Source organism: Actinopolymorpha pittospori (assembly GCF_014873875.1).
Taxonomy (GTDB): domain Bacteria; phylum Actinomycetota; class Actinomycetes; order Propionibacteriales; family Actinopolymorphaceae; genus Actinopolymorpha; species Actinopolymorpha pittospori.
On sequence record NZ_JADBEM010000001.1, the window covers coordinates 2,909,558 to 3,023,839 of the forward strand.

General features: G+C 69.6%; 103 protein-coding genes (2 of these 103 only partly in view). 47 read left to right on the forward strand and 56 right to left on the reverse strand.

Annotated features, from left to right (window positions below; all coding sequences use genetic code 11):
• The 10 genes from HEB94_RS13840 to HEB94_RS13885 all read right to left on the reverse strand — a co-directional run.
• Positions 1-1,194: the 5' portion of a sensor histidine kinase gene (locus HEB94_RS13840; protein ID WP_192750259.1), read on the reverse strand. 129 nt of this gene lie to the left of the window's left edge; 1,194 of the gene's 1,323 nt are visible here — the first part of the coding sequence; its start codon is at positions 1,192-1,194; the stop codon falls past the left edge of the window.
• On the reverse strand, positions 1,191-2,105 hold the full coding sequence (locus HEB94_RS13845; RefSeq protein WP_192750260.1) for a CPBP family glutamic-type intramembrane protease: 915 nt from the start codon (positions 2,103-2,105) through the stop codon (positions 1,191-1,193). The genes HEB94_RS13840 and HEB94_RS13845 overlap by 4 nt, the downstream gene beginning before the upstream one ends.
• 63 nt (positions 2,106-2,168) lie before the next feature.
• Positions 2,169-3,428, reverse strand: coding sequence for a sigma-70 family RNA polymerase sigma factor (locus tag HEB94_RS13850; RefSeq protein ID WP_192750261.1), 1,260 nt, complete (start codon positions 3,426-3,428; stop codon positions 2,169-2,171).
• A 92-nt stretch (positions 3,429-3,520) separates the two neighbouring features.
• Positions 3,521-3,871: a YciI family protein gene (locus tag HEB94_RS13855; RefSeq protein WP_238361521.1), complete on the reverse strand. Its 351-nt coding sequence runs from the start codon at positions 3,869-3,871 to the stop codon at positions 3,521-3,523.
• Positions 3,872-4,059: 188 nt separating this feature from the next.
• Positions 4,060-5,109 carry an enolase C-terminal domain-like protein gene (locus HEB94_RS53510; protein ID WP_192750263.1) on the reverse strand — a complete coding sequence of 350 codons (1,050 nt, stop codon included), beginning with the start codon at positions 5,107-5,109 and terminating at the stop codon, positions 4,060-4,062.
• Positions 5,106-6,206: a mandelate racemase/muconate lactonizing enzyme family protein gene (locus HEB94_RS13865; protein ID WP_192750264.1), complete on the reverse strand. Its 1,101-nt coding sequence runs from the start codon at positions 6,204-6,206 to the stop codon at positions 5,106-5,108. Before HEB94_RS13865 ends, HEB94_RS53510 begins: the two co-directional genes overlap by 4 nt.
• A gap of 180 nt (positions 6,207-6,386) precedes the next feature.
• Positions 6,387-7,685, reverse strand: coding sequence for an ABC transporter substrate-binding protein (locus HEB94_RS13870; RefSeq protein WP_192750265.1), 1,299 nt, complete (start codon positions 7,683-7,685; stop codon positions 6,387-6,389).
• A gap of 44 nt (positions 7,686-7,729) precedes the next feature.
• Positions 7,730-8,626, reverse strand: a complete 897-nt coding sequence (locus HEB94_RS13875) for a carbohydrate ABC transporter permease (RefSeq protein ID WP_192750266.1) — start codon at positions 8,624-8,626, stop codon at positions 7,730-7,732.
• A gap of 37 nt (positions 8,627-8,663) precedes the next feature.
• A complete protein-coding gene (locus HEB94_RS13880) occupies positions 8,664-9,593 on the reverse strand; it encodes a carbohydrate ABC transporter permease (protein ID WP_192750267.1) in 930 nt (309 codons plus the stop codon).
• Between the two features lie 287 nt (positions 9,594-9,880).
• Positions 9,881-10,714, reverse strand: a complete 834-nt coding sequence (locus HEB94_RS13885; protein WP_337917664.1) for an IclR family transcriptional regulator — start codon at positions 10,712-10,714, stop codon at positions 9,881-9,883.
• 245 nt (positions 10,715-10,959) lie between these two features.
• Here HEB94_RS13885 and HEB94_RS13890 point away from each other — a divergent pair, with 245 nt between their 5' ends.
• Together HEB94_RS13890 and HEB94_RS13895 are read left to right on the forward strand one after the other, a co-directional pair.
• Positions 10,960-11,940, forward strand: a complete 981-nt coding sequence (locus HEB94_RS13890; RefSeq protein WP_192750269.1) for a dihydrodipicolinate synthase family protein — start codon at positions 10,960-10,962, stop codon at positions 11,938-11,940.
• Positions 11,941-11,995: 55 nt separating this feature from the next.
• On the forward strand, positions 11,996-12,757 hold the full coding sequence (locus tag HEB94_RS13895) for an alpha/beta fold hydrolase (protein ID WP_192750270.1): 762 nt from the start codon (positions 11,996-11,998) through the stop codon (positions 12,755-12,757).
• A 69-nt stretch (positions 12,758-12,826) separates the two neighbouring features.
• Here the strand turns inward: HEB94_RS13895 and HEB94_RS13900 are convergent, their stop codons facing one another.
• Positions 12,827-13,261, reverse strand: a complete 435-nt coding sequence (locus HEB94_RS13900; protein ID WP_192750271.1) for a MerR family transcriptional regulator — start codon at positions 13,259-13,261, stop codon at positions 12,827-12,829.
• A 59-nt stretch (positions 13,262-13,320) separates the two neighbouring features.
• Between HEB94_RS13900 and HEB94_RS13905 the strand changes: the two genes are divergently transcribed.
• The 3 genes from HEB94_RS13905 to HEB94_RS13915 are packed head-to-tail and all read left to right on the forward strand — an operon-like array spanning position 13,321 to position 18,146.
• Complete coding sequence (locus HEB94_RS13905; RefSeq protein ID WP_192750272.1) at positions 13,321-14,340, forward strand: NAD(P)-dependent oxidoreductase; 1,020 nt, start codon at positions 13,321-13,323, stop codon at positions 14,338-14,340.
• A gap of 45 nt (positions 14,341-14,385) precedes the next feature.
• Positions 14,386-16,308 carry an ABC transporter ATP-binding protein gene (locus HEB94_RS13910; protein ID WP_192750273.1) on the forward strand — a complete coding sequence of 641 codons (1,923 nt, stop codon included), beginning with the start codon at positions 14,386-14,388 and terminating at the stop codon, positions 16,306-16,308.
• Entirely contained in the window at positions 16,305-18,146 is a 1,842-nt protein-coding gene (locus HEB94_RS13915) for an ABC transporter ATP-binding protein (protein ID WP_238361522.1), read from the forward strand. The genes HEB94_RS13910 and HEB94_RS13915 overlap by 4 nt, the downstream gene beginning before the upstream one ends.
• A 63-nt stretch (positions 18,147-18,209) precedes the next feature.
• Here HEB94_RS13915 and HEB94_RS13920 read toward each other — a convergent pair whose 3' ends face one another.
• The 3 genes from HEB94_RS13920 to HEB94_RS13930 form a co-directional block, all read right to left on the reverse strand.
• A complete protein-coding gene (locus HEB94_RS13920) occupies positions 18,210-19,109 on the reverse strand; it encodes a methyltransferase domain-containing protein (protein ID WP_192750274.1) in 900 nt (299 codons plus the stop codon).
• 73 nt (positions 19,110-19,182) lie between these two features.
• Complete coding sequence (locus HEB94_RS13925; protein WP_202896340.1) at positions 19,183-19,914, reverse strand: methyltransferase domain-containing protein; 732 nt, start codon at positions 19,912-19,914, stop codon at positions 19,183-19,185.
• Positions 19,915-19,983: 69 nt separating this feature from the next.
• Entirely contained in the window at positions 19,984-20,811 is an 828-nt protein-coding gene (locus HEB94_RS13930) for an SAM-dependent methyltransferase (protein ID WP_192750275.1), read from the reverse strand.
• Positions 20,812-20,956: 145 nt separating this feature from the next.
• On the opposite strand from HEB94_RS13930, the gene HEB94_RS13935 reads away from it, so the two are divergent.
• Positions 20,957-22,468 (forward strand): hypothetical protein, encoded by a 1,512-nt coding sequence (locus HEB94_RS13935; protein ID WP_192750276.1) that lies wholly within the window; start codon positions 20,957-20,959, stop codon positions 22,466-22,468.
• On the opposite strand, the gene HEB94_RS13940 is transcribed toward HEB94_RS13935, so the two are convergent.
• From HEB94_RS13940 to HEB94_RS13950, 3 genes are all read right to left on the reverse strand, one after another.
• Positions 22,444-23,778, reverse strand: coding sequence for an MFS transporter (locus HEB94_RS13940; RefSeq protein ID WP_192750277.1), 1,335 nt, complete (start codon positions 23,776-23,778; stop codon positions 22,444-22,446). The two genes, HEB94_RS13935 and HEB94_RS13940, sit on opposite strands and share 25 nt — an antisense overlap.
• Entirely contained in the window at positions 23,775-24,326 is a 552-nt protein-coding gene (locus HEB94_RS13945; protein ID WP_192750278.1) for an ArsR/SmtB family transcription factor, read from the reverse strand. Before HEB94_RS13945 ends, HEB94_RS13940 begins: the two co-directional genes overlap by 4 nt.
• A 98-nt stretch (positions 24,327-24,424) precedes the next feature.
• Positions 24,425-25,174 carry a hypothetical protein gene (locus HEB94_RS13950; protein ID WP_192750279.1) on the reverse strand — a complete coding sequence of 250 codons (750 nt, stop codon included), beginning with the start codon at positions 25,172-25,174 and terminating at the stop codon, positions 24,425-24,427.
• A gap of 194 nt (positions 25,175-25,368) precedes the next feature.
• On the opposite strand from HEB94_RS13950, the gene HEB94_RS13955 reads away from it, so the two are divergent.
• Entirely contained in the window at positions 25,369-26,127 is a 759-nt protein-coding gene (locus HEB94_RS13955) for a methyltransferase domain-containing protein (protein ID WP_202896341.1), read from the forward strand.
• Here the strand turns inward: HEB94_RS13955 and HEB94_RS13960 are convergent.
• Complete coding sequence (locus HEB94_RS13960) at positions 26,114-27,517, reverse strand: HNH endonuclease signature motif containing protein (protein WP_192750280.1); 1,404 nt, start codon at positions 27,515-27,517, stop codon at positions 26,114-26,116. The two genes, HEB94_RS13955 and HEB94_RS13960, sit on opposite strands and share 14 nt — an antisense overlap.
• A 255-nt stretch (positions 27,518-27,772) precedes the next feature.
• Between HEB94_RS13960 and HEB94_RS13965 the strand changes: the two genes are divergently transcribed.
• Positions 27,773-28,570 carry a class I SAM-dependent methyltransferase gene (locus HEB94_RS13965; protein ID WP_192750281.1) on the forward strand — a complete coding sequence of 266 codons (798 nt, stop codon included), beginning with the start codon at positions 27,773-27,775 and terminating at the stop codon, positions 28,568-28,570.
• A 68-nt stretch (positions 28,571-28,638) separates the two neighbouring features.
• On the opposite strand, the gene HEB94_RS13970 is transcribed toward HEB94_RS13965, so the two are convergent.
• Entirely contained in the window at positions 28,639-29,727 is a 1,089-nt protein-coding gene (locus HEB94_RS13970) for a mandelate racemase/muconate lactonizing enzyme family protein (RefSeq protein ID WP_192750282.1), read from the reverse strand.
• A gap of 162 nt (positions 29,728-29,889) precedes the next feature.
• Between HEB94_RS13970 and HEB94_RS13975 the strand changes: the two genes are divergently transcribed.
• A complete protein-coding gene (locus HEB94_RS13975) occupies positions 29,890-30,657 on the forward strand; it encodes a glucose 1-dehydrogenase (RefSeq protein ID WP_192750283.1) in 768 nt (255 codons plus the stop codon).
• 136 nt (positions 30,658-30,793) lie between these two features.
• Entirely contained in the window at positions 30,794-31,618 is an 825-nt protein-coding gene (locus HEB94_RS13980; RefSeq protein ID WP_192750284.1) for a phytanoyl-CoA dioxygenase family protein, read from the forward strand.
• A gap of 6 nt (positions 31,619-31,624) precedes the next feature.
• On the opposite strand, the gene HEB94_RS13985 is transcribed toward HEB94_RS13980, so the two are convergent.
• Positions 31,625-32,098, reverse strand: coding sequence for a MarR family winged helix-turn-helix transcriptional regulator (locus tag HEB94_RS13985; RefSeq protein WP_192750285.1), 474 nt, complete (start codon positions 32,096-32,098; stop codon positions 31,625-31,627).
• Between the two features lie 101 nt (positions 32,099-32,199).
• Between HEB94_RS13985 and HEB94_RS13990 the strand changes: the two genes are divergently transcribed.
• Entirely contained in the window at positions 32,200-32,379 is a 180-nt protein-coding gene (locus HEB94_RS13990) for a hypothetical protein (RefSeq protein WP_192750286.1), read from the forward strand.
• A 31-nt stretch (positions 32,380-32,410) separates the two neighbouring features.
• Here HEB94_RS13990 and HEB94_RS13995 read toward each other — a convergent pair whose 3' ends face one another.
• Genes HEB94_RS13995 through HEB94_RS14015 form a run of 5 tightly spaced genes read right to left on the reverse strand, consistent with a single transcriptional unit; the run spans position 32,411 to position 38,127 of the window.
• Positions 32,411-33,445: an ABC transporter ATP-binding protein gene (locus HEB94_RS13995; RefSeq protein WP_192750287.1), complete on the reverse strand. Its 1,035-nt coding sequence runs from the start codon at positions 33,443-33,445 to the stop codon at positions 32,411-32,413.
• Entirely contained in the window at positions 33,442-34,485 is a 1,044-nt protein-coding gene (locus HEB94_RS14000) for an oligopeptide/dipeptide ABC transporter ATP-binding protein (protein ID WP_192750288.1), read from the reverse strand. Before HEB94_RS14000 ends, HEB94_RS13995 begins: the two co-directional genes overlap by 4 nt.
• Positions 34,466-35,464 carry an ABC transporter permease gene (locus tag HEB94_RS14005; RefSeq protein WP_192750289.1) on the reverse strand — a complete coding sequence of 333 codons (999 nt, stop codon included), beginning with the start codon at positions 35,462-35,464 and terminating at the stop codon, positions 34,466-34,468. The genes HEB94_RS14000 and HEB94_RS14005 overlap by 20 nt, the downstream gene beginning before the upstream one ends.
• Positions 35,461-36,447 carry an ABC transporter permease gene (locus HEB94_RS14010; RefSeq protein WP_192750290.1) on the reverse strand — a complete coding sequence of 329 codons (987 nt, stop codon included), beginning with the start codon at positions 36,445-36,447 and terminating at the stop codon, positions 35,461-35,463. The genes HEB94_RS14005 and HEB94_RS14010 overlap by 4 nt, the downstream gene beginning before the upstream one ends.
• 9 nt (positions 36,448-36,456) lie before the next feature.
• Complete coding sequence (locus HEB94_RS14015; RefSeq protein ID WP_192750291.1) at positions 36,457-38,127, reverse strand: ABC transporter substrate-binding protein; 1,671 nt, start codon at positions 38,125-38,127, stop codon at positions 36,457-36,459.
• Positions 38,128-38,459: 332 nt separating this feature from the next.
• Between HEB94_RS14015 and HEB94_RS14020 the strand changes: the two genes are divergently transcribed.
• Positions 38,460-39,758, forward strand: a complete 1,299-nt coding sequence (locus HEB94_RS14020; protein ID WP_192750292.1) for an ROK family protein — start codon at positions 38,460-38,462, stop codon at positions 39,756-39,758.
• Here HEB94_RS14020 and HEB94_RS14025 read toward each other — a convergent pair.
• The gene (locus HEB94_RS14025) at positions 39,712-40,779 is read right to left on the reverse strand and encodes a tartrate dehydrogenase (RefSeq protein ID WP_192750293.1); all 1,068 of its coding nucleotides are present in this window, start codon (positions 40,777-40,779) and stop codon (positions 39,712-39,714) included. The two genes, HEB94_RS14020 and HEB94_RS14025, sit on opposite strands and share 47 nt — an antisense overlap.
• Before the next feature lie 134 nt (positions 40,780-40,913).
• Between HEB94_RS14025 and HEB94_RS14030 the strand changes: the two genes are divergently transcribed.
• The 4 genes from HEB94_RS14030 (at position 40,914) to HEB94_RS14045 (ending at position 47,213) form a co-directional block, all read left to right on the forward strand.
• A complete protein-coding gene (locus HEB94_RS14030) occupies positions 40,914-42,914 on the forward strand; it encodes an ATP-binding cassette domain-containing protein (protein ID WP_192750294.1) in 2,001 nt (666 codons plus the stop codon).
• Positions 42,907-44,691, forward strand: a complete 1,785-nt coding sequence (locus HEB94_RS14035; protein ID WP_192750295.1) for an ABC transporter ATP-binding protein — start codon at positions 42,907-42,909, stop codon at positions 44,689-44,691. Before HEB94_RS14030 ends, HEB94_RS14035 begins: the two co-directional genes overlap by 8 nt.
• Positions 44,692-45,045: 354 nt before the next feature.
• Positions 45,046-46,443: a dihydrolipoyl dehydrogenase gene (gene lpdA, locus HEB94_RS14040; protein ID WP_192750296.1), complete on the forward strand. Its 1,398-nt coding sequence runs from the start codon at positions 45,046-45,048 to the stop codon at positions 46,441-46,443.
• Between the two features lie 197 nt (positions 46,444-46,640).
• Positions 46,641-47,213, forward strand: a complete 573-nt coding sequence (locus tag HEB94_RS14045) for a DsbA family protein (protein WP_192750297.1) — start codon at positions 46,641-46,643, stop codon at positions 47,211-47,213.
• A 61-nt stretch (positions 47,214-47,274) separates the two neighbouring features.
• Here HEB94_RS14045 and HEB94_RS14050 read toward each other — a convergent pair whose 3' ends face one another.
• The 4 genes from HEB94_RS14050 to HEB94_RS14065 form a co-directional block, all read right to left on the reverse strand.
• Entirely contained in the window at positions 47,275-48,486 is a 1,212-nt protein-coding gene (locus tag HEB94_RS14050; protein ID WP_192750298.1) for a cation:proton antiporter domain-containing protein, read from the reverse strand.
• Positions 48,487-48,490: 4 nt separating this feature from the next.
• Complete coding sequence (locus HEB94_RS14055) at positions 48,491-48,961, reverse strand: cation:proton antiporter regulatory subunit (RefSeq protein WP_192750299.1); 471 nt, start codon at positions 48,959-48,961, stop codon at positions 48,491-48,493.
• Positions 48,962-49,025: 64 nt separating this feature from the next.
• Positions 49,026-49,274, reverse strand: a complete 249-nt coding sequence (locus HEB94_RS14060) for a DUF397 domain-containing protein (protein ID WP_192750300.1) — start codon at positions 49,272-49,274, stop codon at positions 49,026-49,028.
• Between the two features lie 123 nt (positions 49,275-49,397).
• Positions 49,398-50,225 (reverse strand): SAM-dependent methyltransferase, encoded by an 828-nt coding sequence (locus HEB94_RS14065; protein ID WP_192750301.1) that lies wholly within the window; start codon positions 50,223-50,225, stop codon positions 49,398-49,400.
• A gap of 365 nt (positions 50,226-50,590) precedes the next feature.
• On the opposite strand from HEB94_RS14065, the gene HEB94_RS50575 reads away from it, so the two are divergent.
• The 5 genes from HEB94_RS50575 (at position 50,591) to HEB94_RS14090 (ending at position 54,191) form a co-directional block, all read left to right on the forward strand.
• Complete coding sequence (locus HEB94_RS50575; RefSeq protein ID WP_192750302.1) at positions 50,591-51,439, forward strand: Scr1 family TA system antitoxin-like transcriptional regulator; 849 nt, start codon at positions 50,591-50,593, stop codon at positions 51,437-51,439.
• 2 nt (positions 51,440-51,441) lie between these two features.
• The gene (locus HEB94_RS14075) at positions 51,442-51,645 is read left to right on the forward strand and encodes a DUF397 domain-containing protein (RefSeq protein ID WP_192756438.1); all 204 of its coding nucleotides are present in this window, start codon (positions 51,442-51,444) and stop codon (positions 51,643-51,645) included.
• A 707-nt stretch (positions 51,646-52,352) separates the two neighbouring features.
• Entirely contained in the window at positions 52,353-52,640 is a 288-nt protein-coding gene (locus HEB94_RS53515) for a hypothetical protein (RefSeq protein WP_192750303.1), read from the forward strand.
• A gap of 115 nt (positions 52,641-52,755) precedes the next feature.
• Positions 52,756-53,124, forward strand: a complete 369-nt coding sequence (locus HEB94_RS53520) for a transposase (RefSeq protein WP_192750304.1) — start codon at positions 52,756-52,758, stop codon at positions 53,122-53,124.
• A 251-nt stretch (positions 53,125-53,375) separates the two neighbouring features.
• A complete protein-coding gene (locus tag HEB94_RS14090; protein WP_192750305.1) occupies positions 53,376-54,191 on the forward strand; it encodes an alpha/beta fold hydrolase in 816 nt (271 codons plus the stop codon).
• Here the strand turns inward: HEB94_RS14090 and rnhA are convergent.
• A complete protein-coding gene (gene rnhA, locus HEB94_RS14095) occupies positions 54,182-54,676 on the reverse strand; it encodes a ribonuclease HI (RefSeq protein WP_337917667.1) in 495 nt (164 codons plus the stop codon). The genes HEB94_RS14090 and rnhA overlap by 10 nt on opposite strands.
• 280 nt (positions 54,677-54,956) lie before the next feature.
• Between rnhA and HEB94_RS14100 the strand changes: the two genes are divergently transcribed.
• Complete coding sequence (locus tag HEB94_RS14100; protein ID WP_192750307.1) at positions 54,957-55,466, forward strand: cupredoxin domain-containing protein; 510 nt, start codon at positions 54,957-54,959, stop codon at positions 55,464-55,466.
• Between the two features lie 32 nt (positions 55,467-55,498).
• On the opposite strand, the gene HEB94_RS14105 is transcribed toward HEB94_RS14100, so the two are convergent.
• Entirely contained in the window at positions 55,499-57,856 is a 2,358-nt protein-coding gene (locus HEB94_RS14105; RefSeq protein WP_192750308.1) for an ATP-binding protein, read from the reverse strand.
• A gap of 333 nt (positions 57,857-58,189) precedes the next feature.
• Between HEB94_RS14105 and HEB94_RS14110 the strand changes: the two genes are divergently transcribed.
• The 7 genes from HEB94_RS14110 to HEB94_RS14140 all read left to right on the forward strand — a co-directional run bounded on the left by HEB94_RS14110 (position 58,190) and on the right by HEB94_RS14140 (position 64,782).
• On the forward strand, positions 58,190-58,582 hold the full coding sequence (locus HEB94_RS14110) for a group I truncated hemoglobin (protein WP_192750309.1): 393 nt from the start codon (positions 58,190-58,192) through the stop codon (positions 58,580-58,582).
• A gap of 16 nt (positions 58,583-58,598) precedes the next feature.
• Positions 58,599-59,768 carry a globin domain-containing protein gene (locus HEB94_RS14115; RefSeq protein WP_192750310.1) on the forward strand — a complete coding sequence of 390 codons (1,170 nt, stop codon included), beginning with the start codon at positions 58,599-58,601 and terminating at the stop codon, positions 59,766-59,768.
• Between the two features lie 5 nt (positions 59,769-59,773).
• A complete protein-coding gene (locus HEB94_RS14120) occupies positions 59,774-60,466 on the forward strand; it encodes a DivIVA domain-containing protein (RefSeq protein ID WP_238362220.1) in 693 nt (230 codons plus the stop codon).
• Between the two features lie 241 nt (positions 60,467-60,707).
• Complete coding sequence (locus HEB94_RS14125; RefSeq protein WP_192750312.1) at positions 60,708-61,619, forward strand: class I SAM-dependent methyltransferase; 912 nt, start codon at positions 60,708-60,710, stop codon at positions 61,617-61,619.
• Between the two features lie 140 nt (positions 61,620-61,759).
• Positions 61,760-62,329 (forward strand): OsmC family protein, encoded by a 570-nt coding sequence (locus HEB94_RS14130; protein WP_192750313.1) that lies wholly within the window; start codon positions 61,760-61,762, stop codon positions 62,327-62,329.
• Positions 62,330-62,584: 255 nt separating this feature from the next.
• Positions 62,585-63,799, forward strand: coding sequence for a DUF4185 domain-containing protein (locus HEB94_RS14135; protein WP_192750314.1), 1,215 nt, complete (start codon positions 62,585-62,587; stop codon positions 63,797-63,799).
• A gap of 62 nt (positions 63,800-63,861) precedes the next feature.
• Entirely contained in the window at positions 63,862-64,782 is a 921-nt protein-coding gene (locus tag HEB94_RS14140) for a phosphotransferase family protein (protein ID WP_192750315.1), read from the forward strand.
• Positions 64,783-64,829: 47 nt separating this feature from the next.
• On the opposite strand, the gene HEB94_RS14145 is transcribed toward HEB94_RS14140, so the two are convergent.
• The 3 genes from HEB94_RS14145 to HEB94_RS14155 all read right to left on the reverse strand — a co-directional run bounded on the left by HEB94_RS14145 (position 64,830) and on the right by HEB94_RS14155 (position 68,782).
• Positions 64,830-66,149, reverse strand: a complete 1,320-nt coding sequence (locus tag HEB94_RS14145) for a tetratricopeptide repeat protein (RefSeq protein ID WP_192750316.1) — start codon at positions 66,147-66,149, stop codon at positions 64,830-64,832.
• 319 nt (positions 66,150-66,468) lie between these two features.
• A complete protein-coding gene (locus HEB94_RS14150; RefSeq protein ID WP_192750317.1) occupies positions 66,469-67,218 on the reverse strand; it encodes a hypothetical protein in 750 nt (249 codons plus the stop codon).
• Positions 67,219-67,297: 79 nt separating this feature from the next.
• Positions 67,298-68,782: an MFS transporter gene (locus HEB94_RS14155; protein ID WP_192750318.1), complete on the reverse strand. Its 1,485-nt coding sequence runs from the start codon at positions 68,780-68,782 to the stop codon at positions 67,298-67,300.
• A gap of 99 nt (positions 68,783-68,881) precedes the next feature.
• On the opposite strand from HEB94_RS14155, the gene HEB94_RS14160 reads away from it, so the two are divergent.
• Positions 68,882-69,397 (forward strand): winged helix-turn-helix transcriptional regulator, encoded by a 516-nt coding sequence (locus tag HEB94_RS14160; protein ID WP_192750319.1) that lies wholly within the window; start codon positions 68,882-68,884, stop codon positions 69,395-69,397.
• Between the two features lie 149 nt (positions 69,398-69,546).
• On the opposite strand, the gene HEB94_RS14165 is transcribed toward HEB94_RS14160, so the two are convergent.
• The 3 genes from HEB94_RS14165 to HEB94_RS14175 all read right to left on the reverse strand — a co-directional run bounded on the left by HEB94_RS14165 (position 69,547) and on the right by HEB94_RS14175 (position 75,095).
• Positions 69,547-71,436 (reverse strand): glycoside hydrolase family 13 protein, encoded by a 1,890-nt coding sequence (locus tag HEB94_RS14165; RefSeq protein WP_238361523.1) that lies wholly within the window; start codon positions 71,434-71,436, stop codon positions 69,547-69,549.
• Between the two features lie 309 nt (positions 71,437-71,745).
• Positions 71,746-72,477 (reverse strand): GTP cyclohydrolase II, encoded by a 732-nt coding sequence (gene ribA, locus HEB94_RS14170; RefSeq protein ID WP_192750320.1) that lies wholly within the window; start codon positions 72,475-72,477, stop codon positions 71,746-71,748.
• Positions 72,474-75,095 (reverse strand): bifunctional FO biosynthesis protein CofGH, encoded by a 2,622-nt coding sequence (locus HEB94_RS14175; protein ID WP_192750321.1) that lies wholly within the window; start codon positions 75,093-75,095, stop codon positions 72,474-72,476. Before HEB94_RS14175 ends, ribA begins: the two co-directional genes overlap by 4 nt.
• Positions 75,096-75,253: 158 nt before the next feature.
• Between HEB94_RS14175 and HEB94_RS14180 the strand changes: the two genes are divergently transcribed.
• The 4 genes from HEB94_RS14180 (at position 75,254) to HEB94_RS14195 (ending at position 80,013) form a co-directional block, all read left to right on the forward strand.
• Positions 75,254-77,038: an IS1634 family transposase gene (locus HEB94_RS14180; RefSeq protein ID WP_192750322.1), complete on the forward strand. Its 1,785-nt coding sequence runs from the start codon at positions 75,254-75,256 to the stop codon at positions 77,036-77,038.
• 99 nt (positions 77,039-77,137) lie between these two features.
• Positions 77,138-77,764 (forward strand): TetR family transcriptional regulator, encoded by a 627-nt coding sequence (locus HEB94_RS14185; RefSeq protein ID WP_192750323.1) that lies wholly within the window; start codon positions 77,138-77,140, stop codon positions 77,762-77,764.
• Positions 77,761-78,252: a hypothetical protein gene (locus HEB94_RS14190; RefSeq protein ID WP_192750324.1), complete on the forward strand. Its 492-nt coding sequence runs from the start codon at positions 77,761-77,763 to the stop codon at positions 78,250-78,252. Before HEB94_RS14185 ends, HEB94_RS14190 begins: the two co-directional genes overlap by 4 nt.
• Positions 78,253-78,459: 207 nt before the next feature.
• A complete protein-coding gene (locus HEB94_RS14195; RefSeq protein ID WP_192750325.1) occupies positions 78,460-80,013 on the forward strand; it encodes an LCP family glycopolymer transferase in 1,554 nt (517 codons plus the stop codon).
• Positions 80,014-80,151: 138 nt separating this feature from the next.
• Here the strand turns inward: HEB94_RS14195 and HEB94_RS14200 are convergent, their stop codons facing one another.
• The 5 genes from HEB94_RS14200 to HEB94_RS14220 are packed head-to-tail and all read right to left on the reverse strand — an operon-like array spanning position 80,152 to position 85,947.
• The gene (locus tag HEB94_RS14200) at positions 80,152-81,234 is read right to left on the reverse strand and encodes an ABC transporter ATP-binding protein (RefSeq protein WP_192750326.1); all 1,083 of its coding nucleotides are present in this window, start codon (positions 81,232-81,234) and stop codon (positions 80,152-80,154) included.
• The gene (locus tag HEB94_RS14205; protein ID WP_192750327.1) at positions 81,221-82,216 is read right to left on the reverse strand and encodes an ABC transporter ATP-binding protein; all 996 of its coding nucleotides are present in this window, start codon (positions 82,214-82,216) and stop codon (positions 81,221-81,223) included. Before HEB94_RS14205 ends, HEB94_RS14200 begins: the two co-directional genes overlap by 14 nt.
• Entirely contained in the window at positions 82,213-83,124 is a 912-nt protein-coding gene (locus HEB94_RS14210; protein WP_202896344.1) for an ABC transporter permease, read from the reverse strand. The genes HEB94_RS14205 and HEB94_RS14210 overlap by 4 nt, the downstream gene beginning before the upstream one ends.
• 2 nt (positions 83,125-83,126) lie before the next feature.
• The gene (locus HEB94_RS14215) at positions 83,127-84,131 is read right to left on the reverse strand and encodes an ABC transporter permease subunit (protein WP_192750328.1); all 1,005 of its coding nucleotides are present in this window, start codon (positions 84,129-84,131) and stop codon (positions 83,127-83,129) included.
• Positions 84,132-84,135: 4 nt separating this feature from the next.
• Positions 84,136-85,947 (reverse strand): ABC transporter substrate-binding protein, encoded by a 1,812-nt coding sequence (locus tag HEB94_RS14220; RefSeq protein WP_192750329.1) that lies wholly within the window; start codon positions 85,945-85,947, stop codon positions 84,136-84,138.
• Positions 85,948-86,578: 631 nt separating this feature from the next.
• On the opposite strand from HEB94_RS14220, the gene HEB94_RS14225 reads away from it, so the two are divergent.
• The 9 genes from HEB94_RS14225 (at position 86,579) to HEB94_RS14260 (ending at position 95,758) form a co-directional block, all read left to right on the forward strand.
• Positions 86,579-87,886 (forward strand): alpha/beta hydrolase family protein, encoded by a 1,308-nt coding sequence (locus tag HEB94_RS14225; protein WP_192750330.1) that lies wholly within the window; start codon positions 86,579-86,581, stop codon positions 87,884-87,886.
• A gap of 104 nt (positions 87,887-87,990) precedes the next feature.
• The gene (locus HEB94_RS14230; RefSeq protein WP_192750331.1) at positions 87,991-88,953 is read left to right on the forward strand and encodes a phytanoyl-CoA dioxygenase family protein; all 963 of its coding nucleotides are present in this window, start codon (positions 87,991-87,993) and stop codon (positions 88,951-88,953) included.
• A 48-nt stretch (positions 88,954-89,001) separates the two neighbouring features.
• Positions 89,002-90,645 (forward strand): ABC transporter substrate-binding protein, encoded by a 1,644-nt coding sequence (locus tag HEB94_RS14235; protein WP_238361525.1) that lies wholly within the window; start codon positions 89,002-89,004, stop codon positions 90,643-90,645.
• Complete coding sequence (locus tag HEB94_RS50585; protein ID WP_238361526.1) at positions 90,645-91,139, forward strand: hypothetical protein; 495 nt, start codon at positions 90,645-90,647, stop codon at positions 91,137-91,139. Before HEB94_RS14235 ends, HEB94_RS50585 begins: the two co-directional genes overlap by 1 nt.
• A gap of 63 nt (positions 91,140-91,202) precedes the next feature.
• On the forward strand, positions 91,203-92,330 hold the full coding sequence (locus HEB94_RS14240) for an NAD(P)-binding domain-containing protein (protein WP_192750332.1): 1,128 nt from the start codon (positions 91,203-91,205) through the stop codon (positions 92,328-92,330).
• Between the two features lie 144 nt (positions 92,331-92,474).
• On the forward strand, positions 92,475-93,152 hold the full coding sequence (locus HEB94_RS14245) for an ArsR/SmtB family transcription factor (protein ID WP_192750333.1): 678 nt from the start codon (positions 92,475-92,477) through the stop codon (positions 93,150-93,152).
• 46 nt (positions 93,153-93,198) lie between these two features.
• A complete protein-coding gene (locus HEB94_RS14250; protein ID WP_202896345.1) occupies positions 93,199-94,206 on the forward strand; it encodes an ABC transporter ATP-binding protein in 1,008 nt (335 codons plus the stop codon).
• Positions 94,187-94,924, forward strand: a complete 738-nt coding sequence (locus HEB94_RS14255) for an ABC transporter permease (protein WP_192750334.1) — start codon at positions 94,187-94,189, stop codon at positions 94,922-94,924. The genes HEB94_RS14250 and HEB94_RS14255 overlap by 20 nt, the downstream gene beginning before the upstream one ends.
• 174 nt (positions 94,925-95,098) lie before the next feature.
• Entirely contained in the window at positions 95,099-95,758 is a 660-nt protein-coding gene (locus HEB94_RS14260) for a hypothetical protein (RefSeq protein ID WP_192750335.1), read from the forward strand.
• A 39-nt stretch (positions 95,759-95,797) separates the two neighbouring features.
• On the opposite strand, the gene HEB94_RS49250 is transcribed toward HEB94_RS14260, so the two are convergent.
• Together HEB94_RS49250 and HEB94_RS14270 are read right to left on the reverse strand one after the other, a co-directional pair.
• Complete coding sequence (locus HEB94_RS49250) at positions 95,798-97,591, reverse strand: protein kinase domain-containing protein (RefSeq protein ID WP_202896346.1); 1,794 nt, start codon at positions 97,589-97,591, stop codon at positions 95,798-95,800.
• An 87-nt stretch (positions 97,592-97,678) separates the two neighbouring features.
• Positions 97,679-98,599, reverse strand: coding sequence for a M23 family metallopeptidase (locus HEB94_RS14270; protein WP_192750336.1), 921 nt, complete (start codon positions 98,597-98,599; stop codon positions 97,679-97,681).
• Between the two features lie 330 nt (positions 98,600-98,929).
• Here HEB94_RS14270 and HEB94_RS14275 point away from each other — a divergent pair, with 330 nt between their 5' ends.
• A complete protein-coding gene (locus tag HEB94_RS14275; protein ID WP_337917676.1) occupies positions 98,930-100,780 on the forward strand; it encodes a DNA polymerase in 1,851 nt (616 codons plus the stop codon).
• Positions 100,781-100,784: 4 nt separating this feature from the next.
• Here HEB94_RS14275 and HEB94_RS14280 read toward each other — a convergent pair whose 3' ends face one another.
• Entirely contained in the window at positions 100,785-101,249 is a 465-nt protein-coding gene (locus tag HEB94_RS14280; RefSeq protein ID WP_337917677.1) for a Dps family protein, read from the reverse strand.
• Positions 101,250-101,837: 588 nt separating this feature from the next.
• Here HEB94_RS14280 and HEB94_RS14285 point away from each other — a divergent pair.
• Positions 101,838-102,104 (forward strand): DUF6458 family protein, encoded by a 267-nt coding sequence (locus tag HEB94_RS14285; protein ID WP_192750338.1) that lies wholly within the window; start codon positions 101,838-101,840, stop codon positions 102,102-102,104.
• A 55-nt stretch (positions 102,105-102,159) separates the two neighbouring features.
• On the opposite strand, the gene HEB94_RS14290 is transcribed toward HEB94_RS14285, so the two are convergent.
• Genes HEB94_RS14290 through HEB94_RS14300 form a run of 3 tightly spaced genes read right to left on the reverse strand, consistent with a single transcriptional unit; the run spans position 102,160 to position 105,357 of the window.
• Entirely contained in the window at positions 102,160-103,071 is a 912-nt protein-coding gene (locus tag HEB94_RS14290) for a carbohydrate ABC transporter permease (protein WP_192750339.1), read from the reverse strand.
• A gap of 13 nt (positions 103,072-103,084) precedes the next feature.
• Positions 103,085-104,014: a carbohydrate ABC transporter permease gene (locus HEB94_RS14295; RefSeq protein WP_192750340.1), complete on the reverse strand. Its 930-nt coding sequence runs from the start codon at positions 104,012-104,014 to the stop codon at positions 103,085-103,087.
• 26 nt (positions 104,015-104,040) lie between these two features.
• Positions 104,041-105,357, reverse strand: a complete 1,317-nt coding sequence (locus HEB94_RS14300; protein ID WP_192750341.1) for an extracellular solute-binding protein — start codon at positions 105,355-105,357, stop codon at positions 104,041-104,043.
• Between the two features lie 315 nt (positions 105,358-105,672).
• On the opposite strand from HEB94_RS14300, the gene HEB94_RS14305 reads away from it, so the two are divergent.
• Positions 105,673-106,434: an SDR family NAD(P)-dependent oxidoreductase gene (locus HEB94_RS14305; protein WP_192750342.1), complete on the forward strand. Its 762-nt coding sequence runs from the start codon at positions 105,673-105,675 to the stop codon at positions 106,432-106,434.
• A 72-nt stretch (positions 106,435-106,506) separates the two neighbouring features.
• Here HEB94_RS14305 and HEB94_RS14310 read toward each other — a convergent pair whose 3' ends face one another.
• The 4 genes from HEB94_RS14310 to HEB94_RS14325 form a co-directional block, all read right to left on the reverse strand.
• A complete protein-coding gene (locus HEB94_RS14310; protein ID WP_192750343.1) occupies positions 106,507-107,859 on the reverse strand; it encodes a DUF222 domain-containing protein in 1,353 nt (450 codons plus the stop codon).
• 258 nt (positions 107,860-108,117) lie between these two features.
• Positions 108,118-108,891 carry an ABC transporter permease gene (locus HEB94_RS14315; protein WP_192750344.1) on the reverse strand — a complete coding sequence of 258 codons (774 nt, stop codon included), beginning with the start codon at positions 108,889-108,891 and terminating at the stop codon, positions 108,118-108,120.
• On the reverse strand, positions 108,888-109,826 hold the full coding sequence (locus HEB94_RS14320; protein WP_192750345.1) for an ATP-binding cassette domain-containing protein: 939 nt from the start codon (positions 109,824-109,826) through the stop codon (positions 108,888-108,890). The genes HEB94_RS14315 and HEB94_RS14320 overlap by 4 nt, the downstream gene beginning before the upstream one ends.
• A gap of 39 nt (positions 109,827-109,865) precedes the next feature.
• Entirely contained in the window at positions 109,866-110,528 is a 663-nt protein-coding gene (locus HEB94_RS14325) for a DUF4097 family beta strand repeat-containing protein (protein WP_192750346.1), read from the reverse strand.
• Positions 110,529-110,760: 232 nt separating this feature from the next.
• On the opposite strand from HEB94_RS14325, the gene HEB94_RS14330 reads away from it, so the two are divergent.
• Entirely contained in the window at positions 110,761-111,516 is a 756-nt protein-coding gene (locus tag HEB94_RS14330) for a GbsR/MarR family transcriptional regulator (RefSeq protein ID WP_192750347.1), read from the forward strand.
• Between the two features lie 112 nt (positions 111,517-111,628).
• Here HEB94_RS14330 and hpnH read toward each other — a convergent pair whose 3' ends face one another.
• The 3 genes in view from hpnH to shc are tightly spaced (at most 11 nt apart) and all read right to left on the reverse strand, a layout consistent with a single transcriptional unit that may run on beyond the window.
• Positions 111,629-112,639 (reverse strand): adenosyl-hopene transferase HpnH, encoded by a 1,011-nt coding sequence (gene hpnH, locus HEB94_RS14335; RefSeq protein WP_192750348.1) that lies wholly within the window; start codon positions 112,637-112,639, stop codon positions 111,629-111,631.
• Entirely contained in the window at positions 112,636-114,186 is a 1,551-nt protein-coding gene (gene ispH / locus HEB94_RS14340) for a 4-hydroxy-3-methylbut-2-enyl diphosphate reductase (RefSeq protein ID WP_192750349.1), read from the reverse strand. The genes hpnH and ispH overlap by 4 nt, the downstream gene beginning before the upstream one ends.
• Before the next feature lie 11 nt (positions 114,187-114,197).
• Positions 114,198-114,282, reverse strand: the end of a protein-coding gene (shc, locus tag HEB94_RS14345; RefSeq protein ID WP_192750350.1) for a squalene--hopene cyclase. 1,814 nt of this gene lie beyond the right edge of the window; the window shows 85 of its 1,899 coding nt (coding positions 1,815-1,899); its start codon lies beyond the right edge, outside the window — the gene reads right to left on this strand; its stop codon occupies positions 114,198-114,200.

Here is a 114,282-nt window from a genome sequence, read left to right on the forward strand (position 1 = left end):
CAGGCCCGTACCCCGCGCGGGGTCCGCGCCGCCGTTGCCGTCGTCGGTGATCTCGATCCGCAGCCGGCCTCCGTCGTACCCCAGGTCGACGGCCACCCTCGTGGCGCTGGCGTGCTTGGCCGCGTTGGTCATGACCTCGTTCACGGCGAAGTAGGCCGCCGCCTCGACCGGCGTCGGCAGCCTGGCCGGAAGTGCGGCATCGACCGTGACGTCCTGGACCATCTCCAGCGCCAGTGCCCGTACGGCGTCGGGCAGGCCCCGGTCGGCGAGGACCGGTGGATGGATGCCTCGTACGAGGTCGCGAAGCTCCTGGAGCGCCGCCGAGGAGGCATGCCGGGCCTGGACGAGCAGGGCACGGGCCGACTCCGGGTCGTGTGCGAGCTGCCGTTCGGCGGCGTCCAGACTCATGCCCATGGCCACCAGCCGGGCCTGCGCCCCGTCGTGCAGATCACGCTCGATGCGGCGGAGGTCCGCGGCGGAGGCGTCGGTGACCTCGGTGCGGATGCCGTCGAGCTGCTCGACGCGACGGGCCAGCTCCGCGCGCTGGCGGGCCAGGTCCGCGTGGGCGGTGGTCAGCTGTCGCCGGATGAGCTTCGCGTGCAGCCGCAGCCACCACGGCCCCGACCAGAAACCCAGCGCGACGAAGACGACGCCGAGCGGGATGGCGAGGATCGCGTTGGTCCAGCTGTCGACGTGGATCATCGCGTAGTAGTTGCCGTCGGCGAACGCGTGGATGCGCGCCCACAGGAACGGCTGCACGAGCGCCCCGAACACGCCGTAGACCACGAGCGCGAACGGCACGGTGGCCAGCACCGCACCACTGAACGGCTGCAGGACCGCCCACAAGACCTCGCCCCAGAACGTCCGGTCGGTGGCGATCCTCCGGCACAGCAGTGCCCGGCTGGTGAAGCCGTCCTCTTCGGCGACCCAGAACGGCAACTCGCGCAGCGGCTCTCCGGACCAGCGCGCCGCGCGTTCCCGGGACCGGTTGGCCAGGGTTCGCAGCCAGTTGGCCGCCGCCGGGAAGAGGGACACGCCGACCCAGACCGGAATCAGGGTGGCGGCGGCGACGACGGTCAGTGCCGCGACGCCGGCGACGAGCGACGTACCGACCAGAACCAGTCCGCGTACGGGAGCCGCGCGTCGCGACGGCACCCCCTCGACCCGCGAGCTGCGCGTCGTAGCGTCGGTCATCGATCTCTCTCCTGACGACGTGTCCTCGGCCCGCCGTTGGCCGCACTGATCCCGACCACGACGAGTGCCCCGAGCACGCAGGCGGAGGAGAAGATCGTCTCCGCCCTCAGATCACCGCTCTCCTCCGGGAGGAGCAATAGTAGGCCGAGATTGACAAGGGCATGAAAGCTGCCCGCCACAAGCAGGTTGCGGCCTCGCGTGCCCTCCACCAGGACCGCCAGGATGACCGACAGCGCGACCGCCGAGATCAGGAACGCGACGACGTAGGCCGACCCGAACGCGAAGACCTGAACGTGCCAGCACCCCCACAGCAGGCCCACGAGCACGCCGGACGTCACGACTCCGTACCGCGTGCGCAGGTAGGGCTGCAGAAAGCAGCGCCAGCCGGACTCCTCCGCGCAGGCACCCAGCAGTTGGGCGGCGGCGATCACCCAGAAGGAGTGGGTGAGCGCACCCGGGTGGGTGTAGTCCACGTCCACACCGAGCAGTGCGCAGGCGCCGATGGCGACCGCGAAGATGCCGGTAGCGACGGCCGCGACGGTGAGCAGCCGGACCAGCACGGGCCGGGACAGAGTCAGACCCGCGGCTACCGGCGGCCGCCACCCACGGCGCCACACCAGGAACACCGTGAGCACACCCAACGCCGGGCCGAACTGGGTGAGCTCGATGATCACGGGATCCACCCGCAGCAGCGGTTGGAGGAGCCCGAGCCCGCCGGCACCGAGCAGCGTCACGGCGTAGAACAGGCCGACCACGATCCCCATGCGGGGAACTCGCCGGCGCGGAGCCCTGGGTGTCTGGGGCACCGTGGAGGGCACTGTGGGGCGCACCGTGGAGTGCACTGTGGGGCGTGCCACCGGGTCACGCCCGGCGGTCGCCGCCGTCGTCGTCATCGCGTCCTGATCGTTCACACCTCGACGATGCCGGCCGCGGGCCGACGCCACGATGGGGTCAGGTGCCGAACCGGGGTGTACCTATCTACAGGCGGCGGCGCGTTCGAGGAGTACGGCACGCTCGCGCTCGTTGCGGGTGAGCGCCGCCGCGCGCTCGAACTCCTCGCGTGCCTCCTCGGCGCGTCCGAGCTTCGCGAGCAGGTCACCGCGCACGCTGGGCAGCAGGTGGTAGTCCTTCAGGGCGGGTTCGGAGGTCAGCGCGTCGACGAGTTCGAGGCCGCGTGCCGGTCCGTACGCCATTCCGAGGGCGACCGCGCGGTTCAGCTCCACGACGGGCGAGGGCGCGACCAGGGCGAGCGTCTCGTAGAGCGAGGCGATCTGGACCCAGTCCGTCTCCTCCGGGGTGCGGGCCCGCGCGTGGCAGGCCGCGATCGCGGCCTGCAGGACGTAGGGCCCGGGCGGCCCGCCCAGGGCGCGGGCGCGCCGAAGAGCCGTGAGGCCACGGTTGATCAGCAGCTGGTCCCAGCGCCTCCGGTCCTGGTCGAGCAGGAGGACGGGCTGGCCGGACGTGTCGGTCCGCGCGGCCGAGCGGGACGCCTGGATCTCCAGCAGCCCGATCAGGCCGTGCACCTCCGGATCCTGGGGCACCAGCTCGGCCAGGATCCGGCCCAGCCGCAGCGCCTCCTCACACAGCGCCGGCCGCATCCAGTCGTCCCCGGCGGTCGCGGCGTACCCCTCGTTGAAGATCAGGTAGATCACTTCCAGCACCGAGGAGAGGCGGGCCGCCCGCTGCGCCGGCTCCGGGATCTCGAACGGCACGCCCGCCTCCGCGAGGGTCCGCTTGGCCCGGACGATGCGCTGCGCGACCGTCGGCTCGGAGACGAGGAACGCCCGGGCGATCTCGTCCGTACGAAGACCGCCGACCACTCGCAGGGTGAGCGCGACCCGCGCCTCGGTGGACAGCACCGGGTGGCAGGCGACGAACACCAGCCGGAGCAGGTCGTCGCTGATGTCGTCGTCCAGCGCGGCGTCGAGATCGGGACCGGACTGGGCCTGGTCCAGCTCGGCCTGGTGGGCGAGGAGGGCGTACTTCTGCCGCTGCCGTTCGCCACGGCGCAGCTGGTCGATCGCGCGGTGCTTGGCGGTGGCCATCAGCCAGGCGCCCGGCTTGGGTGGGATTCCCGACTCGGGCCACTGCTCGAGTGCGGCGACCAGGGCGTCCTGGGCGAGTTCCTCGGCGAGCCCGACGTCGCGCACGATCCGGGCGAGCCCGGCGATGAGCTTGGCGGACTCGATCCGCCAGACCGCCTCGACTGCCCGATGGGTCTCCGGAGTGCTCACGCGCCCATCAGATCATGCGCCCCGCCCACGCTCGGCGGGGCTCGCGGGGCCCGCTCGCTCGCGGGCCCCCGCGCATCCCGGCGCCGACGCTCCTAGGCGAAGTCCTCTTCCTCGAAGACCGGACGGATCTCGAGAGCGGACTCCTCACCGGTCGGGTTCGGGCAGCGCTTGGCCCACTCGATGGCCTCCTCCAGCGAGCTGACCTGCCAGATCCAGTAGCCGGCGACCAGTTCCTTGGTCTCGGTGAACGGGCCGTCGACGACGGTCCGCCTGTCACCGGAGAAGTGCACGCGGGCCCCGTGCTTGCTGGCCTTGAGGCCATCGCCCGCGAGCATGACGCCGGCCTTCACCAGCTCCTCGTTGTACTGACCCATTTCGGCGAGAAGCTGCTCGGTGGGGAGGATGTCGGCTTCGCTGTCCGTGCTGGCCTTGACAATGACCATGACTCGCATCGTGGTGACTCCTTCTCGTGTGTGTCCGGGCCCTGCGTGGCCCGGCCTCTACCCACACCTCGAACAACGGAGTCCCCGATCGACAAGTTCGTCGAAATTTCTTCGAGGAATTTTCTGGGCCGTCCCGGACCCGGCGACCGCCAGGTCTCCCCGGGTCCGGGACGACGATCAGCGGGGAGCTACTCCCACTCGAAGCCCGCGCCCTGCGGGGCGAGGGCGTAGCCGTTCTCCAGCCGCGGGAAGCCGTCTGCGGAGGAGCGCAGGCCCGTCTCGAGGAAGATCGCGGTCGGTACGCACAGCAGCAGGCTCAGCGCGGCCGGGCCGCCACCGTGCGAGGCGTACGGCACGCCGAACGCGCCCGCGAGCGCCCCGATCGCGCGGATCTCGGTCGGGCCGCCGGCCCGGCGCAGGTCCGGCTGGACGATGTCGCAGCAGCGGCGTTCGAAGAACTCCCGGAACTGCCGGGCGCTGTAGAGGTTCTCACCCGCCGCGATCGGGAGCCGCAGACGCTGGGTGAGTTCGGCATAGCCCTCGAAGTCGTCGGCGCGCAGGGGCTCCTCGAACCACCCCACGCCGAGCTCCTGGAACACGTGGCCGCGACGCAGCGCCTCGGTCAGCGTCAACGCCTGGTTGGCGTCGACCATGAGCTTGATGTCTGGACCGACCTCCTTGCGGACGGCCTCGATCCGCTCGACGTCCTCCTCCAGAGTCGGCGCCCCGACCTTCATCTTCACGCCGTGGAAGCCCTGCTCGACCGCGGCGGCACACTGGCCGCGGAGCTGGTCGATCGTCCAGTTGGACCAGCCGACCATGGCGTAGGCCGGGACCCGGTCCCGGTAGGCGCCCCACAGTTGGTACGTCGGGACGCCGTGCGCCTTGCCCAGCAGATCCCACAGGGCGACGTCGATGGCGCTGATGCCGAACGTCGCGAGACCCTCGGTCCCGTGGTACTCCGTCTCGACCTTGAGCGACTCGATGATCGCGGGGATCTGCTCGGCGTCCCGGCCGACGACCTTGGGTGCGAGGATCTCCTCGATGAGCACCGCGAGCGTCCGCGGCGCGCCGTCGATCCGGCCGAAGGAGGAGCCGCCCCGGCCGACCAGGCCGTCGTCGGACTCGATCTCGACCGACACGGACCCGCCGCCGGTCAGTGTCTGCAGGGCGTCCCGGATGGGGTTCGCCGCGTGCGGGCGGTTCTGGTAACTGACCCGGACCTCTTTGACCTTCACGGCCTGCCACCGTCCTCGATCTGGGAGAGCTTGCGGACGACGTCCTCGTCCAGTTCGACACCGAGACCGGGCTTGTCCGGAGCGCGCATCCGGCCGTTCTCGACCAGCACCGGCTCCTGCCAGATCGGCCACTCGTCCCGCAGCGGGTGCGGCTCGATGTTGTACTCCTGCGGGTAGACGCAGTTGGGCGTGCTGATCCACAGGTGCAGGTGGGCCAGCGTCCCGACGGTCGGCTGGGTGTTGTGCACGGTGATCGGCTTGTTGAACGTCTGGGCGAGGGCGGCGATCTTCTTGAACTCCGTGATGCCGCCACACTTGATGACGTCCGGCTGCAGGATGTCGATGTTGGCGTTCAGGATCAGGTCCCGGAACTGCCAGCGCGTGTACTCCTGCTCGCCGGCGGCGATCGGGATGTCCACCGCCGCGGCGAGGGAGGCGTAGCCGTCGTGATCGTGCGCGGCCAGCGGCTCCTCGAAGTGCCAGGTGTTGTACTCCTCCAGCCCGCGCGCGATCTTGATCGCCGTGTGCGGGTAGTAGGAGTTGTTCACGTCCACGAGGATGTCGAAGTCGTCACCGACGGCCGCGCGCATCTCCCGCACGGTGTCCAGCGTCTGGTCGAATCCGTCGTCGTACATCCACGGTGTCGCGGAGTGGATCTTGTAGGCGCGGTAGCCCTGCTCCTGGAAGCTGACCGCGCGCTCGGCCTCCACCTTGGGCGTCATGCCACGCTGCATGGAACTCGCGTAGACCTCCGGCGCCTCCCGGAAGACTCCGCCGAGGAGGTCGTAGACCGGCTTGTTCGCGACCTTGCCGGCGATGTCCCACAGCGCGATGTCGATGCCCGCGATCGCCTCGAGGTGCGCGCCCATCGGGCCGAGCTTGTAGGGGGTGTGGAACATTCGGTGCCAGATGCGCTCGATGTCGGCCGGGTCCTGACCGACCACGAGCGGTGCGAGCGCCTTCTCGACAAGCGTGTGCGTGACCGCGACGTTCATCGGGCTGACTTCGCCGACTCCGGTGACTCCTTCGTCGGTGTGCACCCGCACGAGCTGGTAGCGCCCGAGGAGCACGATCGACTCGACCTGCGTGACCCGCATGACCACCCTTCCTGCCGTCTTTTCCTGGGTGCGTGTGCACCCAGGTGTCTACTGTCCGGGTCCGAACCGGCCGGGGCACGGTGGCGCCCACTCCGTGGAACGGGCGCCACCGTGGTGTGTCCAGGCCCGGTCAGTGCCTCGACCAAGTCCCGGACCCGTCGCTCCCGCCCGGTGCCGGCACTAGGAGTTCAGTGCCTGCTCGACCCGGTCCTTCACACCACCGAGCGCGTCGGCGGCCGACTGCTGACCTGTGTAGATGACGTCGAGCAGCGGTCGGTAGAGCGCCCGCGCCTGCTGGATGTGCGGGTTGAAGTTCTCGTTGACGCCGTTCTCGGTGGCGTCGATCACGAGCGAGACGTGCTCGGGCGTGACCCCCTTCGCCTCCAGCAGCTTCGCGGCCTCCTTGCCCGCCGGCACCAGGTCGCGCTGGACCGCCAGCGCCTTGGCCCCCTCGGGGTCGGTGAACGACTTCAGCAGCTTCCAGGCCTGGTCGGGGTTCTTCGCCTTGGCCGGGATCGCCCACACGATCAGCGTGCTGATCGTCTTCTGGGACTTGTTGCCCGGGATCGGGGCGAGGTCCCACTTGAAGTCCTTGACGTTCTGGCGCATGTACGCCGCGGACCCGAAGTTGCGGGTCATCATCGCGATCTTGCCGGTGGCGAAGAGCGAGAGCGCGTAGTTGGGGTTGCCCTCACCGGACTGGATCTGCGACCACGGCGGCTGCACCTTGTGCTTCAGCGTGAGGTCGGCGATGAACTGGATGCCCTCGACGCTGCCCGGGTCGGCGAGGGTGAACCGCTTGCCGTCCTTGGAGTAGATGCCGTCCGTGCCGTTGTTGACGGTGAACGTCGTCTCCGAGCTCGTGTCGTCGAAGACCAGGCAGCCGTAGCGCTTGCCCGGGATGGTGAGCCGCTTGGCCGCCTCCAGGAAGTCGTCCCACTTCCAGCCCTCGTCGGTCCAGGTGGTCGGCGGGAGCGGGACGCCGGCCTCCTTGAAGGCGTCGACGTTGTAGAAGATCATGTTGGGCTGGGTTCCGGTGGCCCACGCGGTGTGCTTCCCGTCCTGCTGGATCGGGAAGTTGAAGGGGTGCTCGAAGAAGTCCGTCTCCTTCAGCCCGTCCTTCTCGATGTAGGGGTTGAGGTCCAGCAGGGTGTTCTGCTGGGAGTAGCCGAGCACGTAGTCGTCGTTGAGCCGGATCGCGTCCGGGGTCGAACCCGAGGACATGATCGTCAGGAGCTTGGTGTCGTAGTCCGACGCCGGAGCCGGCTGGACCTTGACCTTGATCCCGCTGGCCTTCTCGAAGTCGGCCACGGCGTTGGCGAGCGGTGTGCCCTTCTCCACCGGGTCCCAGTTCAGGAAGGCCAGGTCCTTGGCGCCGCTGGAGCCGTTGGTCGTACTGCTGTTGCCGCCGCAGGCTGTGAGGCCGGCCAGCCCCGCGGCGCCCATCGCCGAAGCGAGAAAGCCTCGCCGTGTCAACATGATTCCTCCACTGTCATGAACTTCAGTGCGCTCTGAGCGAGTCGTCAGCCGCGCAGGCCGGTCATGGTGATGCCTTGCACGAAATACTTCTGAGCGACCGCGAACAGTACGAGCGGCGGTACGACCGAGATCGTCGCTGCGGCCATCATGAGGTTGGTCTGGGTGAAGTACTCGCCCTGGAAGAGCGCGAGTGCCATGGGGAGCGTCTGAAGCTCCTGGGAGTTCAGGAAGATGAGCGGGCCGAACAGGTCGTTCCAGGAGTCCATGAACGTCATCACGCCGACCGCTGCCAAGGCGGGCTTGACCTGCGGCAGCATGATCCGCCAGTAGATCGCGAACGTCGAGGCGCCGTCGATCTTGGCGGCCTCCTCGAGTTCGCGGGGGATGACCCGGAACGCCTGACGGAGCAGGAAGGTGCCGAAGACCGGAGTCAGCACCCGCGGTATCCACAACGGGTAGTGGGTGTCGATCCAGCCGATCTGGCGGTACATGATGTATTGCGGAACCAGGTAGACGATGCCCGGGATCATCGCCGTCGACAGCAGCGAGGCGAAGGCCACCTTCTTGCCGCGAAACTCCAGGCGGGCGAAGCCGTAACCGGCCAGCGACGCGAAGAACAGCAGGAACACCACGTTCAGAAACGCGAGCTTGACGCTGTTCCAGAAGAACGGCAGGACCGTGTTGGCCGCATCGACGTAGTTGTTCCACAGCGGTGTCGACGGGATGAACGTCGGCGGCACCGCGAGGACTTCGGTCTCGGGCTTCAGCGACGCGCTGATCATCCAGATCATCGGAATCGCGAAGGCGATGCCGAGTATCGCGAGCACGACGTAGAGCACCGCGCGGCGGGTGTACTTGCCGGCTCGGGGCGGCCGCCGGGTCGCCGGTCGAGTCGAGGACGCCTTGCGCACTGTGGGAGCGGGGGCGTTCGTGGTCACCATGTGTCAGTATCCAGTTCTCGGGGTGTGGTCCTAGGTCCTAGTCGCCGTAGAAAACCCAGCGCTTCTCGAGACGCCACTGGAAGAACGTCACCGCTCCGACGATGAGGAACAGAATCCAGCCCATGGCGGCGGCATATCCGAGACGTCCGTAGGAGAACGCACTCTGGTAGACCTGGTAGATGTAGACGTTGGTCGCGTTCGCCGGCCCGCCGTGCGTCATCACGAAGATGATTCCGAAGACCTGGAACGACGTGATGAACTGCATGATGGTCAGGAAGAACAGGTGCGGGGTCAGCAGCGGCAGAGTGATTCGCCAGAACCTCGACCACGCGTTCGCCCCGTCGACGCGGGCCGCCTCGTGCAGTGAGGCCGGGATGCCCTGCAGTCCCGCGAGCAGGATCAGCATCGGATAACCGACGCCCTGCCAGACCGCGACGATGATCACCGCGACCATCGCCCAGTTGTTGCTCGACAACCAGGCCGGACCCTGGACTCCGAACTCCCGAAGCGTCCCGTTGATCAGGCCGTCCTGGGGCTGGTAGAGCCAGAACCACACGAAGCCGACCGCGACGGCGTTGGTCACCACCGGCGCGAAGAACGCCGCCCGGAAGAGTCCGATGCCCGGCAGGTCCTCCTGGTTGCACAGAAGTGCGAGGGCCAGGCCGAGTGCCACGCTCAAGGCGACGCTGCCGATGGTGAAGACGACGGTGTTCTTGAGCGTCAGCCAGAACAGCGGGTCCTTGGTGAAGAGTTCGATGTAGTTGGACAGGCCCGCGAACTGCGGCGGTGTGAGCCCGGTCCAGTTGGTCAGCGAGGCGTACAGCGAGATCGCGACCGGGAGGAACTGGAACGCGATCACGCCCAGGACGACCGGACCGACGAAGAGCCAGCCTGTCAGCCCGGGCTTGCGGGTGCGCCGCGTGCTCTTCTCCACAGCCTGGGGGGAGAGATGAACCTCAGTCGTCATCGTCCTTCGGAAACCTCGTGGTCGAGATCCGTGGAGCGGATCGGGTGGGTACGCCGACACACCGGTACCCGGGAGGTCGACAGTGGGCAGACGCGACCGACCTGGGTGCGACCCACGCCCCGACAGTGCGTGCGTCAGCCGGCCCCGGTTAGGCCTTGTCTTTCACAAGGAAGAAAGCTTTTCTCACTGGTGGATTTCCAGCAGGTTAGCTTTGTCGCACAAAAAGTCAAGGGGTTCGTATTCATGCACGTGCGAGGAGTCGGGGTACGGCGGACTTCCGACGGTCGTCAGTCAAGGTCGCGCAGGAAACCGGTGTCCGAAAGTGGCCGCGGCGTGGTCACGCCTTCGGCGAGACCGCGCTGCGCCTCGCGCAGCAGGGCGGCCAGTTCGCGGACGCGGGTGGCGTTGAGACGGGCCGTCGGGACGGCCAGCGAGATCGCGTCGCGGGGCGGCATTCGACCGGGCACGGCGACGGCGACGCAGCCGAGTCCCTGGTCGCTCTCCTCGGTCTCGGTCGCGTAGCCGAGCTTGCGGGCCCGGGCCAGATCGCGGAGCAGGGACTTGACGCTCGTGCGGGTTCGCCGGGTCAGCGCGGGCAGGGGAGAGTCGAGGATCGCGCTGACGTCCGCGTCGGAGTGCCCGGCGAGAATCGCCTTGCCGAGTGCGGCCGCGTGGGCCGGGATACGACGTCCGATCGAGGAGTGGATCCGCAACGGATGGCGGGACTCCCGCTTGGCGAGGTAGACGATGTGGGCGCCCTCGAGGCGGCCGTAGTGGACGGCCTCGCCGGTCTGGTCGCTGAGCCAGTCCAGAATCGGCTCCGCCCGGGCGAGCGCGTCGTCGGCCCGGGCGTACGCCGAGCCGACGCGAAGTGCCTCCACCCCGATTCCGAACCGGATGCCGGTCGGGTCGGTCTCGAGCCAGCCCCGGCGTTCCATGGTCCGAAGGATCGCGTGCAGGCTGCTGACCGGAATCTCGAGATCGCGGCTGATCTCGCTCAGGCTCTGGCTTTCTCCTTTCGCGGCCAGCCATTCGAGGATGGCGAGCACTCGGTCTGCCGACTTCACTGGCCGGAACCTGGCCGCTCCGCCACGACTGTCGTCGGTGTCGAACTCCGTCACGCAACACCTCCAGAATCTGGTCCCGTCATGCCACGTCGGTACCCGGGCCACCCGCATCGTGCCCGATCCGGCCCTTTCGGGCTACCCGCCGTCTTGTCGATGTCCGGGACTGGCGGCTATTGTGCAGGAATTCGCATAGGCGTATTGAATTCACATATGCGAAAACATCAATGACTGGTCGCCGGATGTGGCGCGTGGGATCCCATGCGTACCGGGCAAATGTCGCGTTTGAGACCGCCGTCGACATGGCGGATCGCGACAACAACTGGAGGGAGAAGACCGTGGCCACCGGTGAGGATCTGCGAGGCCTGTTAGTACCCGTCGTCCTCCCGATGACGCCGGGTGGAGGCCCGGACCTCGACAACCTCCGCGAACTCGTGGCGTCACTGCTCGCCGCCGGCGCGGAAGGGATCTGGGTCAACGGCTCGACCGGGGAGGTGCATGATCTGAACCCGGCCGAACGGGCGACCGTCGTTGGTGAGGTGGCCACCGTGGTCGACGGCCGAGGCCCGGTCGTCGCGCACGTCGGCGACACTTCGACGAAGCTTGCCGCCGCCCACGCGGAGGCCGCGGCCGCGGCCGGCGCCACCCACATCGGCGCCGTCGCGCCGTACTACGCGAGCTTCGACCCCGACGAGGTCGGCACCTACTACGAGGAGCTGGCCAAGGCCTCGTCGGTGCCGCTGTTGGTCTACAACCTCCCGCAGATGGTGAAGTACCGCCTCGAACCCGAGACGGTCGTCGACCTCGCCCGCCGAGGTCTCGCCGTCGGCGTCAAGGACACCGCGGGCGACTTCACGTGGTACCGCACCCTGCTCCAGCGCATGGACACCGAAGGGGTGCCGTTCCGGTTCTTCATGGGCGTCGAATCGCTCGTGGACGTGAGCCTGTTCGCCGGCGGCCACGGTGCCGTGTGCACCTTGGCCAACCTCGCACCCCGCACCTTCGTTGCTTTGTGCGCGGCGGCCGCTCGCCAGGACTGGGCGGAGGTTCGCACCCACCAGCGGGACGTCGTCTCCCTCGTGCAGGCGCTGCGGGTACCCGGACGCACGGACTGGATCGCCTCCATCGCCGCGCTGAAGTGGGTGATGAGCGAGTTGGGCACGCTCACCTCGGCCACGATCGCCTCGCCCGTCCGGCCGCTGAACGCGGCCGAACAGCAGCACCTGGCCGAGCACGCGTTGCCGCTCGCGGCCAGGCTGGCCGCAACCGGCTCCGACGGGTAGCGGAGATCGGCTCCGTCGCCGGGCTGGGGCAGTGCACCTGTCCTAGCATCGGCGGATGAGGAGTCCTGGCACACCCCGCGCACGGAACGTCGATGTCAACGGCACCTTGCTCGGCTACCGCGAGACCGGTGCGGCCGGGGGCCGACCGGTCGTGCTCCTGCACGCGCTCGCGAGTTCCGCCGCCACCTGGGACCAGCTGGCGGCGGAACTCGGCGGGGCGGGTTTCCGGGTGATCGCGTTGGACCTGCCCGGGCACGGCTCCAGCGCGCGTACGCCCACCTACGGTCTGGCGCTCCTGCGCGACCAGGTCCGTGCCTTCCTCGACGAGCTCGCGCTGACGCGCGTGGACCTGATCGGACACTCCCTCGGTGGGAACGTGGCGACGCTGGTCGCCCAGAGCGAGCCTGACCGGGTGCGCCGGCTGGTGCTCGAGGACATTCCTCCGCCACCACGCGACGACAGGTCCGCGCCGCCACGGCGCGGCCGCACGCTGCGCCTGATCAAACTGGGCCTGGCCCAGCTGGCCGGCGGTCGTGGCGGCGGGTTCGACCGCGGGGTGGTGCGTCCGATCATCGCGGAGTTGCGGGCGCCGAACCCGGGTTGGTGGCACGACCTGGCAGCCGTCAAGGCCCCGACCCTGGTGATCAGCGGCGGGCCGGGCAGCCACAACTCACCGGCGAGGCTGCGGGAGGTCGCATCCGCGCTGCCCGACGCCCGGATGGTCACGATCGAGGCCGGCCACCGGATCCACAGCACCCGACCGGCGGAGTTCGCCGCCGCGGTGCTCCCCTTCCTCGCCGCGCCCGACAGCGCCTGAGGCGTGGTCGCCCGGTGGTCGGGCCAGTGGGTCGGGCCGGTGGTCGGGCTTGTGGTCGGTCGGCCTCGGTCAGCGCAGCGCGGGTTCGGTCGGGGCGTCGCTCGTCGGGTACTTCGAGGTCGGGTCGTCGTAGCCGCCGGAGTCGGTGTCGGCGACGTCCGCGGCGCCGAGGATGGCGTCGAGGATCGTCCGGGCGGACACGAGCTCGTCGATGGACGTGCTGATCCGGTCGCGCTCCTTCCCCAGCCCGACGACGAGTTCGGAGCAGGTGGGCGCCAGGAGGTCGCCCTTGTCGGCGAAGCAGGGAAGCACCTCGGCGATCACCGAGGTGCCGAGCCCCGCGGAGAGGAGCGTGCGGATGCGCCGGACAGTATGGACGTCGGAGTCGGCGTAGTCGCGGTATCCACTCGGCCGGCGGCGCGGGTGGAGCAGCCCCTGCTCCTCGTAGTAGCGGAGCAGGCGCTCGCTGACGCCGGTCTGCCGGGAGAGTTCGCCGATCCGCATTCTCGACCCCTTCTCGCGAGTTGACTCTCACATCAATGTGAACCTTTAGCGTAACCGGCATGGCAAACCTGAACCGTGCCCACGACGGCCACGACAGAGATGACAGCCACGCCAGCCACGACAGCCGAAACAGTGAGAACAGCCGTGACACCCGGGACGCGGCGGTGACCGTCCTCGGGATGGGACCCATGGGCCGAGCGCTCGCCCGGGCTTGTGTGAACGACGGCCACCCCACCACGGTGTGGAACCGAACACCCGGCCGGGCGGACGATTTGCTGGCCGCCGGCGCCGTCCAGGCCGACACCGCCGCCGAGGCCGTGGCGGCGAGCCCCCTGGTGATCGTCTGCGTGCTGGACTACGACGCCGTTCACGCGATCGTCGGGTCCGCGAGCGACGCGCTGAAGGGCCGTACGTTGCTGAGCCTGACCGCCGGCTCACCCGAGCGTGCCCGCGCGACCGCCGCCTGGGCGGCCGAGCAGGGCATCGACTACCTGGACGGTTCGATCATGACGCCCGTGCCGACGATCGGAGGGTCCGACGCGGTCGTTCTCTACAGCGGTCCGGAGGCGGTCTACGAAACGCATCGGCGGACCCTGGCGAGCCTGGGTGGCTCCGCCGTCCATCTCGGCGCGGACCCGGGCCGGGCGGCCGCGTACGACGTGGCGCTGCTCGACTTGTTCTGGACGTCGATGAGTGGTCTCGTCCACGCGTTCGCGCTGGCCCGGGCCGAGAACATCCCGGCGCGGGAACTCGCCCCGTTCGCCCAGGGCATCGGCAGGCTGTTGCCCGACATCATCGCCGAGTTCGCACCGGCGTTGGACCAGGGTGAGTACGCGGGTGACACGTCCAACGTCCGCTCGGCCGCGGCCGCGATGGACCACATCGTCCACACGGCACGCTCACACGGTCTCGACACCGGCGTCCTGACCGCCGCCCTGGCCCTCGCCCGACGAACGGTCGACGCCGGGCACGGCGAGGACGGCTTCCACCGCCTGGTCGAGACGCTCGGGGAGGGATCAGCCGTAGTGGGATCGGCGGGAGTGAGGGGTGGGACACAAGAGGGGATCCCACCTCGCTAAACCTGTTGCTCGGACGGGAGCGCGCTGAATAGCGTTTGGGCGCCCATGACTGCTCCCCCGAACACCCGCCACGTCGTCCTGCGCCTGCTCTGGCCCGGACGACGCTCCGCCGTTGCCCTGGGCACGGTCATCCTCGTCGCGACCGTGCTGCCGCTCCTGGCACCGCAGGTCACCCGGCGATTCGTCGACGGTGCGATCGCCGGCGAGAGCACCTCCCAACTGTCCCTTCTCGCCCTTGGTTATCTCGGGCTCGCCGTCTTCGGCCAGCTCGCCCGGATGGTGACGGCGTGGCTCGCGAGCCGGCTCGCCTGGGACGGCACCAACCGGTTGCGGGAGAACCTCGCCGAGCACGCGCTCGGCCTGGACATGGCCTACCACGGCAAGCGCACTCCGGGCGAGATGATCGAGCGGGTCGACGGTGACGTCGTCGCGCTCGCCAACTTCGTCGTCGCCTTCCTGCTGGATGTCGTCGCGAGCCTGCTGCTCCTGCTCGGCGTCCTCGTCGTGGTGCTCAGCGTCGACCTGCGGATCGGTGCCGTCCTGCTGGCCTACTGCGTCCTCATCGGCTACTTCATGGTCCGCGCCCAGCGGGTCGCCGTCCCGGCGATGACGCGGGTACGCGAGAAGTTCGCGGCGCTGTTCGGCAACGTCGAGGAGCGCCTGTCCGGCGCGGAGGACATCCGGGCCAACGGCGCCGGTGCCCACGTGGTCAACCGGTTCCACCAGGCCAGCGCCGAGGTCTACCGCGCCGACCTGCGGGCCGAGAAGATCGGCGGCGGCTTGTTCGCGATCACCAACATCGCGTTCGCCACGGGTACGGCGCTGGTCCTGGGGCTCGCTTCCTGGGTCCAGCAGTCCGGCGCGCTGAGTGTCGGCACGGCGGTGCTGCTGTTCCAGTACACCCAGATGGTGCGGTCGCCGTTCGAGCGGATCATCGACCAGTTGCAGCAGTACCAGAAGGCGCTCGCCGGGGTGGCCCGGATCGGTGGCCTGCTGGCCGAACGCCGCACGCTCCCCGAGCCCGCCGTACCCACACCGCTCCCGGCCACCGGGCCGCTCGGCCTCGAACTCGAGGGCGTGGCGTTCGCCTACGCCGACGACGACGAGCAGGTGCTCTCCGACGTCAACCTGCGACTGGCTCCGGGTGAGACGCTCGGCCTGGTCGGGCGTACCGGCAGCGGCAAGACCACGATCGCGCGGATGGTGCTGCGGCTGTACGACCCGACGCGGGGGGTCGTGCGGCTCGGTGGCGTCGACCTGCGCGACACCGACCTCGCCTCCGTGCACCGGCGGATCTCCGTCGTCACCCAGGACGTCCAGCTGTTCGCGGCGAGTGTGCGCGACAACCTCATGATGTTCCGGCCTGGCGCGGACGACGACCGGCTGCGCGATGTCCTCACCGAGGTCGGACTGGGTGACTGGCTGGCCAGCCTGCCGAAGGGGCTCGACACCGTACTCGGCGCACAGGCGGGTGGGGTGTCGGCGGGGGAGGCCCAGCTGCTGGCCTTCGCCCGCGCGTTCCTCACCGACCCCGGCCTGGTGGTGCTCGACGAGGCGTCCAGCCGGCTGGACCCGGCGACCGAGCAGCACATCGAAGGCGCCATCGATCGGCTGCTGACCGACCGCACCGGCGTCCTGATCGCGCACCGGCTGTCCTCGCTGGCACGGGTGGACCAGATCGCGGTCGTCGACGACGGTCGGGTGGTGGAGTACGGACCGCGCGAGGCGCTCGCCGCCGATCCCGACAGCCGCTTCTCCCAGTTGCTGGTGGCCGCCGGGGTACGCCGTACCCGCATGGTCCCGGCCGGCGAGCGCGGCCTGAACGACAACCTGAACGACAACCTGAACGACAGACGAGACGACAGCGTGAACGGCGACGTGAACGGCGACGTGAACGACAGGCGAGACGACAGCGTGCGTGACGACGACGTTGGCGACCTGAGCGGAGTGGGAGGAGCGGTCCGATGAGCAGCCGATCCGGCGTCTTCCTGGTCATGAGGCGGCTCGCGTCCTTCGACCTGCGCCGCTACGTCGTGGGCACCGCGCTGTGGTCGCTCTTCTTCCTCGTACCCCTGCTGACCGGACTGGTACTGAAGGCGATCTTCGACCAGCTGAGCGGTCAGCGGGCCGCCGGCGCCAACACCGCGCTGTGGTTGTGCCTGGCGTTCGTCGCGGTCGAGGCCGTCCGTGGACTGATGTTCTGGTTCTCGCTGAACATCTGGCCCTACTGGTGGAACGGCGCGGCGACGATCCTGCGGGCCAACGTCCTGCGGTCCGTCCTCACGGCGCGAGGCCCGGCCGCGAGCCGGCTTCCGCACTCCTCCGGCGAGGCCGTCTCCCGGTTCCGGGACGACGTGGAGGATCTCGTCATCCTCACCGACAACACCGTCGACCTGGCGGGCTCGCTGCTGTTCGGTATCGGCGCGTTCGTGATCATGTGGTCCATCGACCCCGTGGTCACGGTCGTGTTGGTCCTGCCCCTGACGATCGTGGTGATCCTCAACCGTGTCCTCAGTGAGGTGATCCGACGCATCCACCGCCGGGCCCGCGAGCTGGGCGCGGCCGTGACCGCCTTCATCGGGGAGACGTTCTCCGGCGTCCTCGCGATCAAGACGGCCGGTGCCGAAGGTGCGGTGCTCGACCGGCTGCGCGAGCACAACCAGCGCCGCCGGCAGGCCGCCGTCAAGGACCGGTTGGCGATGGACATGCTCGACACGGCCACCGGCGCGACCGTCGAGGTGAGCATCGGCTTGGTGCTGCTGCTGGCGGCACCGGCGATGCGGCGCGGCGACTTCACGGTCGGCGACCTGGCGCTGTTCACGAGCTACGTCGGGTGGCTGACGATGTTGCCGCGGGTTCTCGGGCGGATGCTCTACCGCATCCCGCAGGGCACGGTCGCGACCGAGCGGCTGGCCCGGCTGATGGCCACCCACGAGGACGCCGACGATCTCTCCCGGCACAGCGGGGTGTGGTTCGACTCGGAGCCGCCGCCGGTCGCGACCGAAGTCCCCGAGCGGACCGACCCGCTGAGGGTGGTCGAGGCGCGCGGGCTGACCGTTCGGCACAGCGACACCGGCCGAGGCGTGGCGGACGTCGACCTCCGGGTCGAGCGCGGCTCGTTCACCGTGGTCACCGGTGCCGTCGGGTCGGGCAAGACGACGCTGGTGCGCGCGCTGCTCGGCCTCCTTCCGCTCAACCAGGGCACGGTTTCCTGGAACGGCCGGGAGGTCGAGGATCCGGGCACCTTCCTGGTCCCGAACCGCGTGGCCTACGCCGGGCAGGTGCCGCGGCTGTTCTCGGAGTCGCTGCGGGAGAACCTCCTGCTGGGCTGGCCCGCCGACGCCGAGGAGCTTGACCGCGCGTTGGCGCTCGCCGCGCTGGAACGCGACCTGGCCGATATGCCGGAAGGGCTGGACACCGTGGTGGGCCCGCGCGGGGTCCGGTTGTCCGGTGGACAGGTACAGCGTGCGACCGCGGCCCGGGCGCTGGTGCGATCGCCCGACCTGCTCGTGGTCGACGACCTGTCGTCGGCGCTGGACGTCGAGACCGAGCAGCTGTTGTGGGACCGGATCGCTGTCGCCGCCAAGGACGGTCGTGGCCCGGCGACACTGCTGGTCGTGTCACACCGACGGGCCGCACTCGAACGCGCCGACCAGATCGTGGTGCTCGACCGTGGTCGCGTCGTCGGCACCGGTGCGCTGCGTGACCTGCTGCGGACCTGCCCGGAGATGCGTCGGCTGTGGAACGAGGAACTCGTCGTCGAGGCGGAGGAACACTCGACCACCACCGCGGCCGTCTCGACCTGAGTCGGCCGCGGTCGGTGGAGGGGTCGACCTGGACCTGACCTGGGGCCTGACCTAGGACCTGACCTAGGAAGGATCGCCGTTCGGGTGCGGGCGGCTGAGCTGCCAGACGATCAGTGCGGGCGTGTCGCGGCAGGCCGCCCGCACCGCCTCGGGGCAGTAGCGCTGGGCGTCGGGGCCGCCGTGCCCGCCGGCGCGCTCGCCCCATCGCGGTTCGTGACACGACACCACCGTGAAGCCGGCGGCCAGCGCGGCCGTGAGGTAGTCCGACGGTAGGAAGCGGGTGGCGGGCATCGCGCGCGTACCCTCCGGCCCGGAAACGCTCGCCACGCCACCGAGGTAGAGCGACAGCCAGTAGATGTCGGACAGGATCGCCTGCCCACCGGGCCGAAGCACGCGGGCGAACTCGGTCAGGACAGGTTCCAGCCGTGGCTGGTGGGTCAGCGCGAGCGCGCAGACAACGGCGTCGAAACTCGCGTCAGGGAAGGGCAACGCGTCGAGCGCGCCTTCCTTGAACTCTCCGGCCGGGACCTTGAGACGGGCGTGCGTGAGCATCTCGGGCGAACCGTCGACGCCCGCGACCTCGTGGCCGAGCGTGTGCAGGTACGCGGCGTGCCGGCCCGTCCCACATGCCGCGTCCAGCACCCGACCGACCGGAAGCGCGTCCAGAAGTGGACGCACCACTGGCTCTTCGACCTCGATCAGCGGGTTGCCGGGATCGTCGTACCTCTCGGCCCAGATGGCGTAACCGTCGCGGGTGGTCGCGTGGCCGACGGTCCCGCCAGGCCTGGCGAGGAGCGCAGGATCGGCTACCAGCGAACGGATCTCCGCGATGCGCGCCTCGATGAAGTCCGGACTGTCCGGGGCGTTCGGGTGCTGGCCTACGTCGTCACCGGCCTGAGCCCGAAGCAACGCGACGCCTTCCAGGCCCAGCAACCATGCGAGGGAGTGCGTGTAATGGGGCACCCGGCCACGCTAGGTGGTAGGCGGTACGGCGGCCACTGGATTTACCCGGCGGTCTACGCGGGGGTCACCGTGGTCAGCGAGCACGGGCGACGTAGGTCGCGAGCATCCCGTCGGGTGAGTACGTCGCGTCCTCGATGGCGAAGCCGGCGCGTTCGATCATCGGTTCCAGGAGCCAGCTGAAGGTGGAGTGCTCGTCGCGAACGTGCTCTTCGAGTTCGGCGCGGCTCCACCCGTCGCCACCTTCTCCGTGGCCGGTCGCGCACCAGGCCTCGAGGCGTTCCTGCGCCTCGCAAGGATCGAAACTGTAGACGACATCCCACAGCCGCAGAATTCCGCCCGGCCGGAGCAGGTGACGCGCTCGCGTCAGGGCGACGGCCTTCCAGAAGTCAGGCAGATGGTGAAGCGCGTAACGGGAGTAGACGAGGTCGGCGGGCCGACCGTGGTGCTCGTAGGTGAGGAAGCCGGCCTGTGCGACGTCGACGTTGCGGACGCGTGCCCTCGCGAGCTTGGTCCGAAGCACCTCCAGCATCACCGAGGAGACGTCGACGGCGACGACCCGGGCGCACGTCGGCGCGACCGCGAGAGTGAACTGTCCCGTGCCCGGGCCGAGCTCGACGACGTGGGAGTCCTCGTCGAGGCCCCAGCCTCGTAGGAGGGCGACCTCGCTCGCGGCGGCGGCGTCCTCCTTCACGTCGTATCGCTGGACGTGGTCGACGTCGAGGTTCTCCCGGCCGGCGCTACCCACCTCGTCGAGCAGCCACCCGGGACGGTCGTGCGTGATCCCCTGGTCAGCGTCGACGTCCACGGTCACACCCTAGTGCGGGTGAGAAGACCCACCACCCGCGAACCGCGGTCATGCGTCGAAGGCCCGACCTCAGGGCCGGCGGGCAACTCCGCAGTATCCCCACCGCGAACCGTCGCTGTCGGCCGCCTCCGGGTCCTCGGCGCCCCACAGTCCGGTGAAGGTGACGCTCGGCGCGGCCCCTTCGTACGGCGGAACGAGTTCCAGACCGTCGAAGAGTCGGGTCACCTCCTCCTTCGTCCGGAAGTAGCCCTTCTCACTCGCGTTGGAGTAAACGTCGAGGAACGCCTGGACACCGGCCGGAGACACCTTGTCGGCGGTGATGTGTGAGAGGACCAGATAGCTGCCGGGCGTCAGCGCGTTCATGTAGCGCTTCACCAACTGCCAGGGATCGGACTCGTCGGAGACGAAGTGGACGACGGCCGCGAGCACCAGGCCGACGGGTTGGTCGAGGTCGATCAGCCCGCGCAACTCCGGGTTGTCGAGGATCTCGTCGGGTTCACGCAGGTCACCGGTGATGAACGTCGTGTTCTTCGCGTCGGCGAGCAGACCCTTCGCGTGGGCGAGGATCATCGGGTCGTTGTCGACGTAGACGGTGCGGGCGTCCTCGGTGACCTTCTGCGCGGCCTCGTGGGTGTTGTTGCGGGTGGGCAGGCCGGCGCCGATGTCGATGAACTGCCGGATGCCGGCCTCCGCGGCGAGCCAACTGGTCGCCCGCTGCAGGAAGCCACGGTTGGACCAGGCGATGTCCTCCAGCTCCGGGACCTTGGCCTTGATGTGCGCTGCCGCCGCCCGGTCGATCTCCAGGTGTTCGGTGCCGCCCAGGTAGAAGTCGTAGAGGCGACCGGCGCTCGGCACCGTCGGGTCCACGCCTGGGGGGACTTCCTCGGCATCGCTCATCTGACCTCCAAGATCGTCTCGGTAAGTCTGGCATGTCCGAGTCCTTCGCACCACGGTCACCACGTCCTTCGGAGCCGATACCTACAGAGGTCGCGTAACTTGGGGCGTCATCGCGCTGACGAGGAAGGATCCGACGGGAGAACGTATGCCAGTGTGCCGGTACGGACGCCGTGGAGGCGTCGCGCTCGCAGCGCTGGTGGCGGCGTTCGCCCTGCTCGGTGGTTGCGCCGGCGCGGCATCCCACCACGCGGAAAGCACGGGAACGCCCGCTGCCGCGGACCCGGTTCGGCGGACGACGCCGGCCGCGCGCACCAACCTCGACTGTCAGCCGACCAGCACGCCCGTCTCCTCCACTCCCGGCGGTGGCCCGCGCATCGTCGACGCGACGGCGCTCGACTGTGCCGTCGCTCCGGGCGGCGCGCCCGCGAGGTTCCAGGTCACCGTGGCCAACCCCACCCGCAAGGCGTACGAACGCGCGGGACTCACCTTCTCCTACGGCTACTCCGCCTGGGGCGACGACCCGAACGCGCTGCGGATCGAGTACCACCACGGCGGCACCTGGACCCGCCTGCCCATGCACTGGACCAACCCGGACGAGCCCGAACTCGTCGAGAGCGGTGCGATGCACGTCGACCTCCCGCCACGGTCGACCACGACCTACGACGTGCGCTTCGCCCTGCCCGCCGGCTACGTGCCCGAGGCCGGAGTGGTCAGCTTCGGCGGCGGCGTCATCCTCGACCTGCCGGGCCAGACCCGGCAGCGGCATGCGAGCAGTGTCCGTGGTCCCGTGTTCGCACTCGACCCGCCTCGCGGCACCCCTGTCAACCTGAACGTGCCAAGGGCCGCGCGGCCGGGTGGAGGGCCGGTGGAGTTCGCCGCGGAGGTCGACAATCCGACCGGACGGGCCTACGACCGGACCGCACTCGACCTGCGCATCGACGGTGTGGCAGACGACCGTACGACGCTCGAGATGTTTCGTGACGGAGGCTGGCACCCCATAACGCTGAGAACCTCCGCCGACCATGTAGTCGGCACCATCGCCGACGGACTCACCGTTCCGGCCGGCTACCGACACACCTACCGGCTGCGGGTCCGTCTCCTGCCGGGCGCCATCCGCACGGGCGGAGCCAACCCGCGGATGTCGCTGCGACTGCGCGACCTCACGGCCAAGGATGCCGATCTCGGTACGGCCGAACGCCTGCTCCATGTCGTCCTGCCCACGGTCCAGGTCCAGCTCCCGCAGGAGATCAGGGCGCCAGGTGCGGTGGAGTTCCTGCTCAGCATCGAGAATGCCACCGGCGTTGCTCTTCCATCCGTCAAGGTGCGGTTGACAATCACCAATCCGCCTACCCGCGACGGACTCACCGTCGCGTATCGGCCAGCGGGTCGGTCCGCACCCTGGACCTCGTTGCAGTTGGGTGCGGGCGCGAACGGGACCCACGCCTGGACGGCCGAACTTCCTCCGCCGCGCGCGGACGGCACACCGGCCGGACTCCGCGCCGCCTACGACGTACGGATCGAACTGGCGAAGTGGAACGCCGAGACCGGCAATCTCCTGCACGTCGCCGCCGTCCTGGTCCTCGACGACGGCTCACCGGTCTCGGCGTCCACCGAAGGCGATCCCGCCAACGCCTACATCGGGGTTCGTTCGGACTGATCTGGTGCGTCTGGGATCCCGTCCGCAACCGTGAGAGCCGGCCCCGCCGGAGGCTGCGCCGGCGCGGCCTCCGCCTCCGCCTGTGCCGCGGGTGTCTCGTCGAGTCGGCGCAGTCCGCGTACCGACGGATCCGCGAGGGTGAGGAGGATGACGGCCGCCATGAGCACCCCACCGCCCACGATGACGTTCGAGACACCGAAGGCGTCGGCCAGGGGCCCGGCCAGGAGTTGCCCGACGGGCATCGCGACCAGGGACCCGAGAGCGTCGTAGGAGGCCACCCGGGACAGCCTGTCCTGCGGGACGTGCTGTTGGAGCGCCGTCTCCCATCCGATGCCGAAGAAGTCGCTGCCGATCCCGACGACCAGTGCGACCGTGAGAAGCAGGACGAGCGACGGATGCAACCCCAGCAGCAGCACCTCCACCGCGGTCAACCCCATGCCGAGCATGCCGACGACCATCGGTCGCTGGGGCCGCCAGCGCAGCATCACCAGGGCACCCAGGACCAGGCCGACGCCCATCGCGGAGTTCAGCAGCCCCCAGCCGACCCGGCCGAAGGTCTCGTCGGCGACGAGTGGTCCGAGGGTGTTGACGGCGCCCGCGATGATGGCGTTGATCACGGAGAACGCCGCCACGATCACCCACACCCAGCGGCGAGAGACGAACTCGCGCCAACCAACCCGAAGATCGTGCAGTGTCGACTCGGACGGGGACTCGCGGCGAGTCCGCACGAGTCGCACCCGGGAGATCAACAGCGCGGCGATGCCGAAGGTCGCGGCGTCGAACGCGAGTCCCCAACCGGAGCCAAGGAATCCGACGACGGCGCCGGCGACCGCTCCGCCGCCGATCGTCGTGACGTTGCGGACGAGCCCGCTGAGGGCGTTTGCCTGCTGCAGTTCGGAACGAGCGACCAACTGGGGAATCAGCCCTTGCAGGGCAGGGAAGGTGAACGCCGCGGCCGCGCCGTTCACGGCCTCGATGGCGGCGAGCTGCCAGACCTCGGCGGTGCCGGTGAGCAGCAGGACGGCGGCCAGTGACTGGGTGCCGAGGCAGACGAGGTTGGAGGCGACGAGTACGACATCGCGCCGGATCCGGTCGGCGAGGACGCCGCCGAACAACACGAGCAGGATGAGCGGGATCGTGCGTGCGGCGAGCACCAGGCCGAGCGCCGACGCCGAGTGGGTGATGTCGAGGACGGCGAACGCGACGGCGACCGGCGCGATGGCGCTGCCCAGCAGGGTGGCGAAGCGGGCACCGAGGAAGTACCGGAAGCCGGTGTGCCGCAACGGTGCGAGAGACGCACGATCGATCATCGCTTCGGTTCCTTCGTCGTCATCTCGAAGAGTGCCATGGTCGCGTTGACGTGCAGGGTGCCGTCGGTACGTGGAGGCTGTGCGTTCTCGTGGAGCAGTAGGGCCGCGTCGCCGGCGAGCCGCACGGCGCGTTTCCAGACCTCGGGGTCGACCCACAACTCGGCGTCGCACAGGGCGCTGGGGCTGGGCCGTTCGGTGTCGACCGCCTGGTCCTGGGCGCGGCGGATCAGCTCGTGGGCGATCGCCTGCCAGACGAGCAGCTGTCCCTCCGGATCGGTTCCGACCGCCTGCCCGGCGCACTCATCCGCCGCCGTGCGGGTGGGGTGGCGGTAGCGCTTCACGACGCCGCCTCGCACGTTCTCCTCCCCGGCCGCCTCCACGATCCCGGCGGCGGCCAGGACCCGCAGGTGATAGGACGCGTTGGCGTGGGTGATGTCGAGCTCCTGGGCGAGCTCGGTCGCGGACATGGCCGCCCCGGTGAGCAGCGACAGCATGCGGAGCCTGATCGGGTGTGCGCTGGCGCGGAGCGCTGCGACGTCCAAAGACATGTTGGGGACCTTAGGGGTCCAAGCCGGCGACCGTCAAGCAGTTCTTTGGGGGTCGGGTCGTACGTGTCCGACGACGGCCGGCGTGGGGTTCGAGAGGCTCAGTCCTCGAGCAGGCGGAGCCAGCTGGTCACCATCAGTAGGGGCCCGTACCGCTCCTTCAGGAAGTCGACCTCCTCCGGCCCGGCAGCCGCGGCGATGACGACCACCGAGCCCCTCGGAATGCTGGATCCGAGCACGACGATGCCGCGGGCCTCGAGGACGTCTTGGTCCACGTGGAGAGATCGCTGCAGGCTCCTCAGGTCCGCGATCGACGCCGCGGCCTCGACCACGCACAGTGGCCCGGGGTAGAGCGCCCGCAACTCCCGCCGATGACGTTCCAGGTCCCCCGTGAACGACGCATTGAGGACGCGCTGGTGCTCAGTGAGCCAGACGTAGCCGACATCCGGTTGACCCTCGGCGTAGGTGATGGCGTCCTGCCGTTGGTCGGCGGTGGCGGGTTCGTCGCCGGGGTCCGGGCACGCCGTGTCCGGGAGGCTCCAGTCACCGACTGTCGACTCCGACAGCGCGGGATCGTCGGCGGCGAGCGTCGCGGGCTCGGTCAGGGTGAGAGTCCACAGGTCGTTGGTGCCGACCAGGCGCAGCCGCGGCGTCAGCACCGTGCCGTTGTCGTAGACCGTCGCGTCGGGCACGGAGTCGAGGTCGAGTCCGCGGACGGTGAGGCCCGATCCCGACTTCGGTGGACGCGACATGCGGAAGACGCGGCACACCTTGGGCTCCTTGCCTGGTTCGGCGAGGACGGAGGCCTGGACACCCCAGCGCCGGCGACTTCGGCGTTCCCCGTTCGGCATGGCCCGACTATGGCCGGGCCGGGGACGGCCGGGCAAGGGGTGGAGCAACCCGGACCGCTGGAACCCGAGCGGGGTACTGATCGCGTCCGAAGATCGATGGTCGGCTACCGTGGCGGGGCTGATCGCCTGACCGGGTCGGCATCGACCCAGGGCATGCCTCGGGCAGGGCCCAGGAGAGATCGGGGACGGGGATCGTGAGCCGGATCCACCGACGTGGCTCGTACGGCGTCGACGCACCCTTCGTACCGCTCGGCTTCGCGGGCGCCGCCGTCGCGCTGACGGTCGTCGGCGTCGTGGCCACCGTCATGAGAGGCATCGCCGTTGGCTGGTTGCCGTTTCTCCTCGCCGCCCTGATGGTCGTGAGCCTGCTCGTGTACATGCACGCGACGTGGCGGGGGAAGTTCCAGGTCTGGTCGAGGCTCCTCGACGAACTCGGCCTGCGCGGTCACGAGCGGCTGCTCGACATCGGTTGCGGCAGGGGTGCGGTCCTGCTGATGGCCGCGGGTCGGCTCGACTCGGGGCGCGCGGTCGGCGTGGACCTCTGGCGTACGGTCGACCAGTCCGGCAACGCGCAGGAGGTCACCGAGCACAACGCGGTCGCCGAGGGGGTCAGCGACCGGGTCGAGCTTCATACGGGGGACATGATGGCGCTCCCGTTCGAGAGCGACGGGTTCGACGCGGTCGTCTCCAGCCTGGCGATCCACAACGTGCGAACGCCGGAGGGCCGGGCCCGAGCGATCGACGAGGCGGTACGGGTCCTGCGCCCTGGTGGCCGACTGGTCGTCACGGACATCAGTGCCACCGGCGAGTACCTGCGCCGACTGACGGCACTGGGTCTCGTCGACGTGCGCGTCCGCCCCCTTGGCTGGCGCATGTGGTGGGGCGGTCCGTGGATGAGTACCCGCGTGGTGAGCGCGACCAAGCCCATGCGCTGGTCCCTCAGCCTCGGATGATGCTGTGGTCGTTGGGGCGGATGACGTTCTGGTAGCGGTCCACCCACGGCGGCGGGATGTATTCGGGGTGCCCGTCGGGTCCCATCCGCACGGTCCAGCCCTTCGTGTGGATGACGGTGTGGTGGTGTTGGCACAGGAGGACACCGTTGTTCAGGTCGGTCGCTCCGCCGTCCACCCAATGCTGGATGTGATGCGCTTCGGTCCACTTCTCGGGCCGTCGGCAGTCGGGGAAGTGGCAGAAGTAGCCGTCGCGTTCGGCGAGGGCGTGTCGCTGGGAGGAGGTGAACAGGCGGGTGCCGCGCCCGAGGTCGAGGACGGCGCCGTCGCCCCCGAGGACGACCGGGATGATCTCGGCGTCACACGCCAGTTGCCGCACCAGCGTCGCTGACAATGGCGGCCCCGTGATCCGGTAACCGATTACCGCGTGTCCCCCGCTCCCGTCCTCGTCCCTGTGGGTCTTTACCTTCAGATGCGCGGGGCCGGAGTCGGTGAGCACGGAGTTGAGGGTGCCGTAGCCGAGCCGGGCCACGAGGTCGTCGTGGTTCACCGTCACCGTGAGGCGCGGCCTGATGCTCCCGCGGGCAGGTGCGTCGACGGCAGCCTGCGCCTGGCTGAGGAGCTCGGCGAACGCGTCGGCCTGACGGCGTTCGCTGCTGCGCAGGTCCGGCCCGTCAGGACCGCTCGGACGCGGCCGAGCCAGCGGATCCAGGAGCGCCTGCAGGATCGCCAGGGTCGGCAGATCCGCCCGCAGGAAAACCGTGCCCATCCCGTCGCGGACCGGGCCGAAGCTCAGGGTGCGGTTCTCTCGGGCTCTGCGTTCCTGCTCTTCCAGTTGCTTCCCGATCCGGCGTTCGGCGTCCTCGGGTGCGATCACTTCGTAGAGGTGTTTGCCGGCCTTGTCCAGGTCATCGACATCAAGCGCCTGCGCACTGTCGAGCAGGAACGCTTCCGCCTCCGCCTTCACGTCGGCGTCGACGTCGTTGGGTAACCGTCGGATCGCGCGTTCGATCACCTGTGCCTGACCCAACGAAATCTCACCGTCAGAGAGGGCTTCACCCGTCGAACGGAGCGTCTGGTCCAGCGCCTTCGCCAACCGCACCGACACCGACGCCTCACGACGCCCCATCCGCGTCACCTGCTGCACCCAACCCGCAGTGTTCGCAGCACCGGTCAGCTTCCTGACCTCGCTCAACTCCGCCTGCCGCGTCAACCTCAACCGAAGAGATGCCAGCTTCGCCTCGTAGACAGCGATCTGCCGCAACGCCGATTCATGCTCATCCAACGGCAACGACAGGGTTGGGCACTCGATCGCCGCGTCAACACCCGCACCGACATCGGCAAGCCAACGCATCAACGGATGCGCGAAGCCTTCCCCGGTGTCGATGTCCATGACCAAACCCTAGACCCGACCACCGACAGAAACCCCTGTAAAACAAGGGCCCCCAGGGCAACCAGCCGAAACCTCTTCTGACAATTTTCCGTCAGGTTTGGCGTCAAACCGAACCAGGCGACTCGCGACGATTCTTCATCCACCCCACCCAGCACCTCGGCCGGGTCAAGGCTGCTGCCAAAGAAGTCGTACGGCCTCCGCGTGGCGCGACCGTATGCGCCTTTACCCGTTGCGAGGTCCTGCGATGATGGGCCCATGTCCGACTATCGGCAGTTGCGAACGACCTTCGACAGCGCGGCGGCCAACTATCAGGCGGCCCGACCCAACTATCCCGACGACTTGTACGCCGACCTACTCCAGATCACCGGCGTGAGCCCGCCGGATCGCCTGCTGGAGGTGGGATGCGGGCCAGGAAAGGCGACCTTGCCGCTCGCCCGGGCCGGCTTCCCGATCACCACGGTCGAGCTCGGTCCGGGTCTGGCGGAGCAGGCTCGCCACCACCTCGCCGCCTTTCCCCAGGTCGAGGTGATCACGTCGTCCTTCGAGCACTGGGCCGTCCCGAAGGATGTGTCGTTCTCACTCGTCTACGCCGCGACGGCCTGGGCGTGGGTCGACCCCGAGATCAAGTACGCGAAGGCCGCCGAGGTGCTCCGACCCGGCGGCCACCTCGCGGTGTGGAACGCCACGCACGCCTTCCCGGCAGGCTACGACCCGTTCTTCCCCGAGATCCAGGAGGTCTACGAGGAGCTCGGTGAGACGCGGGAGGACGACGAGTGGCCGCCGCCGCTGCCTGACACCCTGCCGGATCACCTGGAGGAGTTCGAGGCGTCAGGCCACTTCGTGAGCGCGGGCGTACGGCGCTATGTCTGGGGTCGCCGCTACTCCGCCGACCGGTACATCGCCCTGCTCGACACGTTCTCCGGCCACATCGCGATGGGGGAGGCCAAGCGGAGCCACCTGTACGCGGAGATCCGCCGCCGCCTCGCCGAGCGCCCCGACGGTCAGCTGACCAGACACTGGGCGTCCGTCCTGACGATCGGCCGCCGCATCTGAACCAGCGCCGTATCAGAACCGGTGCCGTATCCGAACCAGCGCCGTATCCGAGCCGACGCGTCCTACGCTCAGGCCACCCGCCGGTCGTTGATCGCGTCGAGGTCCCACGCGATGCCCAGGCCTGGTGAGTCGGACGCGACCGCGTGACCGTCGACGATCCGCATCTCCTCCGTCGTGATGGCCCGTAGTTGCGGGATGTGCTCGACGTAGAGACCGTTGGGTACAGCGGCCGCGAGGCTGACGTGCAGCTCCATGAGGAAGTGCGGAGCGACCTTCACGTTGAACGCCTCGGCCAGGTGGGCGACCTTCAGCCAGGGCGTGATCCCGCCGATCCGGGCGACGTCGACCTGCACGATGCCCACGGCCCCCGCCTCGAGGTAGGCCCGGAACTGTCCGAGGGAGTACAACGACTCGCCCACGGCGACGGGAACCGAGCTCGCCCGTGCGAGCGCGGCGTGGCCGGAGACGTCGTCGGCCGGGAGCGGCTCCTCGAACCACGCGACGTCGAGTTCCTCGAACGCGCGGGCCCGCCGGGTCGCGTCGGCCACTGTCAACGACTGGTTGGCATCGACCATGATCTCGAGCTCGGGCCCGACCGCCGCACGTACGGCGGCGATCCGTGCGACGTCGGTGGCGACCCTGGGCTTGCCGACCTTGACCTTCACGCCGGTCCAACCGGCGTCACGGGCCGCAAGGGCACCGCGGACGAGCTCCTCGGTCGGGAGTTGCAGCCAGCCACCCTCGGTGTCGTAGACCGGCACCTCCTGACGGTATCCACCGGCCATCCGCCACAGGGGTTCGCCGGCGCGCTGACAGCGGATGTCCCACAGGGCGGTGTCGACGGCGGCGAGCGCCAGTGCGGTGACGACACCGATGCTGGTGGCCCGGGTGACGGCGTACAGCTGCGACCACACGGCCTCGATGTCGCCCGCCTCGCGGCCGTGGAGTCGGGGCAGCAGGTCGGTACGAAGCAGCGCGACGACGGCGCGGCCGCCGGTGCCGATCGTGTAGCTGTAACCGAGGCCGGTGTGGCCGTCATCGGTCGTGATCTCGACGAACACCGTCTCCTGCTTGACGAACGACTGCACCGCGTCGTGACGTGGTGTCTCCACCTCGAGATCGACGAGGTACGCCGACGCGCTGACCACCTTGCCCATGGTTCTCCTCCACCGCAGCGGCCCTGCCGCGACGACCGTACTCGTCCGGCACCAGCGCCGCACGGCCCCAGGATGGCTTTGGTCAGCGTCCCGGTGCAGGATCTGACCACCACCGGACGGTGAGTCGGGCGCTCCGGCTTCACCGCATCGAAAGGACCGCACGTGAACGTCTTGGACAGCTTCAGTCTCAAGGGCCGGAAAGCTCTCGTCACAGGAGGAAACCGCGGACTCGGACGGACCTTCACGATGGCCCTGGCGCAGGCCGGCGCCGAGGTGGCGTTCGTGTCCCGCGACGAGACCCTCAACCAGACCGCGGTGCGGGATCTGGCCGACAACGGCCTGAAGGCGCTGGCCATCACCGGCGACATCACGGTCCAGGCCGACATCGACCGGGCGATCGAGGAGACGGTCGCGGCGTTCGGTGGGCTCGACATCCTCGTCAACAACGCCGGCGTGTGCTTCCACGAGGAGTCGTGGAAGGTCAGCGACGAGGCGTGGGACCAGGTCTTCGACCTCAACGTCCGCGCGTTGTGGAAGTGCTGCCTGGCCGCGGGGCGGTACATGGCCGACCACGGCGGCGGCTCGATCGTCAACGTGGGTTCGATCTCCGGCCTGATCGTCAACCGGCCACAGTGGCAGCCGGCGTACAACGCGTCGAAGGCCGCGGTCCACCAGCTCACGAAGTCGCTCGCGGCCGAATGGGCGTCGGCCGGCATCCGCGTCAACGCGGTCGCGCCCGGTTACGTCAAGACCGACATGGCGCCCGTCGACCGGCCGGAGTTTCGTCGGAACTGGATCGAGGACGCGCCCCAGCAGCGCTACGCCGTACCCGAGGAGATCGCTCCGAGCGTGGTCTTCCTGGCCAGTCCGGCGGCGTCCTTCATGACCGGCTCCGTCCTGGTCATCGACGGCGGCTACACCGTCTTCTAGGAGTATCCGGGAAGGAGAGCGGAGGATGCCGGAGGTACGCCCGGATCCTCCCGCCTAGCCTCGTTCCCGAACCGGGAGGGCGACGCGTCGCGCGCCCCGGCCGGCGAGCACGATCGTGTCGAGAGGGTGGGAGCACGTGGAACCGAAGAAGCCGACGCCGCTGGACGACTTCCTGTTCGACCTGCGCGGGTACCTGATCCTCGAGAACGCCGTCCAACCGGAGTTGGTCGACGAACTCAACCGCGCGTTCGACGACTTCCCCGACCTCGCGCCGGGTGAATGGTGGGGCAACGCCCAACGCCGCGACTACACCGAGGAGACCGGCTTCGAGCTGCACAACTGCGTCGAGGCGGGCGAGCCGTTCGAGCGGTTGATCGACCACCCGTCCTGGATCGAGCACGTCCTGCGCTACGGCGGTGAGGACGACAGCTACGTACGCGGGGTCTTCATCGACGAGTGCATCGCCTCGATCCGCCGCTCGGGTGGTCACCACCCGGTGCACAGCGGGGGATACCACGGCGCGATGCGAGGGGCGTACGGCTACAAGAACGGCGTCTTCCGCTGCGGGCAGGTCAACATCATCCTGGCGCTCACCGACATCGGTGAGGGTGACGGGGCGACGATGGTCGTCCCGGGCAGCCACAAGTCCAACTTCCCGCACCCGCTGGAAGGTGACTACGCACGCGGCGACCGGATGGACCATCTGGAGGGCGCGGTGCCGGCGTACCTGAAGAAGGGCGACGCGCTGCTGTTCGTGGACGGCCTCATGCACGGCGGCAGCAGCCGCACCAACGAGGGCGAACGCCGGATCCTCATCTACCGCTACGGCCCGTCGTGGGCGCGGACGAGGTTCAACTACGAGTACTCCCAGCCGTTGCTCGACCGGCTGACCCCGGCCCGTCGCGCGATCCTGCAGCCCGTCGTGCCGGCCCGGCCGCCGGCACCCGCGCCGGTCCCGTGACCGCTGTCAGGCGTTGGCCGCGGCGATCACTCTGGTCAGCGACGCGTGGAGTTCCTCGAGTTCCGGGATGGTCATGCCCAGCCGCTCGATGATCGCGGGCGGAATCTTCTCGGCCTCGGCCCGGAGGTCGTCTCCGGCCTCGGTCAGTGTGACCGCCAGGGAGCGTTCGTCCCTGGGGTCACGCTGGCGGCGGACGTAACCGCTGGTTTCCAGCCGCTTGAGCAGGGGCGAGAGGGTGCCCGGGTCGAGTTGGAGCAGCCGGCTCAGCTGCTTCACCGAGAGGGGCGACTCCTCCCACAGGGCGAGCATCACGAGGTACTGCGGGTGGGTGAGGCCCATGGGTTCCAACAGCGGACGGTAGAGGGCGATCACGCTGCGTGAGGCGACGGCGAGGGCAAAGCAGACCTGTCGGTCCAGGGCCAGCAGGTTCGCCGCCTCTGAGGTCGCGGCTGGAACCGGCGCCGCGGTCGAGTCCGGCATCTTCCTTCTCTCCTTCGAACGGTCCCTGGCTACCCTATCAATTGGTACACCAAGCATTGGTGTACAAAGTGATGGAACGCTGTCGGAACCGAGGAGCCCTGATGAGCAAGAAGCACCCTGGACTGAGCCTGTGGTACCGATTCCGCTGGCGCACGCTCTGGTTGTTGCTGCACGTCATGGGGCCGGCCGAACTCCCCGACGCGATCGATCCACGCCGACGCATGGAGCGCGAACGCGCCGCCCGGGTGGCGAAGGCGACGGAAGGCGCTCGGGCAGCCTGACCGAACGGCGTACGGGCCGCGGCTCCAGGCTCTACCCGCGTACCTCGCTCGCCGCGACATGGCACGCGGCCGCGTGGCCGGGCACGATGTCGCCGAGCTTGGGAGTGACGGTGTCGCACACCTCGATCGCGAGCGGGCACCTCGGCCGGAACCGACAACCCTCCTCCGGGTCGACCACCCGGGGCGGCTCGCCGTAGTCCTCCGACGCCGACCCCTCGTCCGGGGCCGCTCCGGGATCGGGTGCGGCCGACAGCAGTAGCTGGGTGTAAGGGTGCTTCGGTCGGGCCAGCACCTCCTCGCAGGGGCCGCTCTCCACCACGTGCCCGGCGTACATCACCATCATCCGGTCGGCGACGTACCGCGCGCTGGCCAGGTCGTGGGTGATGTACAGGAACGAGACACCCTCCTGCTCCCGCAGCCGCGCCATCAGGTTGAGCACCCCGATCCGGATCGAGACGTCGAGCATCGAGACGGGCTCGTCCGCCAGGATCACCTCGGGTCGACAGGCCAGCGCGGCCGCGAAACCGATCCGCTGCCGCTGCCCACCACTGAGCTCGTACGGGTACTTCTGCATCACCTCGTGCGGTGGGGTGAGCCCCACGAGGTCCAGCAGGCGTTCGGCCTCGTCGCGCCGAGCAGCCGCGGAGAGTTCGGGACGGTGCAGCCGCAGCGAGCGCAGGATCGCGTGCGAGACGGGGTAGACCGGGCTGAGCGAGCTGTAGGGGTCCTGGAAGACCATCTGGACGCGGCGTCGGTAGTCGAGCTTCTGGGCGCGCGTGCGCAGGGCGCGTACGGGCTGGCCGTGGTAGCGGATCTCGCCGGCCGTCACGGGGTAGAGCAGGGCGAGGAGCCGGGCGACGGTGCTCTTGCCGCTGCCACTCTCGCCGACGAGCGCGACGATCTCGCGTTCGCCGATCACCAGGTCGACCTCGTCGACGGCATGGAGAGTACGGCGGCCGAACGCCCCGCCCACCTTGAAGTGACGGGTCAGGCCGGTGGCCGACAGCACGGCACGTGGCCCGACGGCGTCGTCGGCCGTGGTGGTGGATCCGTTTGGCGAGGTCATCGTGGCTCCACCGGCTCGGGCGTCCGTCGCGACGGCGCGTACAGGTGACAGCGGACGAGTTCGGCGCGCCCGACCTGGTAGGTCGCCGGCTCCTGTCGGCAGACGTCCATCACCTGGGGGCAGCGGGCCTGGAACCGGCAGCCCGCGGGCGGATGACGCAGGTCGGGCGGACTACCGGGGATCCCGGTCAGCTCCCGGCGCGGTCCGCGCAGTGACGGGAACGCCTGCAGCAGGCCGACGCTGTAGGGGTGGCGCGCCTGGGCGAAGACCTCGCTCGTCGGGCCGAGTTCGACCAGCTGACCGGCGTACATGATGGCGAGCCGGTCGGAGTAGTGACTCACCAGCGACATGTCGTGGGTGACGAAGAGGACGGCGAACCCGAACTCCTCCTGTAGTTGCTTCACGCGTCGCATCAGCGACCGCTGGGCCACGACGTCCAGTGCCGACGTGGGCTCGTCCATGATGACCAGGTCCGGTCGGAACACCAGTGCCATGGCGATCATCGCGCGTTGCCGCATGCCGCCGGAGAGCTGGTGCGGGTAGCTGCTCAGGTGGATCGGGTCGATCCCGACCAGCCGGAGGACCTCCTCCGCGCGGGTCCGCATCGTCGCCGCCGACACCTTCTCGTGCGCGGCGATCGCGTCGCGTAGCTGGGCGCCGATGGAGAGCACCGGGTTGAGTGCGTTCATGGCGCTCTGCATGACGACGGAGTAGTCCCGCCAGCGGATGTGGCGCAGCTCGTCCTCGGTCAACTCGACCATGTGATGGCCGTTGAAGTCGACCGTGCCGGAGACGATCCGGGCAGGTGGGCTGAGCAGCCGGGCGATGGCGTAGAGCAGGGTGGACTTGCCACAGCCCGACTCGCCCACGATGCCGACGAACTCGCCCCGGCGGACGCGTAGGCTCACGTGGTCGACGGCGCGGACCGGTTCGTCGACGCCGTACTCCACCACCAGGTCCTCGACGTCAAGTAGGACTTGACGATCCGGTCGGGCTGCCGGGTCGGCCGGAGCGCCGGCGCTATCCCGTGGTTTCGGCACCTTCGAGCCTCCTCCTCGGTGTACGTGGTCCGCGCGCCGGGCCCACCTTGCGCCGACGGCGCGGGGGCCGCAGCGCGGGGTTGCTGACCTCGTCGAACGCGTAGTTGATCAGAGAGAAGCTCGCGCCCAGGAGGGCGATGCACAGGCCAGGTGCGAGGTCCCACAGCGGGGTCCCGGCTTGCAGGGCCTCGTTGTTCTCCGCCCAGTGCATCATGCTGCCCCAGCTGATCGAGGAGATGTCGCCGAGGCCGATGAACTGCAGTCCCGCGACGGCGAGGACGCCGTAGACGGCCGCACCGAGGAAGTTGGCGACCAGCAGTCCGGACATGGTGGGGAGGATCTCGAAGACGATGGTGTACGACGTGCGCTCACCACGGACCCGGGCGGCCTCCAGGAACTCCCGGTTGCGCAGGGACAACGCCTGCGCCCGGAACTGTCGAGCGCCGTAGGCCCAACTCGTCACCGCGATCACGAGCACCATCACCATGACGCCGCTCTGCCGGATGTAGGACGAGATGACGATCAACAACGGGAGACTCGGGAGGACGAGGAAGATGTCGGTGAGCAGGGACAGCAGGTGGTCGGGCAGGTTGCCGACATAGGCCGCGGCGACTCCGACGAGCGCGGAGACCACCGTCGCGACACCACCCACCAGGAAGGCGATCAGCAGCGACTGCCGGGTGCCGTAGACCAGTTGGGAGAAGATGTCCTGCCCGTACGACGTCGTACCCAGCAGATGGTCACCGCTTGGACCGACCCCCTGGCCGAGGCCGGTGACCTGCGGATCGTAGGGGGCGATCAGCGGTGCGAAGATCCCGACCAGGACGAAGACGCCCAGGATGATCGCACCGGTGAGCGCCTTGGGGTTTCCGGCGATGGAGTGCAGCAGGTTCCCGATCGCGCCGCGGTGCCTGTCCCGGCCGTGCCCAGGCGGCGTCGCGTCGATCGGGGTGTCGAGGTCCGTCGTGTCGGTCGTCATGCCTTGCCCCGGGTGCGCGGGTCGAGGATGTAGGTGACCCCGTCCGCGATCAGGACGGAGACGAGGGTGGCCGCGGTGATGAGCAGGAAGAGTGCCTGCATCAGTGGGTAGTCCTGGCCGGTGACCGCCTGGACGAGGAGGTAACCCACGCCCGGGTAGGTGAAGACGAGTTCGACCAGGAGCGCACCGCTGATCACGAAGCCCAGCGACATGGCGAAGCCGGTGAGGTTGGGCAGGATCGCGTTGCGGCTGGCGTACTGCACCATGATCCGGCTCGACGGGAGCCCCTTCGCCCGCGCCATCTTCACGTAGTCCTCGCCCATGACGCCGATCATCGTGTTGCGCATGGTGAGGATCCAGCCGCCGATGGACGTCAGGATGATCACCGTCGCGGGCAGGAAGGCGTGCGAAACGATCTGCACGATCGTCGGCCAGTTGAAGGCCAGCTCGCCCGCGGTGATGTCGTACCCGAAGCCGATCGGCGCCCACTGGAGCAGGACGCCGAACAGGTAGAGGAACAACAGCCCCACCCAGAAGAAGGGCAGCGCGCCGACGACGATGAACACCGGCGGCAGCACGCTGTCCAGGGCGCCGCCCCGCCGCCACGCGGCCGTCGCCCCCAACAGCGTGCCGAGCAGGAACGCGAGCACCGTGGTGACACCGACCAGGCCGAGGGTCCACGGGATCGCGATCGAGATGACGCTGGTGACGCTGTCGGGGAAGTACGTGATCGAGGAACCGAAGTCGAACCTGAACACCTGGCCCCAGTAGGAGATGTACTGCTTCCACAGGGGTTCGTGGGTGTTGAGGCCGAGCATCACCTCGAGGGAGTGTCGGCGGGAGCCGGTGATCTGGCCCTTCATCCGGGCCATCATCTGCTGGATCGGATCACCGGGCATCAGTCTGGGCAGCAGGAAGTTGATGCTCACCGCTGCCCAGAACGTGACGACGAAGAACTCCAGCCGGCGGAGGATTCGCGGCATCGCTGCTGCCTACTTCTCGACGGGCTTGAGGTTGAGCAGGACGATGCCCCAGTCCGGCTGGGCGTAGGGAGCCGGGTTGGCGTAGGGGTTCTGCTCCGTCGGCCAGTTGGTGAACCTCGTCGTGTCCGTCTGCGACCAGGAGACGTTCTGCGTGACCGGGATGACGGGCACCTGTTCGAGCATGATCTGCTCGAGCTGCTTGACGACCCCGATCTGGTCCTTCTCGTCGATCAGCGTGTCGTACTGCCTGATCAGCTCGTCGGTCGCCGGGTCCTTCCAGCGCTCGTAGTTGCGGCTGGTGTCCTGGCCGATCGGCTTGGCGTAGGCGCCGTAGAGGACGTCCCGCAGCTCGTAGTAGGGCGTCGGCCCGGTGTTGGCGGACATGTAGGCGAGCTCGAACTGGCCCTGGCTGAGCCGGCGGTTGTACTCGTTGCCGTTGAGGTTGAGCGCCTCGACCTCGACGCCGGCCTGCTTGAAGCCCGCCACGAGCACCTGGACGGCGGCGACCCAGTCGGTGAAGCCACCGTTGTTGATGAGGCTGAGCTTGAACGGCTTGCCGTCCGGTGTCTGGAACATCCCGTCCGGGCCCTTGGTGAACCCGGCCGCCTGGAGCTTCTCCGCGACCTTGGCGGGATCGAAGCTGTAGTCGTACTTGGCCACCGCGGACTCGTCCAGCCAGTCCTTGTAGGTCGGCGTGGCGATGGCGGCCTGGTTGGCCGGCGGCTGGTAGCCGTACATCGCGTCCTTGGAGACCTTCTCCCGGTCGACGCCGTAGGAGAGGGCCTGCCGGACCTGCTTGTCGGACAGGTAGGGCTTGGAGCTGTTGATGCCGATGTAGACATTGCCGTTCGGCGGGTACCAGTACTTGCGGTTGGTCTTGTCCTTGGCCACCCAGTAGTTGTCGATGTTGGGGATGAACTGGCCACCCCAGTCACCCTTGCCCTGGGCGAGGTAGCGGTTGGCGGGCTGGTTGTCGACGAAGGCGGGGTAGAGCACCTTGTCGACGACCGGCTTCCCCTTCTGCCAGTAGCTCTTGTTCTTGTCGTAGGTGATGGCCTGCGGTGTGCAGGCCCCCACGGTGAAGGGCCCGGTGCCGACCGGCTTGCGCATCAGCTCCTTGACCGGGTCCTTGATGCCGGACCACACGTGCTCCGGCAGGATCCAGGTCTGGCCGGCGATGTAGTAGAACGACGACGTCGAGACCCGCTTGAAGGTGAACTTCACCGTGGTGTCGTTCTCCGCCTGAACGCTCTGCAGGACGCCCTCGCTCCACAGCGCGTAGGAGTCGAGGGCTTCGTTGGCCTTGCCGGCGTTGAAGGTGTAGGCGACGTCCTTGGCGGTGAAGGGCTTGCCGTCGGACCACTTCACGCCACTGCGGGTGGTGAAGGTGAGCTCCTTGGCGTCGGCGCTCCACTTGTACGACGTGGCGAGCCAGGGCTTCTCCTCGCCGGTGAGCGTGTTGATGTAGGTGAGGGGCTCCCACACCACGCCCGCCGTCTGACCCGGGGTCGGCGAGTAGGGGTTGAAGTTGCAGGTCCACAGGGCGCCGGAGGCGTTGACGATCGAGACGGCGGTCCCGCCCCCCGCGCTGTTGTTGGCGGCCTGGCCGCCGCACGCGGTGGCGGCCAGGGCGATTCCGCACACCCCCGCGAAAATCCGTGCACGTGACGAACGCTTCATCGTTTCCTCACCGTCTGTCCCTCGAATCCGTCGCGGGCCCTACGTGGTGCCTCGGGTCGGAGCTGAGTCGATGCTGGTGGAGCTGCCAAGCCGATGGAGCTGGAGCGCGCTGCTGGGCCAAGCCGCTGGCCGCAGCGGAGTGCAGACTGAGCCGATGCTGTGTGGAGAAGAGATTCCACCCCCAGCGCCCCGATAGCAAGACTTCTTTAGGTAAAGCCCTTGTGAAATACGGCGACCGGTTCCGGAAGCGCGGGCCAGGCTGTCCCGACAACGGCGCGATCCTGGCGGCGGACCGGATCCGCGAAGAGTCCCGTTGCCACGGGGAGGGACGGATGAAGCGACACGACACGGCGACACCGGCGCTGCTGCGCCGCATCAACGCGGGTGCGGTCCTCGACAGCCTCCGGTCGGTCGGGGAGCTCAGCGTCAGCGAGCTCGTGGCGCGCACCGACCTGTCCCGGCCGACCGTGGACGCGGCGGTGGCCGACCTGGTGCGGCTGGGCGTGGCGGCGGAGGCGAACAGCGTCGCCGAGGCGACGTCGCGGCCCCGGCGCGGTCGCCCAGCACGCCGCTACCGTTTCCGCGCCGACGCGGGACACCTGCTCGGCATCGACATCGCGGAGGAGACGGTCCAGGTCGTCGTCGCGAACCTGAGCGGGGCGCTCGTCGCCGAACGCAGCCGGCCGGTGGGCCTGGACGTCTCCCGGCGGCGTCGGCTCCAGGTGGTCCGGGCGGCGGCGCGGGCGGCACTGGCCCAGGCCGAGGTCCGGCCGGCGGAGCTGGCGGCGGTCGTCGCGGGCTCACCGGGAACGGTGGACGCCACCACGGGCCGGATCAGCTTCTGCACGGCGATCCCGGAGTGGTCCGGCCTGGACCTGGCTGCCGTCCTTCGAGCGGCGTTCGACTGCCCCGTGTTGGTCGAGAACGACGCCAACCTCGCGGCGATCGGGGAGTCGTGGCGGGGCATCGCCCGCGGCTGCCGGGACGTGGTCTTCTTCCTCCTCGGCACCCGTACCGGCGCCGGTCTCCTCGCCGACGGCCGGCTCCTGCGTGGGCACGACGGGGGCGCGGGCGAGCTCGGGTTCCTCGACCTGTGGGAGGAGTCGCGGACCACCCGCGGCGACCTCGCCCGCACCAGCGCCGACGTCGTGGCCGAACTCCTCGGCACGGGCGGCCGCCGACCAAGCCTCGCGAGTCTGCGCCGCCCGGAGGACCGGGAGAGCCTGTCCTGGGGCGTCGAGACGCGGCCGTTGATCGACGGTGCGCTCGCCGGAGACGAGAACGCCCGCGCCGGCCTGGAACGCTTCGTGGCCAGCGCGGGCTACGCCCTCGTGTCGATGTCCTTGCTGCTCAGCCCGGAGTTGTTCGTCATCGGCGGTGGGACGGCCGCCGACGAGGTCCTGGTCGACCCGTTGCGGCGGATCGTGTCCCGCCTGCTGGAAGGGAAGGCGGCGACACCGCCCCGGGTGGAGGCGTCGACGCTCGGCACCCGCGCGGTCGTGCTGGGCGCCGTACGCCATGGCCTCGACTACGTGGAGCCGCGGCTGTTGGACCGTTTCGACGGCACCCGTGCCTACGACGAGGTCAGGGCCGGGGGAGCGAAGGGAGGTGACGCTCCACCGCCTCGGTGAAGTCCGACGTGCCCGCCGTTCCGCCGAGGTCGCGGGTGCGGACGCCGTAGTCGAGCACCGTCTCGAAGGCGGTGACGAGCTCGGCCGCGGCGGCGGTCTCACCGAGGTGCTCGAGCATCATCGCGCCGGCCCACATCTGGCCGACCGGGTTGGCGATCCCCTGCCCGGCGATGTCGGGCGCGGACCCGTGCACCGGTTCGAACATCGACGGGTGCGTGCGCTCCGGGTTGAGGTTCGCGCTCGGTGCCACACCGATCGACCCGGCGATCGCGCCGGCGAGGTCGGAGAGGATGTCGCCGAACAGGTTCGACGCCACGATGACGTCGAACGCGGTCGGCGCGAGCACCAGCTTGGCCGCCATCGCGTCGACGAGGATCTTCTCCAGCCGAACGCCGTCGTGTCCGGCGAGGGTCTCGGCCACCACCTCGTCCCAGAACGGCATGGTGTGTACGATGCCGTTGGACTTCGTGACCGAGGTGACCAGGCCACGCCGCCCGCTCGCGAGCCGGGCCGCGAACTCCGCCGCCCGGGTGATGCCGGCCCGGGTGAAGATCGCCTCCTGGATAGCCGCTTCGGCCGGCTGGCCGCGGTACATCCGGCCGCCGACCTCGGAGTACTCACCTTCGACGTTCTCCCGGACGATCACGAGGTCCATCTCGCCGCCGCCACGGACCGGGCTGCTCACACCGGGCAGGGCCCGGACCGGGCGCAGGTTGATGTACTGGTGGAAGCGCCGCCGGATCGGGATCAGCAGCCCCCACAGCGTTTCGGTGTCGGGGATCTCGGGGTCGCCGACCGCGCCGAGGAAGATCGCGGCGTTGCGGCCGAGCTGGTCGAGCGCGTCCGCCGGCATCATCGCACCGTGCTGGCGGAAGTAGCTGGATCCCCACGGGTACTCGCGCCAGGCGAGGTCGAAACCGTGACGGTCGGCTACCACGTCCAGGCAGCGGATCGCGGCGGGCACAACCTCCAGGCCGATGCCGTCGCCGGCGATGACGGCGATGTCGTGTTGGCGGGTCATGAATGTCCTTGCTGGGTCGAGGCGGACGGACAGTGGGCGGGAGAACCGAACAGCGCTCCTGCCCTCCGCGAACCTATCGGTGCCACCTGTAATCCCGTTGTGCCTGTCGGTGGTCGCGGTTACGGTCGTCGACTGTGTTCGCGCTAGTGCGGTACGCCTATCAGGTCGCGCGCCCTGGCACGGTGCTGACGTTCGGCCTCGCAATCCTTTCCTCCGCTATCGGTGTCCTCCTCACCTACCTCGTCGGACAGGTCGTCGGCGCGGTTCCTGGTGTGGTCGCCGGTGACGCGGAGGCCATGTCGCTGGCCGCCTTCGGCTGGCTTCTCGCGGCGCTCCTCACGCTGTTCGTGTTGGAGAGCACGCTGCCCGCGATCTCCCAGGTGGTGCAGTGGAACATGGCCAACCGGGTCGCTCGCGACATCGGCGTGCGGCTCATCGACCCGCTGCTCTCGCCACGCCGGATCACCCACCTCGAGGACCCGGCCATCCAGGATCAGCAGGAACGCGCCAAGGGCAAGGAGGGCTACCAGGTCGGGATCGGCCTGCGTACCCTGCCGAGTCTCGTCACCAGCCGGCTCACCCTCCTCGGCGCGGCGATCCTGGTCGGCCAGACGTTCTCCTGGCCGGTCGCGGTCGTCCTCGCCGCCGCGACCCTCTTCATGGAGTGGCACCGCAAACGCGTCGTCGAAGGCGAGATCGACTCCTGGTGGGGACTGACCGAGGGGCAGCGCAAGGCGGGGTACCTCTTCGACCTCGGCATGAAGGACGCCCCGAAGGAGCTGCGCGTCTTCGGCCTCGGACCCTGGCTGCTGGAGCGCTACACCGGGGAGTGGCTCAGCGCGATGCGCCCGGTCTGGCGTGCGCGCAAGCGCGGCACCTGGACCGCGGCCGCCGTCAGCGTCGTTCACCTCGGGAGCAACGCGGTGGCGATCCTCCTGGTCGCCCGGGCCGCCCTCGCCGGTGACCTTCCACTCACCCATGTCGCCACCGCGGTGCCCGCGATCATGTCCGTCGGAATGTCGTTCAACGGCTACGCCGCCGTCCAGGTCAAGCGGGCCCAGACGGCCTACGAGTCCCTGCGCGACCTGCCCCGACTCATTCAGGAGCGGCACCCTGATCTCGGCACCGAGCCGGTCGCCGAGCTCACCACGGAGCCGGTTACCACGGAGCCGGTCGCCACGGAGCCGGTCGCCACGGAGCCGGTCACAGTGAACGCGGCTCGCGGCACGCGTCCGGTCGAGCGGATGCCCCGCGAGGCGATCCGGTTCGAGAACGTCAGCTTCAGCTATCCCGCGACGACCGGGCCCGTCGGCAACTCTTCGGGTCCCGGCGGCCCGCTCACCGCGGAGAGTGTGCGGGCCGAGGCGCCGCCGATCGAGGTGCTGTCCGGGCTCGACCTGGAGATCCGGGCGGGTGAGGCGCTCGCCCTCGTCGGCGTCAACGGCGCCGGCAAGTCGACCCTGGTCAAGCTGCTCGCCGGGGTCTACCAGCCCACCAGCGGCCGGATCACCGTCGACGGCGTCGATCTGCGCGACCTCGACCTGGCCGCCTGGCAGCGGCGCGTCGCCGCCATCGTGCAGGACTTCCTGCGATTCCCGTTGTGCGCGACGGACAACGTGGTCCTCGGTGCCGTCGAACACGCCGGTCAGGACGGAACGTCGGAGGGCGCGGTGGCGAAGGTCGCCGCGCAGGCGGGCATCGCCGACGTCATCGAGGCACTTCCCCGGGGGTGGAAGACCGTGCTCGACAAGACCTACGACCGCGGTGTCGACCTGTCCGGCGGCGAATGGCAGCGGGTCGCCCTCGCGCGGGCGCTGTTCGCCGTGGACGCGGGCGCGGGAGTTCTGGTGCTCGACGAACCCGCCGCCGCGCTCGACGTCCGCGCGGAGTCCGAGCTCGTCGAGCGCTACCTCGACCTGACCGCCGGCCTCACCTCACTGATCATCTCCCACCGGTTCTCCGTCGTCCGCGACGCGCACCGGATCTGCGTCCTCGACGGCGGGCGGATCGTGGAGTCCGGCACGCACCAGGAACTCCTCACGCTGGACGGCCGCTACGCCGCGATGTTCGCCCTGCAGGCCGAGCGCTACCTCGTCAGCGAAGGTGCTCTCGGAAGCGGGTCCGTCGATGCCTGAGTCCGTCCGCGCACTGCGGCTGTGGATCACGACGGCCTTCCGGGCCGCGCCCGCCCTCGTCGTCGCCCAGTGCCTGCTCGCCGTCCTCCAGGCGGTGACCGCGCCGGCGCAGACCCTCGGCGTGAAGCTCCTCGTCGACGGCATCACCGGCGACGACAGCTCGGCCATCGGCTGGGGGACGGCCGTGATCATCCTCGGGTTCACCGTGATGTTCGTCGGCATGGTGATCAGCGGCCCGATCCAGGACACCACCGCCGAACGCGTGGCCGGCCAGGTCTACCGCGACCTGCTCGACGTGACGGTCTCGGTGCCGAGCATCATCCACCACGAACACCCCGAGGTCGCCGACAAGCTGGAGCTGATCCGGGAGCACGCGTGGCGGCTCGGGATGAGCTTCGAGATGCTCCTCTTCATCATCGGAACGGCGGCCAACACCGTCGCCGTCCTCGGCCTGCTCGGCTCGGTACACCCGGTGCTGTTGCTGCTGCCCGTCCTCGGGCTCGGCCGGGTCTGGTCGTCCTACCTCAGCATCCGTCGACTGCAGGACGCCTTCGAGGAGACCGCGCCGCAGGGCCGGGTGATCGACCGGCTCATCGAGATCTCCAAGGACGCCCGCAACGGCCTGGAGGTGCGGGTCTTCGGTCTGCGTTCGGTGCTCGTCGACCGGCTCAGCCGCTTGCACGACGAGCTGTACGACGTCCAGGGCACGGCGATGCGCAAGGGCGCCCTGCTCGACGGCTCGGTCCGGCTGCTGTTCGGCCTCGTCTACGCCGCCGCGATCGTGTGGGCCATCGCACGGGCACGAGCGGGCGGGATCAGCGCCGGTGACGTCGTACTCCTCATCCTCGTCGCGCCCCAGGTCGACCAGATGGCGGGTGGTCTCGCCGGCAACGTCTACTGGCTGGGTGAGGTGCTGCGCAGCTTCGGACGCTACGAATGGCTGCGTACCTATGCGGAGAAGAACTCCTGGGCGCAGAGCCGGGAGCCCGCACCGACCCGACTCAGCGCGGGCATCCGGCTGGAGAACGTCGAGTTCAGCTACCCAGGCTCCGAACGCCCCGTCCTCAAGAACGTCAACCTCACCTTGCCGGCGGGCGCGACCGTCGCCCTGGTGGGGGAGAACGGCGCCGGCAAGACCACCCTGGTGAAGGTGCTCGCCAGGCTCTACGACCCCAGCGCGGGCACGGTGTGGATCGATGACACCGACCTGCGCACCATCGACCCCGCGGCGTGGCGGAAACGGATGTCGGCCGGCTTCCAGGACTTCGTCAAGTTTCAGTTGACGGCGCGGGAGGTCGTCGGCATCGGCGACACCGAGCGGCAGGACGACGAGCAGGCGATCCAGGCCGCGCTGGTGCGGGGAGACGCCGAGGCCGTGGTGGCCCGGCTCCCCAAGGGTCTCGACACCCAGCTGGGCAAGAAGTTCACCGGTGGGATGGAGCTGTCCGGAGGGCAGTGGCAGCGACTGGCGTTGGCGCGGGCGTTCATGCGCGAACGCACTCTGCTGCTGTTGCTCGACGAACCCACCGCCGCCCTCGACCCCGAAGCCGAGCACGTGCTGTTCGAGCGGTTCGCCGAGGCGTCCCGGGTCGCCGCGCGGGAGACCGGCGGCGTGACGATCCTGGTGTCCCACCGTTTCTCCACGGTGCGGATGGCCGACCTGATCGTGGTGATGGTCGACGGCCAGGTGACCGAGGTCGGTTCACACGAGGAGCTGCTCGACCTGGACGGGCGTTACGCCGAACTCTTCGAGATGCAGGCCCGCGCCTACCGCTGACTCCCGACCCACCAAGCCCCGCCCCCACCAAGCCCCGCCTCCGGCACGCACCCCGACCATCCGGCCAGGACCTCGTGATCATGCGCGCGATCACGAGGGCCTGGGTGGATGGAGGCCCGTTCGTCTCCATGATCGTGCTGGGCGCACAGATCGGGCATCTCGGGTCAAGCTCGGTACCCGGGGCCACGCACCTACGCCGGGCGCCCGGGCCGCTACCGAGGCCGGCGGCTCGTGATCTCCCCCACACCGGTCGGTCTGCCCGACTTCGGTCGATCTTCGCCGCCGCTCGCGGTCACCCGTCCGAGGCGGTGGCTGGCTGTCAGGCGTGTCGAGCGGGCGACTACCGTTCATAGCATGTCGACACACTTTGACGTGGTGGTACTGGGTTCGGGACCGGGCGGCTACACCGCCGCGGTCCGGGCAGCGCAGTTGGGTCTCAAGACGGCCGTTGTGGAAGAGCGCTTCTGGGGCGGCGTCTGCCTCAATATCGGGTGTATTCCGTCCAAGGCGCTGCTGCGCAACGCCGAACTCGTCCACCTCTTCACCAAGGAGGCCGACGCCTTCGGCATCTCGACCGACGGTGAGGTGCGCGTCGACTACGGTGCGGCATACACCCGCAGCCGCAAGGTCGCGGAAGGACGCGTCAAGGGCGTCCACTACCTGATGAAGAAGAACGCGATCACGGAGTACAACGGTCGCGGCACCTTCACCGACCCGCATACCCTGCGCGTGGACACCGACGGCGGGTCCGAGACGGTGACGTTCGAGCACTGCATCATCGCCACGGGCGCGACCACCAAGCTGCTCCCCGGCACGACCACCAGCGAGCGGGTCGTGACCTATGAGGAGCAGATCCTCAGCGACCAGCTTCCGAAGAGCATCATCATCGCCGGCGCCGGCGCGATCGGCGTCGAGTTCGCCTACATTCTCAACAGCTACGGCGTGAAGGTCACGATCGTCGAGTTCCTGGACCGGATCGTCCCGCTGGAGGACCAGGAAGTCTCCGCGGAGCTCGCCCGGCGGTTCCGGCGGCTCGGCATCGACCTGCTCACCTCGACGCGCGTCGAGTCCATCGACGAGAGCGGCCCCCAGGTCCGCGTGACGGTCTCCCGCGACGGGCAGCAGCAGGTGCTCGAAGCCGACAAGGTGCTGCAGGCGATCGGCTTCGCCCCCCGGGTCGAAGGCTACGGCCTGGAGTCGACCGGCGTCCGGCTGACCGAGCGTGGCGCCATCGCGGTCGACAGCCGCGGCCGGACGACGGTTCCTCACCTGTACGCCATCGGTGACGTGACGTCGCAGCTCATGCTCGCCCACGCGGCGGAGTCCATGGGGATCATCGCCGCCGAGACGATCGCCGACGCGGAGACGATGGAGCTCGACTTCGTCATGATCCCGCGGGCGACCTACTGCCAGCCGCAGATCGCGAGTTTCGGCCTGACCGAGGAGCAGGCGCGCGAGCGCGGCCACGACGTCCGGGTGGCGAAGTTCCCGTTCACCGCCAACGGCAAGGCTCACGGCCTCGGCGACACCAGCGGGTTCGTGAAGATCCTCAGCGACGGGGCCTACGGCGAACTCCTGGGCGCCCACCTGATCGGCCCGGACGTGAGCGAACTCCTCCCCGAACTCACCCTCGCGCAGCGCTGGGACCTGACCGTGCACGAGGTCGCTCGCAACGTGCACGCCCACCCGACGCTCAGCGAAGCGGTGAAGGAGGCCATCCACGGTCTCGCCGGCCACATGATCAACATGTAGCGGAGCTCACCGCGGCGCTGACCCAGTGCCGTGCGGGAAACGCCCGGGTACGACGTGTCGCCGTACCCGGGCGTTCGCGTCTCCGCGGGCGCCGCACCCCAGCGTGTCGCCGTGCCCGGCTGGGTATGTGCGACGGACGGGTGGCGAGCTACCGGCAGGGTCCGGGCTCGCGCGGCATCGAGCGAGAGGCGCGCGGTATGGGCGGCGGACGTGGTGGCCTTCCGCGGCCGAGCCAGATTCCGGCGCACGCGACGCTTGCCGGTGACGGCGTCCGGGTCGGGAACGGTCCGGTGTTCGTGGACGCCTACATCGACTTCATGTGCCCGTTCTCCAAGCAGTTCCTGCAGACCTGCGGCGTGGCCCTGGAATCGATGCTCAACGACAGCCTGATCTCGCTGGCCTACCACCCGCTGGACTTCATGGACGGGGCGTCCACCACCCAGTACTCATCCCGGGCCGCGTCGGCGGCCGGTGCGGCGTCTGAGGACGAGCGGTTCCCGGAGTACGCCATGGCGCTGTTCAAGCATCAGCCCCGCGAGGGTGGCCCGGGGCTGTCCGACGACGAGCTGATCACCCTGGGGGTCAGTATCGGCCTGAGCGAGCCGGCGTTCGCGCGGCACGTGGTCGCGCGGACCTACGTCGAGTGGGCCCACTACGTCAGCGGCCGCGCCGCGGAGCGAGGCGTGGCCGGTACACCGGCGATCCTGGTCGAGGGCATGCCGGTGCAGGCGAACGCGGGTTCGATCGCGCGGGCGGTTCTCGCGCGGTGACGCGGTCGCCGTCGGCCCGGCGAACGGCGGTCGCCGGGCCCTCATCCCTCGCCGGTCCCACTCACCCCTCGCTGGAGGTCGACGCCTCGACCGGTGCCTCGGTCGCGGCCGCGGGAGGTCGGGACCGCCGGAGCCGGCGCGCGATGGGTTCGACGTACCTCGCCGTGAGCGGCCCGACGATCACCAGGATCAGGACGTACGCCGTGGCGAGCGGCCCGAGGTCCGGCTGGATCCCCGCGGTCACCGCGATTCCGGCGATGACGATGGAGAACTCGCCGCGCGCGACGAGCGTGCCGCCGGCCCGCCAGCGCCCGCGTTCACCGATCCCGGCCCGGCGAGCGGCCCAGTACCCGGTCGCGATCTTGGTGATCACCGTGACGACCGCGAGCAGGAGCGCGGGGATCAGAACCGGCGGAATGCTCGCCGGGTCGGTGCTGAGTCCGAAGAAGACGAAGAAGACGCCGGCGAAGAGGTCGCGCAACGGACTGAGCAGGGTGTGTGCGCCGTCGGCGACCTCACCCGACAACGCGATCCCGACCAGGAAGGCGCCGACCGCGGCGGAGACCTGGAGTTGCTGGGCGATCCCGGCGACCAGCAGGGTCAGCCCGAACACCACCAGCAGCAGCTTCTCCGGGTCGTCGCTGGAGACGAACTGCGAGATTAGCCGACCGTAGCGGAGCGCGAGGACGAGGACGGTCGCGGCGGCGCCGAGCGCGATCACCAAGGTGATGCTTCCGGTCAGCAGGCCTGCCCCCGCCAGCAGCGCGGTGAGGATCGGCAGGTAGACCGCCATGGAGAGGTCTTCCAGGACGAGCACGCTCAGGACGACGGGCGTCTCGCGGTTGCCGACGCGGCCGAGGTCGGAGAGCACCTTCGCGATGACGCCGGAGGAGGAGATCCAGGTCACCCCGGCCAGGACGACCGCCGCGACCGGTCCCCAGCCGAGCAGCAGAGCGGCGACCGCGCCGGGCACGGCGTTCAGGACGAAGTCGACCGCACCGGCCGGGAACTGCGTCTTGAGGTTGGTGACGAGGTCGGAGGCGGTGTATTCGAGTCCCAGCATCAATAGCAGCAGGATGACGCCGATCTCCGCGCCGATGGAGACGAACTCCTCGCTCGCGTCCAGCGGGAGCAGGCCACCGTGGCCGAAGGCCAGGCCGGCGAGCAGGTAGAGGGGGATCGGCGAGAACCCGTATCGGCCCGCGATCCGGCCGAGGAGGCCGAGGCCGAGGATGATGGCGCCGAGCTCGATCAGGAGGACGGCCGGGTGCACCTGCTCACTCCCGCTCGAGGATGGCGACGGCGGCGTCCAGGCCCTCACGGGTGCCGATGACGATCAGGGTGTCGCCGCCGGCGAACCGGAAGTCGGGCCGCGGCGAGGGGATCGCGTCGGTACGGCGCAGCACCGCGACGATCGAGGCGCCGGTCTCCGCGCGCAGCCGCGTCTCGCCGAGCAGCCGGCCGTTCCAGTACGACGTCGCCGACAGCGGGATCCGCTCGGCGACCAGGCCGAGGTCGGTGGTGTGCAGCAGACTCGGGCTCCGGTGTTCCGGCATGAGTGCCTCGGCCAGCGTGGTCGCCTCGGCCCCGGTCAGGTGCAGCGACAGGGCGCAGGCATCGGGGTCGTCCGCGCGGTAGGCGTTGACGCTGCGACTACCGTCACGGTGGGCGACCACGGACAGATGCCGGTGCTCGCGGGTCGTGAGGTCGTACTTCACGCCGATACCCGGCAGGGGAGTGGTGCTCATGTGGGGACTGGGCACGGGGCGTCTCCGTCCGTGTTCCTGGCCGCGGGTCGTTGCTGACCGGCGGCTACGACGTGAGTCCGGGAGTGGCGGCGTCGTCGAACTCGCCCTTCTTGGCGCCGTCGAGGAAGCACTCCCATTCGTGCCGGTCGTAGACCAACACCCGATTCGTGCCGTCGCTGGCGAGGCGCATCAGCACCCACTCGCCGGTGAAGGCCACCTCGATGGCGCCGGGCTCCCCGCTCGAACCGCGCCACTCGATGGTGTCGACGTCGATGTCGAGTTCCTCGACCGTGGGCTTACGTCTTGTGCTCATGGCGACCCTCCTCGTGTCTGCGCAGGGTCGATCCTCTCATCCTGCGTGACGACGGGGGCCGGGCGCGCTGTGTCTGCCCGGGGGTCCGGGCCGAGGCCCGGGCCGGTCGGAGTGGGCGCCCACTCACGGTTTGCGGGCCACTCCGCAGTAGACCCAGCGGGAGCCGTCGCTGTCGGCCGTCTCGGGGTCGTCGGCGCCCCACAGGCCGGTGTAGGTCACGCCTTCCTTGGCGCCCTCGTACGGAGGAACGAGTTCGAGACCGTCGAAGAAACGTTCGACGTCCGGCTTGGAACGGAAGTGGACCTGTTCGTTGGCGGCGGCGTAGACCTCGTGGAAGGTCTCGACGACCTCGGGCCGATTCCGGTCAGCGGTGATGTGGGACAGGGAGAGATGGCTGCCTGGTGCGAGGGCGTCCAGATAACGCCGGACGAGGGCCCACGGGTCGCTGTCGTCGGAGACGAAGTGGACGACGGCGATCAGCATCAGGCCGACCGGCTTGTCGAAGTCGATCAGCGCCTGGACCTCCGGGGCCCCGAGCACGTCGTCGGGGGCGCGGAAGTCGCCCGCGATGAAGCCGGTGTTGTCGGCGCCTTCCAGCAGGGACCGCGCGTGGGCCAGCACCATGGGGTCGTTGTCGACGTAGACGGTGTGCGCGTCCAGGGCGACCGACTGCACCGCCTCGTGGGTGTTGTTCCTGGTCGGCAGGCCCGCGCCGATGTCGATGAACTGCCGGATGCCGGCCTCGGCGGCCATCCACCGCGCGGATCGCTGCAGGAACCCGCGGTTGGCCCAGGCGCCGTCCTCGAGCTCGGGCATGCGCGCGCGGATCCGCTCGGCCGCGATCCGGTCGATCTCGAGATGCTCGGTGCCGCCGAGGTAGTAGTCGTAGAGTCGACCCGCGCTCGGACGGGTGGGGTCAACGCCCGGTGGGACAGCCTCAGGCTCACTCATCGTGCCTCCACGGCGACGTGCTCGGACTGCAGGTCGTCCCCCCGACCCCCGAAGGCCGCCGTGCACACTCCGGACCGGGAACGGACCGGGACGTGACACCCTCCCTGAGTCGAACAGATGGCCGGACCAGAGGCGGAACCAGTGCTCGAACCAGTTGGAACCAGTGGTCGAACCAGTGTTGGAACTGACGGGCGGCTTTTCGTTAGAGATCAAATTCGGAGGCAGGCTAGCACGATCTTGCATCGAGCCCGCGAATCGCGATCCGGGAGGAACGCACTTGTGAATCACAATTTCAGCGGGCATTATGATGTCCAGAATGTCCTGTCAAGAGGGACACGAGTTCAGCGTTCGCAAAGGAGGGCTCAGTGAGCAGCGCGTACGGCGCGACCGTCGCCAAGCGTCGCCTCTCCCGTCGCCTCTCCGAACTCCGCGTCGAGAGCGGCTACACCGCCAACCAGGTCTGCGACCGGCTCAACTGGGGCCGCGGCAAGGTCGGACGGTTCGAAGCGAACGTCTGGGTGCGCCCGGAGATGAGTGACATCCGCGACCTGCTCCGCATCTACGGTGCGGACGAGGAGGTCGCGAAGGACTTGGAGGAGCTCGCCGCGCTGGCGCGGACCAGGGCCTGGTGGCGCGACTACAGCGACGTGTTCGACAACGAGTTCCCCGGCTTCGAGGACGACGCCGTCCGCATCAGCACCTACATGCCGCTGATCCTCCCAGCACCCCTGCAGACGCCTGCCTACATGGAGGCGCAGATGAGGTTCGGTACCCGGTCGTCGGCGTGGCGCAACCGAGCCGTCGGTGCTCGGCTGCGTCGCCAGGAGATCCTCGACCGCGGCGACGGCACCGCGCCTGACCTGGTCTCGGTCATCACCGAGGCGTCGTTGATGTACCGGTGGGGCTCGCAGATCGAGCGCCGGGCCCAGATCGGCCACCTGGTGGAGATGAGCCGCCGATCCAACATCGAGTTGCGGCTCCTGCGCTTCGCCGACGGCCCGCACCCGGGCATGTGCGGCCCCATCAACATCTTCGACTTTCCCGACGGCGAGCCCAGCGTGGCCTACGTCGAGACCGACTTCGCACTGCAGGAGGTGAGCAAGCCCAAGGAGGTCGAAGGCTACAAGGAGATCTTCGACCAGGCCCGAGCCGCGGCGCTGGAGTCACCCGCGACCACGGCTTATCTGAAACAACTCGCAGAATCGCTGGAGTGAGCATGATCGACCTGTCTCAGGCGCAGTGGCGGAAGGCGACGCGGAGCGGCCAGAACAACGGTGGTTGCGTCGAGATCGCCGCGAACCTGCCCGGCGTCGCCGCCGTGCGGGACAGCGTGCACCCGGATCGGGGCGCGCACGTCGTCGACCGAAGCGTCTTCGCGGCGTTCCTCGAGGACGTCAAGGCCGGTCGCTACGACATCTGAGGGCGACCACACCTTCGCAGAGCAGATCCCCCCGGAGCGCAGATCCGGGGGGATCTTTTACTCCCCTGTCTCGGGGGCAGGGGGTCACCTTATCGCCACTGGTTGCGACCGGGCCAGAGACCGTCGTCGCCGTTGCGCCCGCTTCGCCGACCCGGCGCCGGCACCTTCCCGGTGAGCCGGCAGCGACTCCTCTCCCGTCGCGGCTCCCGTCGCGAGACCTCGTCCCACCCGAGCGCCGGCAGGACCTCCCATGCGTCCGGACCACACCGTCGACCGCGTCACGCCTGGTCACAGGGCTCGCGTGGCGCGATCGGTGATGCACAAGATCAAGGACGCGTCAACTGATTCCCAGGGTGTGATTGTCAAGAGCCCGATTCGTGCCATACGCTTCGGTTTGTGTGAATCACAGATTCCGAGGGTTGAAAGGCGGAGGCACATGTTGCAACGACAGCAGGGGCAGGTCGCTCTCGCCGTTGTCGCTCCGGGCAGTGACCCGGACGGTGCCCCGGAATCTGGTTCTCGCTCGACCGGACGCCTGGCCGGAGGACCGCCGGCCCGCGTGCTCTCCCTGCTGGGAAAGCGCATGCCGGGCGCCTGACGCAGTGTCTCGACCACCCGGATCCCCAGACCTCGGAAACGGAGATGCGATGAGCGGCCCAGTAGGTATCGAGACCAGCTTGGGGACTGCCCCGTCCCCAGGCGCGCCCGTGCCCCTCGCCAGGGAGAGTTTCCCCGTCCACGTGCCGGGCATCGGCCCGGTGTCATGGTCACGGGACCAGCTCAACGCCCACGCCGTCCTCATGGGCCGTACCCACCAGCCAGACGGTCCGCCCGTCACCATCCGGGGCCGCTGGCACCCCTTCTCCCGCGGCGTCCGGCAACTCTCCTGCTGCGCCGCCTGCGCCCTGGACTGGCCGTGTCCGGAGCTGCGCTGGGCGGAGAGCTGGCTCGGCACCAAGCGTCGCTTCCGTCGTGGCGTGGGGCGTCACGACTGAACGCTCGAAACGGGGGCGGTCGAGGCGACACCGAACGGACGCCGGGGAGTTCTGGCGGACGTCGCCGCGGCCGGTGGATCAGGTTTCGAACGGGCATGGGCTAGAAGGAGAAGTCGTGCCGGCGACACGGAGAAGGTTCGACGCGGAGTTCCGCGCGGGAGCGGTCCGGATCGTGCAGGAGACCGGGCGCCCGATCGCCCAGGTCGCTCGCGAGCTGGGAATCAGCGAGACCACGCTCGGACAGTGGGTGAAGAAGGTGCCGGGCGGCATGCCCGGCCCGGGCATGGGTGCGTGTGGATCGGTCGGGCGGTTGTCAGGTGCCGGCCACAGCGCGACCGACGTTCTCGGGAGCGACGAGCGGGCCGAGCTCGCTCGGCTGCGCGCCGAGAACGCCGAGCTGCGGATGGAGTGCGATGCGCTCCGCCGGTCGATGGCGCGCTGGGTTCGCAAGGCGATGCGGCCCGTCGCCCGCATGTCCCTGTGAACGTCGCGCCGACCGTCCAGGTGGCGGTACCGCGCAGCTCGCCACTCCCGGTGATAGTGACAAGGCTGCATTGACAGCGGGCCGGATGCGGAAGGGACGGCGTGGCCATCGTGGCCGCGCCCGGACCGGCGCCTTCAGCCGGTTCGGTGGCGCTGCCCGTTCGGTCGCGCTCCGCGCCGGCCCGCTCGCACCTCGACCGGTCGTGGCCGCCGGGGTGGGCGGCGCGAGGATCGCCGACTACCGTCACCAAGGTGAGCACTGCACTGAGCGAACGCGGCAGGACCGGGCACGTCGCGTGGGCACGCACCAGCGAGCGTCCGGACGTCCTCCTCCTCCACGGTTTCACCGACGCGGCGGACTGCTGGGAAGCCGTGGCCTCCGCGCTGGCCGACCGGTGGGGCGTCCTCGCGACCGACGCACGCGGGCACGGTGAGTCCGGCCTGCCCGAGGAACCGTTCGGTCGGATGGCGCACGCCCGTGACGCCGCCCTCGTCCTGGACGCCGAGCCCGGTGTCGGACCGGACGGCGTGATCGTGGTGGGGCACTCGATGGGCGCCGGGGCCGCGGCGGCTCTCGCGCAGTCCCGACCCGACCTGGTGCGCGCTCTCGTCCTCGAGGACCCGCCGCCCGGACAGCCGCGGCAGCCCTCCGGTGAGGCCCGCAGCCGGACGATGCCGGAGTGGCTGCGCGCGGCACGCGACCGCGACCTCGCCGAGCGGATCGCCCGATGCCGGACCGACAACCCGGACTGGTCCGAGGACGAGTTCGAGCCGTGGGCCCGGTCGAAGGAACAGTTCGACACCCACGTGTTCGACCTGCCTTCGGAGTACCCCGCCTACCTGCCGGAGGTCCTCGCGAAGGTGGCCTGTCCGGTCCTACTGATCCACGGCGACACCGACCGCGGTTCGCTGATCCCGCCGCAGACGGCGGCGGCGTGCGCGATGGCGGCGGCGGGGGACTTCGAGGTCGCCCGGATCGACGGCGCCGGTCACTCGGTACGCCGCGACCGTCGCGGACCCTATCTCGCGGCGCTCACGGGGTTCCTGGAGCGCCACTCTCACGCCTGACCGGACCCGCCCGCGCCGGATCCGGGTACACCGACCAGTGACTCACGGGCGGCGTTGGCGAGGGCGTCGCAGCGTTCGTTCTCCGGGTGACCGCTGTGGCCCTTGATCCAGTGGTACCTGACGTCGTGCGGCGCGGTCAGTTCGTCCAGCCGCTGCCACAGGTCGAGGTTCTCGACCGGCTTGCCGTCGGCCTTGCGCCAACCGCGGGCCTTCCAGCCCCGCATCCACTCCCGCAGTCCGCGCAGGACGTACTGCGAGTCTGAGGTCAGCTCGACGACCGACGGGCGCCGGAGCGCGGCGAGTCCCTCGATCACGGCGCGGAGTTCCATCCGCTGGTTCGTCGCGACCGGCTCGGCACCGGATCGCTCCTGAGTCTTCCCACTGGCGGGGTGCCTGAGGATGTAGGCCCACCCGCCGGGTCCGGGGTTCGGCCGGCAGGATCCGTCGGTGTACAGCTCGACGTGTGAGGGTTCGGAGGCGGCCACAGCAGCGAGAGTAGTCGCCGGCGAGTCGCAGCCGGGCCGGCCATACCGGCGTACCAGGAGAGTCTGGCTCGGAAAAGGCGAGCCGGGCATGGCGGCGAAATCGGTCCAGGAGAATTCTGCCGAAATTCGGAGCGCCCGCGAATTCGAGCGAAACCCACCACCAGGATTCAGCCGGTTCCCGGGTGCGTGGCGACGCCGTCACCTACATTCGAGACTGTTCGCCGGCCTGCGCCCGCGCGTTTTCGTCGGACCGGGCCGCCAGCATTTCGGGGGTGTACCCATGCGGGCACGGATCTTGGTCGGCGGGTTGGCCATCGCACTTGTCGCGGCCGCGGGATGCAGTTCCAGCGAGCCACAACCGAAGCGTACGGCGAAGTCGCCGGAGGCCTCGTCGACGCCGGCGGCCGTCCGGATCGGCGCGAAGACGAAGGTCGCCGGGTTGACGGCGAACTACCACGGAACCAAGAACGTCTCCGGCGCCCGGACCGCCCGGGTGGAGCTGGAGGACTTCTATTTCACTCCCACGGTCCTGCGCGGTCGGCCAGGGCAGCGGATGACTTTGATCGTGGAGAACGAAAGTCAGACTCCGCACACCTTCACCACGTCGGACGAACAGTTGGACGTGCAGCTTCAACCCGGCGGAATCGCGCGGCTGGCCATCAGGTTTCCCAGGAGCGGAAACATGTCGTTCTTCTCGACCGGGCACGAGCGGCAGGGCATGGCCGGCGGCCTGACCGTCTCCGGGCCGATCGCCAAGAAGGCGCCGACGCCGAGGGCGACCAGCCGGTGACGTGCCGGTGACGCGCTGGCCGTTCGCCGGTGTCAGGGTCGGGCGGCGCTGACCGGTCTGCCCTGTTCGGAGGCCCACGCGGCGATCTGGGCGCGGGAGGTGAAGCCCAGCTTCACCAGGATGTTCTCGACATGGCTCTCGGCGGTGCGCTGGGCGATCACCAGCCGCCGGGCGATCTCCTTGTTGCTGCGACCCTCGGCCACGAGTTCGGCGATCTCCCGTTCCCGGCGGGTCAACGGCGAGGAGTCCGCGTCCCTGACCGCCGGGGAGCGGCTCCGCTCGTCCCGCAGCGCGAGGGCGAGGGTCTGCTCGAGGTTGAGGGCCGAGCCGTCGCCGAGTGCGGCCTGGTACGCGTGCTCGCCCATCGCGCCACGTACCTGGTCGACGAGGTCGTCCTTGTAGGCGGTGAGATGGGTGTAGTCCCCGGGCGCCAGGCCGAGCGAACGGCCGAGCGAGAGTTGCGCGCCGAGCAGGTGCGCGGCACGCACGTGGTCGTGTTCGGTCGCGGCGGCGAGCGCGAGCACCTCGAGGTTCAGTGCGATGCCGAGCCTGTCACCGAGCCCCTGGTTGATGCGCAGGCTCTCCAGCTCCCACTCGGTCGCCTGGTCGGTGTCACCCTGTCGCCAGCGTTGGATGCCGAGCGCCAGCAGCGCGTAGGACCGGTGCCAGACGTCCCCGCTCCTTTCGCACACCGCGAGCGCCTCCTCCGCCGCTGCCACGGCCGGGCCGTCGTCGTGCAGCGCCGAGTGGGTGAGGGACAGCCGGATCAGCGCCGCCGCGACGCCGTGCTGGTCGTTCAGCTCGCGCAGCCGGTCCAGGGCCTCCTCGTAGTGGGCGAGCCCGGTGGTCGCGTCGCCGGTCGAGGTCTCGATCAGGCCCGACAACAGGGCGACGTACCCGAGTAGGGACGGCGCGTCGAGCCGCTCGCCGAGCGACCGTGTCTCGGCGAGCAGGGAGGCGGCCGGTTCGAAGTCGGCCTGGATGGTGGCCAGCCACGCGGCCACCCACAGCGCCTGCGCACGGCTGAGCGTGGCGGCCGGCTCCATCGCGAGCATCCGGCCGAGCCACTGCCGTCCCTCGTTGACCGAGGCGGTGTTGATCCAGTGGTAGAGCAGGCCGGTCGCGAGCCGCAGCCCGGCCGCACCGTCGAGCCGCTCGGTGCTGGCGAAGTCGAGCGCGGCGCGCAGGTCGGCCTGGTCGAGTTCGAGTCCGTGCAGCCACTCGACCTGGTGGGAGCCGAACGCCACCCGGGCTGTACGGGAGACCAGGTCCACGTAGTAGTCGGCGTGCCGGCCTCGCAGCCGCGACGCCTCGTCCCGCTCCGCCAGCCGGCGCAGGCCGTACTGTCGGATCAGGCCGAGCTGGCGGTACCTCGCGATGCCGTGGTGTTCCTCGCGGTGGAGCACTGACTTGTCGAGCAGGCCGGTGACGAGGTCCATGACGTCCTCGGCCGCGATGCCGTCCCCGGAGCAGACCGCCTCCGCCGCCGCCAGGTCGAAGCTGCCCGCGAAGACCGCGCTGCGGGCCCAGAGCACCCGTTCCGCCGGGGAGCACAGGTCGAAGCTCCAGTCCAGCAACGCCGCGAGCGTGCGGTGCCGGGGCGCCGCGGTGTCGGGACCGGTCGTGAGGAGGCGGTCCCAGTCGTCGAGCCGGGCCAGGATCTGGGCCGGGGTCAGCGTGCGCAGTCGGGCGGCGGCGAGCTCGATACCGAGCGGTAGACCGTCCAGGCGGCGGCAGATCTCGACGACCGCGTCCCGGTTCTCGTCGTTCAGGGTGAAGTCGTGTTGGACGGCGGTCGCACGTTCGGCGAACAGCACGACCGACTCGAAGCGCGCCAGCAGGTGCGGCTGGGATCCGACCGTACCGGCGGCGGCGCCCGGTACGGGAAGGGGGGAGACCGACAGCGTGTGCTCCGTGGCGACGTTCAGCCGCTGCCGGCTGGTGGCCAGGACGTGGAGGCCGGGCGCCTCCCTGAGCAGCCGCTCGGCGAGGGCTCCGACCTCGGGCGCGAGGTGCTCGCAGTTGTCCAGGACCAACAGAAGTTGGCGGTCGCGGAGATGGTCCGCGAGTCTGCTCTCCGGATCGGTCGACGCGTGGTCCGCGACCCCGAACGTGTCGAGGATGGTCTCGGTGAGTCGCCGCGGATCGGGAAGCGTCGCCAGGTCGACCAGCCAGACCCCGTCGCGGAACGCGCGGTGAACGCCGGCGGAAGCGCGGAGCGCGAGCCGCGACTTGCCGACTCCGCCGAACCCGGTGAGAGTGACCATCCGGGTGCCGGCGACCAGTCGCTTGACGTCGGCGACCTCCCGGCGCCGGCCGACAAAACTCGTGGCCTCCACGGGCAGGTTTCCCGCTCGTGGACTCGCGGCGTTCGGCACGACCCTTGACATGACTACGAAGGCGTCGGGCGCGCCGAGGGTGGCGGCCGACGACAACTGTCATCGTAGCCGGGGCATGGGCCGACGCTCGCGACGCACGAGGCCGCACGGTGGTTCCGGTCGGAGCCCGAAATTCCTGTGACGCAACGAACGGTTGTCAACGCCCTACGTGTGTCGACATGTCGTGACGTCGGGTTTGTCGCCCCGTCTGGCTGACTTTGGACATCATGAATTCTGCGTGACGTCGAAAGGTCTCAAGGAAGCGCCAAGGTGAGGTTGCGCGTTGTGTGTCGCCGCTGGTACCAATGCTTCTGATCTTGCGACGCGGGACGAAACGAGGCATCCATGACCGAGCATGCCCCAGACACCAATGGCACAAGCGATTACGAGCGGGTCGGTGGTAACGCTGCCGTGAGCGCGGTCGTCACGCGTTTCTACGAACTCGTCCTCGACGACCCGCAGCTCGCGCCGTTCTTCGAGTCGGTCGACATGCCGCGGCTCAAGCGTCACCAGGCCCTGCTGATCTCCCAGGTGCTCGGCGGTCCGGCCGAATACGACGGCCGTGAGCTGCGTGAGGCGCACGCCGGCATGCGGATCACCCCGACCCACTTCGAGGCGGTCGTGAAGCACCTGGTCGCCGCGCTGGAGGAGGCGGGTGTCGAGCAGGACGTCATCGTGCGCGTCGGTGTGGCACTTGGTGCCACCCAGGAGGACATCGTCACCGACTCCACGGGTTGAGGGCGGCTGACGTCGAATGGACACCGCCGCGCTCCAGAAGAGCTGGCAGCTGGTCGCCCAGTCCGGTGACGAGGTGCCGCTGTACTTCTACTCCCATCTGTTCCTGTCCCATCCCGAGCTGCGCGAGATGTTCCCCATCTCGATGGCGGCCCAACGCGACAAACTGGTCGGTGCCCTGGGCCGGATCGTCAGCAATGTCGACCGCCTCGACGAGGTGACGCCGTTCATCCAGCAACTCGGCCGCGAGCACCGTCGCTTCTCCGTGGTCGCGGAGCACTACGGTGCGGTCGGTGCGTCGCTGCTCGCCACCCTGCAGCACTTCCTCGGGCCGGACTGGACGCCGCAGATCGCCGCCGACTGGGCCGCGGCGTACGGCCTGATCGCCAAGGTCATGGTGCAGTCGGCCGAGGAGGCCGCGGAGACCAGCCCGGCCTGGTGGACGGCCGACGTGACCGCGGTCGAACGCCGGACCCTCGACGTCACCGTCCTCCGCATCCAGCCTCGGCAGCGCTACGCCTACCGGCCCGGTCAGTCCTTCGCCATGGAGGTGCCACAACGGCCGCGGCTGTGGCGCTACTTCAGCCCGGCCAACGCACCGCGCGAGGACGGCTCGATCGAACTGCACGTGCAGTTGGTCGACGGCGGCCAGGTCAGCGGCGCGATCGTACGCGCGACCCGGCCCGGCGACGCCGTACGGCTCGGCGCGCCGATCGGCACCGAGCTGACGCTGCCCGAGGGTGCGCGGCAGGACATCCTCATGGTGGCGGGCGCCACCGGGCTCGCGCCGCTCCGCGCGGTCCTCGAGCAGATCGATCGGACCTGGCAGGCCACCGGCAGCGCGCCCAAGGTCCATCTGTTCCACGGTGTCCGGCTGCCGTGGAGCCTCTACGAACGCGAGCTTCTGACCCAGCTGGGCAGACGGCCGTGGTTCACCTACACCGAGGTGGTCTCCGACGACGCGTCCTTCCCGGGAGTCCGTGGCCTGGTCGGTTCGGTCGCGGCGAGAAGCCAGTCGTGGCGGGGGTGGTCGGCGATGGTGTGCGGTTCGCCGCCGATGGTCGCCCACACCACGGCCGAGTTGGTAGCAGCGGGGATGCCCCGTGAAGACATCCGCTCCGAGCGGTTCGGGGCGATCGGGGACGTCAACCATCCACAGCACGACGCCAGGTCAGGTGATGGCCAGTGATCGAGATGCCCCGCGAGCGCGGCGCTCAGCGCCGTACCCCGCAAGCGATCCGCGCCGCGACGTTCTCGCAGCGCAGACGAGGATGGGACGAGGACGAGGTCCGGGAGTTCCTGTCCGCGATGGCCGACCAGATCCAGGAGGCCGACGCGGAGCGGGCGAGCCTGCGTGCCGAGGCCGAACGGCTGCGGTCCGACGCCGAGCGGCTGCGGTCCGAGCAGCGTGATCGGCAGAACGGACCAACCGAGATCAACGACCGTGCCGTGGCGCTGTTCAGCCAGGCCCAACAGGTCGCCGACCGGCTGGTCGAGGAGGCGGTCCAGCACGCCCGCGACCTGATGACGGCGGCCCGCACGCAGCAGCGCGAGATCCTGCAGCGGGCGCACGAGGCGGCCGAGACGGCGGCGCGTGAGGTGGGGGGCCACGCGTCCAGGTCCGAGCCGGGCGCACGTGGTGCGGCAGGCACGGCGGGGGACAGGTTGGGTGGCTACAGCACGCCGGTGCCGGAGATCGAGTACGTCCGAACGTTCGCCCACGTCGCCCAGGTGCAGTTGCGGTCGGTGCTGGACGCGCTGACCGAGCAGGTCGACAGGCTGGGCCAGGTCCCGCACTTCCCCGAGGAACCGGATCTCCCTCCCGACACGGAGGTGTCGTGGCAGCTGGAGGCCGGGCCGCACACGCAGTCCTCGGAGTACCGCTGAGGTCCTGCGGCACACCACCCACCCGGACGAGAGCGCAACCGGACGACACAGCACCCGGACGGCACCGCACCCGGACGAGATGACCCGCGCTGTCGCGGCGCGCGACCCACCGACGCGCCGCGACGCGCCCAGGCTCGCGATCTCCCGGCCGGCCGGCGCGGGATGTGGCCCGCTCCGACAGGTCCGTCACTCTCCGCGCTGCCTCCGACCGATCGAGTGACGAGAGCTGTAGGGTCCCGGCATGACCTCCACGGACAGCCGGCGGTATCCCCCGACCAGCGAGCGTGTGACCGCGGACGCATACCAAGCCCGCGAGGGCGACTATCTGATCTATCTCTTCCATCTCGCGACGTACGACTTCGCGATCCCCTACACCGCCGACCGGCGGGTGCTCGACTTCGGTTGCGGCACCGGCTACGGCGCGCACCGCATCAGCCCGGAGTGCGGCTCCATCACCGGCGTCGACGTCTCCGCGTCCGCCATCGACTTCGCCCGCGACCACTACCAGGCCGCACGGCTGGACTTCCGGCACATCGCGCCGGTCGAGCAGGAGCCGCTGCCGTTCGCCGACGCGTCGTTCGACGTCGTCCTGTCCTTCCAGGTCATCGAGCACGTGCCAGACGCCGATCGCTACCTCGCCGAGGCGGTCCGGGTGCTCGCCCCGGGCGGTGTGCTCGTGGTCGCCACACCAGACCGCACGACCCGGCTGCTGCGCGGCCAGCGCCCGTGGAACCGCTATCACCTGGTCGAATACTCCCCGGCCGCGCTCAACACACTGCTCGGCCGCCACTTCCGCGAGGTCGAGCTCAGTGGCATGGGCGCCGATCCCGCCATCCTCGGACGCGAGCTACGCCGCAGCCGGCGGGTCAGGTGGATGATGCTGCCGTTCACCTTCCCGGGGGCACCCGAGGCATGGCGACAGGCCGGCCTTGCCGCCACGAAGGCGGTGCAGGCGCGGCTGAGCCGACCCGCGGCCGGGAAACACTCCGCTGGGACGGGCGTCGAGGGCGCCGCCGGCGGTGCGGGCGTCGAGCCTGGTCCGTCCAGCACCTCCGGTGCCGCCGCGTCCTTCGGCTACGACGAGACCGCGATCAGGATCGCCGCCGACATCCACCCGAGCGCCAACATCGTCGCGGTCGCGCGCAAGGCCTGAGCACAGCTGCTCGTACCTGCCTCCGGTCGGAGCTGTCGAAGGCCTCCGACATGTCCGGGCGCATGCCTCTGTCTGCTCAGCAGTGACTCGGCTGGCGTGAGAGACAGGATCGTCACACACGACGGGGGGGCGAGCTTGGCATGGCGAAGTCAACACCGACGCAGCAGGTCGTCAACGGCATCAAGCCGGGCGCGTTGTTCCAGCCGATCGACGCGATCGAGCAGGGTCCGGACGTTTCGAGGTTCAACTTCCGGGTCGAGAACTCCTGGGTGAACGGCGCCCACAACCGGGCGACCGTGAACGAGTACCACGGCGCCAAGACGACACATCGACGGGACAAGACGTACTTCGTGTACGACATGGACGAGCCTCCCGTCCTGCTGGGCGAGGACCGTGGCGCCGGCCCGGTGGACTACCTGCTGGTCGGGCTCGCTGGTTGTGTGACCACGACGCTGGTCTACCTGGCATCGGCGAGAGGCGTCAGCCTGTCCAGGGTCGACGCCGAACTCGACGGCGACATCGACCTTCGCGGGATGCTGGGGATCTCGGAGGATGTCCGGCCGGGCTACCAGGTCATCAGGATGAAGCTGATGGTCGAGGGCGACGCCCCGCGGGAGGAGTTGGCAGAGCTGGTGCGGCTCGCCACGCGACGCTCACCGGTGGCCGACACCATCTCTCACGGTACGAGCCTGCAGGTCAGCCTCGGCTGATCGGGCGCGCCGCCTCGCGGCGAGTAACGCCGGGACTGACCGCTCCTTGCCCGGGTCGACCCGGAGCGACGGTCCCGCCGGCGTGAGCGGGACCCGTCGCCGTACCTGACCGAAACCGCCCGCTGTCGTTGACCGCGGCGTCCGGCGCGGGTGTGATCGTCCCAGTCGGACCGTCTCAGTGGGGCTCTCTCCGTCGGATCGTCCAGTCGGACCGTCCGAGTGACGGCCGTCGAGACGACTCGTCAGGAGGCGACCATGGGATGGACAGGCCAGCGGTTCGAGCAGAGCGGTCCGTTGCGTCGTCGGTCGGCGCTGGGGTTGGGCGTCGCCGCGGCGTCCGCGGCGCTCCTGCCGGCCGGTCCGCCCGCGGCCGCGCAGGCGCCCAGAGGCTCCTCGAACGAACCGGACACGACCACGGCCTGCTCGCTACCCAGCCGGCGTTGGAACGTCCGGGCCAGCGTCGACCGGGCACGCACCGAGCGCTTCGCGTCGTACGGCAACAGTGGGGTGGGGTGGACCGGCGGCGACAGCACCTACTCCGTGCCGCTCGCCGGCGGGCGCACGCTCTGGATGTTCTCCGACACCTTCTGGGGACCGGTCGACGCCGATCTCGGCCGCCCCACCACGGTGCCGTTCCTCAACAACTCCTTCGTCGTGGAGCGCGGTGACCGACTGCGCACCGTGGCCGGCGGCACGCCGCAGGCGCCCGACTCGCTGGTCCCGCCGGACGAGCCCGGCACCTGGAACTGGCTCGGCGCGGGCGTCCGGACCGACCGGTCGCTCGACGTCGTGTTCCTCGAGTTCGGACGCACGGGTCCTGGTGCCCTCGACTTCGCCTGGCGGGAGAACAAGCTCGGCCGGTTCGATCCCGCGACGCTGCGGCTGCGCGAGGTCGTGCCGCTGCCGTCCGGAGCCGGCGTCCAGTGGGCGTCCTGGATCATGCGGGAGGGCCGCCACACCTACGTGTACGGAGTCGAGGACGGTGGCCTCACGAAGTACATGCACCTCGCACGGGTTCGTGGCACCGACCTCACCGCCCGACCCTGGGAGTACTGGACGGGCGGTGGTTGGTCGGACGCCGAGGCCGAGTCGGCCCGCATCATGTCCGGCGTCGCCAACGAGTACAGCGTCTCCCGCTGGCGGGACGGCTACCTGCTGGTCACCCAGGACACGACCGAGGTGTTCAGCCCGAACATCGTGGCCTACGTGGGCTGCTCGCTCACCGGGCCGTTCACGCGCGCCGCGACGTTGTACTCCACGCCGGAGACCGGTGCCGGCGGGTCGTACGCCAACCCCAACATCTTCACCTACAACGCGCACGAACACCCCGACCTGCGTCGCGGGTCCCGCCTTCTGGTTACCTACAACGTCAACAGTCTCGATCCGAACGCCGACCTGTACGGCGACGTGACGATCTACCGCCCGCGCTTCGTGGAGATCACCCTCACGCCCGCGGGCCGCGGGGACTGAGGATGGGCGGGGCCGAGGGTCACGGGGACCGAGGCCGAGGAACCACGAGGCAGCGAGGGTAGATGAGCACGACATACGATCAGCCGGTCTCGCCGGCGATGGTCGCCGATGCCGTCCGCGGCCACGTGGGCGGCTCGGTGGACGCCGTACGCCAGGTCGACGGCTTCGTCGGCAACCAGGACTTCCTCGTCGCGACCCCACACGGCGACTTCGTCCTCAAGGCGATGGGTGCCCACTCGGTGGTCGCGGAGTCATGGGCGTGCGGGCGGGCCCGGGAGGCCGGCGTACCCGCTCCGGAGATCGTGGCGGTCGACCTCGACACGGCGATCCTGCCGCTGCCGTACCTCCTCATGCGGCGGGTGCCGGGCGGCCCGGTCGACGACACGCACGAGGCGATCGTCGAGGTGGGGCGCCGGTTGCGTGCGCTGCACGAGATCAGGGTGGAGGGCTTCGGCCTGCTCACCGGCGACCCGGAGGCGCTCGGTGGGCCCGCGCCGGTGGCGCCGCGTGGTCGGGAGTCGAGTTGGTCCGACGTCATCGCCCGGCCGCTGTCCGATCTGGACGACTTCGTGGCGAGGGACGTGCTGGACGCGGCCCTGGCCGAACGCGTGCGGTCGACGTTCGCTGTCAACACCAGCTTGCTCACGGGTCCGCGAAACGGCGTCCTCCTGCACGGCGACCTGCATCCGCGGCACGTCTTCGCGGCCGGTGACCAGCTGAGCGGCATCATCGACTGGGGTGACGCGACCGCCGGCGACCCGGCGTTCGAGTTCGGACGCTTCTCCCGGGTCGGCGACGCCTCACTCGACCTGCTGCTACGTGGCTACGAGCCGGACGACGCCGCACTGGTGCGGCACACGATGGTGCTCTACCGGGTCCTGTGGTCGTTGTACGCCATCGGCTGGGAGGTGCGGGCCGGCGGCGACTGGGTGGACGGTCACGTCGCCGCCGTACGCGAAGGCCTCGACGTGCTGGGCGGCTAGGCCGCGTCCTTGGGGTCTGCTTCCCGGCTGGCGCCGGTGCCCCCAGCTCAGCTGCGCACGTCCGCGTTCAGCTCGACGACCTTGTCCCTGGCGATCTTCGCCTGGGTCGGGGAGAAGGTCGGGTCGAGCTCCAGCGCGGAGACGAGGGTTTGGCGCGCGGTCTCGGTGTCGCCGAGCGCGAGCTCGATCATGCCGCGGTGATAGAGGAACGACGCGTCGCGGTACCCGGTCCCGGCAGCCCGCTCCGCGAATGTCAAGGCCTCCTTGTCACGACCGACGGCGTGCAGCGACCAGGCGACCGCGTCGGCGACCTGGATGTTGTGCCGCTTCTTCCACTCCGCTTCGGAGAGCCGCAGCGCCAACCCCGGGTTGCCGTGGTCGGCGGCGTACTGAGCGATCTCCAGGGTGACCCGGACGCCGTTCTGGGCGGCGATATCCGCCCACATGTCGACGACCCTGTACTGCGCGGCAGCGCGGGTGGGTTGGCCGAGGGAGGTGTAGAGGTCACCGAGCTCGATGAGGTAGCGAGGCTCCGGGAACTTCAGCGTGACCGTGAGGTACCGGCGCACCGCCTCCCACGCGTGTCCTTGTGCGTAGAGGGTCCGAGCCGAACCGGCCAGTGCGGGCACGTACGTGGGATCGGCCTTGAGTGCGGCCGCGAACTGTGCCGCCGCCTCCTTGTAGTCGCCCTGGCTGCGGGCGAGCTCGCCCAGCCGGGTGGTGATGAACGCCCGCTCGGTGGGCTTCTTGGCCAGGCTGGTTCCGCTCCGGAGCAGGTCGCGCGCCCGGTCGACGTCCCCGCGAAGTTCGGACTGGGTGGCGAGTCGGGCGATGGTCTCGACGCTGGGTGCGGCCGCGTGCGCCTTCTCCGCGGTGGCGAGTGCCTCGTCGAGGCGTCCGACCGCGGTCAGCGCGTCCACCTGGACCCCGTTCGCCCGCGCGTCCAGGTCGTTGAGGGCGAGCGCCCGCTCGGCCCAGCCCACGGCGCTGGGGAAGTTGTTGCGGGCGAGCGCGAGTTCCCCGCGGCCGGCGAACCCGAGTTCGTTGTAGTCGGGCTCGAGGTTCAGCGATTTCGTCAGCGCCTTGTCGGCCTTGGAGAAGTAGGAGTGGTCCACATTGGCGAGTGCTTGGTCGACGTAGGCGATGCCGAGCGCCGCCCACGCCTGGGAGTCTCCCGGGTCCTCCCGCACGTGCGCCTCGAGTTCGGCGATGCCGGCGTTCGGTGGGGCGCTGCTGACGGGAATTCGTCCGGTATGCCGTGGCTCGGGCCGGACAGGACCGTCCCGGCCGGGCCAGAAAACGAACGCCAAAGTGACGGCGATGGCGACGATAAATGTGCCCGTCGCGGCGACGACGCGGAATCGCATGGCGTTATCCCCTCGCTGACCTGGGCAGCACCCGGATGTCCCGAGAGGTGCCGTAACACCAGGTGGGCTTGTCGGTACTGACCCGTCTACCCGGGAAAGAGAGGCTGCTCGGCGCGGGTCGGCAATGTCGAGAATCCCTGCGCGGAGGAAATGGAACCGGACGTTCAGTAGGTATTTCAAGCGGTGATTGGCGCTATTCGGACCGAAGGTGGTAACGGTCCATTTCTCTTTCTTTCAACGGATCGACTTGTCACAGGTCGACCCGCATGGTGGCACATCGAACCGATCGCGTGGAATGCCGAGGAAGTGCCTTCGGGAACTACCTCGGTGACCGCCCGTGGAAAGGGAACAGGGAGTCGAAGTCGACACCCAACTCGGCGTCGATGCGGTCGAGGTCGAGGATGGGCCGACCGTCCTTGTCGCACACGGGGGGCCGGCCCGCGGGCCGCGGGCCGGCGGCCCGGTCGTCGGACCCGCCGGTGTCGCCGAGTCGCAGGTCGAGTTCGAGCACCTGGCCCTCCGCCCAGCGGAGCCGGCCCGCGTCCAGGGTGGGAACGCCCAACACGGCGCGGGTGAGACCGTCCTTGTGGTTTCCGGCCCAGGCGAGCACCAGGAGCTCGCCCGGTGGGAGTTCGGGCATACCGGCGAGGATTCCCTGGCGGGGCGCGTCGCCCGGCGTGAGCCGGCCCTTCAGGGCGTCGTCGTCGGCGAGCCGGAAGCCGGCGTAGGGGTCGGCCGCGCCCTCGGAGTATTTGTACGGGTAGATGACGCGGCCCGCGCACTCGATGGTGAAGGCCGTACCGATGCGGTCGCTCGGCCGATGGACCTCCGCACCTGACAGGCGGGACTCGATGACTCGGCCCAGCGCCTCGCAGAGGATGTGGTAGCGCAGTTGTCCGTATGCCGTGGCGTTGAGGTAGGCGGTGGAGTCGAAGAGCCGGGCCGCCTCGGCATGGGCGAAGTGCAGGCAGGGGACGGCGTAGGTGGTGAGGACGAAGGCGGCACGCTGGCCAACCCAGCGTGCCAGCCAGTCGTCGTCGGACTCGAACGTGTCCGCGCTGGTGAGCACGACTACCCCCTTTTTGTCGGACCGCGCACGGGACCCTGATCCTCTCATCGCGCGCCGACGTCCCGGCCACCGACGAGGGTCAGTGGCCGCCGCTCGCGGCCTCGGCGCGGGTTCCCAACGTCAGGGCCGCACCGACCAGGGCGATCGCGGCGGCCACGACGAGGGCCACGTCGACGCCGTGCGACACGTTGCCGCGCGAGCCGGCCGCTGTCGTCACGACGGCCACCGTGATCGCGACCCCGAGCGAGGAGCCGATGTAGCGCGCCGTGTTGTTCGCGCCCGACCCCATGCTGGCCCGGCCGTGGGGGACCGACTCGATGGCGAGCCGGGCGAGAGCGGAGTTCAGGAGTCCGCTGCCGGCACCGGCGATGACCAGCGCGATGACGTCGCGGGTGTCCGACCAGTGCCCGGCCGAGCCGAGGAGCAGCAGCGACCCCGCCGCGGCGAGCCCCAACCCGAGGATCAACTGGTTTCGGGGTGCCAGGCGGAGCCGACGCGACTGCAGCGCCGCGAGGAACGCCGTCCCCGACCACAGGGCGAACCAGCCCGCGGTGACCAGCGGCGTCCAGCCGAGCGTGCGCTGCCAGGCTGCCGGCAGGTAGCTCATCACTCCGATGACCGCGAGTCCGGTGACCAGCGCGCCGCCGAGGGAGAGCAGGAACGCCGGCCGGGAGAACAGCCCGAGGTCGAGCATCGGCTCCCGGACCCGTGCTTCGACCAGGACGAACGATGCGAGCAGGACGACGGCGGCGCCGAACAGTACGAGGACCAGCGGTTGGGTCCAGCCCTGTCGCCCACTCGTCACGGCCGCCAGCAGGGCGGCGAGTCCCGGGCCGAGCGTCAGAACGCCGGCGAGGTCCGCGCGGCGGCGTACGACGGCGCGGGACTCGGCCAGGGTCAGCGCCCCGAGGACGGCGAGCACGGCGAAGGCGGCGGCGTACGCCCAGTAGGTGGCGCGCCAGTCGAGGGACTGGGTGAGAACACCGGCCAGCAATGGGCCGAGCGCGATGCCCGCTCCGAGCATCGCGCCCCAGAGCGCGCTCGCGCGGGCGCGGGCGGGTCCGGGAGGGAACTCGTGTCCGATGATGCCGAGGGTGGCGACGATGATCGCCGCGGTGGCTCCGCCCTGGACCACCCGGGCGATCACGAAGATCAGCGTCGTACTCGCGGTCGCGCATGCCACGCCGGCGACCACCGAGAGCAGGGCACCGGCGACGAACATCCGGCGTCGGCCGTGGTTGTCGGCGAGACTCCCGGCGACCAGGAGCAACGCGGCCAGGCCGAGGGCGATGCCGTTGAGGATCCAGGTCTGCCCCGTCACCCCCGCGTGCAGGCCGGCGGCCGTCTGCGGGAGCACGGTCATGGGCGCGGTGTAGTTCATCAACGCGACGAGTGTCGCGAGGCAGGTCGTGAGCAGGGTGAGGCCGGCCCGGCTGGGCGTCGGCGTGGCTGCGGGGCCGTCCGTACGGCGCTCCGTGACGCCGGAAAGCGGGGATGTCGCCCCGACGTCGCCGGCGGGGGCCGGAATGGTGGATCTGTCCGGTTCGCGGGACCCGGGCGGCATACCTTCTCCAGTGAGTTCGTTGAATGAACTTACCCAACCTGGGACACGGTAGCATCTGTGAGTTCATTCAACGAACTGAAGCTGCGGTATCGTCCTTGTATGGCGCTCGGTAAGGACTACGACGGTCAGGACTGCTCCCTTGCGCGCGCGCTCGAACTCGTCGGTGAGCGGTGGACGCTGCTCGTGCTCCGCGACGCGTTCTACGGCGTCCGTCGCTACAGCGACTTTCTCGAGCACCTCGGTGCGCCGCGCGCCGTGCTGGCCGAGCGTCTGCAAGCACTCGTTGACGCCGGGGTGCTGGACAAGGTGCGCTACCAGGACTCTCCGGCGAGGTATGAGTACGTCCTGACCGAGGCAGGGCAGGAGTTGTGGCCCGCGCTGAACGCCCTGGCCTGGTGGGGAAGCCGCCATCGACCGACGGGCGGAGCCCGCCGCGGCTACTACCACGTGACCTGCGGTAGTCGGATCGACGCGACCACCACCTGCCCGACCTGCGGGCACGCTGTGCCGGCCACGGAGGTGGAGGCTCGGGTCGGTTCGGGCACGCTCGACAATCGGATCAGCCGGGCGCTGCGCAAGCCCCATCGACTGCTCGAGCCGCTGGCCATCGAGTAGGCGCCGGCCTGCCCGCCACTCGTCGACCGTCGCCTTGACCGTCGCCGCCTCGCGCTCTCTCCTCAGCCGCGCTGGGTCGGCCGGCGTCTCCTCAGGACTCCTCCGCCACGACGACCGCCCTCCGCCCACTCAGGCGTTCGGCCCTGCTGTCACTGGCTTTCCGCGTCCCATACCCGCTCCACGGGCTCATCCAGCTGCCACCAGGTGGTGGTGTTGGGGGGGATGGTGTGGGGGTTGTGGGGGGTGGGGTGGGTGGTGAGGAGGGGTTGGGCGTGGGGGTGGGGGTTGGGGAGGGGGTGGTTGGTGGTGTTGGTGGTGCAGGCGAAGTGGGTTCCTCGGGTGAAGGTGAGGAGTCCGGGGTGGGTGGTGGGGGTCCAGGTGAGGGTGGTGGTGGTGAGGTCGGGGTGGTTGGTGCGGATGGTGAGGGCTTGTTGGTAGAGGTGGAGGGTGGAGGTGGTGGTGGCTTGTTGGGTTTCGACGGCGAGTTCGGTCCAGGTGGTGGGTTGGGGTAGCCAGGGTGGTGTGGTGGTGGTGGGTGGGGAGAAGCCGTGGTGGTGGGGGTTGTTGGCCCAGGGGAGGGGGACGCGGCAGCCGTCGCGGCCGCGGCGGGCGCCGTTGCTGCGGTGGTACATGGGGTCTTTGAGGACGGTGAGGGGGAGGTCGACGACTTCGGGGAGGCCGAGTTCTTCGCCTTGGTAGAGGTAGGTGGCGCCGGGGAGGGCGAGCATGAGGGCGGCGGCGGCGCGGGCGCGGGCCACGCCCAGGGTGGTGTCGCCGGGGGTGGCGCCGGGTTGGCCGCCGGCGTAGCGGGTGACGGCGCGGGGCATGTCGTGGTTGTTGAGGACCCAGGTGACTCCGCCGTTGGTGCCTGCGGTCGCTGTGAGTCCTTGGTCGATGGTGGCGTGCAGGGTGGTGGCGTCGAAGTCGGCGTGGAGGAAGGGGAAGTAGAAGGTTTGGTGGAGTTCGTCGTCGCGTTGGTAGTCGGCCACGGCGCTGGCATCCAGGAGGCCGACTTCGCCGATGAGGACGCGTTGGCGTCCGTCCAGGGCGGTGTAGGAGTCGGCCAGGGCGCGCCAGGTGCGCCAGACCTGGTGGACGGCGGGCTGGTTCCAGGCGTGGGGGTTTTGGGGGTGGCCGCTTAGTTCGTCGTCGGCGGCGTGGGGGTGGTCGGGCAGGCCGGGGGCTTTGTGCAGGCCGTGGGCGACGTCGATACGGAATCCGTCCACGCCCCGGTCGAACCAGAAGCCGAGGACTTTCTCGAAGTGGGGTCCCACCTCGGGGTGGTCCCAGTTGAAGTCGGGTTGTTCGGCGGCGAAGGTGTGCAGGTACCACTGGCCTGGGGTGCCGTCGGGTTCGGCGACCCGTGCCCAGGCGGGGCCTCCGAAGATGGACCGCCAGTTGTTCGGGGGCAGTTCCCCGCCCTGCCCGCGCCCGTCGGCGAAGTGGAACCGGGCCCGTTCAGGGCTGCCTGCTGGTGCGGCGAGTGCGTCCTGGAACCAGGGGTGGGAGATGGAGCAGTGGTTGGGGATCACATCGATGATCACCCGCAGCCCCAGGGCGTGGGCCTTGTCGACCAGCCGGTCGAAGCATTCCAGGTTCCCATACGCCGGGTCGACCGCGCAGTAGTCACTGACGTCATAGCCATGGTCATGACCGGGCGAGGGGTAGAACGGGTTCAACCACAACCCGTCCACACCCAACTCCGCCAGATACGGCAACTTCGCCATCACACCAGCAAGATCACCAACCCCGTCCCCATCAGAGTCATGGAAACTGCGCACATACACCTGATACACCACCCCACGACGCCACCACGCACCATCAGACCCAGCAACAACAGCCGGACGGGTGGTGGTCTCGGGGAGTTCGGGGCGCAGGCTGGGGACGCCTGTGGCAAGGGCTCGCGTCGCGTCGTCGATGGTGTCCCGGACAAGTGTGTCCAGCCCGTTCGCCGAGACGGGCGTGGAGTGCGGTCGCTCCGTCCAGAGGGCCGGTCGCATCCGGCTGAACTCTTCGGTCGCGCTGGTCTTGGGGGCCATTGCCTGCCTTGGGACTTAGGTCATCTCGTCAACGGGACCTTGCCCACACTGGCACCGGGCCGGCTGCCATGCATCCGTAGCCATACCGAAGCGGCTACGCAGGTTTGGGCGGCCAAGCGGCCCCAAAAGGCCTCGTCACGTTGGAGATTCGTCCAGGTTCGGGCCACCTTGTCGGTGAGCTGGCGGCGGCAGGCGGTGTCGCGAATATGGCCGCTCGTCCCATAGGCGCGGTTACGGACCTAGGACCAGGGCCTGCCCCAGGACTCGGGACCTTTTACCTGGACCCGAGAGGACGCAGGAACGGTCTCGTCAGCGGGTGGGGAGCAGGTGGCCGAAGCGGTCCCGCTTCGTCCGCAGGTAGCGGATGTTCTCCGGATTTGCCGCGACGAGGAGCGGTTCGCAGGCCGCGACGGTGATGCCGTGCTCGCGAAGTGCCGCCGCCTTGGCCGGGTTGTTGGTGAGGAGGCGGACCCGACCAACGCCGAGATCGTGCAGGATCGCCGCGCCGTCGGCGTAGTCGCGCGCGTCGGCCGGCAGGCCGAGGGCGAGGTTGGCGTCCACCGTGTCGTGGCCGCCGTCCTGCAGGGCGTACGCGGCGAGCTTGAGCGCCAGACCGATCCCGCGTCCCTCGTGTCCGCGGAGATAGACCAGGACGCCCCGACCAGCCCGCGCGATCTCCTCCAGCGCAAGCTGGAGTTGCGGACCGCAGTCGCACCGCAGCGAACCCAGCACGTCGCCGGTCAGGCACTCCGAGTGCAGCCGGACGAGGACCTCCGCGGCCTCCACGTCCTCGGTGGCCTCCGTGTCCTCGGTGGACTCCATGGACTCGGACGAGCCAGTGGAGGCGCCCGGAAGGTCGCCGTACACCAGGGCGAGCTGTTCGGTGCCATGGGCGGAGCGGTAGCCGTAGGCCGTGAAGTCGCCATAGGCCGTGGGCAGTCGCGTCCGGGCGACGCGCTCGACCCCAGGCTCCACGTCGACCGCGTCGTTCCCGAGATCCGCCCCGATCCGGGAACCGGCACCCACCTCGGTCCCCGTCATCGCAGGATCGGCAGCGGACGCCGAACGGCCGCGCACACGCCGTCGCTCGCCTCGGCGGCGGCGACCCGCTCCGGGCCCGGAGTGCCGTAGCCCGTCGTGCGTTGCCGCAGCGGCCGGCCGGTCGGGGCGGCGAGCGCCCGCAGGTCGCTGATCGTCTTGTAGGAACCGTTGTCGGCTCCCGCCATCCTGCTGATCGTCTCCTCCATCAGCGTTCCGCCGAGGTCGTTGACGCCACCGTTCAACACCGAACGGCACAGGTCCTCGCCGAGCTTCACCCACGAGCACTGGATGTTGTCGATCAGGCCGTGCAGCAGCAGCCGGGAAAGTGCGTGCACCGCGCGGTTCTCCCGGGCGGTCGGTCCCGGCCGGGCCAGCCCGGCGAGGTAGATCGGGGCACTGGTGTGGACGAAGGGGAGCAGGACGAACTCGGTGAACCCGGGCCGCCCGTTCCGCTCCAGCGCACGTCGTTGCAACGACGCGATCAGCTTGATGTGCCCGACCCAGTGGGCGGGTGTGTCGACGTGTCCGTACATCATCGTCGAGGTCGTCGGGATGCCGAGTTCGTGCGCCGTGCTGACCACCTCGACCCAGTTCGCCGTGGGCAGCTTGCCCTTGGTCAGAGTCCAGCGCACGTCGTCGTCGAGGATCTCCGCGGCCGTACCTGGCAACGAGTCCACACCGGCCTCGTGGGCCCGGGTCAGCCACTCGCGGACGGGCAGGTTGGTCCGGGAGACGCCGTTCATGACCTCCATCGGGCTGAACGCGTGCAGGTGGATGTCCGGCTGGCGGCGCTTGACCTCGGCGGCCAGATCGAAGTACGCCGTTCCCGGCAGGTCCGGGTGGATACCACCCTGCATGCAGATCTCGGTGGCCCCGGCCTCCCACGCCTCGTCCACCCGGTCGCCCACCTGGCTCAGGGAGAGCGTGTAGGCGTCGGCGTCGGTACGCCGCTGGGCGAAGGCGCAGAACCGGCAGCCGGTGTAACAGACGTTGGTGAAGTTGATGTTGCGCGTCACCACGAAGGTGATGTCGTCGCCAACCGCCTCCTGACGCAGGTCGTCCGCCAACCGGGTCAGGGCGTCGAGCTCCGGACCGTCCGCGTGCAGCAGCGCCAGCGCGTCCTCGTCGCTGAGGCCGGCCGGGTCACGTTCGGCGTTGCGCAACGCGTCGCGGACGTCGGGTCCGATGCGTTCCGGTGCGGTTGACACCCGGGCGGCGAGCTCGTCCCAGTCGCCGTAGACGGAGTCGAAGTCGCTGCGCCGGTCCTCGGTGCGCCCTTCGGTGTCGACGCTGACGTGCAGGTCGGTGCGCCCCGAACCCGTCTCGGTCGGCCAGCCACCGTCGGGTTCCTGCCAGGGCAGCCCTTCCGGCATCGCGTCGGCGCGGGCGAGTCCGGTCTCCGGGTCAGCCAGCGCCGCCACGTGGCGACTGACCCGAGGGTCGAGCCAGGGCTCGCCGGCCCGGATGTACTCCGGGTAGATCGTCAGGCGCTCCTTGAGTTCGAAGCCGTGGGCCGCCGTGCGGGCGGCCAGGTCGTCGATCTGGGGCCAGGCCCGCTCGGGGTTGACGTGGTCCGGGGTGAGCGGCGAAACGCCACCCCAGTCGTCGATCCCGGCGCGCAGCATGAGCGCGTACTCGTCGTCGATGAGGTTCGGCGGAGCCTGGATGCGGACGTTCGGGCCGAGCACGAGCCGGGCGACCGCGATCGTCGCCGCCAGCTCGCGCAGGTCGGCGTCGGGCGCCGAGCGCATCTTGGTGTCCGGCTTGGCCCGGAAGTTCTGGATGATCACTTCCTGGATGCCGGCGTAGGTGCGCGCGGTCCGCCGGATCTCGAACAAGGCCTCCGCGCGCTCCTGGCGGGTCTCGCCGATCCCGATCAGCAGGCCGGTCGTGAACGGCACCGCGCTGCGACCGGCGTCCTCGAGCACCCGCAGCCGCACCTCGGGATCCTTGTCCGGAGAACCGAAGTGAGGTCCGCCGCGTTCGGTGAAGAGCCGTCGCGCCGTGGTCTCGAGCATCATGCCCATGGACGGCGCGACCGGCTTGAGCCGCTGCAGGTCCTGCCAGGACAGCACGCCCGGGTTGAGGTGGGGCAGCAGACCGGTCTCTTCCAGGACGCGGATCGCCATCGCGCGGACGTAGGACAGCGTGTCGTCGTAGCCGGCCTCGTCGAGCCACTCGCGGGCGGCCGTCCACCGGTCCTCCGGCCGGTCGCCGAGGGTGAACAACGCCTCCTTGCAGCCCATGGCCGCGCCCTGACGGGCGATCTCGAGCACCTCGTCCGGACTGAGGTACGGCGCCGGCAGACGTCCCGGAACCGTCACGAACGTGCAGTAGCCACAGCGGTCTCGGCACAGCCGGGTCAGGGGAATGAAGACCTTGCGACTGTAGGTGATCACGCCCGGGCGGCCGGCGGCCACGAGGCCGCTGTCGCGAACCCGGGACGCGTGCTCGGTCAGGGTGTCGAGGTCGGCGTCGCGGGCGTGCAGGAGCACCGTCGCCTCGTCGACGTTCAGCGCCTTGCCGTCGCGGGCTCGGGCCAGCGCGCGTCGCATCGCGGAGGGGGGCGGGGGTTCTTCCACGGGCGGGCGCGGCCGTGCCGTGAGCTCGATGTCCACGTCCGGAACGCTAGGCCGGGCCACCGTCCGCAAACCAGCGCACGGCCGGTGACTCCCTTCATCAAGGCCGGGTTGACAGCGGTCCGGGCGACGTCGGCGCTGGTCACAGCACGGATGGCGGGTGGCTCCCGACGCCTGGAGCAGGTATTACCTAAAGGGTGGCATCAGTCGTCGGTAAGAACCTGAACGGGCGGACCTTCTACTACCTCGTGGAGTCCGCCCGCGTCGACGGTCGGCCACGGACGGTGTCCCAGCGTTACCTCGGCAGTGCCGACGACATCGCCGCCGCGCTCGAGGGTGGTGGCGGTCCGGCGCCAGCGCCAACGCGCTCCCGCCATCTCGCGTTCGGTGACGTCGCCGCCGTGTGGGGTGTGCTCACCGACCTCGGCGTCGCGCGCTTGGTGGACGAGATCGTGGGCACCGGTCGGGCCAGAGTGTCCGTCGGCAGCCACCTCGCGCTCGCCGTCCTGCGGCAGGCCGTCGCACCCGAGTCCGACCTGGACCTCGCGACCTGGTGGTCGACGACCGCGGCGGCGCGGTTCGTCCGGCCCCGGATCGATCCGCGGGCGCTGGAGCTCCGGTCGTTCCGTCGGGCCATGGCCCGGCTCGGTCCGGAGCACCTGCGCCGGATCGAGGCCGCGCTGTTCCCGCGCCTGCTGGCCGAGCTGGGCCAGGAGGAGCCGGGCCAGGAGGAGCCGGGCCAGCAGGAGCCGGGCCAGCAGGAGCCGGGCCGGCAGGAGGTGGACCGGCAGGAGCCGGGCCCGGGGCGCGGGGTGCTGGTGCTCGACGTACCCCACTTCGCGACGTACACCGGTCCGAACGAACTGACGACCGGCGCCCGCATGCCGACACCGGCCACGACGGACGCCTGGCTGGCCGGGCTCACCACGGTCGTCACGCTGGACGGCGCGATCCCGCTCGTCTCCTCCCTCTACCGGCACGGGGAGTCCGGTGGCACCGCGTTCACGGCGCTCACCGGCCACCTCGCGAGCCGCTACCGTGCGCTGTCCGCGCAGGGGCCGGTCACCGTGGTGGTCGACGCGGGCCAGAGCGCCCAACTCGACTTCGGCGCCCGGGCCGGCCTGCACTTCGTCGCCTCGCTGCCGCCGGGTGAGCATCCGGACCTGCTGGCCAGGCCGGCGACCGGACGTCGAGCGGTCGACCTGGCCCGCTTTCCGGGAGTGACGGCGCTGGACACCAGGGCCCGGGTGGCAGGGGTCGAACGCCGGGTGATCCTCCTCCACTCCGCGGCGCTGCAGGCGGCGCAGGGGCAGGCCCTGGCGCAGGACCTCGGCAGCACGACGCGGCGGCTGGAGGAGCTCGCGGCGGCGCTGGCCCGGGGCGGGCTCCACCTGTCCCGGGAGCAGGTGGCGGCGGAGGTCGGCCGGATCACGCGGTTCCGGTGGGTCGAGCGGGTCCTCACCACCACCGTCACCGGCACCGAGGTGAGCGGACTGCGGCTGCGCTGGACCGTCGACCAGGCGGCTCGCGCCCGGCTCCACCACGACCTCTTCGGGAAACAGTTGCTCGTCACCGACCACGACGACTGGCCGGTTGCCGACGTTCTCACCGCCTACCGCGCCCGCTATCGCCTCGAGTCGACGCTGCGCCAGTTCGTCGGACCCGTCGTCGCCGCACCCTCCCCCCGCTGGCACTGGGACGAGGACCGGGTGGCGGTGCACGCGCTGGTCTGTCTGCTCGCCACCACCGTCGCGCACCTGATGCGGCGGACGGCGCAGCGGTCCGGGCTCGACCTGTCGGTCCGGGACCTCCTCGGCCGGCTCGCCGGAATCGAGGAGACCCACCTCACCTATCCGTCGACCGGTGGTCGGCCTCGTACGCGTCGCGTCCTCGCCGAGCGCGACGACGTTCAACAACGCCTGTACGACCTCTTCCGGCTGAGCGACCACGCCCCGATCGCCCGTCCCCGCCCACGAAGCTGACGGAGCTGACGAGGCGACGCGGGGCGAAGAAGCGCATCTACCGTCTTGTTGTCCACCTTGCCAACAAGCTATTATCAGGGTTGCCAACAAGAGGGGACCGTGACGGAACGACGGCGCAGGCGTACGCCCGAGCAGGCTCGGGAGGAGATCCTCGACGCCGCCACCGAGCTGATCGCCCAGGACGGGCCGGACGGCGTGGGACTGCGCCGAGTAGCCGAGGCCGTCGGCGTCTCGCACGGCCTGGTGACCCACTACTTCGGCACCTACGCCGCGTTGGTCCGAGCCGTCCTGCAGCGCGAGAACGAGCGGCAGCGGGAGCGGATACGAGCACGGATGCGGGCCAGTCAGGGCGTTCCGTACGCGGACGACATGACCCGAGTGCTGTTCGAGGCGGTCGCCGACGAGCGCTACGTGCGCCTGTTCGCCTGGTCCAGCCTGCACGCCGAGGACGTCAGCGCGCCGTCGCAAGCGCTGGCCGAACTCGTCGACGCGCTCGAGGCCGGCATCCGGCTCGTTCTGCCCGACCCGGCGCGGCCGGACCGGGCCCGGATCGAGGCGGTGGTCCTGCTCGCGCTGTCCGCGGCGTACGGATACGCGCTCGGCCGGCGATCCTGGCTGGCCGGGCTCGGGCACGACCCGGCCGACCCCGCCCATGACGCGTCCTTCCGGGCCGCCCTGTCGTCCGCACTCGCCACCTATCTCGCCGGAGAGACGCCACCGCCATGACGATCGATCTGACGTCGCTCAATCTGCTGCTCATCGTCGCGATCACCGCAGTGATCCTGGTGAGCCAGTTCTCCACCCGGCCGGTCCGGTCGCTGACGTACCTGTGGGTCGCGCTGCTCCTCGCGCGCGGCTGCGTCCCGCCCGGTCCGGCTCGGACGACGGGGGCCGGGATCGCGTTCCTCGTCCTCGGGCTGGTCGTCTCGGCGGTGTTCGGATACGCGCGCGGCCGCACCATGCCAATGTGGCGGGACGCCGCCGGACGCCTGTGCCGCAGGGGCGGCCGGGTCACGCTGCTGCTCTGGCTCGCCACCCTCGCCGCCCGGCTGGGACTCGGCGCGCTCGCCCTGCTGGCGTTCGGTGAGCCGTTCAACGGCGACGCCCTGTGGCTCGGTGTCGGCGTCACACTCGGCGTACAGCAGGTAGTGATGACCTACTACGGTCGTCGGGTGCCCCTGACGGGCTCCTCGCCGCGGCCGGTGACGACCTGATCGACACGTTCGACCGGACTCCGAACCTCCTACCTCGCCGGCTGACCCTCGACGGCTTCATGAGGAGTTTCTCATCGACGCCGCCTGAACCCCCGCTCGTGATGTCCGAGTAGGTGTGGGGCTGTTCACTTTCGGGACTGCGCCCGGGACCTCACCCACCCCTGCGATCCGGTTTTGGCGGACAGAGCCAGGGAGATGAACGGTGGCATGGATGAGGGAGCGCAGCAGGAACGAGAACCGCTGTCGAGCCAATCCGGACGAAACGAGAAGGGTCGCCGCCGTCGGAGGGCGTTCGGCGCCGCGCTCGGTCTCACAGCGGTCGGAAGCATCCTTCCCGGCACGGGGCTCTTCGCCGCCGGCCTGCGCAAGGTCGGGTTGACGATCCTCGCGTTGTTCGTCGCCGCGGCTGGATTCGCCGCCTACCTGGTGCTGGCTGACCAGCGAACCATTTTGCACTGGGTGGTGCGGCCCGGCGCACTCGTCGTGATCAGCGTGGTGCTGTCGGCGGTGGCGCTGGCGTGGGTGTGCGTCATCGTCGCGACCTACCGGTCGCTGCGCCCACGAAGGCTCGGCCGAGCCCAGCAGGCCATGGGTTACGGGCTGGTCCTGGTCCTGGCGGCCGGCGCCGTCACCCCGCTCGCGGTCGGCGGACGGTATGCCCTGGTACAGAAGAGCCTTGTCGAGAAGGTCTTCGCCAGCCCGCAGAGCAAGAGCGCCACCAGACCGGTCCGGGCGAGCGCGGCCGACCCGTGGGCCGGCAAGGATCGTGTCAACGTCCTGTTGCTCGGTGGTGACGGGGGCCCGGACCGGATGGGTATCCGCACCGACACGGTCATCGTGGCGAGTATCGACACCAAGACCGGCAACACCGTCTTGTTCAGCCTTCCGCGCAACCTGCAGAACATTCCCTTCCCGGCGGGCTCGCCGCTCGCCGAGGTCTACCCGAACGGCAGGTTCGCCGGTGGGCCGGATGCTGATCCGCTGGAGTGGATGCTGAACGCCGTCTACATCAACGTCCCGCGCCAGCACCCCGGTGTCCTGGACAGTGACAACCCCGGCGCCGACGCCACCAAGCTCGCCGCCAGTGGGGCGGTCGGTCTCACGCTCGACTACTACGTCATGGTCAACCTCAAGGGATTCCGGCAACTCGTCGACGCGCTCGGCGGGATCACGGTGGACGTCAACACCCGCGTCTCGATCGGAGGCGAGACCGACCGCAACCTGCCGCCGGCCGGCTGGATCGAACCCGGACCCAACCAGCACCTGAACGGCGCGATGGCGTTGTGGTTCGCCCGCGGCCGCTTCGGCTCCGACGACTGGCAGCGGATGTTGCGCCAGCGCTGTGCGATCGACGCGATCGTCCGGCAGGCCGACCCGATGCGGCTCCTGACCCGTTACGAGGCACTCGCCCGGGTCACCAAGGACATCGTGCTGACCGACATCCCGCAGGGTGTGCTGCCCGCGTTCGTCGACCTGTCCCTGAAGGTGAAGGACGCGAACATCACCAGCATCGCGTTTACCAACGAGATCATCGACTCCGGGAACCCCGACTACGACCTGATTCACTCGCGGGTACAGGGCGCCCTGCGCGCCAGCGAGGAGGGCCGGACGAGCGCGGACATCGCCGACTCACTCAAGGACGCCTGCGCCTGGAAGGGCGCTCCGACAGGTACGCCCGCGCCTGTCCCCACCACCAAGCCCGCGCCCGCCAAGGAGCCGGCCGACAAGCCCGCCCCGGCCAACCAGCCGGGCACTCGCTGACCGGCGCCGCACCACGTTAGGCGCGAGCTCCTGACTCGCCACGAACGAAGAAGCCGCTGCCCGCGTCTCCAGGAACACCTGGGGACGCGGGCAGCCGCAGCGTCTCGGGGCCGGCGCCCCTCCTGAGCGAGGAGGTTGCTAGCGAGGGACACCCTCACCCTGCTGGGCCGAGGAACCCGACGGGACCAGCGTGAGCATCCGGCTCAGCTCCTCCTTGGGGAGTTCGGGCCGGTCGTCGTAGAGGAAGCAGGCGGCCGCGTGGTCGGCGGCGGGGAGGTAGGGCGGGGGTGGGTTCTCCACGCACTTCGCCATCACCGCGGGACACCGTTCGGCGAACCGGCACCCGCCGTGGCCCTCCGGGACGGTGACCTGCTCCGAGCGGGTGGCGATCTCCTGACCCCAGCGACGGTCCGGGTCGGGCCACGGGATCGAGTTGATGAGCAGCTGGGTGTAGGGGTGCTTGGGTGCGGTGATCACGGTCTCGACGTCGCCCGCCTCCACGATGGTGCCGCGATACATCACCAGGATGTGGTCGCTCACGTGGTAGGCGGTGCCGAGGTCGTGGGTGATGTAGAGGATCGGCACGTTCAACGTCTGGTTGACAGTGCGCAGGCTCTCCAGGATGGTCGCCCGCAGTGAGGCGTCCACCATCGACACCGGCTCGTCGGCGACGATCAGCTTCGGCCGCAGCATCAGCGCGCGCGCCACGGTGACCCGCTGGCGCTGGCCACCGGAGAGCTGGTGCGGATACCGGCCGAGGGTCTCATCCGGTCGCAGGCCCACGGTCTCCAGCGCGTTGACCATCAGGTCGTGGCGATCAGAGCGCGACCGCGCGAGACGGAACTTCCGGATCGGCACGGTGAGCACGTGGTCGACCTTGTAGAACGGGTTGAAGACCGAGAACGGGTCCTGGAACACCGCCTGGACGTCGCGGCGGAACTCCCGCATCCGGGGCCCGGACAGCGACGAGACGTCCTGGCCCTCGTACAGGATCGTCCCCGACGTCGGGGCGATGAAGCCCATCAGGAGGGACGCGAGGGTGGTCTTGCCGCTTCCGCTCTCGCCCACCACGGAGACGATCTGCGGCGTGTCACCCCGCACCGTCAGAGACACGTCGTCGAGTGCGACCGTGGAGTCCCGGGAGAGTACGCCGCCCCCGTAGGTCTTGGTGACGTTGCGCAGCTCGATGAGCGGCGGATCCGTGCTTTCAGGCTTCGCCATGACGCTCCTCGTGCAGGTGGCAGGCGGCGAACTGGCTCGGTCGGTACTCACGATAGGCCGGCGCTTCCTCCCGGCAGACCTCCATCACCTTGGGGCAGCGCGGGTGGAACAGGCAACCGTCCGGCAGCGACTTCAGGGAGGGCGGGAGACCGGGGATGCCGCGGAACGTGCCCCGGTCCTCCAGCTTGGGCAGGCTGTCGATGAGCAACTCGGTGTAGGGATGCAGCGGCTTGGCGAAGATGTCGCGGATGGGGGAGAGCTCGGCGAGCTTCCCCGCGTACATCACCGACAGCCGGTCCACCGACTGGGCCATCAGACCCATGTCGTGACCGATCAGGATGACCGCGACCCCCATCTCCTCCTGCAGGCGCACGATGGTGTCCATCACCTGGCGCTGCACCACCACGTCGAGCGCGGAGGTGGGTTCGTCGGCGATGACGACCTTGGGCTGCATCGCCACCGCGATGGCGATGCAGGCCCGCTGTTTCATGCCACCGGACAGCTCGTGGGGATACATCCGGCCGGTCTCCTGGCGCAGCCCCACCGAGACCAACGCGGACCGAGCCCGATCCAGCAGTTCCTTCTTCGGAACCCGCTGGGTGGCGTGGTCCTCCAGGGTGTCGACGATCTGGTCCTCGATCCGGGCGACCGGGTTGAGGGAGTTCATCGCGCCCTGCGGGATCATCGCGATCTCGCGGGCCCGGATCCCGCGCATGGCGCGCTCGGCCAGGGGGACCAGGTCGGTTCCGTTCAGCAGGATCTGTCCGCCGGTGATCCGGCCCGGCTTGCGGATCATCCGCATCAGGGCGAGGGCGACGGTGGACTTGCCCGATCCTGACTCACCGACCAGGCCGAGCCGCTCGCCCGGCATCAGGTCGAAGGAGATGCCGTTGACGGCCTGCACCACGCCCGCGTCGGTGTAGTACTGCACCCGCAGGTCGCGCACGGACAGGGCCGGCTCCGGCGACGGGGCGGTACTCATTCGGACCTCCGGGAACGCGGGTTTGCCCACTCGTCGAGGGCGAAGGAGATGAAGTACAGGGACAGGATCAGCAAGATGATGATCGCGATGGGGATGCCCCACCACCACCACAGGTTGCGCAGCAGCGCGGAGTACCGCTGCATCCAGTAGAACGTCATGCCCAGCGTGGGTTCACGTTGGGAGCCGAGACCGAGCAGCTCCAGGCCGAGCGCGCCGTAGACGGCGCCGATCAGCGCACCGACGAAGCCGGCCAGCAGGAACGGCGCCAGGTTGGGTGTCAGCTCCCTGATGATGATCTCCGGCCCGCGCATGCCGGAGAGCCTGGCCATCTGGATGAACGCGCGTTCGCGCAGGGACAGGACCTGCGCCCGGATCCCACGGGTGGGCCCGGGCCAGGCGAACGCCGCCAGGATGAACGCCATGTTCTCGACCGAGATGTACTGCTGTAGCAGCGAGGCGATGACGACCATCACCAGGAAGCTCGGGATCGTGAACATCACGTCGACGATCCAGCGGATCACGCTGTCGATCCAACCGCCGTAGAAGGCGGAGATGAGTCCGAGCACGATACCGATCGCCAGGCCGAGTGCGCCGGCGAGGAGACCGATCTTCAGGCTCAGTCTCGTACCGACGATCATCACCGCGAGCATGTCGCGCCCCTGGGCGTCGGTGCCGAAGGGGTAGTCCCAGGAGGGCGCGAGGCTAGCCGGAGCGGCCAGCGGGTAGGGCGCCTTCACGGTGTCGACGAACAGGCTGCCGACGGTCGAGAAGAGCACGAGTCCGAGGAAGATGACCAGACCGACCGCGAGCAGGGGGTTGCGGCGGATGTAACGCATGAAGGAGTTGGCGCGGCCGGTCCAGGCCTGCCGCCCCGGCATGGTCATCGACTGCGTGGCTGGGGTGACCATGCTCACCTCCGGTCGTAACGGATACGGGGATCGAGCAACGGATAGATCAGGTCGACGATGAGTGTGGCGATGCACACCGCGAAGACCAGGATCATCGTGATGCCGTACAGCAGGTTGTAGTCGAGCACCTGGATGGAGGAGTTGATCAGCAGACCGAGGCCCGGGTAGGCGAACAACGTCTCCACCAGCACGGTGGAGAAGATGAACGTTCCGAGCGACATCACCAGGCCGGTGACCTGCGGCAGGAGTGCGTTGCGCACGGCGTACCGCAGGAAGATGCGCCGGGGCCGGAGCCCCTTGGCATCAGCGAAGGTGATGTAGTCCTCGCCCACGGTCATCACCATCAGGCCCCGCATCTGCAGGGCCTGCCCTCCCAACTGGAAGAGGATCAACGCCACCGCGGGTAGGAAGGAGTGCTGGATGACATCCAGCGCGAAGCTCAGACTCCAACCTGGGTTCGCTGTTCGTGAGTACGCCCCCGCCAGCGGGAAGACCTTGAGCTGGAAGGCGAACAGGTAGATCAGGAGGAACCCGAGCACGAACGCCGGCACCGCGCTGGTGAGCATGCTGACCGGCACCAGGCCGCGAAGCCAGCCTGGTGAGCGCGGCCAGCCGAGCAGCGCGCCCAGGATCGTACCGATGACAAAGGCGATCACGATCGACACGAGCCCGAGCCCGAGCGTCCACGGCAGGGCGTCCCCGATGACGGCGTTGACCGTGCGTGGATACTGCGAGATCGAGTAGCCGTAGTCGAACTGCACGACCTTCAACAGGGCGTTGAGGTACTGCTTCCACAGAGGCTGGTCCACACCGAAGGCGTGGTTGTAGGCCTCGGCCATCGCCTGCAGCCCCGTCTGCTGGCGACCACCCTGGGTGGCCGCCAGCAGCAGGCGCTCCTTGATCGGATCACGCGGGCTGAGCTTCGGGATCAGGAAGTTGATGCTCGCCGCGGTCCACATCACCAGCAGGAGAAGAAGGATCCGGCGGACGAAGTAACGCAACGACACCGGCTCATCCCTTCGCGGGCTTGAGGTGGGTCAACTCCAGGGGAAGCGTCTTGAACCAGAAGGCACCGGGCAGGTAGGGGTCGCGCTCGGTGGGCCAACCGCTCCAGTACTCCGTGTTGTAGGGGACCCGGTGGATCCACTGCACCAGCGGCGTGTGCGGCAGCTCCCGCAGGTAGATCTCCATCGCCTGCACGAACAGCGGCAGCTCGCCGGGGTCACCGACCGGCAGCGCGCTCATCTGCTGGACGATCTTGTCGAACTCGGCGTTCTTCCAACGGCTGCTGACGTCCCCCTGCGTGCCCATCGGGGACACGTGCCGGGAGTGCATCAGCTCGAGGGAGGGGTAGGGGTCCGCGATGGCGCCGGCGAACCCGAACAGGAACAACCGGGCCGAACCGTCGGCCACCCGGGTCCCGCTGTCGGCGGGCGCCTGGTGGGACGCGTTGAAGCCGGCGGCGCGCAACTGCTCGGCGAGGATCGGGCCGTAGTCGGTGGTGAGGTCCGCGAGGCCGTAGATCGTGGCGTCGAGTCGCTTGCCGTCCTTGGCCCAGAGGTTCTGGTTGTCCCGCTGGTAGCCCTTGCCCGTCATGATCCGCTCGGTCTCGGCGGGATCGTGGGCGTTGGTCGGGTACTGCTGCAGCAACGACTGGATCGCGTCGAAGTACTTCTGCAGCGGCGGGAAGTTGGGGAACGGCAGTTCGGAGATCGTGCCCGCGCCCTCGTAGCCGACGGAGACCAGCTGGTCGCGGTCGATCGCGTGGTTGACCGCCCGCCGGATCTCCGGGTCGTTGAAGGGCGGCACCGCGCAGTTGAAGAACAGCGACTGCGGCCACCAGTCGATGTAGCCGTAGGGGGCCTCGCGCTCGGTCCAGGTCATGATGGACGGGTTCTCCTTCACGACCTGCTTGATGACCGGGGGACGCAGGTCGAGGGAGGAGTCGAGCTCGTTGTTGATGAGCTGCTGCGCGACGTTGGTCGGGTCGGTGAAGGGCGTGAGGAGGATCCGCTCCGGCCCGGGCGCGTTGGCGAGCTTGGCCTTCACCGCCCACCAGTCGTCGCGGCGGTCGAGCAGCCGGCGCTGGTTGGTCCAGTCCACCATCTGGTAGGGCCCGGTGACGATCGGCCAGTTCTTGCTCGGGTCGTAGAAGAGGAACTCCGCCTGCTTCTTCTGCTGGGAGAAGATGTGCTCGGGGACCAGGAAGATGCCCAGGTCGTTCTTGAAGTACAGGTAGTCGAACACGAACCTCGGCGCCGGCTTGGTGAAGGTGATCGACACGGTGTTGTCGTCGACCGCCTTGGTCTCCTTCACCCACTCGCGGATGTCGGCGGAGTACTGCATCGCCGTGTTGTTCTTGTCCTTCAGCATGTTCAGCGTGAAGACGACGTCGTTCGCGCTGAAGGCCTTGCCGTCGCTCCAGGTCACGTCGGGCCGGGTCTTGATGGTGACCGACAGGTTGTCCTCGGCGTAGGTGGGCGGACCCGCCGCCAGCCAGGGGATCGTCTCACCGGTGAAGGCGGAGTAGAAGTACAGCGGCTCGAACATCGCCGCGAGGCCGCGCTGGTGGTTGAACCCGGACGCGTACGGGTTGCAGATACCGACGTCGGACCCGTCGCCGTTGGCGAGCATCAGCGTCCGCTCCCGGGGCACCGACTTCGGATTCCCACGGGGAACCGGGCGCTGGGAGGTGGCGGACGGCTGCGGCCCGGGAGGAGCTTCGGGCGTTCCACAGGCAGCGGCCAGGACGAGGCCGGTCGAAGTGAGTCCAGCGAGTTTCAGGAAGTCGCGACGCGAGCCGTCCTGCGACATGGGTGGCATGCGTACCTCCAGCGATTCAGCGGCGGTGGGGACCCCGTGTTTCTTGTTGCCTGATTCGTGAAGCTGGTACGTCGCGCGGGCCCCGGCATGTCTCGCCCGGCCGCGTTGGTGGTTGCCGAAGGGCGGATCCAAGAGTTGCCGCGCGCATCCTGGCGAGCGGCGAGACGGCACTTTCACGCATGCTTGACCGTCCTCGACACGAGGTCTTGGTACAGCGCTTTGGTGGCCACACATTCGATGCATTGACACGGCCGTCGCCAGCGGACATGACTCACGAAGACGATGACGTGCAGGGGACGGTAGCGACGACGTTTTAACGTGTCAATGATGTTGACGTAATCTCAACCTCGGCTGTCCGTTGCCGGGCAGGCATGATCACGAACCGGTTAAGTAGATGCAGACGACGGTGCTGTGACCCTAGGTTTGGCGTCCTGACGTTCGTTTCAGCGTTCACTTCTTGGCGGCATCGCCTTCCTTTGGTGATCGCCACGCGCCGGCCCGAACGGCTGTGTGCGACCCTTGGGCGCGACCTTTGGCGCCGCCCTGGCGCGGGTGTCACCCCCGGGTATGACCACGGATCTGGCTCCGTGGCCGGACGCGACCGACGGCGAGTGGTTCCTACCGTGCCCGTATGACACGAACCACGAGTTCCGCTGCGATCAGCCGGCGTGAGCTGGTCGCCGTTCCTATGCTGGCGGGCCTGATAAGCACGGTCGGTACGGTCGCCGGTTTCGGCGGCCCTGGTCCGCGGGAAGCCGCAGCCGCCACGACGACCGCGACGCGCAAACTCCGGTTGCGGCTGCCGGAGCCGACCGGGCGGTACGCCGTCGGCTCGACCCGACTCGAGATGGTCGACCAGGACAGGTCCGACCCGTGGCACGACACCGACGCCCGGCGGGCGCTGATGGTCTCTGTCTTCTACCCCACGCGCGGCCGGCTGCCCGGACCGTATGCCGAGTCGCCGTACCTGCTGCCCGGCGAGGCCGCGACGTTCGACGACACCGCGGCCAACCTGCTGTTCCTCGGACTGCCGGAGGGCGCGATCGACTGGGCCGCTGTGCGGACACACGTTCGCGCCGACGCACCCGTGGCGGCCGGTCGCCATCCGGTGGTGTTGTACTCGCCCGGGCTGGGGGAGCCTCGCACCTTCGCCACCGGGATCGTGGCGGAGCTCGCGAGTCGCGGGTACGTCGTCGTGACGATCGACCACACCTTCGAGTCGCCGGCCGTGGAGTTCCCGGACGGTACGGTCGCGCGGATGCTGCCACCGGCGCCGGACCCGCGCACCTGGGTGCACACGATGATGGGGATCCGGGTGGCGGACGTGAGGTTCGTGCTGGACCAACTGGCGGCGCTGGCGCACCACGAGGTGCGGCCCCTGGCCGTGGCCGGGCGGGTTCCGCGCGGGCTGGCCGAGGCCCTGGACCTCGACCGGGTGGGCATGTTCGGCAAGTCTGCCGGGGGTTCCGCGGCCCTGCTGTCGATGGCCGCGGACCGCCGCATCTGGGCCGGGATCAACTTCGACGGCAACCTCGGCCTGAACCCGATGGACCCGGTCGGCGACCTGCCGGCGGCGGTGACCGACGGCGTGGACCGGCCCTTCCTCCTGCTCGCCAGTGACACCCCCGAGAACGACACCGTGCCCTCGTGGGAGGCGTTCATGGGCAACAGGCGGGGATGGAAGCGCTGGCTCACTCTGCTGGGTTCGCGGCACCACTCCTACTCCGACGCCGAGTCCTTCGTGTCCCAGGCCGCCGGACCGCTGCGGCTGCCGTCGGCGACGGTGGTCGACGACATCGGCACGATCCCGCCGCATCGCGCCATCGCGGTGGAGAACGCCTACGTGGCGGTGTTCTTCGACCACTGGCTGAAGGACCGTCCGACGCGGCTCTTCGACCATCCGTCGCCGCGCTACCCGGAGATGTCGTTGGAGCACTGAGCCACGGTGGGGCCGGTGCCGGTCGCCTTGTGCCGTTCGCTTGCTTTCGCCGCACCGCGACGCCTACGTTGCACGCAACCAGCCCCTCGAGCACGGAGGCGGTCATGGCAGCGCACACGTCGGCGACCGGTGCGGCCGCGACCGATGCGGCCGGTGCCAGTGCGGCCAACACCGATGCGGCCGAAACCGGTGAGAACCGCGGGGCGGGAACGCTCCCTGCCACGGACGGCGCCTTCGACGGACCCGTCCTCGACGCCGCCCGCGTCGACGGTGCCGACCTCGACGCCGACACTCTCACCCGGGCCCTGCGTACCCTGCGTGACGCCGGCATGTTGGTCATCGCGCACGCCTACACGGCCGAGCAGGTGGGGCGACTCCGGCGCAGCTACGACGCGCTGCTCCGGCGCGAGCTGGGCGCGGAGGAGACCGCGCGGGTCCAGCCCACCGACGGCGCGCGGCACGTCCAGATGCAGATGCCGCTGGTCCCGCCCTTCTCCGACGTGGAGACGGTCGCGCATACGGTGGTGGTGCGGATCCTCTCCGCTGTGCTCGGGGAGAGCTTCCACTGCTGCTACTACAACTCCAACACGGCCTTCCCCGGCTCGACCCACCAGCGGGTCCACCGGGACACGAATCCGGTGTTCGCGTCCGAGCAGAGCGTGCCCACACCGACGACCGCGCTGGTGTTGAACATTCCGCTGTGCGACTTCACTGTGGAGAACGGCGCCACCGAGGTCTGGCCGGGCTCCCACCTCATCGTCGACACGGCTGCCGACACCGGGCCGGGCGCCGACCTCACCACCCGCGCGCAGGCGCTCGCCTCGACCCGGGTGGACGTACCCACGGGCTCCGTCGTGTTGCGCGACCTGCGGTTGTGGCACCGCGGCGTACCCAACCACTCCGACGCGGCCCGCTCGATGCTCGCCGTCGTCTACCAGCGGGGCTGGCTGGCATGGCGTGCGCCGTCGCTTCGCGTCCCCGCGGCGACCTGGCAGACCTGGCCTGATCACGTCCGCTCCATCTTCGCGGCCGCTCCGGTCGAGCGAGGAGACCACACCGAGGCCTGACCACGAGCGCCCGGGGACACGGGCACCCTCGAGATTGGCGGTAGCAGGATGAAGCATCCCACGGACTCCAGCCGGCGTACCTTCCTCGTCGGCTCGGCCATGACCGCGGCCGTCGCCCTTCTCGGTGGATGCGCGGGCGACGGCGGCGGAGGAGCGAAGCAGGCCGGCGGGCCGCCGGCGGGCGGGAAGGTGAAGACCCCGGTCGGTTCGGAGACGAAGGCGTTGACACCGCCCGCGAAGTTCCGTGAGGCGCCGATGCTCACGAAGCTGGTCGAGGCGGGGACGCTGCCGCCGGTCGAGAAGCGGCTGCCGACCAAGCCGTACGTCGTTCCGCACCGCTGGGTGAAGACGGGCAACTACGGCGGATGGCTGCGGATGAGCACCCCCGACACCGCCAACGGTCAGATCCGGCAGTACATGTACGGCCACTCACCACTGCGCTGGCTCAACGACGGCATGGACATCGGCCCGGGTCTGGTCGAGAGCTGGGAGTCCAACGACGACGCGTCCCAGTGGACGCTGCACTTTCGCGAAGGACTGCGCTGGTCGGACGGGAAAACCTGGACCACCGCCGACATCATGTTCTGGTGGGAGGACCTGGTCCTCAACGAAGCGCACTCCGCGGTGCCACCGGATGAGATGCGGTCGGGCAAGGGCACCTTGGCGAAGGTCACCGCGCCCGACGACTTCACCCTCGTCCTCGACTACGACGCCCCGGCACCGTTGACCGCCGACCGGCTCGCGATGTGGGTCAAGGGCGGCAACGGCGACAACGGCCCGATCTGGATGCTGCCCAAGCACTTCGCGCAGCAGTTCCACCCGAAGTACAACCCGAAGGTGGGCGAGAACTGGGCCACCGCCGGCGGACCCTTCGAGCTCAACACCGACTTCGCCCGTAACCCTCGCTGCCCCACCATGACCGGGTGGCGGCTCTCGGCCTACCGGGAAGGTCAGTTCCTCCAGTGGGAACGCAACCCGTACTACTGGTGCGTCGACCGGGAGGGCGGCCAGCTTCCCTACGTCGACCGCCTCGTGATGAACGCCGTCAAGGATCCCGAGGTGGGCAAGCTGCAGTTGCAGCAGGGGAAGTTCGACTACGTACACGGGCCGTACGCCTCGCTCTCCCTCGCCGACGTCTCCGGGCTGAAGAGCACCAGCGCCCGCAGCGGAATGAACGTCTACCTGTGGGACGGCGGCGACGGCACCGGACCGACCGGCTTCTTCTTCAACTACGACTACAAGGATCCGGCCATGCGGGCCCTGATCCGCGAACCGAGGTTCCGGCAGGCGCTCTCGCTCGCCTTCAACCGCGCTGAGGTGCAGAAGTCCGTGCACTTCGGCACCGGCGAGCTGACCACCGGGACGATGAGCCCGAAGGCGATCGAGTACCACGTGAACGCCGAGGGCAGGAAGGTCTACCAGCAGTGGCGGGACAGCTTCGTGGGGCCGGACCCCGAGCAGGCGAAGAAGCTGCTCGACGAACTCGGGGTGGTCGACAAGGACGGCGACGGCAAGCGCGAACGCCCGGACGGAACCAAGCTCGCTATCCTCACCCATGCCGCCGACGCCGGTCAGGTCACCCAGCAGACCAACAACCTGATGCGACGGGACTGGGAGGCCATCGGCTGGACGTCCGGCTGGACCCGATCCCGCCGGAGTCACTCGGGCCACGGTGGGAGTCCGGTGACCTGATGACGCGTGCGGACTGGGGCGTGGGCGACGGCCCGAACTATCTCGTCTATCCGCAGTGGGTCGTCCCGATGGAGCCCTCCCGCTGGGCGCCGCTCGAGGGACAGTTCTACAACGTCCGGGGTACGCCGGCCGAGCACACCCAGCGCGACGTCGACCCGTTCCGGCGGACTCCGCCGCGGATGGAGCCGGAGAAGGGCGGCCCGATCGAGAAGCTGTGGGAGATCTACGACCGCTCCAAGGTGGAGCCGGACGAGCTGAAACGGCACCAGCTCGCCTGGGAGCTCACCAAGGTGCACATCGAGTTCGGCCCGTTCTTCCACGGGTCGGTGGCCAACACCCCGACGCTGACCGTCGCGCACAAGGATCTGCGCAACGTCCCGGTCCGGGAGAACCTCGCCATGGGCGGGTTCAGCCAGCCCTGGATCCATCCGACCCCCGCGGTCTACGACCCGGAGACCTACTTCTGGGCGAACCCGGACCGGCACACCGGCTGAGCGGGTCGGCCCGCCGGCGGCTGCTCGCGGGAAGGCTTCGGGTCGCCGGCGGGTTGGACAGGCGTGGGCAGCCAGACACGCGAGGTCGACGTAGTGGTGATCGGCGCCGGCCAGGCGGGCCTGTCGAGCGCTTACTTCCTGCGCCGCTTCGGCTTCGCTCCGGGTACGGGCCTCGTGGTCCTCGACGCCGACGCGCGGCCGGGAGGTGCCTGGCAACACCGGCCGGGGTCGCTCACGCTGTCGAAGGTGCACGGCATCTTCGACCTGCCGGGCAGCCACTTCCGCCCGACCGAGGCCGACCAGGCGAGGACGGCGGCGGCCGTCGTCTCGGACTACTACGGCGCGTACGAACGCCGATACGACCTGCGGGTCCGACGTCCGGTCCAGGTCCGCTCGGTACGCCGGGCCGATGCCCGGCTCCTCGTCAGCGCGTCCGGTACGGACGGGACACCCGGGGAGGAGTGGGCCGCCCGGGCCGTGGTCAACGCGACGGGTACGTGGCGGCGGCCGTACTGGCCGTACTACCCGGGCGCGAGTGACTTCGCCGGTCGGCAGTTGCACTACGCCGACTACCACGGCCCGGCCGAGTTCGCGGGACAGCGCGTCGTCGTGGTGGGCGGTGGACTCTCGGCGATGCAGGTCCTCTCCGAGATCGCCGACGTGGCGGCCTCGACGGCCTGGGTCACCCGAAGGCCGCCGGAGTTCCGCGACGGCGAGATCAACCCCGACGTGGGCCGAGAGGTGGTCGCGAAGGTGGAGGAGCGGGTGCGCGCCGGTCTTCCACCGGCGAGCGTCGTGAGCGTCACGGGCCTCGCGTACACCCCGGTCGTCCTGGAGGCGCTGCGCAAGGGCGCCCTCGACCGGCTGCCGATGTTCGACCGGATCATCGCGGACGGCGTGGTCTGGAACGACGGCCGGCGGGTGAACGCCGACGTGATCATCTGGGCGACGGGGTTCCGGGCGGTGATCGGGCACCTCGCGCCGCTGCGGCTGCGGGAGTCCGGCGGGGGGATCCGGATGGACGGGACGCGGGCGGTCGCCGAGCCCCGCCTGCACCTGGTGGGCTACGGCCCGTCGGCGAGCACGGTCGGCGCCAACCGGGCCGGGCGCGCCGCCGCCGGGGAGATCCGGGACCTGCTGGCCGCCGAGGACGAGTCGCTCCAGTCCGAACGCGGTGCCCGCGTCGGCTGATCCGAGTCCGGTGTCTGTCCTGACGTCAGTCCTGACGTGAGTGCGACACCGACGTCGCCGTCGAACGGGTGCCGAGATGTTCAAAGGGAATCTTTCGACAGAAGTCTTGCGAAAGAGAACTTTCGAAAGACATCCTTAGGGACCATGACCGATCGACCCGGCGGCGACTCGTCCGACGAACCCCACGAACCCGGCGAGCTGCCGCACCGGGAGCTCCGGGACGCGCAGACCCTGCGCGCCCTGGCCCATCCCGTACGCCTGCGAATCCTCGAGGAACTCGCCCACCGCGGCCCGGCCACCGCGACCGAGTTGGCCGATCGCCTGGGCAAGTCCGCGGCCAACTGCTCCTGGCACCTGCGCCAGCTCGCGCGCTTCGGCTTCCTCGAGGAGGCGCCGGGCGGCACCCGGCGGGAGCGGTACTGGCGGCTCGTCCTGCAGAGCCAGAGCTTCGGGCACTCCGACGCGAACGAGGAGCCCGAGCTGGCCCTGGCCGAGGACGCCGTCGCCGAGGTGATGCTCGCGCGGGAGGTCGAGGCGCTGAACGCCTGGCGTTCGGCGCGGCGTTCCGAGGCTCCGGAGTGGCGTGCGGGGAGCACGGAGTACCAGAACTGGACGTGGTTCACCGCCGAGGAGCTCTCTGCGTTCGCCGAGGACCTGAGCGAGGTGTTGGAGCGGCACCAGTCGCGGGTCCTCGCACGCATCGACCCGGCCCGGCGCCCGCCGGGCTGCCGGCCGGTCCGGTTGGTGGGCTGGGCGATCCCGGTCGGACCGGAGACCGAGACCGCGCGCGAGCGCGAGTCGACCGAGCCGACCGACCCGTGACCGAGCCGACTGATCCGTCCTGACGACAAGGGGAGGCCCCGGGGCGATGCGAAAGGATCACCACGAAGGACCGCCGCTGCTCGAGGTCGAGCAGCTGACCAAGGACTACCGGCGCGGAGTACGCGCCAACGACGACATCAGCCTGCGGGTCCCCGCCGGTCAGGTGTTCGGCCTGCTGGGACACAACGGCGCCGGCAAGACGACCCTGCTCAACCAGGTGATCGGCCTGGCCCGCCCGACCAGGGGTTCGATCCGGATCGACGGAGCCGACGCGGTGGCCGATCCCGCGATGGCCCGCCGGGTCTGTTCCATGCAGCCGCAGGCGCAGGCGCCGCTGGACGGCGTCACCCCACGGCAGGCGATCGAGCTGATGGCCCGGATCCGGGGGGCCCGCCGCCAGCAGGCCCGCCACCGTGCCGCGGAGCTGATCGACGCCCTCGACCTCGGCAGCTGGGCGGACACGTTGGGAGACCGGCTCTCCGGTGGAGTGCGCCGGCTGACGGCGTTCTGCATGATGGCCGCCGAACCAGGCCGGTTGGTGATGCTCGACGAGCCCACCAACGACGTCGACCCGGTACGCCGTCGCCTGCTGTGGGGCCAGATCCGGGCGCTCGCCGACCTCGGTTGCGCGGTGGTGCTGGTGACGCACAACGTCGTGGAGGCCGAACGCGCCGTGGAGCGCCTGGCCGTCCTCGACCAGGGGCGGGTGGTCGCGCAGGGCACCCCGGCCGAGTTGCGGGGCGACGACGGCGACCGGCTCCGGCTGGAGGTCGTCGCACCGGACGCCGCGGCCGCCGAGGCCCTCGCGTCGGCCCCGGCGGTTCCCGCATCCGCGCCGGCCGTCGCGTCCGGCCGCCGGATGGTCCTGACGATCGACGCCGTCCACGCCGCGGACGCACTGCGCTGGGCCCAGAACGAACGGACGGCCGGGCGAATCGAGGAGTTCTCGGTGACCCCGGTCAGCCTGGAGGACGTCTACATCCGGCTGGTCGGCTCCGGCCGGCCCCGGGACGAGCAGACCGAGGAGAACGGCGATGCGTCACTGGTTGCGTAGCTATGCCCTGCTCCTACGCTGGAGCCTGCTGCGGATGCGGACCGATCTGCCGCTCTTCCTGGTCGTCCAGACCGGGATGTCGGTCGGTGTCGTCGTCGGGTTCTCCTTCCTCGTGCCGATCGCCGACGAGGTGACGGCGCTGTACCTCACCACCGGCGCCATGACCGTCGGGTTGATCACCGTGGGAATGGTGGCCGCACCGCAGATCGTCGCCCAGCAGAAGCTCCAGGGCATCTTCGACTACCAGCGTTCGATGCCGGTGCCGCGACTCGCGATGCTGGCGGCGGACGCGACGGTCTGGATCGCCATCAACCTGCCGGGGTTGATCGTCGCGCTCGGCATCGGTGCATTGCGCTTCGACCTGGACTTCACCGTCAGCCCGCTGGTGATCCCCGCGGTGATTCTCGTGGCGACGGCCGCCGTGGCGATCGGCTACGGCGTCGCGTACGCCGTCAAGCCGGTCCTGGTCGGCGTCATCACCAACGCGGTCATCATCGTGGCCCTGATGTTCGCCCCGATCAACTACCCGGCCGACCGGCTGCCGGACTGGCTGGCCACCGTGCACCAGATCCTTCCGTTCGGCTACATGGCCCAGGCCATCCGGGAGACCGTCGACGTACCGAGCACGGGCGTACCGGTCCTGCCGTTCGTCGTCCTCGCCCTCTGGTGCGCGGCCGGTCTGGCGATCACCTCGCGCATCATGACCCGCCGTACCTGAACGGCACTCTGATCGACCCGGGTCGGCCGGCTGGTCGGTCGGCCGACCCAGGTCGTTGTCCACAGCTGATGCTTCCGAGCCCGCGGCGGCGATCTTGGCCGCGATATATTCCTGGCTCCACCCCCGCTTCGATCAAGCAGGGTGGCCCGCACCTTTGGGGAGGGGGACGGGCGGATGGACAAGATCGTCGAAGCCGCGTTCGGGATTCAGTCCGCCCTGTTCAGCCTGCTCATGCTGGTCGTCCTCGGCTTCTGGCTGCTGGTGCTGTCCGGCCGGCTCGGTGTCGACGCGCTCGACGGCGACAGCGGCGCTCCCGGTCGTTCGTCCCAGGGCGGCCGCATCGGCGGGTTCCTCGCCGGTTTCGGACTGGGTGGTGTGCCCGCCACCGTCGCGCTCTCCCTCCTCGTGACGCTCGCGTGGGCGGTCAGCGTCGTCGGCGCGGCCCTGCTCGACGCGAGCGGAGCAGACGTCGGACGCCGGCTTGAGCCGGCCGTGTTCCTCGCCCTGTTCGCTTTGATCGTCGGCTGGTTGGGCACCAGGCTCGCCTTGCTGCCGCTCCGTGCCGCGTTCGAGCGGGACCAGCCGATGTCCCGCCGCGAGTTGCTTGGTCAGGTCTGCGTCACCTGCACCGCCCGCGTCGACCGCTACTTCGGTCAGGCGGCAGTGACGGCGCGCAACGGTTCCGACGTCCTCATCCAGGTCCGCCAGGGTGGCGACGAGCCCCTCGTCGCCGGCAGTTCCGCGCTGATCTTCGACTACGACAGCGACGGGAAGTTCTTCTGGATCGCGCCCTACGACCCCGACCTCGACAGGCGTGGTCGCCGGCCGCGCTGACATCGGGCAGCGCCGCCCTCGACTACCTTCGCGGCCAGGTCAGGGGTTGGGGTCGAAGGCCCGCGGTGCGTGCCAGGCGAGCGCCGCACGCAGCTCACGTACCTCCCGCCTCCGCTGCCGGCGCCCCTGCTCGTGCGCGACCGGGAACAGCCGCAGCCCACCGTGGTAGCGGCGAAACGCCGCGGTGCCGAGCGTCCGCGGCGGTGTCGAACCATCCGCGAGCCAGACCACCAGCCAGGGGCGGGCGCCGTGCTCGACCACCCGCACCCGGGCGATCGAACGCCAGCCGAGGGACCAGCGCTGCCGTCCCCGGCGGACGACCAGGCCACTCGGACCGACCTCGAGGGAGAACGACGGGCGGGCCACCCGCATCAGCTGCCGGGTGGCGGCGGCGAAGAAGACGACGAAGAAGATCAGAGCGAGCAGTCGGACGCCCCGGTCGGCCCACCACGCCCGGTCGGCCCAGGCCGCGAGGGTGAGGCCGACGACGACCTGGCAGCAGGCCAACAGGAGAGCCTGCCAGCGGACGGTGCGGAACTGGACGGCGCCCACGTCGCGGTCCGGGGGCGCGGACGACGCGGACTCCGCGGACGGGTCCGGCCACTCCGATCCCAGCACCGAGTAGGAGCGCGTCTGCTGCGCGGCCGGCGGGGCCAGCGGCTGGTCCAGTGGCTGGCCGAGGGGTGGCAGTCCGGTCGAGGGCGGCCAGGGCTCCTGGTAGTGGACGTAGGGCCCGTACTCCGAACCTCCGCTCGAGTGCCGGAGATCCTGCTGGCCGGTGTGCGGCGGGTACGTCGGGCCCGTGCCTGCCTCCGATCCCCGCGAACCCGCCAGCGGGGTGGCGACGGGCATGGTGAGCCCGGTGCTCGCCGTGGCACTCGACGGGGAAGCACCCGCGGTCATCGAGTCGGGGCTCGACACCGGGCCGGACACGGGGATGGCGCCGGTCTGGTTGTGGAGTTCGGTGGCGTAGTGGTCGACCAGGGTCTGGACCGGCGCGGGCAGCCAGTCGGTGGACCCGGGTGCGAGCGGCTCGATGCCACCCAGCCGGGCGAGCAGGTGGCCGGGGGCGGGTCGCCGTCCGGGGTCGCGGTCCAGGCACGCCGCGATCACCTCGGCGAGGTCGGGTGGCAACCCGTCCAGGGTGGGCTCGGTGTACATCGCGCGGTACATCAGGGCGTCGCTCTGGCCGTCACCGAAGGGGCCGGTCCCCGTCGCGGCGTAGGTGAGGACGGCGCCGAGGGCGAACACGTCGCTCTCCGGACCGATGTGCCCACCGGTGATCTGCTCCGGCGACAGGAAGCCGGGGGTGCCGAGGAACGCCCCGGTCGCGGTGATCTTCGCGCGTTCGAGGGCCTGGGAGATACCGAAGTCGATGACGCGCGGACCGTCCGCGCCGAGGAGCACGTTGGAGGGCTTGAGGTCTCGATGGACCAGCCCGGCCGCGTGGATCGCGGTGAGTGCCTCGGCCAGTCCTGCGGAGAGGCGGCGTACGGCCGGCACCGGTAGCGGTCCGTGTTCGCTCACCGCTTGCTGCAGCGTGGGCCCGGCGACGTACTCCGTCGCGAGCCAGGGGTGGGCGGCCTCCGGGTCGGCGTCGACCACGGCGGCGGTCCAGAAGCCGCCGACCGCCCGGGCCATCTCGACCTCGCGGCGGAAGCGTTCGCGGAACTCCGGATCGTCGGCGAGTTCGGCGCGGGCGACCTTCACCGCCACCGGGCGGCCGCCGGGCGAGGTGCCGAGGTAGACGGTCCCCATGGCGCCACGGCCGAGGCGGCTGTGCAGGGTGTATGCGCCGACCCGAGCCGGGTCGTCGTCCTGCAGGGGCCGCACGCGCTCACTCCTCCTGAGATCGCCGGGCATTCCGGCGTCCGGGAAACGAGCTTAAGGGCAGTTCGGCGCGCCATCCATCGCGATTGCTCAGCAGGAGTTGGTGCTCGCCACCACGGGGAAGTGATCCGACTCGTGCAGCGCGTACTTCACGCCCTGGATGACGGGGTTGGTGATCTCGCCCGGGCTCGCACCCCAGCCGTCGTGGTTGCTGTCGTAGATCTGCTCGTAGTGCAGGTGGGCGATGCCGGTCCCGACGGATCCGACCAGCCCGATGCGCTGACCCAGAGCGACCTTCTGACCGGGCTGGACGTCGCGCTCCTCCATGTGGAGGTAGAGCGTGTACCAGCCGTTGCCGTGGTCGAGCTTCACACCGCCCGGATCCGACAGCTTGGACACGACGCCCGCGGCCGACGCCCGTACGACGGTGCCCCTGGTCTCGCCGTCCTCGTTGAAGAAGTCGATCTTCTTGTCCTCGGGCGCGTGACCGGCGTACGTCGTGAACTCCAGGTGGGTGCCGCACGCCACCGGTAGCTGGAAGTTGGGCCGTCCGTCCGCGAGCACCGTCCTGGCCGGCGCCGGCACCTTGGCCTTCGCGGTGACCGTCGGCTTGGACGCGGCCTTGGTCGCGTGCGGGGTCGGCGTCGGCTTCGCGGTCGCGGTCGGCGGCGCCGTCCTGCTGGCCGTGGGCGTCGGCGAGCCGGTCGCGTCGGGCGTCCGGCCGTCCCCTGACGTGGGGGTCTCGTGACCGTGCCGGTCGTAGGAGCGCGAGGCGCGGTCGCGCTCACGCTCGCGGGAGGTGGCGACCTGGTGCCCGACGGAGTCGGCGGCGAGGGTCGTGGCGCCATCGGCCGTGGCGTCACCGAAGCGGCCAGCCTTGTAGGCGGCGACCCAGGGCGAGGCGGCCCCCACGACGAGGGCGGCGGCACCGGCGGTGACGGCGATGCGCCGGAACGGTCCCGACTGTCCACGCCGGCGTTCGGCTCGGTGCTGCCCTGGCTTACGCCTCAAGAGATCTCCTTCGCTCGAAACAGTGCGCTGCGGCATGCCCGGACGAGCGCCTCCGCGCCCACGGGACGGCGGCGCGGAGTGGAAGGAGATCGCTACGAAGCGAACGTGGTGTCGATGCCTTCCGGGAGCCGTGTTGCGTTGGTGTGCCGATGCTTGTACCGCTTCGGCCCCCGTGGCCGACCTGGGCATTTTGCGGCATCCGACCCGCCGAGGACCAGTCGCCTGTCCACAATGCGGGAAGATGTGGTCGCGAGAACCCAGGAAAGATGGTCCGATACGAGGTTTGCCCGGCGCGTAACTGTGTCGGAGGGTGGCGGCAGGATGGCGGTTGTGCGACTTCCGGCATCGACCCCAGACGAGGTGGTGGCGGAGCTCGCCCCGGCGTTCGCCCAGGTCACCGGCGGTCAGGGCGCGCCGGTCGGACTGGTGGTGGTGCCGGGCGCCGGCCTGGGCCTGGCGGTGGGAGACGCCCGATGGGCCGTCCGTTCCGACCGCCCGGGAGCCCTCGTGGCGGAGATCGCCCGCCTCCATCGGCCGCGTTGGGTCTGGTGGGACGCACGCATGGGCGCTGGGCCGGTGTTGGCCGAAGGCACCCGGGTGCGCGCGTGCTGGGACCTCGCCGCCGTCCACCGAGTCCTCCACGGTGGGCGCCGGGACGATCCCGCGGCCGTGTGGGCCGCGGCCGAAGGGCTGCCCGAGCCACCGCCACCACAACGCGAGGTGACGTTGCTCGACCTGGACCCGTCAGAGGAGCGGTCGCAAGCCCCCGTCCGGCTCGACGGACAGCTGCACTCCGACTGGGCCGGCCAGCGCTGGATCCAGGATCGGACCGACCGCGGCGACCCCCGGGCAGTCGACGGTCCGCTGTCGAGGGCGGCGGTCTGGGCCGCGCTGGCCCTGCGGGTGCAGGCCGCCCAGGAGAGGGCGTTGCGGGCGCTGTCGGATCGCCGGCCGCGGCCACGGCCGTTGCCGCTCGCCCTGCTCACCGCCTACGCGGAGTCGGCGGCCGCCCTGCTCGCCGTGGAGTTGGCGTACGACGGACTCCCGATCGACCGGCCGGCGGCGGAGCGGTTCATCGCCTCGCACGTCGGTCCACGCGCCGTGCGACCCGCCGACGAGGTGGCCAACCGGGCCCGCCGCGACGCCGACGTCCTTCGCCACTTCCGCGGCGTCACCGGCATCGACCTGCGCAACCCGGCCCAGGTGCGCGACCTGCTCGCCAGGGTGGGGCTGACCCTGCCCGACACGCGGTCCTGGCGGCTGGAGCCGTTCCGCGACACCCATCCCGGCGTGGCCGCGCTGCTGGACTGGCGGAAGGCCGAACGCATCGCGACGACCTACGGCTACGGCTGGCTCGACCGACACGTCGGAGCCGACGACCGGCTCCGCGGCGCCTGGGCGGCCTCCGACGGTGCGGCGGGCCGGATGACCGCCCAGGCAGGTCTGCACAACCTGCCCGCCGACCTGCGTGTGGCGGTCGCCGCCGAGCCCGGCCACGTTCTGGTCCGCGCCGACCTCGGGCAGATCGAGCCGCGGGTGCTCGCCGCGGTCTCCGGCGACCGGGCGCTGACGCGAGCCACCATGGACGACGACCTGTACGCCCCGGTGGCCGCCCAGCTGAGGTGCGACCGGCCGACCGCGAAGGTCGCCGTCCTCGCCGCGATGTACGGCCAGACCTCCGGCACCGCGGGTGCGGCGTTGAAGCGGATGGAACGCGCCTACCCGGCTGCCATCGCCTACCTCCGTGCCGCCGAGCACGCCGGCCAGGTAGGCGAGGACATCCGTACCTTCGGTGGGCGACTGATCCGGCTTCGGCGCGAGGAGGCCGACGTCGTCGACGTGCCGGCCGCGGTCGACGCGCCACCCGGTGCGCGGAGCAGCCCCGCCGGGCGCCTGGGACACGGGCGTTTCGCGCGTAACGCCGTGATCCAGGGCGCGGCCGCGGAGCTGTTCAAGGCATGGGCGGCGGCGGTCCGTACCGGCCTGCAGGCCTTCGGCGGCCGGATCGTCCTGTGCCTGCACGACGAACTGTTGCTGCACGTCCCGGCGGACAACGCCGATGCCGCGGCCGACCTGCTGCGCGACGCCCTCGCGGGCACGTCGGACCTGTGGGCGGCCGGCAGCGGGGTCCGCTTCGTCGCCGACGTACGCGTGCTGGCGCGTTGGTCGGAGGCGAAGTAGCGGCTCAGGCCATCTGGACGGCGAACATCCAGCGGTGCGCCTCGAGCTCACGCAGAACGTCGATGACGATGTCCTGGCTCACCTGGTCCATCTCGTCGAGCGGCCCGAGCGCCGCGCGGGCCCGGCTGATGGTGGCGTCGAGCTGGTCGACGATCGCGCTGACGACTTTGTCGTCACTCAGGAAGCCCGGCGAGATCTCCGGCAGGTTGCTGGTGGTGGCCACGGTCGGCGGCCGGCCGTCGGCGGGTACGCCGAGGGCGACCAGCCGCTCGGCCACCTCGTCGGCGAAGCCGCGGGCATCCTTGATCACCTTGTCGAGACGCTGGTGGATCGGCAGGAAGAGCCGGCCCTGGACGTGCCAGTGCAGCTGCTTGCCGTTGAGTGCGAGTCCGAGCAGATCGACGAGTACCGGCTGCATGACCCGGGCGATGTCCTTCGCGGGCAGCGTGCCCGTTGACTTGGCGTTCACGACAACCCTCCCTCTCGTGTCTTCGGTTGGGAGATCGAACAAAACCTGGTTCCAGCCTGCTCGCGCATTGATCGTGATGCAAACGGTCGGTTCTTCGAATTGCTCGGCGGGGCCTCGGAATTGTTGTCGGCGGGTAATTTCCGGCGTTACCGGAATACCGTGCTAAGCCGCGTTCGCGCTGGTCAGAGGGCACGTGGGCCGTCTTGCTCAGAGGCCGTACGACGTGTGAGGCGTCTCACCAGAGGACGTCCGACGCATGCGTTTCGCATTCGTTCGAGGGGTGCGGGCCGACCATTCAGGCGACCATTCAGCCGACCATTGAATGGAGGAGTTCGACCATTCGAAGGTGAGGCCGTCGCCATCTCCCGATTCCGGTGCCCCGCTCACCGCCGGGCCCGCTCACTGGCAGACCCGCGTTCGTCGTCGATCCGCGCGATCCACGCCACCATCCGTGCTGTGGCCGGTTCCGGTCCACGGCCTGACGGCACTACGTGTCCGTGGAACTCCTCTGGGTGTGGTGGTTCGCGTCAGTCTGCGTCAGGGTGTACATGTGCAGTGCGCGGTATGGCCCACTTACGGGAGGTTGTCATGAGCATCGGTGCAGGCATCTTCTTCATCGCGTTCGGAGCGATCCTCGCCTTCGCCGTGCGCGCTCAACCAGACTGGCTTCGAGTCGACGTGGTGGGCTGGGTCTTCATCCTCACCGGCATCACCATCCTCGCCATCACCCTGAGCCTGTGGTCCAAGCGCCGGCGGTCCGCGACGGTCAGCGAGCGGCAGGTGCTGGAGAACGGCCGCCAGACCACCACCGAGCGCCGGGTCTACCACGAGACCGACGTACCGCCGGAGGTCTGAGACCCCTGGGCCCGCCGACCCCTGGGCCTACGGACCCAGGGGTCACTGCCCTGGTCTACTGACCGCCCAGCCCGGTGGTGGCCACACCACGCACGATCTGCCGCTGGAAGAAGACGAAGACGGCAAGGAGCGGCAGCGCGGCGAGCACCGCGGCGGCGGAGTTCTGCGCGTACTGCAGGCCGTACCCACTTCGCACGTTGGCCAGCCCGACCGGCAGCGTCATGAGGTCGGGGTTGTTGGTCACGATGAACGGCCACAGGAAGTTGTTCCACGCACCGATGAACAAGAAGATCGAGACGGCGGCGAGGACCGGCCGCGACAGCGGCAACACGATGGACCAGAAGATGCGCAGCGGTCCGGCGCCGTCCATCCGCGCCGACTCCTCGAGTTCGCGCGGGATGCCGTCGAAGAACTTCTTCAGGATATACACGATCACGGGATGGACGAGCTGGGGCAGGATGACGCCCCAGTAGGTGTCGACCAGGTCGAACGTCGCCATCTGCCGGAAGAGCGGCACGATCAGCAGCTGCCCCGGCACCATGATGGAGGCCAGCGTGATCGCCAGCAGCAGCTTGCGGCCCTTGAACCACATGCGGGAGAAGCCGTACGCCGCGAGCGCGGAGATAAGCACGCTCAGCACGGTGACGGCGACCGCGATGAGCACACTGTTGGAGAACCACACGACCAGGTTTCCCTGGCCGAGCACCTTGCGGTAGGCGTCCAGGGTGAATCCGCTCTCGGGCAGGATCTGCACCGGCACCCGCACCGCGTCCTGCTCGGACTTGAACGATGTGAGGATGTTCCACAGGAACGGCACCAGCCAGGCGGCCGCCATCACCAGCAGCGCCAGCAGTCCGACGATCCGGCCGGCGGTGATACGGCGAGGCGACGTACCCGCCCAGTGCGTCGCCGTCGAACGAACCCGGCCTGGGCGTGCGGTGAGCTGCGAGACCGTTTCGGCACTCATGGACCGGACCCCTTCAGTCGCTGTTGCGGGAGAACAGCTTCAGCTGGCCGATGGACAGGATGACGATGACCGCGAACACGAGGTAGGAGATCGCGGCCGCGTAGCCGAGCCGGAAGCCGGAGAAGCCGATGTCGTAGACGTAGAGCAGGACCGGCCGGGTCGCGCCGTTCGGGCCACCGCGGGTGAGCAGGTAGATCTGGTCGAACACCTTCAGCGAGGCGATCAGCTGGAGGACGGCGATCAGGCCGGTGATGCGCCCGAGCATCGGCAGCGTGATCGACCACATCGACCGCCATTCACCCGCGCCGTCGATGGCGGCGGCTTCGTAGAGGTGCTGCGGGATGTCCTGCAGGGCAGCGAGATAGAGCAGGTAGTTGAAGCCGAGGGTCCACCAGACCGTGGTGATCGCCACCGACAGCATGGCGAAACGCTCGTCCTGCAGCCACGGAACGCGGTCGAGCCCGATGGCCTCCAGTGCGGCGTTCGCGAGACCGAAGTCGGCGTGGTACATCCAGCCCCAGAAGATGGTCACCACCGTGACCGGGAGCAGGAACGGCGCGAAGAACGACATCCGGTACAACCACTGCCCCGGGAAGCCGAGGTTGGTCAGCAACGCCAACGCGAGCGGGATGACGACCATCGGCACGGTGGTGATCAGGGTGAAGAGCACCGTGTGCCACAGCGTCCGCCACACCTCCGGATCGGTGAACGCCTCGCTGTAGTTGGCGAGTCCGACGAAGGCCGCCGGACGACCGTTCAGGCTCGCGTCGGTGAAGCCCATGAAGAAACCGGAGATGATCGGCCAGACGAGGAAGACCGCGAACACGAGCAGAAACGGAGCGACGAACAGCACGCCTGAATGCCACACGCGGGTGGTCCACGGCGGTGGGGCGGTGGCGACGGACTTCGGTGGAGTTTCCTTCTCTACAACGGCACTGGTCATGAGAGGGTCCTTCACGCGGCCAGGAACTACAGCGGGCTCGGGGCTTCGATCTGCTTGCGGGTCTCGCGGAGGAACTGATCCACGGCCTGTTCGGGACTGAGCTGGTTGAGCAGTGAGGCCTGGAAGATCTGGGTGCCGCGGTCCTCGTACGGCGAACCGGAACCCGCGAACCACGCGTCCGGAGCGAGGAAGAGATGGTCGGCCGCGGCCTGGTAGTGGGACTGCGGGACCATCGCGCGGTATTCCTCCGTCTCCCGGACGGGCCGGTATGCCGGCACGTGTCCGGCGGTCGCCCAGATCGTTCCCGCCTTGAGCATGTAGGCGACGAACTCGTGCGCGGCTCGGCGGTCGTCCTCGTTCACGTCGCGCTGGAAGGGCAGCACGAAGCTATGGGAGTCGGCGAAGGCGCCCGGTTGTTCGAGTACCTGCGGGAAGGGCACCGCGTCGAGCTTGATGTCGGTGTCGCGCAGGGTGGCGAGGCTCCAGGTGCCACCGAAGAGAACGCCGGAACGCTTGGAGACGAAGGTGGCGTACTGGTCGGATCCGTCGACGGTCGGGGAGATGGTGCCGTCGTGGATCTGCTTCATGAACTCAAGTGTCGACACGGCGACGTCGGCGTCCATCTTCAACGCCGAACTGTCGTTGTCGCGCGGGATCGTCATCGTCCCGCCGGCCTGCCCGAAGAAGGTCCAGAACGTACGCCAGACCCCGCCCTGGGAGTAGCCGAACCCCTTGCTCACCTTCGCGAGCTCGCGGCCGGCCTCGAGGTAACGGTCTTTTGAGTCCAGGCCGACGAGGCGGTTGTCGCCGTCGAGCAGTCCGACCTCGCGGCAGTAGTCGAGGTTGTAGAACGCCAGAATCGGGTGCGTGTCGAGCGGGATGGCGTAAACGCCGCCGGTGAGTGAGGCCCGGTCCCACAGGTCGGGGTTGAAGTCCTTTTGGTGCAGGCCGAGTTCGGCGAGCACGTCGAGGTCGAACGGCGCCAGCATCTTGCCTTCGCCGAGCGCGGTGACCCGCGACATGTGCGCGATCGCCGTCTCCGGTGCGCGTCCGCCGGCGGAGGACATGGCGAGCTTCGTGTAGTAGGGCTGGCCCCAGGACAGCGTCACCGGACGGAAGTCGACGTCCGGGTTCTCCTTCCGGTAGCCGGCGTACATCTCTTCCAGGATGGGGAACTCGCCGCCCTCGAAGAGATTCCAGAACCGCACCAACGTGCGTCCGCTGCCCGCGGCGATCGGCTGCGAGCAGGCGCTGAGCGCTCCTCCGGCGAGGAGGGCGCCGCCACCGGCGAGCACGCCGCGCAGGAACGAACGCCGACCAGGGTCGGGAATGTGCAGCGGCATCGTCGGCCCTTCCTTGACTCCTACTGCGATGGACGAGAGAAGCGGTGAGTTCGAGATACCGAACGGCGTTCGCGATGTCGTAGACGGAAAACCTAGGGGTGAGCGCTTTCCCCGTCAACAGATTCGCAATGATTCGGTAAACCGGAGCGCTCCTCCGGTACGGCGTGTGTCGGCGGTGTTTCCGTATCCGGCCCGGTGGGGTCACCTTCGTGCCAGGCTTGCGCAGGACGGCGGGTGTCGCGCTACGGCAGGTGTCGCAGTGCTGCCGGCGCTGGGAGTACGGCGGGGCAGTGTGCGGTGTGGCGGAGGTGTGGCGTGCGGGTCGCGGGAACCTTGGCGGTGGTCACCGGAGCGTCCAGCGGAATCGGGCGGGCGGTGGCCGTCCGGTTGGCGGGCGCGGGGTGTCGGTTGATCCTCGTGGGCCGGGACGAGGCGCGGCTCGCGGAGGTCGCCCGGGACACCGGCGGTGAGGTCGTGGTGGCGGATCTGGCCGACTCGATCGCCGTGGCGGAGTTGGCGGAACGCCTGGCGCGCGACGGTGCCGGGCCGGACGTCCTGGTCAACAACGCCGGCATCGGCAGCATCGGCCCGGTGGCGGCGCAGGACGGCGCGGACCTCGACCGGCTGCTCGCGGTCAACCTGCGTGCGCCGGTGACGCTCACCCGCTCCGTACTTCCCGGGATGCTGGAACGCGGTCGCGGTCACCTCGTCTTCGTGTCGTCCATCGCCGCCATCCTGGGCGTCGCGGGAGAGTCGAGCTACGCGGCCGTCAAGGCGGGCTTGCACGTCTTCGCCGCGAGTGTGCACGCCGAGGTGGGTTCGGCGGGGGTCGGCGTGAGTACGATCGTGCCGGGCGTGGTGGACACGGAGTTCTTCGTGCGCAGGGGTTCGCCCTACACACGCCGCTTCCCCCGGCCCATCCGCGCCGACAGGGTGGCGGACGCGGTGCTGCGTGCGGTCGAACGTGACCGCGCCGAGGTGATCGTGCCAGCGTGGCTGCGGGTGCCGGTCATGGTCCGCTCGATGGCACCGAACACCTACCGCCGGCTCGCGGCTCGCTGGGGCGGAACGTCCTGATCGCTCCGCTCGGCCTGCTTGCTGCGGCACGCGCCCGAGGAGCCCCGCAAGGTGACCTTGCGATTGCGTCGTTCAGCGGCGGAGGGGGTGTTGTCTCGGGTTGGTCCATGGGGGTGGGATGTATTCGGGGTGGCCGTGGTTGCTCATCCTGACCTGCCAGTTGTCGTGGTGGATCAGGTGGTGGTGGGTGGGGCAGATGAGTACTCCGTTTCTGACATCGGTGGGCCCGCCGTCTGCCCAGTGGATGAGGTGATGGGCGTGGCACCACTTCTCCGGCGCCTCGCAGTCGGGGAAGTTGCAGTGGTGTCCGTCGCGTTCCCCGATGGCGTGGCGCTGGCTGCTGGTGAAGAGTCTTGTTCCGGTGCCGAGGTCGAGGATGGCTCCGTCGCTGCCCAGGACGGCGGGGAGGATCTCGGCGTCGCAGGCCAGCATCCGCAGCCACCGCGCGGAGACCGCGATCCCGCCCGGGACCTTCCCGAACGTCCCGACCTTCGGACCGCTGCCATCCGCGCCGCCGTTCTCACGATCGGAACAGCCGCCCACGTTCTCTCCGCACCCGGTAGGGCTGTCCTCGCAGCAGCCGGCGGGGCTGGTGGGGTTGAGGGTTGCGGTGGCTTGGAGGGTGGTGTGGATGACGCCGTGCCCGTGCAGGTCACGCAGGTATTGGAAGGGGATCGTCGCGGTGATCCGCGGCCTCGTCCCACCCCGGGTGGGTGCGTTGCCGGCGGCTTGGGCGAGGTCGATCCATTCGATGGCGGCGTCGGCGAGGCGGCGGTCGTAGGGGCGGGTGTCCCTGCCGTGGGGTCCGGGGCGGGGTTTGGCGAGGGCGTCGAGCATGCCGTGGAGTTGGGTCATGTAGGCGCGTTCGAACCGCATCGTGACCGTGCCGATGCCCGGCGCTGCGGTGCCGAAGTAGACGGTCCTGCTCGCCGCGGCCTTCTTTTCTTCCCGTGCGAGTTGTTCACCGATCCGCCGGTCGGCGTCGTCAGGGGCCACCACCTGATACAACCGTTCCCCCAACGCTCGCAGCTCCTGCGGGTCGAAGGTCTGTGCCTGTTCCACCAACGCGGTCTCGCCTTGGGCCTTCACCTCAGCGTCGATATCGGCGGGGAGTTTCCCCATCGCCAGGTGGATCTCCTGCGCGTGCTGTAGCGAGACTCTTCCCTCAGCCAGTGCCTTCTTCGTGGTGTGCAGGGTGGTGTCGAGGGCTTTGGCCAGCTTCACCGCGCCACCGGCTTCGGACCGGCTCATCCGGGTCTGCTGCCGGACCCATACCGCCGTGCTCGCCGCACCCGTGCCGGTGTGCACGGCGTTGACATCGGCCTGTCGCACGAGATCCAGGATCAGGGCGTCCAGACGCGCCCGCTCCCGCACAAGCTGGGCCAACGCTTCACCGACGTCGCGGGGAGCGACCAGAGCGGACACGACGCCACCTCGTCGAGACAGTCGCGGACACCATCGACCACCGCACGAAGCGGATGGGTGGAGGTGGTGTCGGCGTCCATGACCAAACCCTAGACCCGACCACCGACAACAACCCCTTGTAAACAAGGGCGTTCGGGCCACGCGGCCGAGACTATTTCGAACAATTCCTGGTCAGAAGAGCGCCCTCGATGCGACGGGTCGAAAGGCTCAGGGCCGTCAGACCCGTTGGTCTGACGGCCCTGTTCGGCCGGCTCATGGTCAGGCCTTGTTGAAGGTGTTCTTGGCCCAGAGGTAGGAGACGACGGCGATGCCGGCGCACCAGGCGGTGGCGATGAGGGCGCTGTTGCCGATCGGGGTGCCGAGCAGGAGGCCGCGGACGGTTTCCATGATCGGGGTGAAGGGCTGGTACTCGGCGAACCAACGGAGGACGGTGGGCATCGAGTCAGTGGGGACGAATCCGCTGCCGAGGAAGGGCAACAGGATCAGGGGCATGGGGGCGTTGCTGGCGGCTTCGGGGGTCGGGGACTTCAGGCCGAGAGCGACCGACAGCCAGGTGACGGCCACGGCGAACAGGGTGAGCAGAGCGGCGCCGGCCAGCCATTCAGCCGCGGAGGCGTTGGGGCGGAAGCCGATCGCCAGGGCGATGCCGATGAGGACTGCCATGCTGAGGAGCTGCTGGACGACGCTCGCGACGACGTGACCGGTGAGGACCGAGGCGCGGGAGATCCGCATGGTGCGGAAACGGGCGATGATGCCTTCGGTCATGTCGGTGGCGACCATGACGGCGGTTCCGGTGGCCGCCATGGAGGCCGTCATGAGCAGGATGCCGGGGACGACGTAGTTGACGTAGGCGTCGCGGCCGCCGCCGAGCCCCTCGCCGAGCGTTCCGCCGAGGACGTACACGAACAGCAACAGGATGATGACGGGCGTGGCGACCAGCTGCACGGTCATGGACGGGTAGCGGAGCAGGCGCTTGAGCTGGCGCCGGACCATGGTGGAGGAGTCGCGCGCGGCGAGGGTGAGCGTGCTCATCGGGAGGCTTCCTTCTGCTGGCCGGTGAGGGTGAGGAAAACGTCGTCGAGGTCGGGGGTGTGGACGCTCATGTCGTCGATGTCGATCGAGCGTTCGTCCAGGCGGGCGAGCAGTTCGCGGATCGCCCGGACGCCGCGGTCGCTCGGCACCTGCAGGGTGAGTGCCTCCGCGTCGGCGATCCCCGCGCCGAGGAGGTCGCGGGCGGCGACGAGCAGGTGCGTGTCGGCGAAGGTGAGTTCGATGTGGCCATCGGGGATGCGCCGCTTGAGCTCTTCGGCGCTGCCTTCGGCGATCAGCCGTCCGTGGTCGAGGAGGGCGATGCAGTCGGCAAGCTCGTCGGCCTCCTCGAGGTACTGGGTGGTGAGGAAGATGGTGACGCCGCTCGCGACGAGCTCACGCACGATCTGCCACATGGAGCGGCGGCTGCGCGGGTCGAGGCCGGTGGTGGGTTCGTCCAGGAAGATCAGACGGGGGTCGCCGACCAGGGTCATCGCCAGGTCGAGCCGCCGTTGCATACCGCCGGAGTAGGTCCCGGCCGGTTTGCGCGCCGCGTCGACCAGGTCGAAGCGGTCGAGCAGTTCGGCGGCCTTGCGCTTGCCGTCCCTGCGGGACAGGTGCTTGAGGTCGGCCATGAGGAGCAGGTTCTCCTCGCCGGTGAGCAACTTGTCGACGGCGGAGTACTGGCCGGTGACGCCGGTCGCGCCGCGTACGTCGTCCGGCTTGCGGGCCAGGTCATGACCGGCGACCTGGACGGTGCCGCCGTCGGCCGGGATCAGCGTGGACAGGATCTGGACGGTGGTGGTCTTGCCGGCGCCGTTCGGGCCGAGCAGGGAGAAGATCGTTCCTTCGGGGACGGCCAGGTCGACTCCGTCGAGTACGACCTTGTCGCCGTAAGACTTGCGCAGCCCGTTCGCCGCGATGGCCAGGTTCGTCATGATGGTGCTCCTCAGGGGCTGCGGGTCGCAGGCGGTGGGCTAGAGGCTGTGGGCGGTGATGTCGCCGTGTGAGGTTGTCGCGCGGATGTCGAGTTGGGGGGTGCCGTTGTTTTTGAGGGTGTTGTTGATGCGGCCGTAGGTGGTGCCGGCGTCGAGGGTGGCGGAGACTCCGGTGGCGGTGGTGACGGTGATGTCGCCGTACTGGGTGCGGAGTTCGACTTTGCCGTGGGTGGCTTCGGTGATGGTGATGTCGCCCCTGGCGGTGGTGACTTCGGCGGAACCGCTCAGCCGGCCGATCTCGACGTCGCCGTCGATGGCGGTGAGGTGGAGGTTGGCGGCTTCGTCGATCTTGGTGTGGCGGTAGGCGCCGGTGAAGGTGAGGTTGCCGAGGCGGCCGACGCCGCGCAGTTCACTGGCGGCGGTTTTGGCGTTGACCTGGGAACCGGTGGGCAGCTGGATGGTTACCTGGATGGAGCCGGAGGGGCCGAAGGCCTGGTTCTTGACCGTGGTGTGGATCGTCAGCACGCCGTCGGTGTAGTCGATGCTGGTCTGTTCGGCTGTTTTGACGTCGCGGTTCTTGGCGGGGTTGGTGGGTGTGACCTCGACGGTGGTGTCGGTGCGGTCGGCGGCGATGAGCTGGATGCGTCCGGCGGGGATGTCCAGGACGGCGGTGATGGGGGCGGGGGTGTCGAAGGTGTGCATCGTGGTCTCCGGCGGGTCGTGTTCTGGTTGTTTCTGACGCCGGAAACGCTACGTTGCATTCCAGATCTGTGCAACACGTGCGTTGCTTCGGAACGGCATGTGTGCAGGTGAGCGCCTCGATATTGTTGCAACGGTCTCGAATCTAACGCAACGATCGTCGACCCTGCCGTTGCATTGGAGTGAAAGTGAACGCTATGGTGAGGGCGTCCAGGAAGCGTGAAGGGAGATCGCGATGCCGGGAGGCAGACTCACCCAGCAGGAACGCCAGCAGATCGCGCTGGGGCTGGCCGACGGCCTCGCCTACGCGGAGATCGCCAGACGCCTCGATCGTCCGACCTCGACGATCACGCGCGAGGTGATGCGCAACGGCGGACCTACCGGTTACCGGGCCGACCTGGCCCACCGCGCCACCGAACGCCGCGCCCACCGGCGCAGTCAGTCCGCGCCCCGGAGGGCAGAGGCGCCCCCGCAGGCCCACGGACGCGACGCCGAGGCCGTACGCGAGTACGAGGAGATGTTCACCACCGTCCTCATGCAAGCGGGCACGCCCAAGATGATGGCCCGGGTGCAGGCATGCCTCTACACCACCGACGCGGGCAGCCTCACCGCCGCCGAACTCGTCCAGCGCCTCCAGGTCAGCCCGGCGTCCATCTCCAAGGCGATCACGTTCCTCGAAAGCCAGGGCCTCGTCCGCCGCCAACGCGACGAACGCCGTCGCGAGCGCTACGTCGTCGACGACGACATCTGGTATCAGGCGATGATCGCCAGCGCCCGTTCTCTCGACCAGGTAACCGAGGCCGCCCGGCAGGGCGTCGCCGTCCTCGTCCCCGGCACCCCGGCCGCCACCCGCCTGGAGAACATCGCCCGCTTCATCGACTTCGTCAACGAGAGCATCACCCGCGCCGCCGAACAGGCCCGCGACGTCCTCCACACCAAAGCCGAAGCGACCTCAGACGGTGTTGCCGCGTCAGGTGCGGATCGCGAATAGAGAGTCGTGGACAGCGGATACACGCCGCCACAGTGGTGGCTGTCAACCGCACCTTTGCGTCGATGCGGAGATCGCCGGTCGTGAACCGCCGGCAGGTGAACTCTCGGATCCGTCAGTGCCCGGCGATCGCCCGCAGCGACTGACGCAGTGACCCCATCGTGGCGAGGACCGCGGTGGGCTCGTATCCGCAGTGGGCCATGCAGTTGGCACATCGCGGGTCGCGGCCGCGGCCGTAGCTGTCCCAGTCGGTGTCCTCGATCAGCTCACGGTAGGTCGTCGCGTAGCCGTCGCTCATCAGGTAGCAGGGACGCTGCCAGCCGAACAGCGAGTACGACGGGATTCCCCAGGCAGTGCAGGGAAAGTCGACCTTGCCCTCGAGGAAGTCCAGGAAGAGCGGCGAGTGGTTGAGTCGCCAACGCCTGCGGTTGCCCTGCCCGAAGGCCTTCCGGAACAGTTCGCGGGTCTGGGTGACACCGAGGAAGTGCTCCTGGTCCGGTGCCTTCTCATAGGCGTACGCCGGCGACACCATCATCTCGTCGACCTGGAGGTCGTCGTTGAGGTAGTCGAGGACGTCGATGACGTTCTGCGGTGAGTCGTTGCTGAAGAACGTCGTGTTGGTGGTGACCCGGAACCCTCTCTCCTTCAGGAATCGCACCGCCGCGACGGCCCCCTCGAATCCGCCCTCTCGGCAGACCGAGGCGTCGTGGCGTTCCTTCAGGCCGTCGATGTGGACGGTGAAGGCGAAGTAACGGGAGGGCCGGAAGTCGAACCGGTCCCACCATTTCTGGACCAGCAGCGCGTTGGTGCACAGGAAGACGTACACCTTCTTGGCCACCAGCTCGTTGACCAACCGGTCGATCTCCGGGTGCATGAGCGGTTCGCCGCCCGCGATGGACACCATCGGCGCCCCGCACTCCTCCATCGCGGCGACCGCCTGCTCGACGGGCATTCGGCGACGTAGCTCGTCGGCCGGGTGCTGGATCTTCCCACATCCCGCGCACTGCAGGTTGCACGCGAAGAGGGGCTCGAGTTCGACCAGCAACGGGAACTTCTCACGTCTGCGCAGGCGCTGGGTGGCGAGATATCGCGCGATGCGCAGGCTCTGCCGCAACGGCATGGTCATGGCTGCCGCACCTCCTTCGGCAAAGTGAACTGAATGTCCTCCGTGGTCACCTCACGTTCGAGTAGGTCGACAGGACCCAGGCCACGGATGGCTTCGACTGTTTCCTCGACCAGCGACATCGGTGCCGAGGCTCCGGCGGTGATCGCGATCGTCCCCGCGTCGGTCAGCCAGGCGAGGTCGATGTCGCCGGCGTCGTCGATCAGGTGGGCGGGCGTGCCCATCCGGTCGGCGAGTTCGACCAGACGGTTGGAGTTGGAGGAGTTCTGGGAGCCCACCACGAGTACGAGGTCGGCTTCGTCGGCGACCGATCGCAGGGCGTGCTGGCGGTTCGTGGTGGCGTAGCAGATGTCGTCGGATCCCGGCGCCTGCAGCGACTCGAAGCGTTCGTGCAGGACGTCGACGATCTCGGCGACCTCGTCGACGGCGAGTGTCGTCTGTACGAGGTAGGACACCCGCGCCGGATCGGGTACCTCGATGCCGCGCGCCGCGTCGAGGTCCTCGACGAGCAGGGTGCTGTCGGGGCGTTCGCCGATCGTTCCCTCGGTCTCCTCGTGCCCGGCGTGCCCAATGAACAGCACCGTGTCGCCGCGGTCGGCGAACCTGCGTGCCTCGCTGTGCACCTTGGCCACCAGGGGGCAGGTCGCGTCGACGACGGACAGGCCACGGACACTCGCGTCCGTCCGGACCGCCGGCGCGACTCCGTGGGCGGAGAAGACGACCGTGGCGCCGTCGGGCACCTCGTCCAACTCCTCGACGAACACCGCGCCGAGGGCCTCCAGCCGGCGGACGACATGCACGTTGTGCACGATCTGCTTGCGTACGTAGACCGGTGCGCCCTGCTGCTCGAGCACCCGCTCGACGATGTGGATCGCGCGTTCGACCCCGGCACAGAAGGATCGTGGCGAGGGCAACAACACCCTGCGGGGGCGGATGGCCGACCCCCACGTGGCCAGGGCGGGTGCGACGCGGGTCAGCGTACGGAGGGCGGTACGCAGATGCGCGACGGTGACCGGACGCAGCAGTGGCCGGGTGGCCGGGTCGGCGATCACCCGGACGCACGCGGTCGGGGTCTCGGCGGGCAGGCCGGCGAGCGACCACGCCGACTCCATGTCCACGGCGAGGGCGCCCGTTCGGTGCAGGGTTCGGCGTTCGGCGCCGGTGACGATGTGGTCGCGGCTGAGGACCGGCCCGGTGCGCACGGTCAGTCCGAAACGCCGGAGCCGGGCCGCGAGCAGCGGTGCGCTGGGACAGGTCACCACCCGGTCGGCTCCGCGGACCTCGGTCGCCACGATGACGTCACCGGGCACCAGGGAAGGGTCGAGGCCCCCCGCGATCCCGGCGACCGCCACCGCGGGCGGGGCGCCGGGCCGTGCGTCGGACTGGGCGCCGGACTGGGCGCGGAGGTCGCGGGCGGCCCGCTCGGCCCGCTGCCGTCCCGCTCCGGTCGGCACCAACGCGACGCCTGGCTCACCCGCGGCCGTGAGGCCCCGCCGCAGGCAGGCGGCTTCGGCGCGCGTTGGCGCCCAAACGACGTACGCAGACGTCATGGCAGCCTTCCTCATACCCGTCCGAGCACCCGACCCAGGGCGCTGATCGGGAACACCAGCCGATACAGGTGGTAGTTGAGGTAGAAGTCGCCGGGG

Bases quoted from the DNA above. Each gene is read 5' to 3' on its own strand.
- HEB94_RS13855 (WP_238361521.1), bottom strand. From the start codon at position 3,871: ATGGTCATTGTCAAGGCCAGCACGGACAGCGAAGCCGACATCCTCCCC.
- HEB94_RS13865 (WP_192750264.1), bottom strand. From the start codon at position 6,206: ATGCGGGTCACGCAGGTCGAGTCGATCGTGCTCCTCGGGCGCTACCAG.
- HEB94_RS13870 (WP_192750265.1), bottom strand. From the start codon at position 7,685: ATGTTGACACGGCGAGGCTTTCTCGCTTCGGCGATGGGCGCCGCGGGG.
- HEB94_RS13875 (WP_192750266.1), bottom strand. From the start codon at position 8,626: ATGGTGACCACGAACGCCCCCGCTCCCACAGTGCGCAAGGCGTCCTCG.
- HEB94_RS13880 (WP_192750267.1), bottom strand. From the start codon at position 9,593: ATGACGACTGAGGTTCATCTCTCCCCCCAGGCTGTGGAGAAGAGCACG.
- HEB94_RS13890 (WP_192750269.1), top strand. From the start codon at position 10,960: ATGGCGGATCGCGACAACAACTGGAGGGAGAAGACCGTGGCCACCGGT.
- HEB94_RS13895 (WP_192750270.1), top strand. From the start codon at position 11,996: ATGAGGAGTCCTGGCACACCCCGCGCACGGAACGTCGATGTCAACGGC.
- HEB94_RS13900 (WP_192750271.1), bottom strand. From the start codon at position 13,261: ATGCGGATCGGCGAACTCTCCCGGCAGACCGGCGTCAGCGAGCGCCTG.
- HEB94_RS13905 (WP_192750272.1), top strand. From the start codon at position 13,321: ATGGCAAACCTGAACCGTGCCCACGACGGCCACGACAGAGATGACAGC.
- HEB94_RS13910 (WP_192750273.1), top strand. From the start codon at position 14,386: ATGACTGCTCCCCCGAACACCCGCCACGTCGTCCTGCGCCTGCTCTGG.
- HEB94_RS13915 (WP_238361522.1), top strand. From the start codon at position 16,305: ATGAGCAGCCGATCCGGCGTCTTCCTGGTCATGAGGCGGCTCGCGTCC.
- HEB94_RS13930 (WP_192750275.1), bottom strand. From the start codon at position 20,811: ATGAGCGATGCCGAGGAAGTCCCCCCAGGCGTGGACCCGACGGTGCCG.
- HEB94_RS13935 (WP_192750276.1), top strand. From the start codon at position 20,957: ATGCCAGTGTGCCGGTACGGACGCCGTGGAGGCGTCGCGCTCGCAGCG.
- HEB94_RS13940 (WP_192750277.1), bottom strand. From the start codon at position 23,778: ATGATCGATCGTGCGTCTCTCGCACCGTTGCGGCACACCGGCTTCCGG.
- HEB94_RS13945 (WP_192750278.1), bottom strand. From the start codon at position 24,326: ATGTCTTTGGACGTCGCAGCGCTCCGCGCCAGCGCACACCCGATCAGG.
- HEB94_RS13950 (WP_192750279.1), bottom strand. From the start codon at position 25,174: ATGCCGAACGGGGAACGCCGAAGTCGCCGGCGCTGGGGTGTCCAGGCC.
- HEB94_RS13960 (WP_192750280.1), bottom strand. From the start codon at position 27,517: ATGGACATCGACACCGGGGAAGGCTTCGCGCATCCGTTGATGCGTTGG.
- HEB94_RS13965 (WP_192750281.1), top strand. From the start codon at position 27,773: ATGTCCGACTATCGGCAGTTGCGAACGACCTTCGACAGCGCGGCGGCC.
- HEB94_RS13970 (WP_192750282.1), bottom strand. From the start codon at position 29,727: ATGGGCAAGGTGGTCAGCGCGTCGGCGTACCTCGTCGATCTCGAGGTG.
- HEB94_RS13985 (WP_192750285.1), bottom strand. From the start codon at position 32,098: ATGCCGGACTCGACCGCGGCGCCGGTTCCAGCCGCGACCTCAGAGGCG.
- HEB94_RS13990 (WP_192750286.1), top strand. From the start codon at position 32,200: ATGAGCAAGAAGCACCCTGGACTGAGCCTGTGGTACCGATTCCGCTGG.
- HEB94_RS13995 (WP_192750287.1), bottom strand. From the start codon at position 33,445: ATGACCTCGCCAAACGGATCCACCACCACGGCCGACGACGCCGTCGGG.
- HEB94_RS14005 (WP_192750289.1), bottom strand. From the start codon at position 35,464: ATGACGACCGACACGACGGACCTCGACACCCCGATCGACGCGACGCCG.
- HEB94_RS14010 (WP_192750290.1), bottom strand. From the start codon at position 36,447: ATGCCGCGAATCCTCCGCCGGCTGGAGTTCTTCGTCGTCACGTTCTGG.
- HEB94_RS14015 (WP_192750291.1), bottom strand. From the start codon at position 38,127: ATGAAGCGTTCGTCACGTGCACGGATTTTCGCGGGGGTGTGCGGAATC.
- HEB94_RS14020 (WP_192750292.1), top strand. From the start codon at position 38,460: ATGAAGCGACACGACACGGCGACACCGGCGCTGCTGCGCCGCATCAAC.
- HEB94_RS14025 (WP_192750293.1), bottom strand. From the start codon at position 40,779: ATGACCCGCCAACACGACATCGCCGTCATCGCCGGCGACGGCATCGGC.
- HEB94_RS14035 (WP_192750295.1), top strand. From the start codon at position 42,907: ATGCCTGAGTCCGTCCGCGCACTGCGGCTGTGGATCACGACGGCCTTC.
- lpdA (WP_192750296.1), top strand. From the start codon at position 45,046: ATGTCGACACACTTTGACGTGGTGGTACTGGGTTCGGGACCGGGCGGC.
- HEB94_RS14045 (WP_192750297.1), top strand. From the start codon at position 46,641: ATGGGCGGCGGACGTGGTGGCCTTCCGCGGCCGAGCCAGATTCCGGCG.
- HEB94_RS14055 (WP_192750299.1), bottom strand. From the start codon at position 48,961: ATGAGCACCACTCCCCTGCCGGGTATCGGCGTGAAGTACGACCTCACG.
- HEB94_RS14060 (WP_192750300.1), bottom strand. From the start codon at position 49,274: ATGAGCACAAGACGTAAGCCCACGGTCGAGGAACTCGACATCGACGTC.
- HEB94_RS14065 (WP_192750301.1), bottom strand. From the start codon at position 50,225: ATGAGTGAGCCTGAGGCTGTCCCACCGGGCGTTGACCCCACCCGTCCG.
- HEB94_RS14075 (WP_192756438.1), top strand. From the start codon at position 51,442: ATGATCGACCTGTCTCAGGCGCAGTGGCGGAAGGCGACGCGGAGCGGC.
- HEB94_RS14100 (WP_192750307.1), top strand. From the start codon at position 54,957: ATGCGGGCACGGATCTTGGTCGGCGGGTTGGCCATCGCACTTGTCGCG.
- HEB94_RS14105 (WP_192750308.1), bottom strand. From the start codon at position 57,856: ATGTCAAGGGTCGTGCCGAACGCCGCGAGTCCACGAGCGGGAAACCTG.
- HEB94_RS14110 (WP_192750309.1), top strand. From the start codon at position 58,190: ATGACCGAGCATGCCCCAGACACCAATGGCACAAGCGATTACGAGCGG.
- HEB94_RS14115 (WP_192750310.1), top strand. From the start codon at position 58,599: ATGGACACCGCCGCGCTCCAGAAGAGCTGGCAGCTGGTCGCCCAGTCC.
- HEB94_RS14120 (WP_238362220.1), top strand. From the start codon at position 59,774: ATGCCCCGCGAGCGCGGCGCTCAGCGCCGTACCCCGCAAGCGATCCGC.
- HEB94_RS14125 (WP_192750312.1), top strand. From the start codon at position 60,708: ATGACCTCCACGGACAGCCGGCGGTATCCCCCGACCAGCGAGCGTGTG.
- HEB94_RS14130 (WP_192750313.1), top strand. From the start codon at position 61,760: ATGGCGAAGTCAACACCGACGCAGCAGGTCGTCAACGGCATCAAGCCG.
- HEB94_RS14135 (WP_192750314.1), top strand. From the start codon at position 62,585: ATGGGATGGACAGGCCAGCGGTTCGAGCAGAGCGGTCCGTTGCGTCGT.
- HEB94_RS14140 (WP_192750315.1), top strand. From the start codon at position 63,862: ATGAGCACGACATACGATCAGCCGGTCTCGCCGGCGATGGTCGCCGAT.
- HEB94_RS14145 (WP_192750316.1), bottom strand. From the start codon at position 66,149: ATGCGATTCCGCGTCGTCGCCGCGACGGGCACATTTATCGTCGCCATC.
- HEB94_RS14155 (WP_192750318.1), bottom strand. From the start codon at position 68,782: ATGCCGCCCGGGTCCCGCGAACCGGACAGATCCACCATTCCGGCCCCC.
- HEB94_RS14160 (WP_192750319.1), top strand. From the start codon at position 68,882: ATGGCGCTCGGTAAGGACTACGACGGTCAGGACTGCTCCCTTGCGCGC.
- HEB94_RS14165 (WP_238361523.1), bottom strand. From the start codon at position 71,436: ATGGCCCCCAAGACCAGCGCGACCGAAGAGTTCAGCCGGATGCGACCG.
- ribA (WP_192750320.1), bottom strand. From the start codon at position 72,477: ATGACGGGGACCGAGGTGGGTGCCGGTTCCCGGATCGGGGCGGATCTC.
- HEB94_RS14190 (WP_192750324.1), top strand. From the start codon at position 77,761: ATGACGATCGATCTGACGTCGCTCAATCTGCTGCTCATCGTCGCGATC.
- HEB94_RS14195 (WP_192750325.1), top strand. From the start codon at position 78,460: ATGGATGAGGGAGCGCAGCAGGAACGAGAACCGCTGTCGAGCCAATCC.
- HEB94_RS14200 (WP_192750326.1), bottom strand. From the start codon at position 81,234: ATGGCGAAGCCTGAAAGCACGGATCCGCCGCTCATCGAGCTGCGCAAC.
- HEB94_RS14205 (WP_192750327.1), bottom strand. From the start codon at position 82,216: ATGAGTACCGCCCCGTCGCCGGAGCCGGCCCTGTCCGTGCGCGACCTG.
- HEB94_RS14210 (WP_202896344.1), bottom strand. From the start codon at position 83,124: ATGGTCACCCCAGCCACGCAGTCGATGACCATGCCGGGGCGGCAGGCC.
- HEB94_RS14220 (WP_192750329.1), bottom strand. From the start codon at position 85,947: ATGCCACCCATGTCGCAGGACGGCTCGCGTCGCGACTTCCTGAAACTC.
- HEB94_RS14225 (WP_192750330.1), top strand. From the start codon at position 86,579: ATGACACGAACCACGAGTTCCGCTGCGATCAGCCGGCGTGAGCTGGTC.
- HEB94_RS14230 (WP_192750331.1), top strand. From the start codon at position 87,991: ATGGCAGCGCACACGTCGGCGACCGGTGCGGCCGCGACCGATGCGGCC.
- HEB94_RS14235 (WP_238361525.1), top strand. From the start codon at position 89,002: ATGAAGCATCCCACGGACTCCAGCCGGCGTACCTTCCTCGTCGGCTCG.
- HEB94_RS50585 (WP_238361526.1), top strand. From the start codon at position 90,645: ATGACGCGTGCGGACTGGGGCGTGGGCGACGGCCCGAACTATCTCGTC.
- HEB94_RS14245 (WP_192750333.1), top strand. From the start codon at position 92,475: ATGACCGATCGACCCGGCGGCGACTCGTCCGACGAACCCCACGAACCC.
- HEB94_RS14250 (WP_202896345.1), top strand. From the start codon at position 93,199: ATGCGAAAGGATCACCACGAAGGACCGCCGCTGCTCGAGGTCGAGCAG.
- HEB94_RS14255 (WP_192750334.1), top strand. From the start codon at position 94,187: ATGCGTCACTGGTTGCGTAGCTATGCCCTGCTCCTACGCTGGAGCCTG.
- HEB94_RS14260 (WP_192750335.1), top strand. From the start codon at position 95,099: ATGGACAAGATCGTCGAAGCCGCGTTCGGGATTCAGTCCGCCCTGTTC.
- HEB94_RS14285 (WP_192750338.1), top strand. From the start codon at position 101,838: ATGAGCATCGGTGCAGGCATCTTCTTCATCGCGTTCGGAGCGATCCTC.
- HEB94_RS14290 (WP_192750339.1), bottom strand. From the start codon at position 103,071: ATGAGTGCCGAAACGGTCTCGCAGCTCACCGCACGCCCAGGCCGGGTT.
- HEB94_RS14295 (WP_192750340.1), bottom strand. From the start codon at position 104,014: ATGACCAGTGCCGTTGTAGAGAAGGAAACTCCACCGAAGTCCGTCGCC.
- HEB94_RS14300 (WP_192750341.1), bottom strand. From the start codon at position 105,357: ATGCCGCTGCACATTCCCGACCCTGGTCGGCGTTCGTTCCTGCGCGGC.
- HEB94_RS14315 (WP_192750344.1), bottom strand. From the start codon at position 108,891: ATGAGCACGCTCACCCTCGCCGCGCGCGACTCCTCCACCATGGTCCGG.
- HEB94_RS14320 (WP_192750345.1), bottom strand. From the start codon at position 109,826: ATGACGAACCTGGCCATCGCGGCGAACGGGCTGCGCAAGTCTTACGGC.
- HEB94_RS14325 (WP_192750346.1), bottom strand. From the start codon at position 110,528: ATGCACACCTTCGACACCCCCGCCCCCATCACCGCCGTCCTGGACATC.
- HEB94_RS14330 (WP_192750347.1), top strand. From the start codon at position 110,761: ATGCCGGGAGGCAGACTCACCCAGCAGGAACGCCAGCAGATCGCGCTG.
- hpnH (WP_192750348.1), bottom strand. From the start codon at position 112,639: ATGACCATGCCGTTGCGGCAGAGCCTGCGCATCGCGCGATATCTCGCC.
- ispH (WP_192750349.1), bottom strand. From the start codon at position 114,186: ATGACGTCTGCGTACGTCGTTTGGGCGCCAACGCGCGCCGAAGCCGCC.